This window comes from Tepidicella baoligensis, from assembly GCF_013432195.1.
Taxonomy (GTDB): Bacteria; Pseudomonadota; Gammaproteobacteria; order Burkholderiales; family Burkholderiaceae_C; genus Tepidicella; species Tepidicella baoligensis.
Genome location: NZ_JACCDB010000003.1, coordinates 1 through 111,820 on the forward strand (window position 1 = coordinate 1; position 111,820 = coordinate 111,820).

General features: G+C 65.7%; 105 protein-coding genes and 2 pseudogenes (1 of these 107 cut by a window edge). 59 read left to right on the forward strand and 48 right to left on the reverse strand.

Going from position 1 to position 111,820, the window contains the following annotated elements:
- The coding region (locus HZS63_RS04630; RefSeq protein WP_219339091.1) for a dienelactone hydrolase family protein at window positions 1-370 on the forward strand (370 nt) is incomplete at its 5' end.
- A 72-nt stretch (window positions 371-442) separates the two neighbouring features.
- Window positions 443-574: a transposase gene (locus tag HZS63_RS04635; protein ID WP_180682895.1), complete on the forward strand. Its 132-nt coding sequence runs from the start codon at window positions 443-445 to the stop codon at window positions 572-574.
- A 74-nt stretch (window positions 575-648) separates the two neighbouring features.
- Here HZS63_RS04635 and HZS63_RS04640 read toward each other — a convergent pair.
- Window positions 649-918, reverse strand: a pseudogene (locus tag HZS63_RS04640) (IS1634 family transposase); the annotation flags it as partial.
- Between the two features lie 199 nt (window positions 919-1,117).
- The gene (locus tag HZS63_RS04645; RefSeq protein WP_180682897.1) at window positions 1,118-2,344 is read right to left on the reverse strand and encodes an IS256 family transposase; all 1,227 of its coding nucleotides are present in this window, start codon (window positions 2,342-2,344) and stop codon (window positions 1,118-1,120) included.
- A gap of 214 nt (window positions 2,345-2,558) precedes the next feature.
- On the opposite strand from HZS63_RS04645, the gene HZS63_RS04650 reads away from it, so the two are divergent.
- The 3 genes from HZS63_RS04650 to gap all read left to right on the forward strand — a co-directional run bounded on the left by HZS63_RS04650 (window position 2,559) and on the right by gap (window position 6,226).
- Window positions 2,559-2,987, forward strand: coding sequence for a GFA family protein (locus HZS63_RS04650; protein WP_180682898.1), 429 nt, complete (start codon window positions 2,559-2,561; stop codon window positions 2,985-2,987).
- A 133-nt stretch (window positions 2,988-3,120) separates the two neighbouring features.
- A complete protein-coding gene (gene tkt / locus HZS63_RS04655) occupies window positions 3,121-5,178 on the forward strand; it encodes a transketolase (protein WP_246316161.1) in 2,058 nt (685 codons plus the stop codon).
- Between the two features lie 31 nt (window positions 5,179-5,209).
- Complete coding sequence (gene gap / locus HZS63_RS04660) at window positions 5,210-6,226, forward strand: type I glyceraldehyde-3-phosphate dehydrogenase (protein ID WP_180682899.1); 1,017 nt, start codon at window positions 5,210-5,212, stop codon at window positions 6,224-6,226.
- Between the two features lie 34 nt (window positions 6,227-6,260).
- Here the strand turns inward: gap and HZS63_RS04665 are convergent, their stop codons facing one another.
- Genes HZS63_RS04665 through HZS63_RS04675 form a run of 3 tightly spaced genes read right to left on the reverse strand, consistent with a single transcriptional unit; the run spans window position 6,261 to window position 8,307 of the window.
- Window positions 6,261-6,980, reverse strand: coding sequence for an SPOR domain-containing protein (locus tag HZS63_RS04665; protein ID WP_180682900.1), 720 nt, complete (start codon window positions 6,978-6,980; stop codon window positions 6,261-6,263).
- Window positions 6,974-7,777: a biotin--[acetyl-CoA-carboxylase] ligase gene (locus HZS63_RS04670; protein WP_180682901.1), complete on the reverse strand. Its 804-nt coding sequence runs from the start codon at window positions 7,775-7,777 to the stop codon at window positions 6,974-6,976. Before HZS63_RS04670 ends, HZS63_RS04665 begins: the two co-directional genes overlap by 7 nt.
- Complete coding sequence (locus HZS63_RS04675) at window positions 7,774-8,307, reverse strand: SET domain-containing protein-lysine N-methyltransferase (protein WP_180682902.1); 534 nt, start codon at window positions 8,305-8,307, stop codon at window positions 7,774-7,776. The genes HZS63_RS04670 and HZS63_RS04675 overlap by 4 nt, the downstream gene beginning before the upstream one ends.
- 104 nt (window positions 8,308-8,411) lie before the next feature.
- Here HZS63_RS04675 and HZS63_RS04680 point away from each other — a divergent pair, with 104 nt between their 5' ends.
- Together HZS63_RS04680 and HZS63_RS04685 are read left to right on the forward strand one after the other, a co-directional pair.
- A complete protein-coding gene (locus HZS63_RS04680) occupies window positions 8,412-11,108 on the forward strand; it encodes a DNA topoisomerase III (protein WP_246316178.1) in 2,697 nt (898 codons plus the stop codon).
- Between the two features lie 46 nt (window positions 11,109-11,154).
- Window positions 11,155-11,808, forward strand: a complete 654-nt coding sequence (locus HZS63_RS04685) for a glutathione S-transferase family protein (RefSeq protein ID WP_180682903.1) — start codon at window positions 11,155-11,157, stop codon at window positions 11,806-11,808.
- Here the strand turns inward: HZS63_RS04685 and HZS63_RS04690 are convergent.
- The 3 genes from HZS63_RS04690 to HZS63_RS04700 all read right to left on the reverse strand — a co-directional run bounded on the left by HZS63_RS04690 (window position 11,790) and on the right by HZS63_RS04700 (window position 14,534).
- On the reverse strand, window positions 11,790-13,190 hold the full coding sequence (locus HZS63_RS04690; RefSeq protein WP_246316179.1) for a sensor histidine kinase: 1,401 nt from the start codon (window positions 13,188-13,190) through the stop codon (window positions 11,790-11,792). The two genes, HZS63_RS04685 and HZS63_RS04690, sit on opposite strands and share 19 nt — an antisense overlap.
- A gap of 106 nt (window positions 13,191-13,296) precedes the next feature.
- On the reverse strand, window positions 13,297-13,971 hold the full coding sequence (locus HZS63_RS04695; RefSeq protein WP_180682905.1) for a response regulator: 675 nt from the start codon (window positions 13,969-13,971) through the stop codon (window positions 13,297-13,299).
- Between the two features lie 65 nt (window positions 13,972-14,036).
- Window positions 14,037-14,534, reverse strand: coding sequence for a MarR family winged helix-turn-helix transcriptional regulator (locus HZS63_RS04700; RefSeq protein ID WP_180682906.1), 498 nt, complete (start codon window positions 14,532-14,534; stop codon window positions 14,037-14,039).
- A 142-nt stretch (window positions 14,535-14,676) separates the two neighbouring features.
- Between HZS63_RS04700 and recA the strand changes: the two genes are divergently transcribed.
- The gene (gene recA / locus HZS63_RS04705) at window positions 14,677-15,732 is read left to right on the forward strand and encodes a recombinase RecA (protein ID WP_180682907.1); all 1,056 of its coding nucleotides are present in this window, start codon (window positions 14,677-14,679) and stop codon (window positions 15,730-15,732) included.
- Entirely contained in the window at window positions 15,729-16,235 is a 507-nt protein-coding gene (gene recX / locus HZS63_RS04710) for a recombination regulator RecX (RefSeq protein ID WP_180682908.1), read from the forward strand. Before recA ends, recX begins: the two co-directional genes overlap by 4 nt.
- Before the next feature lie 175 nt (window positions 16,236-16,410).
- Here recX and HZS63_RS04715 read toward each other — a convergent pair whose 3' ends face one another.
- From HZS63_RS04715 to rpmH, 6 genes are all read right to left on the reverse strand, one after another.
- The gene (locus HZS63_RS04715) at window positions 16,411-17,595 is read right to left on the reverse strand and encodes a pyridoxal phosphate-dependent aminotransferase (RefSeq protein WP_180683149.1); all 1,185 of its coding nucleotides are present in this window, start codon (window positions 17,593-17,595) and stop codon (window positions 16,411-16,413) included.
- A 47-nt stretch (window positions 17,596-17,642) separates the two neighbouring features.
- Window positions 17,643-19,106 carry a tRNA uridine-5-carboxymethylaminomethyl(34) synthesis GTPase MnmE gene (gene mnmE / locus HZS63_RS04720; RefSeq protein WP_180682909.1) on the reverse strand — a complete coding sequence of 488 codons (1,464 nt, stop codon included), beginning with the start codon at window positions 19,104-19,106 and terminating at the stop codon, window positions 17,643-17,645.
- Window positions 19,107-19,167: 61 nt separating this feature from the next.
- Entirely contained in the window at window positions 19,168-20,862 is a 1,695-nt protein-coding gene (yidC, locus tag HZS63_RS04725) for a membrane protein insertase YidC (RefSeq protein WP_180682910.1), read from the reverse strand.
- A complete protein-coding gene (gene yidD, locus HZS63_RS13975; RefSeq protein WP_343039949.1) occupies window positions 20,859-21,140 on the reverse strand; it encodes a membrane protein insertion efficiency factor YidD in 282 nt (93 codons plus the stop codon). Before yidD ends, yidC begins: the two co-directional genes overlap by 4 nt.
- Window positions 21,133-21,561 carry a ribonuclease P protein component gene (gene rnpA, locus HZS63_RS13980; RefSeq protein ID WP_343039950.1) on the reverse strand — a complete coding sequence of 143 codons (429 nt, stop codon included), beginning with the start codon at window positions 21,559-21,561 and terminating at the stop codon, window positions 21,133-21,135. The genes yidD and rnpA overlap by 8 nt, the downstream gene beginning before the upstream one ends.
- A gap of 17 nt (window positions 21,562-21,578) precedes the next feature.
- A complete protein-coding gene (rpmH, locus tag HZS63_RS04735) occupies window positions 21,579-21,713 on the reverse strand; it encodes a 50S ribosomal protein L34 (protein ID WP_180682911.1) in 135 nt (44 codons plus the stop codon).
- Window positions 21,714-21,923: 210 nt separating this feature from the next.
- Here rpmH and dnaA point away from each other — a divergent pair, with 210 nt between their 5' ends.
- The 3 genes from dnaA (at window position 21,924) to gyrB (ending at window position 27,218) form a co-directional block, all read left to right on the forward strand.
- Entirely contained in the window at window positions 21,924-23,348 is a 1,425-nt protein-coding gene (dnaA, locus tag HZS63_RS04740; protein ID WP_180682912.1) for a chromosomal replication initiator protein DnaA, read from the forward strand.
- 86 nt (window positions 23,349-23,434) lie between these two features.
- Window positions 23,435-24,541, forward strand: coding sequence for a DNA polymerase III subunit beta (dnaN, locus tag HZS63_RS04745; RefSeq protein ID WP_180682913.1), 1,107 nt, complete (start codon window positions 23,435-23,437; stop codon window positions 24,539-24,541).
- Window positions 24,542-24,620: 79 nt separating this feature from the next.
- A complete protein-coding gene (gyrB, locus tag HZS63_RS04750) occupies window positions 24,621-27,218 on the forward strand; it encodes a DNA topoisomerase (ATP-hydrolyzing) subunit B (protein ID WP_180682914.1) in 2,598 nt (865 codons plus the stop codon).
- Window positions 27,219-27,363: 145 nt separating this feature from the next.
- On the opposite strand, the gene HZS63_RS04755 is transcribed toward gyrB, so the two are convergent.
- Entirely contained in the window at window positions 27,364-28,827 is a 1,464-nt protein-coding gene (locus HZS63_RS04755; protein WP_180682915.1) for an NADP-dependent isocitrate dehydrogenase, read from the reverse strand.
- 99 nt (window positions 28,828-28,926) lie between these two features.
- On the opposite strand from HZS63_RS04755, the gene HZS63_RS04760 reads away from it, so the two are divergent.
- The 11 genes from HZS63_RS04760 to HZS63_RS04810 all read left to right on the forward strand — a co-directional run bounded on the left by HZS63_RS04760 (window position 28,927) and on the right by HZS63_RS04810 (window position 37,516).
- On the forward strand, window positions 28,927-29,844 hold the full coding sequence (locus tag HZS63_RS04760; RefSeq protein WP_180682916.1) for a LysR substrate-binding domain-containing protein: 918 nt from the start codon (window positions 28,927-28,929) through the stop codon (window positions 29,842-29,844).
- Window positions 29,845-29,904: 60 nt separating this feature from the next.
- Window positions 29,905-30,831, forward strand: a complete 927-nt coding sequence (locus HZS63_RS04765; RefSeq protein WP_180682917.1) for a YcjF family protein — start codon at window positions 29,905-29,907, stop codon at window positions 30,829-30,831.
- 50 nt (window positions 30,832-30,881) lie between these two features.
- The gene (fba, locus tag HZS63_RS04770; RefSeq protein WP_180682918.1) at window positions 30,882-31,946 is read left to right on the forward strand and encodes a class II fructose-bisphosphate aldolase; all 1,065 of its coding nucleotides are present in this window, start codon (window positions 30,882-30,884) and stop codon (window positions 31,944-31,946) included.
- 1 nt (window position 31,947) lies between these two features.
- Window positions 31,948-32,856, forward strand: a complete 909-nt coding sequence (locus HZS63_RS04775) for a phosphoribosylaminoimidazolesuccinocarboxamide synthase (RefSeq protein ID WP_180682919.1) — start codon at window positions 31,948-31,950, stop codon at window positions 32,854-32,856.
- 17 nt (window positions 32,857-32,873) lie between these two features.
- Window positions 32,874-33,263, forward strand: coding sequence for a DUF2946 family protein (locus tag HZS63_RS04780; RefSeq protein WP_180682920.1), 390 nt, complete (start codon window positions 32,874-32,876; stop codon window positions 33,261-33,263).
- 133 nt (window positions 33,264-33,396) lie between these two features.
- Complete coding sequence (locus tag HZS63_RS04785; RefSeq protein ID WP_180682921.1) at window positions 33,397-33,879, forward strand: copper chaperone PCu(A)C; 483 nt, start codon at window positions 33,397-33,399, stop codon at window positions 33,877-33,879.
- Window positions 33,880-33,890: 11 nt separating this feature from the next.
- On the forward strand, window positions 33,891-34,286 hold the full coding sequence (locus HZS63_RS04790; protein WP_180682922.1) for a DUF2946 family protein: 396 nt from the start codon (window positions 33,891-33,893) through the stop codon (window positions 34,284-34,286).
- 62 nt (window positions 34,287-34,348) lie between these two features.
- A complete protein-coding gene (locus HZS63_RS04795) occupies window positions 34,349-34,954 on the forward strand; it encodes a Crp/Fnr family transcriptional regulator (protein ID WP_180682923.1) in 606 nt (201 codons plus the stop codon).
- Between the two features lie 11 nt (window positions 34,955-34,965).
- Window positions 34,966-35,439, forward strand: a complete 474-nt coding sequence (locus tag HZS63_RS04800) for a copper chaperone PCu(A)C (RefSeq protein WP_246316163.1) — start codon at window positions 34,966-34,968, stop codon at window positions 35,437-35,439.
- A 28-nt stretch (window positions 35,440-35,467) separates the two neighbouring features.
- On the forward strand, window positions 35,468-36,364 hold the full coding sequence (locus tag HZS63_RS04805) for an MbnP family copper-binding protein (RefSeq protein ID WP_219339092.1): 897 nt from the start codon (window positions 35,468-35,470) through the stop codon (window positions 36,362-36,364).
- Window positions 36,365-36,379: 15 nt separating this feature from the next.
- Complete coding sequence (locus tag HZS63_RS04810) at window positions 36,380-37,516, forward strand: methanobactin export MATE transporter MbnM (protein WP_180682925.1); 1,137 nt, start codon at window positions 36,380-36,382, stop codon at window positions 37,514-37,516.
- Window positions 37,517-37,526: 10 nt separating this feature from the next.
- On the opposite strand, the gene HZS63_RS04815 is transcribed toward HZS63_RS04810, so the two are convergent.
- The 6 genes from HZS63_RS04815 to HZS63_RS04840 form a co-directional block, all read right to left on the reverse strand.
- Window positions 37,527-38,522, reverse strand: coding sequence for a cytochrome d ubiquinol oxidase subunit II (locus HZS63_RS04815; RefSeq protein WP_180682926.1), 996 nt, complete (start codon window positions 38,520-38,522; stop codon window positions 37,527-37,529).
- A gap of 1 nt (window position 38,523) precedes the next feature.
- Complete coding sequence (locus HZS63_RS04820) at window positions 38,524-39,888, reverse strand: cytochrome ubiquinol oxidase subunit I (protein WP_180682927.1); 1,365 nt, start codon at window positions 39,886-39,888, stop codon at window positions 38,524-38,526.
- A 16-nt stretch (window positions 39,889-39,904) separates the two neighbouring features.
- On the reverse strand, window positions 39,905-40,495 hold the full coding sequence (locus tag HZS63_RS04825) for a GbsR/MarR family transcriptional regulator (RefSeq protein ID WP_180682928.1): 591 nt from the start codon (window positions 40,493-40,495) through the stop codon (window positions 39,905-39,907).
- 99 nt (window positions 40,496-40,594) lie between these two features.
- Complete coding sequence (locus HZS63_RS04830; protein WP_246316165.1) at window positions 40,595-41,305, reverse strand: cytochrome b/b6 domain-containing protein; 711 nt, start codon at window positions 41,303-41,305, stop codon at window positions 40,595-40,597.
- A 17-nt stretch (window positions 41,306-41,322) separates the two neighbouring features.
- A complete protein-coding gene (locus HZS63_RS04835) occupies window positions 41,323-41,805 on the reverse strand; it encodes a diheme cytochrome c (protein WP_246316182.1) in 483 nt (160 codons plus the stop codon).
- Window positions 41,806-41,874: 69 nt separating this feature from the next.
- A complete protein-coding gene (locus HZS63_RS04840) occupies window positions 41,875-42,279 on the reverse strand; it encodes a DUF1924 domain-containing protein (protein WP_180682931.1) in 405 nt (134 codons plus the stop codon).
- A 109-nt stretch (window positions 42,280-42,388) separates the two neighbouring features.
- Here HZS63_RS04840 and HZS63_RS04845 point away from each other — a divergent pair, with 109 nt between their 5' ends.
- Genes HZS63_RS04845 through HZS63_RS04855 form a run of 3 tightly spaced genes read left to right on the forward strand, consistent with a single transcriptional unit; the run spans window position 42,389 to window position 44,751 of the window.
- Window positions 42,389-42,700 (forward strand): PepSY domain-containing protein, encoded by a 312-nt coding sequence (locus HZS63_RS04845; protein ID WP_180682932.1) that lies wholly within the window; start codon window positions 42,389-42,391, stop codon window positions 42,698-42,700.
- 12 nt (window positions 42,701-42,712) lie between these two features.
- On the forward strand, window positions 42,713-43,372 hold the full coding sequence (locus HZS63_RS04850) for a response regulator transcription factor (protein ID WP_180682933.1): 660 nt from the start codon (window positions 42,713-42,715) through the stop codon (window positions 43,370-43,372).
- On the forward strand, window positions 43,369-44,751 hold the full coding sequence (locus tag HZS63_RS04855) for a sensor histidine kinase (protein ID WP_180682934.1): 1,383 nt from the start codon (window positions 43,369-43,371) through the stop codon (window positions 44,749-44,751). The genes HZS63_RS04850 and HZS63_RS04855 overlap by 4 nt, the downstream gene beginning before the upstream one ends.
- A 15-nt stretch (window positions 44,752-44,766) precedes the next feature.
- Here HZS63_RS04855 and HZS63_RS04860 read toward each other — a convergent pair whose 3' ends face one another.
- Window positions 44,767-45,072 carry a high-potential iron-sulfur protein gene (locus tag HZS63_RS04860; protein WP_180682935.1) on the reverse strand — a complete coding sequence of 102 codons (306 nt, stop codon included), beginning with the start codon at window positions 45,070-45,072 and terminating at the stop codon, window positions 44,767-44,769.
- On the reverse strand, window positions 45,069-45,659 hold the full coding sequence (locus HZS63_RS04865) for a phosphatase PAP2 family protein (protein ID WP_246316166.1): 591 nt from the start codon (window positions 45,657-45,659) through the stop codon (window positions 45,069-45,071). Before HZS63_RS04865 ends, HZS63_RS04860 begins: the two co-directional genes overlap by 4 nt.
- A 212-nt stretch (window positions 45,660-45,871) precedes the next feature.
- On the opposite strand from HZS63_RS04865, the gene HZS63_RS04870 reads away from it, so the two are divergent.
- The 3 genes from HZS63_RS04870 to HZS63_RS04880 are packed head-to-tail and all read left to right on the forward strand — an operon-like array spanning window position 45,872 to window position 49,574.
- Window positions 45,872-46,543 (forward strand): response regulator, encoded by a 672-nt coding sequence (locus HZS63_RS04870; RefSeq protein ID WP_180682936.1) that lies wholly within the window; start codon window positions 45,872-45,874, stop codon window positions 46,541-46,543.
- Complete coding sequence (locus HZS63_RS04875) at window positions 46,540-47,892, forward strand: histidine kinase dimerization/phospho-acceptor domain-containing protein (RefSeq protein WP_180682937.1); 1,353 nt, start codon at window positions 46,540-46,542, stop codon at window positions 47,890-47,892. Before HZS63_RS04870 ends, HZS63_RS04875 begins: the two co-directional genes overlap by 4 nt.
- 35 nt (window positions 47,893-47,927) lie before the next feature.
- Window positions 47,928-49,574 carry a phosphoethanolamine transferase gene (locus HZS63_RS04880; protein WP_246316167.1) on the forward strand — a complete coding sequence of 549 codons (1,647 nt, stop codon included), beginning with the start codon at window positions 47,928-47,930 and terminating at the stop codon, window positions 49,572-49,574.
- Between the two features lie 4 nt (window positions 49,575-49,578).
- Here HZS63_RS04880 and HZS63_RS04885 read toward each other — a convergent pair whose 3' ends face one another.
- The 5 genes from HZS63_RS04885 to HZS63_RS04905 form a co-directional block, all read right to left on the reverse strand.
- Window positions 49,579-49,959: a diacylglycerol kinase gene (locus HZS63_RS04885; RefSeq protein ID WP_180682938.1), complete on the reverse strand. Its 381-nt coding sequence runs from the start codon at window positions 49,957-49,959 to the stop codon at window positions 49,579-49,581.
- Between the two features lie 99 nt (window positions 49,960-50,058).
- On the reverse strand, window positions 50,059-51,243 hold the full coding sequence (locus tag HZS63_RS04890; RefSeq protein WP_180682939.1) for an MFS transporter: 1,185 nt from the start codon (window positions 51,241-51,243) through the stop codon (window positions 50,059-50,061).
- A 9-nt stretch (window positions 51,244-51,252) separates the two neighbouring features.
- Window positions 51,253-51,579: a 2Fe-2S iron-sulfur cluster-binding protein gene (locus HZS63_RS04895; RefSeq protein WP_180682940.1), complete on the reverse strand. Its 327-nt coding sequence runs from the start codon at window positions 51,577-51,579 to the stop codon at window positions 51,253-51,255.
- Window positions 51,579-53,057, reverse strand: a complete 1,479-nt coding sequence (locus HZS63_RS04900; protein WP_180682941.1) for a glutamine synthetase family protein — start codon at window positions 53,055-53,057, stop codon at window positions 51,579-51,581. Before HZS63_RS04900 ends, HZS63_RS04895 begins: the two co-directional genes overlap by 1 nt.
- Entirely contained in the window at window positions 53,054-54,427 is a 1,374-nt protein-coding gene (locus HZS63_RS04905; RefSeq protein WP_180682942.1) for a Rieske 2Fe-2S domain-containing protein, read from the reverse strand. The genes HZS63_RS04900 and HZS63_RS04905 overlap by 4 nt, the downstream gene beginning before the upstream one ends.
- 49 nt (window positions 54,428-54,476) lie before the next feature.
- On the opposite strand from HZS63_RS04905, the gene HZS63_RS04910 reads away from it, so the two are divergent.
- A complete protein-coding gene (locus HZS63_RS04910) occupies window positions 54,477-55,199 on the forward strand; it encodes a GntR family transcriptional regulator (protein ID WP_180682943.1) in 723 nt (240 codons plus the stop codon).
- 7 nt (window positions 55,200-55,206) lie between these two features.
- On the opposite strand, the gene pcaF is transcribed toward HZS63_RS04910, so the two are convergent.
- Both pcaF and HZS63_RS04920 read right to left on the reverse strand, forming a co-directional pair.
- Window positions 55,207-56,409, reverse strand: a complete 1,203-nt coding sequence (gene pcaF / locus HZS63_RS04915; protein ID WP_180682944.1) for a 3-oxoadipyl-CoA thiolase — start codon at window positions 56,407-56,409, stop codon at window positions 55,207-55,209.
- Window positions 56,410-56,472: 63 nt separating this feature from the next.
- Window positions 56,473-58,554 (reverse strand): 3-hydroxyacyl-CoA dehydrogenase NAD-binding domain-containing protein, encoded by a 2,082-nt coding sequence (locus HZS63_RS04920; protein WP_246316168.1) that lies wholly within the window; start codon window positions 58,552-58,554, stop codon window positions 56,473-56,475.
- Between the two features lie 70 nt (window positions 58,555-58,624).
- Between HZS63_RS04920 and HZS63_RS04925 the strand changes: the two genes are divergently transcribed.
- The gene (locus HZS63_RS04925) at window positions 58,625-59,536 is read left to right on the forward strand and encodes a LysR family transcriptional regulator (RefSeq protein WP_180683155.1); all 912 of its coding nucleotides are present in this window, start codon (window positions 58,625-58,627) and stop codon (window positions 59,534-59,536) included.
- 9 nt (window positions 59,537-59,545) lie between these two features.
- Here HZS63_RS04925 and HZS63_RS04930 read toward each other — a convergent pair whose 3' ends face one another.
- Entirely contained in the window at window positions 59,546-62,020 is a 2,475-nt protein-coding gene (locus HZS63_RS04930; protein ID WP_180682945.1) for a Lon protease family protein, read from the reverse strand.
- Window positions 62,021-62,234: 214 nt separating this feature from the next.
- Here HZS63_RS04930 and HZS63_RS04935 point away from each other — a divergent pair, with 214 nt between their 5' ends.
- The gene (locus HZS63_RS04935; RefSeq protein WP_180682946.1) at window positions 62,235-63,056 is read left to right on the forward strand and encodes a YecA/YgfB family protein; all 822 of its coding nucleotides are present in this window, start codon (window positions 62,235-62,237) and stop codon (window positions 63,054-63,056) included.
- 20 nt (window positions 63,057-63,076) lie between these two features.
- Here HZS63_RS04935 and HZS63_RS04940 read toward each other — a convergent pair whose 3' ends face one another.
- From HZS63_RS04940 to apaG, 10 genes are all read right to left on the reverse strand, one after another.
- Complete coding sequence (locus tag HZS63_RS04940; protein ID WP_180682947.1) at window positions 63,077-64,159, reverse strand: sulfate/molybdate ABC transporter ATP-binding protein; 1,083 nt, start codon at window positions 64,157-64,159, stop codon at window positions 63,077-63,079.
- Complete coding sequence (cysW, locus tag HZS63_RS04945; protein WP_180682948.1) at window positions 64,149-65,066, reverse strand: sulfate ABC transporter permease subunit CysW; 918 nt, start codon at window positions 65,064-65,066, stop codon at window positions 64,149-64,151. Before cysW ends, HZS63_RS04940 begins: the two co-directional genes overlap by 11 nt.
- On the reverse strand, window positions 65,063-65,950 hold the full coding sequence (gene cysT / locus HZS63_RS04950) for a sulfate ABC transporter permease subunit CysT (RefSeq protein WP_180682949.1): 888 nt from the start codon (window positions 65,948-65,950) through the stop codon (window positions 65,063-65,065). The genes cysW and cysT overlap by 4 nt, the downstream gene beginning before the upstream one ends.
- 3 nt (window positions 65,951-65,953) lie before the next feature.
- Window positions 65,954-66,952 (reverse strand): sulfate ABC transporter substrate-binding protein, encoded by a 999-nt coding sequence (locus tag HZS63_RS04955; protein ID WP_180682950.1) that lies wholly within the window; start codon window positions 66,950-66,952, stop codon window positions 65,954-65,956.
- Window positions 66,953-67,154: 202 nt separating this feature from the next.
- Window positions 67,155-68,171: a sulfate ABC transporter substrate-binding protein gene (locus HZS63_RS04960; RefSeq protein ID WP_180682951.1), complete on the reverse strand. Its 1,017-nt coding sequence runs from the start codon at window positions 68,169-68,171 to the stop codon at window positions 67,155-67,157.
- A 229-nt stretch (window positions 68,172-68,400) separates the two neighbouring features.
- A complete protein-coding gene (locus tag HZS63_RS04965) occupies window positions 68,401-68,895 on the reverse strand; it encodes a CinA family protein (protein WP_180682952.1) in 495 nt (164 codons plus the stop codon).
- Between the two features lie 7 nt (window positions 68,896-68,902).
- Window positions 68,903-69,421, reverse strand: coding sequence for a phosphatidylglycerophosphatase A family protein (locus HZS63_RS04970; RefSeq protein WP_180682953.1), 519 nt, complete (start codon window positions 69,419-69,421; stop codon window positions 68,903-68,905).
- Entirely contained in the window at window positions 69,418-70,308 is an 891-nt protein-coding gene (locus HZS63_RS04975) for an NUDIX hydrolase (protein ID WP_180682954.1), read from the reverse strand. Before HZS63_RS04975 ends, HZS63_RS04970 begins: the two co-directional genes overlap by 4 nt.
- 47 nt (window positions 70,309-70,355) lie before the next feature.
- Window positions 70,356-71,348: a thiamine-phosphate kinase gene (gene thiL / locus HZS63_RS04980; protein WP_180682955.1), complete on the reverse strand. Its 993-nt coding sequence runs from the start codon at window positions 71,346-71,348 to the stop codon at window positions 70,356-70,358.
- Window positions 71,348-71,737 carry a Co2+/Mg2+ efflux protein ApaG gene (gene apaG / locus HZS63_RS04985; RefSeq protein ID WP_180682956.1) on the reverse strand — a complete coding sequence of 130 codons (390 nt, stop codon included), beginning with the start codon at window positions 71,735-71,737 and terminating at the stop codon, window positions 71,348-71,350. Before apaG ends, thiL begins: the two co-directional genes overlap by 1 nt.
- Window positions 71,738-71,839: 102 nt before the next feature.
- Between apaG and rpe the strand changes: the two genes are divergently transcribed.
- The 3 genes from rpe to HZS63_RS05000 all read left to right on the forward strand — a co-directional run bounded on the left by rpe (window position 71,840) and on the right by HZS63_RS05000 (window position 76,348).
- Entirely contained in the window at window positions 71,840-72,517 is a 678-nt protein-coding gene (gene rpe, locus HZS63_RS04990; protein WP_180682957.1) for a ribulose-phosphate 3-epimerase, read from the forward strand.
- A gap of 128 nt (window positions 72,518-72,645) precedes the next feature.
- Window positions 72,646-75,003 carry a methyl-accepting chemotaxis protein gene (locus tag HZS63_RS14275; RefSeq protein WP_180682958.1) on the forward strand — a complete coding sequence of 786 codons (2,358 nt, stop codon included), beginning with the start codon at window positions 72,646-72,648 and terminating at the stop codon, window positions 75,001-75,003.
- 112 nt (window positions 75,004-75,115) lie between these two features.
- Window positions 75,116-76,348, forward strand: coding sequence for an MFS transporter (locus HZS63_RS05000; protein WP_180683156.1), 1,233 nt, complete (start codon window positions 75,116-75,118; stop codon window positions 76,346-76,348).
- Here HZS63_RS05000 and HZS63_RS05005 read toward each other — a convergent pair.
- Window positions 76,302-77,744, reverse strand: a pseudogene (locus tag HZS63_RS05005) (chloride channel protein); the annotation flags it as partial. The gene HZS63_RS05000 and the pseudogene HZS63_RS05005 sit on opposite strands and share 47 nt — an antisense overlap.
- Window positions 77,745-77,854: 110 nt before the next feature.
- Here HZS63_RS05005 and ssb point away from each other — a divergent pair.
- From ssb to HZS63_RS05020, 3 genes are all read left to right on the forward strand, one after another.
- Window positions 77,855-78,343, forward strand: coding sequence for a single-stranded DNA-binding protein (gene ssb, locus HZS63_RS05010; RefSeq protein WP_180682959.1), 489 nt, complete (start codon window positions 77,855-77,857; stop codon window positions 78,341-78,343).
- Window positions 78,344-78,696: 353 nt separating this feature from the next.
- On the forward strand, window positions 78,697-80,391 hold the full coding sequence (locus HZS63_RS05015) for a long-chain-fatty-acid--CoA ligase (protein WP_180682960.1): 1,695 nt from the start codon (window positions 78,697-78,699) through the stop codon (window positions 80,389-80,391).
- 15 nt (window positions 80,392-80,406) lie between these two features.
- Window positions 80,407-81,162, forward strand: coding sequence for a 5'-methylthioadenosine/adenosylhomocysteine nucleosidase (locus tag HZS63_RS05020; RefSeq protein ID WP_180682961.1), 756 nt, complete (start codon window positions 80,407-80,409; stop codon window positions 81,160-81,162).
- Window positions 81,163-81,164: 2 nt separating this feature from the next.
- Here HZS63_RS05020 and corA read toward each other — a convergent pair whose 3' ends face one another.
- A complete protein-coding gene (corA, locus tag HZS63_RS05025; protein WP_180682962.1) occupies window positions 81,165-82,151 on the reverse strand; it encodes a magnesium/cobalt transporter CorA in 987 nt (328 codons plus the stop codon).
- Window positions 82,152-82,450: 299 nt separating this feature from the next.
- On the opposite strand from corA, the gene hpf reads away from it, so the two are divergent.
- From hpf to hprK, 3 genes are all read left to right on the forward strand, one after another.
- Window positions 82,451-82,783 (forward strand): ribosome hibernation-promoting factor, HPF/YfiA family, encoded by a 333-nt coding sequence (gene hpf, locus HZS63_RS05030; RefSeq protein ID WP_180682963.1) that lies wholly within the window; start codon window positions 82,451-82,453, stop codon window positions 82,781-82,783.
- Between the two features lie 128 nt (window positions 82,784-82,911).
- Window positions 82,912-83,382, forward strand: a complete 471-nt coding sequence (locus tag HZS63_RS05035; protein ID WP_180682964.1) for a PTS sugar transporter subunit IIA — start codon at window positions 82,912-82,914, stop codon at window positions 83,380-83,382.
- A 33-nt stretch (window positions 83,383-83,415) separates the two neighbouring features.
- Complete coding sequence (hprK, locus tag HZS63_RS05040; protein WP_180682965.1) at window positions 83,416-84,366, forward strand: HPr(Ser) kinase/phosphatase; 951 nt, start codon at window positions 83,416-83,418, stop codon at window positions 84,364-84,366.
- A gap of 14 nt (window positions 84,367-84,380) precedes the next feature.
- Here the strand turns inward: hprK and fur are convergent, their stop codons facing one another.
- Window positions 84,381-84,821, reverse strand: a complete 441-nt coding sequence (fur, locus tag HZS63_RS05045; protein ID WP_180682966.1) for a ferric iron uptake transcriptional regulator — start codon at window positions 84,819-84,821, stop codon at window positions 84,381-84,383.
- A gap of 101 nt (window positions 84,822-84,922) precedes the next feature.
- On the opposite strand from fur, the gene HZS63_RS05050 reads away from it, so the two are divergent.
- From HZS63_RS05050 to HZS63_RS05065, 4 genes are read left to right on the forward strand one after another with little or no spacing between them, the layout of a single operon-like run.
- Entirely contained in the window at window positions 84,923-85,495 is a 573-nt protein-coding gene (locus tag HZS63_RS05050) for an outer membrane protein assembly factor BamE (RefSeq protein WP_180682967.1), read from the forward strand.
- A 5-nt stretch (window positions 85,496-85,500) separates the two neighbouring features.
- Entirely contained in the window at window positions 85,501-86,313 is an 813-nt protein-coding gene (gene dapB / locus HZS63_RS05055) for a 4-hydroxy-tetrahydrodipicolinate reductase (RefSeq protein ID WP_180682968.1), read from the forward strand.
- A gap of 9 nt (window positions 86,314-86,322) precedes the next feature.
- Entirely contained in the window at window positions 86,323-89,142 is a 2,820-nt protein-coding gene (gene leuS, locus HZS63_RS05060; protein ID WP_180682969.1) for a leucine--tRNA ligase, read from the forward strand.
- 4 nt (window positions 89,143-89,146) lie between these two features.
- On the forward strand, window positions 89,147-89,710 hold the full coding sequence (locus HZS63_RS05065; protein WP_246316170.1) for an LPS-assembly lipoprotein LptE: 564 nt from the start codon (window positions 89,147-89,149) through the stop codon (window positions 89,708-89,710).
- Here HZS63_RS05065 and rocF read toward each other — a convergent pair whose 3' ends face one another.
- A complete protein-coding gene (rocF, locus tag HZS63_RS05070) occupies window positions 89,711-90,664 on the reverse strand; it encodes an arginase (RefSeq protein ID WP_180682970.1) in 954 nt (317 codons plus the stop codon).
- Between the two features lie 34 nt (window positions 90,665-90,698).
- Here rocF and HZS63_RS14115 point away from each other — a divergent pair, with 34 nt between their 5' ends.
- Together HZS63_RS14115 and holA are read left to right on the forward strand one after the other, a co-directional pair.
- Complete coding sequence (locus tag HZS63_RS14115; RefSeq protein WP_281364028.1) at window positions 90,699-90,821, forward strand: hypothetical protein; 123 nt, start codon at window positions 90,699-90,701, stop codon at window positions 90,819-90,821.
- A 57-nt stretch (window positions 90,822-90,878) separates the two neighbouring features.
- The gene (gene holA / locus HZS63_RS05075) at window positions 90,879-91,931 is read left to right on the forward strand and encodes a DNA polymerase III subunit delta (protein WP_180682971.1); all 1,053 of its coding nucleotides are present in this window, start codon (window positions 90,879-90,881) and stop codon (window positions 91,929-91,931) included.
- Window positions 91,932-92,053: 122 nt separating this feature from the next.
- On the opposite strand, the gene HZS63_RS05080 is transcribed toward holA, so the two are convergent.
- Window positions 92,054-92,647, reverse strand: coding sequence for a glutathione peroxidase (locus tag HZS63_RS05080; RefSeq protein WP_180682972.1), 594 nt, complete (start codon window positions 92,645-92,647; stop codon window positions 92,054-92,056).
- Window positions 92,648-92,871: 224 nt separating this feature from the next.
- Here HZS63_RS05080 and HZS63_RS05085 point away from each other — a divergent pair, with 224 nt between their 5' ends.
- Complete coding sequence (locus HZS63_RS05085) at window positions 92,872-93,729, forward strand: ferritin family protein (RefSeq protein ID WP_180682973.1); 858 nt, start codon at window positions 92,872-92,874, stop codon at window positions 93,727-93,729.
- Between the two features lie 6 nt (window positions 93,730-93,735).
- On the opposite strand, the gene glnE is transcribed toward HZS63_RS05085, so the two are convergent.
- Window positions 93,736-96,510 (reverse strand): bifunctional [glutamate--ammonia ligase]-adenylyl-L-tyrosine phosphorylase/[glutamate--ammonia-ligase] adenylyltransferase, encoded by a 2,775-nt coding sequence (glnE, locus tag HZS63_RS05090; protein ID WP_180683158.1) that lies wholly within the window; start codon window positions 96,508-96,510, stop codon window positions 93,736-93,738.
- Between the two features lie 26 nt (window positions 96,511-96,536).
- On the opposite strand from glnE, the gene HZS63_RS05095 reads away from it, so the two are divergent.
- From HZS63_RS05095 to HZS63_RS05110, 4 genes are read left to right on the forward strand one after another with little or no spacing between them, the layout of a single operon-like run.
- A complete protein-coding gene (locus HZS63_RS05095; RefSeq protein WP_180682974.1) occupies window positions 96,537-100,622 on the forward strand; it encodes a YhdP family protein in 4,086 nt (1,361 codons plus the stop codon).
- Window positions 100,619-101,425: a carbon-nitrogen hydrolase family protein gene (locus HZS63_RS05100; RefSeq protein WP_180682975.1), complete on the forward strand. Its 807-nt coding sequence runs from the start codon at window positions 100,619-100,621 to the stop codon at window positions 101,423-101,425. The genes HZS63_RS05095 and HZS63_RS05100 overlap by 4 nt, the downstream gene beginning before the upstream one ends.
- On the forward strand, window positions 101,426-103,447 hold the full coding sequence (locus HZS63_RS05105) for a two-component system sensor histidine kinase NtrB (protein WP_343039951.1): 2,022 nt from the start codon (window positions 101,426-101,428) through the stop codon (window positions 103,445-103,447).
- 10 nt (window positions 103,448-103,457) lie between these two features.
- Entirely contained in the window at window positions 103,458-104,090 is a 633-nt protein-coding gene (locus HZS63_RS05110) for a response regulator transcription factor (RefSeq protein ID WP_180682976.1), read from the forward strand.
- A gap of 3 nt (window positions 104,091-104,093) precedes the next feature.
- Here HZS63_RS05110 and HZS63_RS05115 read toward each other — a convergent pair whose 3' ends face one another.
- The gene (locus HZS63_RS05115; protein WP_180682977.1) at window positions 104,094-104,252 is read right to left on the reverse strand and encodes a hypothetical protein; all 159 of its coding nucleotides are present in this window, start codon (window positions 104,250-104,252) and stop codon (window positions 104,094-104,096) included.
- Here HZS63_RS05115 and mltA point away from each other — a divergent pair.
- The 7 genes from mltA to HZS63_RS05150 form a co-directional block, all read left to right on the forward strand.
- Window positions 104,185-105,504: a murein transglycosylase A gene (gene mltA / locus HZS63_RS05120; protein WP_180682978.1), complete on the forward strand. Its 1,320-nt coding sequence runs from the start codon at window positions 104,185-104,187 to the stop codon at window positions 105,502-105,504. The genes HZS63_RS05115 and mltA overlap by 68 nt on opposite strands.
- 20 nt (window positions 105,505-105,524) lie before the next feature.
- Entirely contained in the window at window positions 105,525-106,580 is a 1,056-nt protein-coding gene (locus tag HZS63_RS05125) for a 6-phosphofructokinase (protein ID WP_180682979.1), read from the forward strand.
- A 105-nt stretch (window positions 106,581-106,685) separates the two neighbouring features.
- Complete coding sequence (locus tag HZS63_RS05130) at window positions 106,686-108,257, forward strand: ABC transporter substrate-binding protein (protein WP_180682980.1); 1,572 nt, start codon at window positions 106,686-106,688, stop codon at window positions 108,255-108,257.
- A 61-nt stretch (window positions 108,258-108,318) separates the two neighbouring features.
- On the forward strand, window positions 108,319-109,299 hold the full coding sequence (locus HZS63_RS05135) for an ABC transporter permease (RefSeq protein ID WP_180682981.1): 981 nt from the start codon (window positions 108,319-108,321) through the stop codon (window positions 109,297-109,299).
- 18 nt (window positions 109,300-109,317) lie between these two features.
- A complete protein-coding gene (locus HZS63_RS05140) occupies window positions 109,318-110,229 on the forward strand; it encodes an ABC transporter permease (RefSeq protein WP_180682982.1) in 912 nt (303 codons plus the stop codon).
- A 10-nt stretch (window positions 110,230-110,239) separates the two neighbouring features.
- Window positions 110,240-111,244, forward strand: coding sequence for an ABC transporter ATP-binding protein (locus HZS63_RS05145; protein WP_180682983.1), 1,005 nt, complete (start codon window positions 110,240-110,242; stop codon window positions 111,242-111,244).
- Window positions 111,241-111,820: the 5' portion of an ABC transporter ATP-binding protein gene (locus HZS63_RS05150; RefSeq protein WP_180682984.1), read on the forward strand. 464 nt of this gene lie beyond the right edge of the window; 580 of the gene's 1,044 nt are visible here — the first part of the coding sequence; the start codon lies at window positions 111,241-111,243; its stop codon lies beyond the right edge, outside the window. The genes HZS63_RS05145 and HZS63_RS05150 overlap by 4 nt, the downstream gene beginning before the upstream one ends.

Genomic DNA, 111,820 nt, shown 5'->3' on the forward strand with positions numbered 1-111,820 from the left:
TGGAAATTTCGGAATGGTTTCTAATGAAATCAAGTACTTGCAGCGCTTCGTGTCGAACTCGGGATCTATCGCCCTTTATCCATTTTGTAATGCATTGACAATGGGTGGCAGTACTTTACATACCCCAACGCTGATTTTAGGGGGGACTGCAGATACATACACACCAATAGATGCTTGTATCACTGCATTTGAAGGCTCGACTGTAAATATAAAAATTTACAACAACGCGACTCATGCTTGGGATGCACCCAATCCGCCAAGAACTATTTTTGCTCTAGGTCGTTCAATTTTTATGAGCTACGATCCGCGTGCGACTCAGGATGGAATTGAGCAAGCATGGAAGTTTTTGATTGAGAACATGAGGCTTTGACGTCCCTTTTGAAGTCCCCTTGAAAACCTGAGCCACTTGGAAGTAGAGAATCCACCTCAACGGAGTCTCTACATGAAGAAATCCAGATTCAGCGAAGCGCAGATAGTCGGCATCCACAAGGAGGTCGAGCTGGGCGCCAAGGTCGGCGAGACGTGCAGGAAGCACGGCATCAGCGAGCCGACTTACTTCAAGTGGAAGAACTAGTTCTCGGGCATCCCGAGTTCGACACGAAGCGCTGTAAGTGCTTGATTTCATTGGAAACCATTCCGAAATTTCCACTACAACAGGCTCAACTGGGCATCCGGTGCGGGCTTTCTGATGTTCATGGCCGCCAGCAGCTCGGCTTGCTCGCGGTCGATGTTGGAGATGCCGCTGATCAGCACCCCCTGGTTGATGCTGACACTTTGGCGCTGTATCCGGCGCAGCTGCGCCAGTGCGCTCTCGGGCGAGAGACTGTGACCGGCGGCCTTCAGGCGCTGGCGCATCACGCGGTAGAGGATCAGGGCCATGAAACAGATGCTGGCGTGAGCACGAATACGCTCAGGCAGGTCATAAGGGCAAGGTAAACTGGACCGAGATAAAGTCTCAGGCAGAGTACAGGAAGGTTATGGGTGAGGTAAAGTCCCTCGCTGATACAAAGAAGCTTTCTATAGCAAAGTGGGAGCTACTTCACTATTCGCGGCGGTAACGAAGGTCAAATCCACAAACGGCGGGGCTGTCCGAATTTTTGTGTAAACGGGTCGGACTTCAGTTGACGGAGATGCGGTCTCCGAACTGAATGGTAAATCGTGTCAGTGCGGCCTTCCAGTCCCGGATAGGCATGGTCCACTTCTGGCTGATGTTGCGCAAGGCCAGATAGAACAGCTTGGTCAGCGCTTCATCGCTGGGGAACGAACCCCGGTTCTTGGTCAGCTTCCTCAAGCTCATGTTCACCGACTCGATGGCATTGGTGGTGTAGATGACCTTGCGGATTTCGGGTGGGTAGTCAAAGAACGGTATCAGCCGACTCCAATTCCTGCGCCAGGACTGGCCGATGGGCAGGTATTCCGCATCCCAGCGGGCCTCGAATTCCCCGAGCATCAGCTCTGCCTCCTCGGCGGTGGCGGCCGTGTAGATGCGGCGCAGGTCGGCTGCCACCTCTTTGCGGCGCTTCCACGAGACGTAGTTCAGGCTGTGGCGCACCATGTGCACGATGCACAGCTGTACCACCGCCTTGGGGAATACCGCCTCAATCGCGTCGGGGAAACCTTTGAGCCCGTCAACGCAGGCGATGAAGATGTCCTGCACGCCACGGTTGCGCAGTTCGGTGACGACCTGCAGCCAGAACTTGGCCCCCTCGGTCTGGGCCAGCCACAGGCCCAGCACCTCCTTCTCACCCGTCATGGTGATGCCGATGGCCAGGTACACCGCCTTGACGCGCACCGCGCCCTCGCGCACCTTCACATGGATGCAGTCCAGGTAGACAATGGGGTAGATGGGTTCCAGCGGCCGGGACTGCCAGGCCTTGACCTCGTCGGCTACAGCGTCGGTCACCGAGGAAATCAGGCTGGGCGAGACCTCGGTGCCATACATCTCTTCGAGGTGGGCCTGTATCTCGCGCACCGTCAGGCCACGGGCGTACAGCGAGATGATTTTGTCGTCGAAGCCGGCCCAGCGGGTCTGGTGCTTGGGAATCAGTTGCGGTTCGAAGCTGCCATGACGGTCGCGGGGCACCTCAATGGGCAGTTCACCGAAATCGCCCTTGAGGGTCTTCTTGCTTTTGCCGTTGCGGGTGTTGCCACTGGCATTGGACACCGGCTCGTTACGTTCGTGGCCAAGGTGTTCGGTCAGTTCAGCATCCAGGGCTCGCTCGACCAGCAACTTGGTCAGTTGCTTGAGCAGGCCGTTGGCGCCTATGAGGTCTTCAGGTTTCTTGTAGTTGGCCAGCAGGCCGGACAACAGTTCTTCGGGTACGTCGTGTTTCTTGGTGCTCATGGTGCTTACGGACAGGCCGGCTTGCGCCGGCGGTGGATTGTCCGTATACACAAAATTCAGCACACCCTCCAAACGGCAGGTTGAAACGCTACCAGCACCACAGCATCACGGATATTTATTCAACCCATGAGGCATAACCCTGCGCTCTACCGGACATTGCACGATAAAGCCACGCAGCGCCGGGGACCTCCACGTTAGGCCACACGAAAACCACATGAGCATCAAACACCAGGGATCGTGCCTCTGTGGAGGTATCAGCTTCAACATACACGGCCCATTGGCGCCGATTCAGGTTTGCCACTGCTCTCAATGCAGGCAAGCCCAGGGCGGACCCGTCGCCACAAACATTCCCGTTGAAGCATCAAACTTTGAGTTTTTAAAGGGCCAAGAGTTGCTGCAGCAGTACGAATCGTCACCCGGCAAAATTCGGGCGTTCTGCAAAGTCTGCGGCTCCCCGTTGTACAGCAAGCGGGATACACGGCCAGGCATCTTGCGTATCAGGGCTGGCCTTTTGCGTGAGCCTGTTGGCTCGCACCTTGGCTTCCAAGCATTCACCAACTCAAAAGCCAGCTGGTGGCCAATCGTGGCAGGCATACCGGAGTACCCAGAAGGCGCCCCGCAGAACGCCCAGCAAAATCCATGAGTCACCGCTTGCGCACAACAGCCAGGGGTCCCAGGCCCCGGGCGCGGCAGCCTGTCTGTGGCCCCCGGTTAAAATAAAGAGTTTCCCTCCCCACTGCGGCCGAACGGGTTCGCGCCGCCACTTCGAGGTTCTGATGACCGCCGCCACCCCCTCTTCCGTTTCCGTGCAAACCATGGCCAACGCCATCCGCGCCTTGGCCATGGACGCCGTGCAGCAGGCCAATTCCGGTCACCCGGGCGCCCCCATGGGCATGGCTGATATGGCCGTGGCCCTGTGGACGCGGCACCTTCGGCACAACCCCGCCAACCCGGCCTGGTTCAACCGCGACCGTTTCGTGCTCTCCAACGGCCACGGCTCCATGCTCATCTATGCCTTGCTGCACCTGAGCGGCTACAAGCTGCCCATTGGTGAGCTGAAGAACTTCCGCCAGCTGCACAGCAAGACGCCGGGGCACCCCGAGGTGGGCGTGACGCCCGGGGTGGAAACCACCACCGGCCCGCTCGGCCAGGGTATTGCCAACGCGGTGGGCATGGCGCTGGCCGAAAAGCTGCTGGCTGCCGAGTTCAATCGCGACGGCCACGCCATCGTCGATCACCACACCTATGTGTTCCTGGGCGACGGCTGCCTCATGGAAGGCATCAGCCACGAGGCCTGCGCCCTGGCCGGTGCCTGGAAGCTCAACAAGCTGATCGTCCTGTACGACGACAACGGCATTTCCATCGACGGCCAGGTGGCGCCCTGGTTCATTGACGATACGCCCGCCCGCTTCAAGGCCTATGGCTGGAATGTGGTCGGCCCGGTGGACGGCCACGATGTGGATGCGGTGGACGCGGCCATTGCCCAGGCCAGACAGAGCACCGACAAGCCCACGCTCATCGTCTGCAAGACGAGCATTGGCAAGGGCAGCCCGAACCGCGCCAACACCGCCAAGGCCCACGGCGAGCCGCTGGGTGTCGAGGAAATCCAGCTCACCCGCGAAGCCTTGGGCTGGCCGCACGCCCCCTTCGTGATCCCCAAAGACGTGTACGCCGCCTGGGACGCCAAGGCCGCCGGCAAGGCTGCCGAAAAGGCCTGGAACGACCGCTTCGCCGCTTACAAAAAGGCCTTCCCGGACCTGGCCCGTGAGTTCACGCGCCGCATGAAGGGCGAACTGCCCAAGGGCTTCGACCAGTTGGTGGTGGACACCGCCGTGGCCGCCCACATCAAGGCCGAAACCGTGGCCAGCCGCAAGGCCAGCCAACTCGCGCTGGAAGCCTATACCGCCGCGCTGCCCGAGCTGCTGGGTGGCAGCGCCGACCTGACCGGCTCCAACCTCACCAACACCAAGTCCACCCCCAGCCTGCGCTTTGACGCTGCCGGCGCGGTGGTGAAAAACGAGCAGGGCCAGGGTGGCCGCCACATCAACTATGGCGTGCGCGAGTTCGGCATGGCCGCCATCATGAACGGCGTGGCGCTGCACGGCGGCTTCATTCCCTACGGGGGCACCTTCCTGACCTTCAGTGACTACTCGCGCAACGCCATTCGCATGGCGGCGCTGATGAAGCAGCGTGTGGTGCATGTGTTCACCCACGATTCCATTGGCCTGGGTGAGGACGGCCCCACACACCAAGCCATCGAGCACGCCGCCAGCCTGCGCCTGATCCCCAACCTGGACGTGTGGCGCCCGGCCGACACGGCGGAAACCGCCATCGCCTGGGCGGTGGCCTTGAAGAACGACAGCAAGCCCACCGCGCTGCTGCTCAGCCGCCAGAACCTGAGCTATGCACCCAAGAAGGATCTGAGCGACATCAACAAGGGCGCTTATGTGCTCAGCGAGCCGCAGGATGTGGGCTTCAAAGCCGACAAGAAAGCCAAGGCCGTCATCATCGCCACCGGCTCCGAAGTGCAACTGGCGCTCAAGGCCCAGCAGTTGCTGGCCGAACAGAAGGTGCCGGTGCGGGTGGTGTCCATGCCCAGCAGCACCACCTTTGACCGCCAGAGCACCGAATACCAGTTGGAGGTTCTGCCCCAAGGCGTGCCGCGTGTGGCGGTGGAAATGGGCGCCACCGACGGCTGGTGGAAATACGGCTGCGCCGCCGTGGTGGGCATCGACACCTATGGCGAATCGGCCCCCGCTGCGGTGCTGTTCCAGCATTTCGGCTTCACGCCCGAGAACGTGGCCGCCACGGTGCAGGCCGTGCTCGAACGCTGATCCCCTTTCTCCGACACCCAGAGGCATTCTCATGAGCATCCGACTCGGTATCAACGGTTTTGGCCGTATCGGCCGTTTGGCGCTGCGCGCCGCCCTGCGCGATTTTCCGGAGATGGAGATCGCCGGCATCAACGACCCCAAACCCGCCGACTACCTGGCCTATATGCTGAAGTACGACAGCGTGCACGGCCGCTTCCAGGGCGAGGTGAGCCATGAAGGCAACGAAGCCCTCATCGTGAACGGCAAGCGCATTCCGCTTTCGCACGAGCGCGACAACCCGCAGCTCCAATGGGGCGCGATGGGCGTGGACATCGTGCTCGAATGCACCGGCGCCTTCCTGACCGCCGAGGCCTGCCAGGTGCACCTGGACGCGGGCGCCAAGAAAGTGGTGATCTCCGCCCCCTCCAAGGACGACGTGCCCATGTTCGTCTATGGCGTCAACCACACCGCCTACGCCGGGCAAGCCATCATCAGCAACGCCTCTTGCACCACCAATGCGCTGGCCCCGGTGGCCAAGGTGCTTCACGACAAATGGGGCATCAAGCGCGGCCTCATGACCACCGTGCACGCCGCCACCGCCAGCCAAAAGACGGTGGACGGCAGCTCCAAGAAGGACTGGCGCGGCGGCCGTGGCATTCTGGAAAACATCATTCCCAGCAGCACCGGGGCGGCCAAGGCGGTGGGCAAGGTGATTCCCGAGCTGAACAAAAAACTCACGGGCATGAGCCTGCGCGTGCCCACGTCTGACGTGTCGGTGGTGGACCTCACGGTGGAGCTCGCCAGCGAAGCCAGCTATGAGGACATCTGTGCGCAGATGAAAGCCATGAGCGAAAAGCCCGTGAGCGAAGGCGGCATGCAAGGGGTGCTGGGCTACACGACCGACAAGGTCGTCTCCACCGACTTCCGCGGCGAGAACTGCACCAGCGTGTTCGATGCCGGCGCCGGCATTGCGCTGGACCCGACCTTCGTCAAGGTCGTGGCCTGGTACGACAACGAGTGGGGTTACGCCGCCAAGTGCCTGGAGATGGTTCGCGTCGTGGCGAAATGACGGCCTGAAGCCACCGGCTCGGGGCGGGTCCGTCTCAGGGGCAGCGTTGCAGAGGGCGGTCCCGCAGTATGCCCATGGCTTCGATCCGGCGCCGTTGTGCATCGGTCACGCCTTCGAGACGCAGGGTGTAGACCACCGTGTCCGGCCGTTCCTGCACCACCCGGGCACCCGCCACGCCTTGCCGGCTGAGGTCGGCGAGCGCCCGCTGCGCCGCTTCCCGCGTGGAGTAAGTGCCCAGCGCCAGCCCCGGGGACAGGCTGGGCAACGACAATTCGCGGTGGTCGATGTTGGCCCGGCGCAATTCGCTGCGGCGTTGTTGCAGGGCGGCGTCGTTGGGGAATGGACCGAGATAGACGATCCAGCGCGCTGGCAGCAGACTTTCGGTGAGGTTCCAACGCCCGTTCATGCCGTCCATGTGTTCCAGTGCAGCCCGCACCAGCACTTCCTGCGCGGGCGGCAGCCCCGTGGCCTGCCAGCAGGTGGCCGGCAGAGGCGGTGAAGCGTCCAAGGCGGGCGGGGTGGGTTCGGCATCAGGCGGCTCGGGTTCGGGGCCCTGGGTGGCTGTTGGGAAAGAAGCGGTTTCGCCTCCCGCGGCATTCAGGACCACGAGCGCCTCGGGGGCCACTTGCTGGGCCAGCCGCTGGGGCTCGCGCGGATCGTGTGGGGCCCAGCCCAGCCCCGCCAGATGACCTTGCGTGTAGCCCCAGAAGGCCAGGTTGGCCAGCAGCAGGATCAGCACCAGCGCCCTCAGCACGGGCGTACACTCACTTCCTGCTGCACCACGGCCACGCGCCCGCAGGGCCCTTGCAGCCACAGGGCACCGTCCGCCCGAACACCGTCGGCCATACCCTCCTGCCCGTCGGACAGGCGCACCGCCCGACCGCGCAGGGCGTCTCGCTGGCTGAACCGGGCCTGGAAGGCGGCAAAGCCCTCCCGTTCGAACACCAAGAGGTCGCGTACCAGCGCGGGCAACACCCGGGCCAGCCAGCCGCCGGCCGTCAGCGCAACCTGGGGAGCCAGTGTGTGCAGGCCCACAGCGGGCATGGGTGCAGCCCCGTGGAGATCGGGGGGCGTTTCGGGCAGTTTGGGCGTGGTGACGTTGAGGCCGATGCCGATGATGGCGTAGCGCCCAGAGCCCACGTTGGCCGTCTCCACCAGGATGCCGCCCAGCTTGCGGTCCTGCCACCACAGATCGTTGGGCCATTTCAGGCGCACATCGGGATGCAGTGCCTCCGCCAGGCTCACGCCGACTGCCAGCGACAGGCCAGACCAATCGGCGGGCCGCAGCGGCAACCCGAGTGAGAACGTCAGCGACCCTCCCGGCCGGCTCACCCAGTTGCGGCCTCGCCGGCCTCTCCCTGCGGTTTGCTCGGCGGCCACCAACAGCAACGGATCGGCCAGTCCCTGACGGGCGCGGCGCATCAGCTCCGTGTTGGTCGAGTCGATCGTGGGCAGGACCTCGATCGCGAAACCCGGCCACAGTGGGGCGACGGCTTGCCAGAGGGTTTCCGCAGCAGCGTGCAGATCGGCCAGGGCGCGTTGTGGCGTCATGATGGGGCGCGCGGGCGGCGTGAAGAGGGCGCCCGGCGCGGTTGGCGAGCCTTGGGAGCCAGCAGCGTGCCTCGGCAGCGGGGTGTGCCGCACCAGCAGGCATAGTCGGCCTTCAGTTGGGCGGTGTAGGGCTCGTCGATCACCAGGCCGTAGTCGTAGAACAGCTCCTCGCCGGCAGCGATGTCGCGCAGCGCCTTGATGAACACCCGGCCATCGGGCGTCTGCTCGGCCTCGCAGTTGGGGGTGCAGCTGTGGTTGATCCAGCGCGAGGCGTTGCCGCCAAACTTGGCATCGATCACGCGCCCGTCGTCGATGTGGAAGTAAAACGTGTGTGTGGGGTGGGCGGGGTCGTGCGGGTGGCGGCGCAACGCCTCCGCCCAGGAAATGACCTCGCCCGTGTATTCGATCAGCCGCTCCCCAGCCTTCAGCGGGCGCAGTGCGAACACGCCCTTGCCGTGCACGCCGGAGCGGCGGATCTGGAGCCGACGGCCTGCGGGCCGGGGGGCATGGAGAGCGGTTTGAGCGGGCACGTGCGGAAATTTGGTAACGTTATTTCATGCCTGCGCGCGCACGTGTGCGCACCGGTGCGCGTGCGCGCGCATGGGAGTGGATTGTAGAGATGAATGCGAAAGATATGACAAAGACGCTGGTGATCGCCGAAAAGCCGTCCGTGGCCCAGGACATCGTGCGGGCGCTGACGCCCGTGGCGGGCAAGTTCGAGAAACACGAGGACTATTTTGAGAACGACCGCTACGTCGTCACCTCGGCTGTGGGGCACCTGGTGGAAATCGCTGCCCCAGAAGCCTACGACGTCAAGCGCGGCAAGTGGAGCTTTGCCCACCTTCCGGTGATCCCGCCGCACTTCGAACTCAAGCCCATCGACAAGACCAAATCGCGCCTCAATGCGGTGGTCAAGCTGGCCAAGCGCAAGGACGTGGGCACCTTGGTCAACGCTTGCGACGCCGGTCGTGAGGGTGAGCTGATCTTTCGCCTGATCGAGCAATACGCCGGGGGCGCCAAGGGCCTGAACAAGCCGGTGCAGCGGCTGTGGCTGCAATCCATGACACCGCAGGCCATACGCGAGGGCTTCGAGCAGCTGCGCAGCGACGAGCAGATGCGCCCCTTGGCCGACGCCGCGCGCAGCCGCTCCGAGGCCGACTGGCTGGTGGGCATCAACGGCACCCGCGCCATGACCGCCTTCAACAGCCGTGATGGCGGTTTTTTCCTGACCACCGTGGGCCGGGTGCAGACGCCCACGCTGGCCGTGGTGGTGGAGCGTGAGGAAAAGATCCGTGCGTTCAAGAGCCGCAACTACTGGGAAATCCACGCCACCTTCGGGGCCCAGGCCGGCCAGTACCCGGGCAAGTGGTTCGATCCGGCGTTCAAAAAGCCCACGGCCCAGCAGATCGAAGACGGTGCCGACGCCGAACTCAAGGCCGACCGGCTGTGGACCGAAGCCGAGGCGCAGGCCATTGCCCAGGCCGTGCGCGGTCGGCCTGCCAGCGTGACCGAAGAGTCCAAGCCAACCACCCAGGCCAGCGGCCTGCTGTACGACCTCACCAGCCTGCAGCGCGAGGCCAACAGCCGTTTCGGCTTCCCGGCCAAGATGACGCTGCAACTGGCCCAGAGCCTGTACGAAAAGCACAAGGCCCTGACCTATCCGCGTACCGACAGCCGCGCCCTGCCCGAAGACTATCTGAGCACCGTCGAGCAGACGTTCGAGATGCTGGCGGCCAGCCCGTTGAACCACCTGGCGCCGCATGCGAGGCTGGCGTTGAGCCAGGGCTACGTCAAGCCCAGCAAGCGCGTGTTCGACAACAGCAAGGTGAGCGATCACTTCGCCATCATTCCCACGTTGCAGGCCCCCAGCGGTCTGAGCGAGGCCGAGCAGAAGCTCTACGATCTGGTGGTGCGGCGCTTCATCGCGGTGTTCTACCCGCCGGCCGAATTCCTGGTGACCACCCGCATCACCCAGGTCGAGGTGCCGGGCGCTACCCACCATTTCAAGACCGAAGGCAAGGTGCTGCTCAAACCCGGCTGGATGGCGGTGTATGGCAAGGAGGCTGCGGCCGATGTGCAAGACGCCAAGGACGGCGACAAAGGCCAGAATTTGGTGGCCGTGCAACCCGGCGAGACGGTGCGCACCGAGGACGCACTGGTGAAAGCCCTCAAAACCCGGCCGCCCGCGCGCTACACCGAAGCCACCTTGCTGGCCGCCATGGAAGGCGCCGGCAAGATGGTGGACGACGAGGAGCTGCGCAACGCCATGGCCGACAAGGGGCTGGGCACCCCCGCCACGCGGGCGGCCATCATCGAGGGCTTGCTGACCGAGAAATACCTGTTGCGCGAGGGCCGGGAGCTCGTGCCCACGGCCAAAGCCTTCCAACTGATGACGCTGCTGCGCGGCCTGGGGGTGGAAGAGCTCTCCAGGCCGGAACTCACGGGCGAGTGGGAGCACAAGCTCTCGCTCATGGAGCGCGGCCAGCTCAGCCGCGAAGCCTTCATGCGCGAGATCGCCGAGATGACGGAGCACATCGTCAAGAAAGCGAAGGAATACGACCGCGACACCGTGCCCGGCAACTACGCCACCCTGCGCACGCCCTGCCCCCATTGCGGCGGCGTGGTGAAAGAAAACTACCGGCGTTTCGCCTGTACCGGCGCCGACGGGCAGAGCGAAGGATGCGGGTTTTCCTTCGGCAAATCACCCGGCGGGCGCACCTTCGAAATCGACGAGGCCGAAGCCTTGCTGCGAGACCGCCGCATCGGACCGTTGGACGGCTTCCGCTCCAAAGCCGGCTGGCCCTTCGTGGCGGAGCTGGTGCTCAAGTTCAGCGAAGCCGACCGGAACTGGAAACTCGAATTCGATTTCGGCGACGACAAGGCCGAGGAGGAAAGCGGCGAGCTGGCCGACTTCAGTGCCGCCGAGGCGCTGGGCCCCTGCCCCAAATGCGGCAGTCCGGTGCATGCGCACGGCAACAACTATGTGTGCAGCAAGGCCGTTCCCACGCTGGCGCAACCCACACCGAGCTGCGATTTCAAGACCGGCATCACCATTTTGCAGCAGGCAATCACGCCCGAGCAGATGCGCAAACTGCTGAGCACCGGCAAGACCGACCTGCTGGACCAATTCGTCTCCAACAAGACGCGCCGTGCTTTCAAAGCTTACCTGGTTTGGGACCCGGGCGCGGGCAAGGTGACGTTCGAGTTCGAGCCGCGCGAGAGCAAATACCCGCCGCGCAAGACGGCGGCAGCCAAGGCCCCGGCCAAGACCGCGGTGAAAACCGCTGCCCGGAAAACCCCCGCCAAGAAGGCGACACGCAAAGCGGCCTGAGGCCCTATCATCACGTCTGGATGCATCACTACGCGGAGATCTTTGCATGAGCCTCAAGCTGTACTACGCCCCTGGCGCCTGTTCCTTCGTTCCTCACAGCCTGCTGGAGCTGGCCGGCGTGCCGTTCGAGCCCGTGATGGTCAAGCTGCACAAGGGGGAGCACCGCACGCCCGAGTACCTCGCCATGAATCCGCGTGGCCAGGTGCCGGTGCTGGTCGATGGTGCCGACGTCATCACCCAGATCGTGGCCATCGTGCTGCACCTGGACCAGCGCCTGCCCGAAGCCGGCCTGTTGCCGCAGGCCGGGCTGGAGCGCACCCGCGTGATCGAGACCTTCGTGTGGATGAACAACACCGTGCACCCGATGTTCACCCACGTCTTCATGCCGCAGAAGTTCACTGACGACGCCGCGGCGCAGGCAGCGGTCAAAGCCCACTGTGTTCGCCTCTACCGCGAACTGCTGGGCGAAATCGAGGCCATGGTGGCCAAGAAGGCCACCCCCTGGCTGACCGGCGCGAATCCGGGCGTGCTCGACGCCTATGCGCTGACCCTGCTGCGTTGGGGCGGCTTCGCCGGTATCGACCCCACCTCCCTGCCGCACACCTGGGCGCTGGCACAGGCTTTCGCGGCCCTGCCCGCCGTGGCCCGCGTGGTCGAGCGCGAAAAGCTGCAGCTCAACGTCTACAAGCCGGCGGCCTGAGCCGCAGCAGCGGCGTTCACCGACTGCGCAAAACGCACGATGACGCGCAGGCCCCGGCGCTGGGCTCGCCCCGGATGGGTGTCCTCGAATTGCAGGGTTGCCCCATGCTGGCGGGCAATTTCCTGCACGATGGCCAGCCCCAACCCGGAGCCGTCCACATTGGTGCCCAGGGCCCGGTAAAAGGGTTCGAGCACCAGCGCCCGCTCGGGCTCGGGAATCCCTGGCCCATCGTCTTCCACTTGCAATACCTGCACACCGCTGAACCGGTCCACCAGCAGGCGGACCGTCACCACGCCGCCGGCCGGGGTGTAGTTGATGGCGTTGTCCACCAGGTTGCGCACCAGTTCGCGCACCAGGGTCGGGTTGCCCATGAGCGTGCAGCCGGGCGGGGTGTGCTCCGGCCCTTCGTAGCCGAGGTCGATCTGCTTGTCCAGGGCGCGAGGCACCGAGTCCTCGATCACGTCGGTGATGGCTTCGGCGAGGTCCACCGGCATGCTGGGCAGGCTGCGCCCCGAGGTTTCGGCCCGGGCCAGGGCCAGGAGCTGGTTGACGGTGTGCGTGGCGCGCATGCTCGACTTCGCGATCTGCTGGAGCGAGCGATGGATGTCGTCACCCGAGGCGTTCTGCGCCATCTCGGCCTGCATGCGCAAGCCCGCCAGCGGGGTCTTGAGCTGGTGCGCGGCATCGGCGAGAAACCGTTTCTGGTTGGTGACCGACGTTTTGAGGCGCTGCAACAGGTCGTTGATCGACGACACCAGCGGGGCCACCTCTTGCGGCACGTGCTCGTTGTCGATGGGGCTGAGATCGTCGGGCTTGCGCGCCCGGATGCGCTGTTCCAGGTCGTTCAGCGGCCGGATGCCCCGCACCAGCGCCAGCCAGACCAGCAGCACGGCCAGCGGCAGAATGATGAACTGCGGCACCATCACGCCCTTGATGATTTCGGTGGCGAGCTTGGAGCGCTTGCCCCGCGTCTCGGCCACCTGGATGAGCACACGCTGTTCGCGGTCCGGTCCACGCACGATCCAGGTGTAGGCCACCCGCACGTTTTCGTCGCGCACCATGTCGTCGCGCAGGTGGACTTCACCGGGTTGGGGGTGCAGTTCTGGATTCGGTGCGGGAAAGTCCGGGTCCCCGCTGATGAGGCGGCCCGCCGCATCGCGCACCTGGTAGAAGACGAGGTCGGTGTCATCGGCCCGCAGCAGGTCGCGCGCCTGGTTGGTGAGGTTGAACTGCACCTGGCCGTCGCGCACGACGACGAACTGGGTCAGCGCCTGCAAATTGAATTCGAGAGCCCTGTCGTAAGGCTTGCTGGCAATGCCCTGGGCCACGAACCAGGTCAGGGCCAGCGACAACGGCCACAGCAGCAGCAGTGGCGTGAGCATCCAGTCCAGAATCTCGCCAAAGAGGCTGCGTTGCTCGCGTTGAAACAGGCCCAGCGACAGCGGCGGGTCGGCCGCCGGTTCGGGCAGCGCATCGAGCGGTGAAGCGTCAGCCAGGGATTTTTTCAAGGCAATACCCCAGCCCGCGCACGGTGGCAATGCGGATCGGGCCTTTCTCGATCTTCTTGCGCAGGCGGTGGATGTACACCTCGATGGCATTGTTGCTCACTTCTTCGCCCCACTCGCACAGGCGCTCCACGAGCTGGTCCTTGCTCACCAGACGGCCGGCGCGTTGCAGCAGCACCTCCAGAAGGCCCAGTTCGCGCGCCGAAAGCTCGATCATCTTGCCGTCGATCGTGGCGACTCGGCCGGCCTGGTCATAGACCAGCGGGCCGTGCTTGATCTGGCTGCTGGCCGCGCCGTTGCCGCGCCGCACCAGGGCGCGTACCCGTGCCTCCAGTTCCTGCAGGGCAAATGGCTTGGCCATGTAGTCGTCGGCGCCCAGGTCCAGCCCCCGGACCCGTTCGTCCACGCTGTCGGCGGCGGTGAGGATGAGCACGGGCAGGGTCGAGCCCCGTCCACGCAGCCGCTTCAGGACTTCCAGGCCGTGCATGCGCGGCAACCCGAGGTCGAGGATGAGCAGGTCGAACTCGTTGTTCGTCATCAGCGCGGCATCGGCTTCGGTGCCGCTGGCCACGTGGTCCACGGCGGCGCCGGCGGCACGCAGCGTGCGCAGCAACCCGTCAGCGAGCACCTGGTCGTCTTCGGCTATGAGTATGCGCATCGTCGGTCTCCTGCGGTGAGGCTGGGAACCCGCGGGTGGGGGGTTCAGGTGTCCATTTTAGGCTTTCAGTTCCCCTGTGCGTAGGCTTCCAGGCCCAGTGCCACGACGGTGGCGACCTGTTCGCCCACGGCGTCGCGGAACTCCGCTTCGGTTTGGGCCACGGCCAGGCGAAATGCCTCCAGCCAGTCCAGCCCCGCCGGCGTGAACACGATGCGTTTGGCGCGCGCATCGAGCGGGTCCGGTTCGCGCCGCACCAGGCCCCAGGCCTCGCACTGATCCACCAGATCACCCATGGCCTGCTTGCTCATGCCGGCGCTGTGGGCCAGCGCCGTCAGTCGCGCGCCTTGCAACGGCAGGTGGCGGGTGATGTGCACGATCGCCGCCCCCACCTGACCGCGCGCGGCGAGGTGGGACAGGGCCAATGGGGCCTGCGGGTCGTGCGTCATGCGTTCGAGCACGCGCTCGTCGAAGCGGCGCAGGGCATGCCCCATGAGCCGGCCCAGATGGGTCAGCCGCCAGCCGTCGTCACGCACCCGGGGGTTGGAAGGGGTTTTCCATGTCATGCGCAAATAGTAATACAGACTGACCAAAAATATGAATATTTAAAAGATATTCGCCGTTAAACTGCCGCTCAAGCACCGACACACCGTTGTTGAAGCGAGGGAGGCAGGTGCTTCAACCCCATGTTTTTCAAGGAGATTGTTCATGAATGCAGCCGTCAAGCCCCAGGACAGCGACAAAGCCAAGGCCCTGCAAGCCGCGCTGGCCCAGATCGAGAAACAGTTCGGCAAGGGCACCATCATGCGTCTGGGTGAAGGCGAGGCGATCGAAGACATTCAAGTCGTCTCCACCGGCTCGCTGGGCCTGGACGTGGCCCTGGGCGTGGGCGGCCTGCCGCGCGGCCGTGTGATCGAAATCTACGGCCCGGAATCATCGGGCAAGACGACGCTGACGCTGCAGGTCATCGCCGAAATGCAAAAGCAAGGCGGCACCTGTGCCTTCGTGGATGCCGAGCACGCCCTGGACGTGCAGTACGCCCAGAAACTCGGCGTGAATCTGCAAGACATGCTGATCTCCCAGCCCGACACCGGCGAGCAGGCGCTGGAGATCGTGGACAGCCTGGTGCGCTCCGGTGCGGTGGACCTGATCGTGGTGGACTCGGTGGCCGCGCTCACGCCCAAGGCGGAAATCGAGGGCGACATGGGCGACAGCCTGCCCGGCCTGCAGGCCCGCCTGATGAGCCAGGCGCTGCGCAAGCTGACCGCCACCATCAAGAAGACCAACTGCATGGTCATCTTCATTAACCAGATCCGCATGAAGATCGGTGTGATGTTCGGCTCGCCCGAGACCACCACCGGCGGCAATGCGCTCAAGTTCTACGCCTCGGTGCGCATCGACATTCGCCGCACCGGCTCGATCAAGAAGGGCGAGGAAGTGGTGGGCAGCGAAACCAAGGTCAAGGTGGTGAAGAACAAGGTGGCGCCGCCCTTCAAGACGGCCGAGTTCGACATCCTCTACGGCGAGGGCATCAGCCGCGAGGGCGAAATCATCGACCTGGGTGTGAACCACAAGGTGATCGAGAAGTCGGGCGCCTGGTATGCCTACAACGGCGAGAAGATCGGCCAGGGGCGCGAGAATGCGCGCGAATTCCTGCGCGAAAACCCGGGCCTGGCTCGCGAGATCGAAAACCGTATCCGTGAGGCGCTGGGTGTGCCGGCCTTGGCGGCCGACGTCGAGCCGGCGGCCTCGGTGGAGGCATGACGCAGCGGGTGCTGCAACCCCTTTCCCTCAAAGGCAGGGCCTTGCGCCTGCTGGCCCAGCGCGAGCACAGCCGCCAGGAGCTGGAGCGCAAGTTGCGCTCCCATGCGGCCGGGCCACAGGAGCTGGAGGCGTTGCTCGACGCGCTCGAAGCGGAGGGCTGGCTGTCGGACGAACGCTTCGCTGAGGCCCTTGGTCGCCAGCGCGCCGCCCGCTACGGTCTGCGGCGCGTGCGCGCCGATTTGCGGGCGAAAGGGGTGGATGAGACGCTCATCCGCGCCACGCTGGCGAGCCTGGAGGGCAGCGAGGCCGATCGGGCCCGGCAGGCCTGGACGCGCAAATTCGGACAACCTCCGCGTTCCGCTGCGGAGCGCGCCCGCCAGATTCGCCACCTCTTGGCCAAAGGGTTTGCCCCGGACCTCGTGGCCCGGGTGGTGCCACGGGCGGAGGTCCCGGTGGACGAGGGCAACGAAGATCCGCTCAGTGAAGCACACGAACCAGAGTAAACGGGGGCCGACGCAAACCGCAATCTCGATGGAGGAGGCCATGGCACCATCCAGTCGGTGAGGTCCCAGGCGAACGAAGGGGGCGGCCTTCCGCCAAACCAACATCCTGGCCCTGACGCAGCGCAGACGCCAAACGGGCAGGCAAGGACGCATGCTTTCTGATCGGCGTTGCGCTTCAGGCCAGCCAGCGTTGCAGGCGCTGCAGCGCCTCGGTCAGGTCTTCTATCGAACTGGCGGTGGAGAAGCGCACGTGGGTGCCGCGATCGTGTTCGCTGAAGTCCACGCTCGGGGTGGCCACCACGTGGGTCTCGCGCATCATGCGCTCGACCAGCGCTGCGCTGTCATGCACCCCCAGGCGATCGAACAGGGCGCTGGCGTCCGCCCAGGCATAGAACGCCCCATCGGGCATGACCGGCACATCAAAGCCCAGGGCGCGCAGTCCGGGGATGAAGGCATCGCGCCGGGCCTGGTAGGCCGCGCGGCGCTCTTCATAGATGGCGAGGCTTTCGGGCTCGAAGCAGGCCAGGGCCGCATGCTGCGCCACCGTGCTGGCGCAGATGTAGAGGTTTTGCGCCAGCCGCTCCACCACGTCCACCAGCGCGTCGGGCAGCACCAGCCAGCCCAGGCGCCAGCCGGTCATGCTGAAGTACTTGGAAAAGCTGTTGATGCTGACGACGTCCTCGCCCAAGGCGAGCGCGGTCTGTCCGTAACGTTCGTCGAAGCTCAACCCCAGGTAGATCTCGTCCATCAGCAGAATGCCCCCGCGTGCGCGGACCTCGGCGTGGATGTCCCGCAACACCTGGGGGTCCACCGAGGTGCCGGTCGGGTTCGAGGGCGATGCGATCAGCACCCCGACGGTTTGCGCGCTCCAGGCCTGGGCGATGCCGGCCGGATCGAGCTGGAAGCGGTTGGCGGCGGCGCTCGACAGCAGCCGGGCCCGCGCGCCGATGGACGCCAGGATGTGCCGGTTGCACGGGTAACTCGGGTCGGGCATGAGCACCTCGTCGCCCGGGTTGAACAGGGCCAGACAGGCCAGTTGCAAGCCTGCCGATGCCCCGGCCGTGACCACGATGCGGCGCGCCGGCACGTCCAGGCCGTGGCGCTGCGCATACCACGCGCTGATGCGCTTGCGCAGCGCCGGCAGGCCCAGCGCCGGGGTGTACTGGGTGAGACCGGCCTCGATGGCACGCTGCGCGGCCGCCTGCACAGGAGGCGGGGCCGTGAAGTCCGGTTCACCGATGTTGAGGTAGAGCATGCGAGGCTGGCCGGCACCGAGGTCGGCCGCCAGGGCCTGGGCCCGCTTGGCCACCTGCATCACGTAAAAGGGCGCGACGCTTTGCGCGCGGTCGGAGATTCTCAGGGTCATGGCAGCGACTGTAGCGGCTTTTTCGGTGCTGGCCTCATCCATCACTTGCCGATACAGAACGACGAGAAGATTTCCCCCAGCAGGTCGTCGGCGCTGAACGCGCCCGTGATCTCGTTGAGCGCGTTTTGCGCCAGGCGCAGCTCTTCGGCCAGCAGGTCCAGCGATTGGGCCTGGGCAGCCAGATGCCGTGCGGCCCCGTGCAAGTGGTCCTCCACCCGGCGCAAAGCCTGCACATGGCGTTCCCGGGCAATGTAGAGCCCCTCGGCGCCGCCCTGCCAGCCGGCCAGTTGCAGCAGGCGCTGGCGCAGGGCGTCCATCCCGACACCGGTCTTGGCCGAAAGGCGCAGGTTTTCGTGCGCGGCGTGGCCCGGCGCAGTCACGGTTGAAGGCACGTCCGGCGTCGTGGGCAGGTTGCCCCCCGCCGACACATCGGCTTTGTTCCACACATCGATCACCGTCACGCTGGCGGGCAGTCGAGCGTCCAGCAGTGCCGCGATCTCGGCATCTGCCCGGTCGTAAGCGGCTTGTCCTGTTCGGGTGAGGTCGTGCAGGAACAGCACCGCGTCCGCCGCCTCGATCTGGGCCCAGGCGCGCTCGATGCCGATGCGCTCCACCTCGTCGATACCCTCGCCTTCGCGCAGGCCGGCGGTGTCGATCACGTGCACCGGCACACCCTCGATCTGGATGGCCTGCTGCACCACGTCACGGGTGGTGCCGGCGATGGGCGTGACGATGGCCAGCTCGGCACCGGTCAGCGCGTTGAGCAGCGAGCTTTTGCCGGCGTTGGGCTGGCCCGCGATCACGACCTTGATGCCCTCGCGCAGCAGCGCGCCCTGGCGGGTCTTGCGCAGCACCTCGGCAAGCAGCGCTTGCAGGCGGTCGAGCTGGCCCTGAGCGTCGGCTTTCTGCAGGAAGTCGATCTCTTCTTCCGGGAAGTCCAGTGTCGCCTCCACCAGCATGCGCAGGTGGATCAGCGCGTCGCGCAGCGTGCCGATCTCGCGCGAAAAGTCGCCGGCGAGCGAGCGCGAGGCGCTACGGGCCGCGGCTTCGGTGCTGGCATCGATCAGGTCGGCGATCGCTTCGGCCTGAGCCAGATCGATCTTGTCGTTGAGAAAGGCGCGTTCGGTGAACTCACCCGGCCTGGCCAATCTCAGCCCGGCCAGGCGCGGACGACCCGTGGCCGGATCGGGTTCGGCAGCCGCCTGCAAGCAGCGCGCCAGCAGCAGTTGCAGCACCACCGGGCCACCGTGGGCTTGCAGTTCCAGCACGTCCTCCCCGGTGTAGGAGTGCGGGGCCGGGAAATGAAGCGCCAGGCCGTGGTCGATGGGTGTGCCGTCGGCATCGCGAAACGCCAGGTAGGTGGCTTCGCGCGGCTTGAGGGGTTTGCCGCACAGCGCCTGCAGCAGTGCATCCAGCCCGCGGCCCGATACCCGAACGATCCCCACCGCCCCGCGACCGGGTGCGGTGGCGATGGCCACGATGGGGTCCTGATGGCGGGGCAGCATGTTCAGCGGTCGGCGATCGGTGAGGCCAAGGAAAAAGGGCCGCTGAGGCGGCCCTTTGAGCTTATTTGAACTTCGGCATGTTGAATTTCAACGGCACACCCATGGAGTGGTTGATGTAGGCCTGCTGGGCAATGGTCAGGATGTTGTTCGTGATCCAGTACAGCACCAGGCCGGCCGGGAAGAAGAAGAACATCACGCTGAAGATCACCGGCATCAGCCACATCAGCTTGGCCTGCAGCGGATCGGGCGGCAGCGGGTTGAGCGCGGTCTGGAAAATGGTCGTCACGGCCATGATCAACGGCAGGATGTAGTACGGGTCCGGCGAGGACAGGTCCACGATCCAGCCGATCCATGGCGAATTGCGCATTTCCACGCTGGACATCAGCACCCAGTACAGGGCGATGAACACCGGGATCTGGATCAGGATTGGCAGGCAGCCGCCCAGCGGGTTGACCTTCTCCTCGCGGTAGATCTTCATCATCTCCTGCTGCATCTGCTGCGGGTTGTTCTTCAGGCGCTCGCGCATTTCCATGATGCGTGGGTTGATCGCCTTCATCTTGGCCATGCTGCGGTAGGCGCTGGCGTTGAGCCAGTAAAAAGCGGCCTTGATCAGCACCACCAGCAGCACGATGGCCCAACCCCAGTTGCCCACCAGGCCGTGGATTTTCTCCAGCAGCCAGTACAGCGGTTTGGCCAAGATGGTGAGCCAGCCGTAATCCTTGACCAGTTCCAGGCCGGGAGCCAAGGTTTCCAACACCTTCTCCAGCTGCGGGCCGACGAACAGCACGGTGTCCAGGGCTTGGGTTGTACCCGGTTCCACCGCACCCATCGGGGTGATCATGCCGGCAGCGTAGAGGTTGCCGATGCGGCGCACGAAGTTTTCGCGCTCGATGCCCTGCCCCAGCAGCCAGGCGGTGGCGAAATAGTGCTGGACCATGGCCACGTAGCCGTCGCTGGCGGTGCGCTGGAAGGTGGCCTTGTTGCGGTCGATGTCCTCGAACTGGACCTTCTGGAACTTGCCTTCCTGGCTGAAGATGGCGGGGCCGGTGAAGGTGGAGTAGAACGGGGTGTCGCTGCTGGCCTTTTGGCCGTCACGAACCAGTTGCAGATAGAGCTGCGGGCTCACCGGCGTTTCGCCTTGGTTGATGACTTCATGGCGCACGCCGATGTCGTACGCGCCCCGGCGCAGCGTGTAGGTCTTGGCCAACACCACACCATTGACGGGCGCCGACTCGAAGCGCAAGACCAGTTCGTCCTGGCCCGGAGCCAGCGCACGATCGCCAGAGACGAGGCGCATCGGTGTTTTGTGGGTGGGGAAGTCGCCACCGATCAGGCCGGTCTGCGCCACGTAGGTGCGATTGCCGTCCTGGGTCAGCAGCGTCAGCGGGGACTGGTCACGGCGCAGCGCCTTGCCGGTGGCGGCAAAATGCTCCAGCAAGGTGGCGCCCACCAGCGAGCCGCCTTCCGAGTCGAATGTGAGTTCCAGCACATCCGTTCTGACCACATGGGTTTCGCGCGCGATGTTGGCCGAGGCCTCAGGTGGTGTGAGGCTGCCTGGGGCGGTGCCGATCATCGAGGCCGTGGGCAAAGCGCTGTCGCCGGCCGGCGTGGGCTCCTGGCCGGCGGCGCGGTGGCTTGGCGAGCTCGACGGGAAGAAGGTGGCGGGACGGTCGTTGTAAATCTGCCACTGGTCCCACAGCAGGACCAGCGAGAAACCAAAAATCACCCACAGGATGGATCGGCGTATGTCGCTCATGACGGTTTCTTTTCGGAAGGAGCGGAGACGAGGGAAGAAAAAGGGCGCGGCAGGCCGTCAGGGACGGGGTCGCATCCGCCCTCGCACCAGGGGTGGCAGCGCACGAGGCGCCGCAAGGTGAGGTAGCTGCCGCCCAGGGCGCCATGGCGTTCCAGGGATTGCAGCGCATAGGCGGAGCAGGTGGGCTCGAAGCGGCAACCCGACCCCAGCCACGGGCTGAGCAGCAGCCGGTAGCCCTTGACGATACCGATCAGGATGTGCCTGGGCCAGTCACGCACGGCGGGCCCTTTCGAACAGGCGCTGCAACTCGGCGCGGGCGGCGTGGCGCAGGGCCTCGGAGCCGGCACTCGGGAATTGTTCGCGGGAAAAGCCGCTGCGCAAACGCACCACCACGGCCACCTCGGGCAGTGCATGCATCCACTCACGTGCGACGGCATAGATCTGCCGCCGCAACAGGTTGCGCGTCACGGCCCGGCGGGCCCAGCGTTTGGGCACCATGGCCCCAACCCAGCGTCCTCCACCAGGGAAGAGCCCATCCGACGCCCCGCGGGCGCGCGAGTCGGTCAGGTGAAGCGCGAAATGCATGGTCTTGGCTGCCGGCGCAGACGACAACACTGCGTCGAACTGGGCACGATGACGCAGGCGCTGCAGCGCAGGGGCCGAGGGCGCCGATCCACCGGGGTTCGCGCTGGCCGACACCTGGACTCGGCGACGCTTCAGACGCTCAGGCGCTTGCGGCCCTTGGCACGGCGGGCGTTGAGCACGGCGCGACCGCCACGGGTCTTCATGCGAACCAAAAAACCGTGGGTGCGGGCGCGGCGGATCTTGGAGGGTTGGTAGGTGCGTTTCATGATGGTGTGAATTCCGGAAATTTCCGAGGAAACCCTAGATTATTGCAAAGATTCGCTTTTTCGCCAAGCCAAGTCCGTTGAACCTGGCGTTGACACATCCCGCCACCCCGGCAAACCCGGATGTGGATAACTGGGTGCAGCGGCTACAATGGCGCCTCGATTTTGGTCCGCTATCCACAGCCCGTCACGCCGTTCGATCCTGTTTTCCGGATGTCCATGAACCCCTCTCATCCCACGCCCGAGGTCTCGGTCGATACCGCCGGTCTGTGGAGCGCCTGCGTGGAGCGGCTGGCGCTCGAACTCCCGGAGCAGCAATTCAACACCTGGATCCGCCCCTTGGCGGCCAGGGTCGCGCCCGACGGCAGCAAGGTCACACTGGCGGTGGCGAACCGGTTCAAAATGGATTGGATTCGGGCCCAGTATGGCGGCAAGATCAGCGCCACGCTGCAGGCGCTCACGGGCCGGCCGGTGGGGCTGGAGTTGGTGCTCGCTCCGCGTGAAGCCCCTGCCAGATCCGGGTTCGCCCAAAAGCCTCCACCCGGCTTGCAGGACCCGATCTTCGCCGAGCTGCCCGAAGTCCCGGCCCCTGCCCCCGAACCCCAGGCCGAAGCCCACAAGCACCGCCTCAACCCTGCACTCACCTTTGCCACGTTGGTGGAGGGTTCGGCCAACCGCATGGCGCGCGCTGCGGCCATGCACGTGGCCGGCAGTCCCGGCCAGCTCTACAACCCGCTGTTCGTCTATGGCGGCGTCGGCCTGGGCAAGACGCACCTGGTGCACGCCATCGGCAACCAGTTGCTCGCCGATCGTCCCCAGGCCAAAGTTCTCTACATCCATGCCGAGCAGTTCGTCTCGGATGTGGTCAAGTCCTACCAGCGCAAGACCTTTGACGCCTTCAAGGAGCGCTACCACTCGCTGGATCTGCTCATCATCGACGACGTGCAGTTCTTCGCCAACAAGGACCGCACACAGGAAGAGTTCTTCAACGCCTTCGAGGCGCTGCTGGCCAAGAAAAGCCACATCGTCATGACCAGCGACACCTACCCCAAGGGGTTGACCGACATCCACGAGCGGCTGGTCTCGCGCTTCGACTCGGGCCTCACGGTGGCCATCGAGCCGCCCGAACTGGAAATGCGGGTGGCCATCCTGATCAGCAAGGCCGAAGCCGAAGGCGCCACCATGCCCGAGGACGTGGCTTTCTTCGTGGCCAAGAACGTGCGCTCCAACGTGCGCGAGCTCGAAGGCGCCTTGCGCAAGATCCTGGCCTACAGCCGCTTCAACCAGAAAGACGTGTCGATCCAGCTCGCGCGGGACGCGCTCAAAGACCTGCTGAGCATCCAGAACCGGCAGATCAGCGTGGAGAACATCCAGAAGACGGTGGCCGACTTCTACAAGATCAAGGTCGCCGACATGTACTCCAAGAAGCGGCCGGCCAACATCGCGCGGCCGCGCCAGATCGCCATGTTCCTGGCCAAGGAGCTGACCCAGAAAAGCCTGCCCGAAATCGGGGAACTGTTCGGCGGGCGTGACCACACCACGGTGCTGCACGCGGTGCGCAAAATCGCCGCCGAGCGCCAGACCGTGAGCGAGCTCAACCAGCAGCTGCACATACTGGAGCAAACCCTCAAGGGCTGACATGCAAACCTGTAACAATGTCAGGTGGTGTGTGCGGCCTTTCGCGCCCCACGATTTCATGAGACAAACCCCCTGAAAGCACGCGCATGATCGTTTTCCAATCGACCCAGGACAAAGTGTTGACGGCTCTGCAATCGGTGGCCGGCATCGTGGAGCGGCGCCACACCCTGCCGGTGCTGGCCAATGTGCTGATCCGCAAGATGGGGGCGCAGGTGCAGCTCACGACCAGTGACTTGGAAATCCAGATCCGCACCCAGGCCGATCTGGGTGGCGACGACCAGGCCTTTGCCACCACGGTGGGTGCGCGCAAGCTCATCGACATTCTCAAGACGCTGCCCGCGGATCAACGCGTGAGCCTGGAGTCGCAGCAGAACAAGCTCATCCTCAAGGGTGGCAAATCCAAGTTCACGCTGCAGACGCTGCCGGCCGAGGATTTCCCGCTGGTGCAGGAGTCGCCCAGCTTTGGCCCGGTGTTCAGCGTGCCGCAGAAAACCTTGAAAAGCCTGCTGGGCCAGGTGTCGTTCGCCATGGCGGTGCACGACATCCGCTACTACCTCAACGGCATTCTGTTCGTGGCCGAGGGCCAAAAGCTCAGTCTGGTGGCCACCGATGGCCACCGCCTGGCCTTCGCCAGCGCCGACCTCGACGTGGATGTGCCGAAACAGGAGGTGATCCTGCCGCGCAAGACGGTGCTGGAACTGCAGCGCCTGCTCAGCGACAAGGAGGGCGCCATCGAGATGCAGTTTGCCTCCAACCAGGCCCGTTTCACCTTCGAAGGTATGGAGTTCGTCACCAAGCTGGTGGAAGGCAAGTTCCCGGACTACAACCGCGTCATCCCGCGCAACCACCACAACATCTTGGTGCTGGGCCGCCAGCCGCTGCTGGCCGCGCTGCAGCGCGCCGCGATCATGACGAGCGAGAAGTTCAAAGGTGTGCGCCTGAGCCTGGAGCCCGGCGTGCTGCGGCTGGCGGCCAACAATGCCGACCAGGAGGAGGCGGTCGATGAGCTTGACATCGAATACAGCGGCGACCCGATCGAAATGGGCTTCAACGTGACCTACCTGATCGACGCGCTGGGCAACATGTCGCAAGACATGGTGCGCATCGAGCTGGCCGACAGCAACTCTTCGGCCCTCCTCACCATCCCCGGCAACGAGCACTTCAAGTACGTGGTGATGCCGATGCGCATCTGACCGCCAGCGAACGCCCCCATTTCCCCGGCCCGCGCAACCCGCGGGTTTTGGTTTTCAAGAACACCGAGTCCAGCCCCCCATGAGTGCAGATCACACCCCTTCCAGTCCCGAGCAACAGCCCCACGCCACGGCGGCAGGCGACGGTTACGGCGAGGGCGCCATCCAGATCCTGGAAGGCCTGGAAGCGGTGCGCAAGCGCCCCGGCATGTACATCGGCGACACGTCGGACGGCACCGGCCTGCACCACCTGGTGTTCGAGGTGGTGGACAACTCCATCGACGAGGCGCTGGCCGGGCACTGCGACGACATCGTCGTCACCATCCACACCGACAACTCCATCAGCGTGGTGGACAACGGGCGCGGCATTCCCACCGGCATCAAGTGGGACGACAAGCACGAGCCCAAGCGCAGCGCGGCCGAGATCGCGCTGACCGAGCTGCACGCCGGCGGCAAATTCAACCAGAACAGCTACAAGGTCTCGGGCGGTTTGCACGGCGTGGGGGTGAGCTGCGTCAATGCCCTGAGCAAATGGCTGCGCCTGACGGTGCGCCGCGACGGCAAGGTCCATACCCTGGAGTTTGCCAGGGGTGTGGTGCAAAACCGGCTGCTGGAAACGGTGGATGGCATCGAGGTGTCGCCCATGAAGGTGATCGGCACCACCGAGAAACGCGGCACCGAGGTGCATTTCCTGCCCGATACCGACATCTTCCAGCAGAACCACGATTTCCACTACGAAATCCTCTCCAAGCGGCTCCGTGAGCTCAGCTTCCTGAACAACGGCGTGCGCATCCGCCTGAAGGATGAACGCACCGGCAAGGAAGATGACTACTCCGGCGCCGGTGGCGTCAAAGGTTTCGTCGAGTTCATCAACGCCGGCAAGAAGGTGCTGCACCCCACGGTGTTCCATGCCATCGGCACACGCCCTGCCGATAGCTATGGCGGCATCCCCGGCACCGAGATCGGCGTCGAAGTGGCCATGCAGTGGAACGAGAGCTACAACGAAAACGTGCTCTGCTTCACCAACAACATTCCGCAGCGCGACGGCGGCACCCACCTGACCGGCCTGCGTGCGGCCATGACGCGCGTGATCGGCAAATACATCGCCGACAACGAGCTGGCCAAGAAAGCCAAGGTGGAGGTCAGTGGTGACGACATGCGCGAAGGCCTGTGCTGCGTGCTGTCGGTCAAGGTGCCCGAGCCCAAGTTCAGCAGCCAGACCAAGGACAAGCTGGTGAGCAGCGAGGTGCGCGCGCCGGTGGAAGACATCGTGGCCAAAGCGCTGACCGAATACCTGGAGGAGCGTCCCCACGACGCCAAGATCATCTGCGGCAAGATCGTCGAAGCCGCCCGCGCCCGCGAGGCCGCGCGCAAGGCCCGGGAAATGACGCGCCGCAAAGGCGTGCTCGACGGCATGGGCCTGCCCGGCAAGCTGGCCGATTGCCAGGAAAAAGACCCGGCGCTGTGCGAGATCTACATCGTGGAGGGCGACTCCGCGGGCGGCAGCGCCAAACAGGGCCGCGACCGCAAGTTCCAGGCCATCCTGCCCCTGCGCGGCAAGATCCTCAACGTGGAAAAGGCCCGCTACGAAAAGCTGCTGTCCAGCAACGAAATCCTCACGCTGATCACCGCGCTGGGTACCGGCATCGGCAAAGCCAGCGCGGCCGATGAATACAACCCCAAGGCCAAGAGCGGCGCCGACGACTTCAACATCGACAAGCTGCGCTACCACCGCATCATCATCATGACCGACGCCGACGTGGACGGCGCGCACATCCGCACCCTGCTGCTGACCTTCTTCTACCGCCAGATGCCCGAGCTGGTGGAGCGCGGGCACATCTACATCGCCCAGCCGCCGCTGTACAAAGTGAAGGCCGGCAAGGAGGAGCTGTACCTCAAGGACGCCGCTGCCCTCGACGCGTTTCTGCTGCGCATCGCGCTCAAGGATGCGAAAGTCGCCACCGGTGGTGCGGCCAACACCGTGCTGGAAGGCGAGACGCTGGCCGAGCTGGCGCGCAAACACCAGGTGGCCGAAAGCGTGATCGCGCGCCTGAGTAACTTTATGGACGCCGAGGCCCTGCGCGCCGTGGCCGATGGCGTGGTGCTCAACCTCGACGACATGGAACAGGCCGCCGCCAGCGCCGCGGCCCTGCAAGTCGCCTTGCGCGAACTGAACACCACGGGCGTGCCGGCCGAGGTGGCCGCTGAATTCGACGTGCGCACCGACAAGCCCATCCTGCGCATCAGCCGCCGCCACCACGGCAACGTCAAGAGCAGCGTCATCACGCAGGACTTCGTGCACGGTGCCGACTACGCCGCGCTGGCCGAAGCCGCCAACACCTTCCGCGGCCTATTGGGCGAAGGCGCCAAGGTGATGCGCGGCGAGGGTGACCGGCAGAAAGAGGAAAAGGTGAGCGACTTCCGCGAAGCCATGCGCTGGCTGATCGGCGAAGCCGAACGTTCCACGACCCGCCAGCGCTACAAGGGCCTGGGCGAGATGAACCCCGAACAGCTCTGGGAAACCACCATGGACCCCGAGGTGCGCCGCCTACTGCAGGTGCGCATCGAAGACGCCATCGAGGCCGACAAGGTGTTCACCATGCTCATGGGCGACGAGGTCGAGCCGCGTCGCGACTTCATCGAGACGAATGCACTGCGGGCGGGGAATATCGATGTGTGAGTGATGCTGTAGCCGAACGCATAAGGTAAGCAATAGGCTTTGGGAAAATCAATGAGACCGAGCCCGGCAAGTTGTGGGCCCGTGAGCGGCCGCTGAGCCAGCGCTGGTGCGGCTGGCGGCGACCGGATGACTGCTGGATTCAGGATCACTGCCCCTGCGCCAGCGCAAAACCCCGCGCACCGTCGAACGTGCAGAGGTTTTCGGTCTTGATGAAGTCGATGCCTTCGGTGGCCAGGGCGCTCATCAGGGCCACCAATGCCGTATGCGGCAAGGGTTCGTTTGTGGACGAGACGAACCGGCAGCGCCAGTGATCGGTACAGAAGGTTTCAGGGAAGCCGCCCGGCCAGACCTTGACGCCCCGGTTCGTGATCACCTGAAGCTCCAGTCCCGACGGTGTGCAGGCCTTCAGTTGATCGGCGAGCGTTTCGGGCCGGGTGTGGGCGGCGTGGATGAAGACGTCGATACCCACCAGCGCTTTCTGTGCGGTCGGCTGCGCCTTGGGTGCGGACATGGCGGCAGAGCCGGGCATTTTCACTTCGCGGGTCTGCGCGTAGCTCACGGGTTTCATCTTCTGCGGCACGTTGCCCAGCCGGTCGATCACGGCATCGGCAAAGTCCATGCTGCCGAACGGGCGGGCGATGCTCAGGTGGCTGTGCAGTTCGGCGGTGTGTACGCCGTCCTCGATCGCGCTCAGCCACGCATTGTGGATGCGCTCGGCCGCCTCGGCCTGGCCGATGTGCACCAGCATCATCACCGCGGCCAGCAGCAGGCCCGAGGGGTTGGCGATGCCTTTGCCCGCGATGTCGGGTGCGCTGCCGTGGATGGCTTCGAACATGGCCACATGCTCGCCGATGTTGGCGCTCGGCGCCAGCCCGACAGAGCCGGTGAGTTCGGCTGCGATGTCGGAGAGGATGTCGCCGTACAGGTTGGGCGTGACGATCACATCGAACAGGTCGGGCCGGGTGGCCAGGCGGGCCGCCCCGATGTCGATGATCATGTGGTCGGTCTGGATCTCGGGGTACTCGGGCGCGATTTCGTCGAAGACCTTATGGAACAGGCCGTCGGTCATTTTCATGATGTTGTCTTTGGTCATACAAGTGACCTTTTTGCGCCCGTTGGCCCGTGCGTACTCGAAAGCGTAGCGGATGATCTTCTCGCACCCCGGGCGGGTGATGAGCTTGAGGCACTGGAAGACCTCGTCGGTCTGGCGGTGCTCGATGCCGGCGTACAGGTCTTCCTCGTTCTCGCGGATGATGACGAGGTCCATCTTGGGGTGCAGCGTCTTCACGTACGGCGCATAGCTCACGCACGGCCGCACGTTGGCGTATAGGCCCAGCGTCTTGCGGATGGTGACGTTGAGGCTCTTGAAGCCGCTCCCCTGTGGCGTGGTGATCGGGGCTTTGAGGAACACTTTGGTGCGGCGTAGGCTCTCCCAGGCCTCGGGGGCGATGCCCGAGGTGTGCCCAGCCAGATACTGCTTCTCGCCGATCTCGATGAATTCCGGGGTGATGGCGGCACCGGCGGCTTCCAGTACACGCAGGGTGGCCTCCATGATTTCGGGGCCGATGCCGTCGCCTTTGGCCACGGTGATGGGGACTGCTTGTGACATGTCTTTGCTCCTGTTGTGTGGATGGGTGATGGCAAGTTTGCAAGAAAAAGTCATTGGTAAAAAATGATTTGTTTTTTAGAATTACATAGGTTTTAATCTATGAGTAAATTCCGCCTCCCCAAAGCCACTTTCAACCAGTTGCGCACGTTCGAGAGCGTGGCGCGCCTGGGGTCCATCACCCAGGCGGCGCGCGAATTGCACCTGACGCAACCCACGGTCACGGTCCAGATCCAGGAGCTGCAAAACGCCCTGGCCACCGCTCTGATCGAGCCGGCCGGGCGGGGCATCCGCATCACTGAGGCCGGGCGCCGGCTGCAACAGGCGGCCACCGACATCTTCGGGCTGTGGCGGCACTGCGAAGACGATCTGCATGCCCTGCGCGGGCTGGAGCGCGGGCTGCTGCGCATCGCGGGCGTCACCACCACCGAATACTTCATCGCGCATTGGCTGCAGCGCTTCGCGCAGCGCCACCCGGGCATCGAGGTGGACCTGTCGGTGGACAACCGGGACCGCATCATCCAGCGCTTGCAGGACGAACGCTGTGACCTCGCCGTGATGATGATGCCGCCGCCCACGCTGGAGCTGGACACGCTGGATTGCCTGGACAACCCGCTGGTGGTCATCGGCCCGACAGGCCACCCCTGGGCTGGGCGGCGCAAGGTGCCGGTCAAGGCGCTCAACGGCGTGCCCTGGCTGACGCGGGAGCCGGGTTCGGGCACGCGGCTGGCTGTGGAGCAGCACCTGAGCCATCTGGGCGTGCAGCCGCAGGAACGCATGACGCTGGGCAGCAACGAGGCCCTCAAGCACGCGGTGGCGGCGGGCATGGGGTTGGCCGCACTCTCGCGCCACGCGCTGAACCGCGACCCGGCGCAAGAAGGCCTGGCCGTGCTGCCGGTGACGGGCTTTCCCGTGCGCCGCCAGTGGAAGCTGGTGTGGCGGCGCGACCGCCGCCTGGCCCTGCCGGCCCAGGCCTTCATCGACGAGGCCCGACAGATCCTGAGCGAACTGGCGGCCTGAGGACTGAACCTCTGGCCCTGGGCATACTCTGAGCCACATCCCCATTCCGGAGACCATCCCATGAAACCCGAAGAACAACGGGCCTTGCTCGGCATTCTGGTGCAGGCCGCTCTGTGCGACGGCCAGAAGGTCGACAGCGAGCGGCAGTTCATTCGTGAACTCGCGCAGCAGCTCGACGCCACAGCAGCCTCGACCCACCTGGCCCAAGCGGTGCAGGATGCCCTGCTGCAGCGGGTCACGCTGGCGCAAGCAGCGCAGGTTCTGTCCAACCCGGCCCACCGCCAGCTCGCCTACGAATGGGCCGTGGCCGTGTGCGACGCCGACGGCCTGACCAGCACCGCAGAGAAGGACTTCCTTCTCCAGCTGAAGGCGCAGCTTGGCCTGAGCGCCGATGCTGCCGTGGCCGATACGGAAACCCAGACCCACGCGGTGGCCGCAGCCGCTCATGCGACCGTGCAGAATGCCCCGGTCGTGGACTCTGCCGCCCTCGACCAAATGATCCTCAACTACGCCATTCTCAACGGGGCATTGGAGTTGTTGCCGCAGTCCTGGGCCTCGGTGGCCATCATTCCGCTGCAGATCAAGATGGTGTATCGCGTCGGGAAGGCGCATGGCGTCACGCTGGACCAGGGGCATATCCGGGAATTCATCGCGACGGCCGGGGTGGGGCTGACTTCGCAGTATGTGGAGCAGTTCGGCCGCAAGCTGCTGGGTGGGCTCGTCGGCAAGGCGGGAGGGCGGCTGCTGGGTGGGCTTGCCGGGCAGGCCACCGGCATGGCGTTTTCCTTCGCAACCACCTACGCCCTCGGGCATTTGGCCAAGCGCTACTACGCGGGCGGCCGGGTGATGTCCACCGAACTGCTGCGTCAGACCTATCAAGGCCTGCTCGGTCCCGCCAAGACGCTGCAGCAACAGCACCTGGGGGACATCCAGGCCCGGGCGCGTAGCCTCGATGCCACTGAGGTGATGCGCCTCGTTCGGAGCTGAGCCTCGTAAAATCGGATTTTTGTCGCTTACAACCCCCAAGAGGCTTTCTCATGGCGCTCGTTTCCCTGCGCGAACTGCTCGACCACGCGGCCGAGCACGGCTACGGCATTCCGGCTTTCAACGTCAACAACCTGGAGCAGGTGCAGGCCGTCATGGCCGCCGCCGACGAGGTCAATGCCCCGGTGATCCTGCAGGCCAGCGCCGGCGCGCGCAAGTATGCCGGCGAGCCTTTCATCAAGCACCTGGTGCAAGCTGCCTGTGAGGCCTACCCGCACATTCCGGTGGTGATGCACCAGGACCATGGCCAGAGCCCGGCGGTGTGCCAGGGCGCGATCGACCTGGGCTTCAGCTCGGTGATGATGGACGGCTCGCTACTGGAAGACGGCAAGACCCCCGCCAGCTTCGACTACAACGTGGAGGTGACCCGCCGCGTGGTGGAGATGGCGCACCGTGTGGGCGTGTCGGTCGAGGGCGAGCTGGGCTGCCTGGGCAACCTCGAAACCGGCGAGGCCGGCGAGGAAGACGGCATCGGTGCGGAGGGCAAGCTCGATCACAGCCAATTGCTCACCGACCCCGAGGAGGCGGCCGTCTTCGTGAAGGCCACGGGCCTGGATGCGCTGGCGATTGCCATCGGCACCAGCCACGGCGCCTACAAGTTCAGCCGCAAGCCCACGGGCGACATCCTGGCCATTTCCCGCGTGAAGGAAATCCACGCCCGCATTCCCAACACGCACCTGGTGATGCACGGCTCCAGCAGCGTGCCGCAGGAACTGCTCGCGCTCATCAACCAATACGGCGGCCAGATGAAGGAAACCTACGGCGTGCCGGTGGAAGAGATCCAGGAAGCCATCAAGCACGGGGTGCGCAAGATCAACATCGACACCGACATCCGCCTGGCCATGACCGGCGCGGTGCGCAAGTTCCTGGCCGAAAACCCCGACAAGTTCGATGCCCGCGAATGGCTCAAACCCGCCCGCGCGGCGGCCCAAGCCGTGTGCAAGCAGCGCTACCTGGATTTCGGCTGCGAGGGCCAGGCCGGCAAGATCAAGGGTTATTCCTTGAGCGAAATGGCCGCCAAATACGCGCGCGGCGAACTGGCGCAGGTGGTGAACTGAAATGGTGTCGGCCCTGCACACCTCCGCCCTCAAATCCCTGCCCCTGCTCGCGCGCGGCAAGGTGCGTGACAACTACGCCGTGGGCGACGACCGCATCCTCATGGTGGCCACCGATCGCATCAGCGCGTTTGATGTGATCATGGGCGAACCCATTCCCGGCAAAGGGGAGCTGCTGACGCGGCTCAGCCTGTTCTGGTTCGACCTGCTGGGCCCCAAGGGGCAGAACATTTGCCCCATCCACCTCACCGGCCAAGACCCCGAGAGCGTGGTGAGCGACGCCGAAAAGCCCCTGGTGCGCGGCCGCTCCATGCTGGTCAAGCGGCTCAAGCCGATTCCGGTCGAAGCCGTGGTGCGCGGCTACCTGGCCGGCAGTGGCTGGAAGGAATATCAGGAAAGCCGCAGCGTCTGTGGCGTGCCCCTGCCCGAGGGCCTGAAGAACGCCAGCAAGCTGCCCGAGCCCATCTTCACCCCGGCGGCCAAGGCCGAGATGGGCGAGCACGACGAGAACATCACCTTCGAGAAGACGGTGGAGTTGATCGGCCCCGAGCTGGCCGCCAAGATCCGCGACATCTCCATCCGCCTGTACCAGGCCGCCGCCGCGTATGCCGCCACCAAGGGCATCATCATCGCCGACACCAAGTTCGAGTTCGGGCTGGACACCGATGGCACCCTCGTGCTCATGGACGAGGTGCTGACGCCCGACAGCTCGCGCTACTGGCCGGCCGAGCGCTACGCCGAAGGCAGCAACCCGCCCAGTTTCGACAAGCAGTTCCTGCGCGACTGGCTGGAAACCGCCCATGTGGATGGCCGTCTCTGGAACAAGACCGCGCCCGCGCCGCGCCTGCCACGTGAGGTGATCGAACAGACCGCGGCCAAGTACCAGGAAGCCCTCAAGCGCTTGTTGGGCTGAGCATCTACAATCGATCCATGCCGCTGACCTCAGCCCAACGCCGCTTGACCGCATGGTGTGCCCTGTGGTCGTTGCTGCTGGGTGCTTTGCTGCCTGCCGTGGCTCAGGCGGCGTGGCCCACGCCAGATCGGTCCGACTGGATCGAGATCTGCACCAGCACCGGCATGCTCTGGGTGAAGGCCGAAACGAGCCAGGCCAAGCCTGATCCCGCTACGGCCCAGTGGGCGGGGATGCCGTGCGCCTACTGCCTGTCAGGCCATGGCGGCGCCGCGCTGCCGCCAGAAGCCTCCCGGCCAACGTTCGCGGTGCCTCCACTTCGGGAGCGCCCACCCACGCAGCTGCTGGCTGCTTGCGCGGAGCCACACTGGCCGGGCGCGCATGCCCGCGCTCCACCGCTCACGGCTTGAGCCGGCGTCCGCCTGAGCCGGTCGTTCTCGGGCATCTGTGGCTTTCCCTTTTCCTGTGCGACCGAGCGCCCGACCGCTTGCGCGCGGGTCATTGACCGGGGCCTTTCCCGTTTGTTTCTTCAAGGAGATTTTCATGAAACGACTTATCATTTCTGCCCTTTTGGCGATCACGGCCCAGGCCTGGGCGCAGGTGCAGATCACCGTCGAAGACGCCTGGGTGCGTGGCACGGTCGCACAGCAAAAGGCCACTGGCGCCTTCATGCGCCTGACCCCTTCGGCGAATGCGCGGCTGGTGGAGGCCAGCTCGCCCGTGGCCGGCGTGACCGAAATCCATGAAATGGTCATGGAGAAAGACGTGATGAAGATGCGCCAGATTCCGGGACTGGACCTGCCCGCCGGCCAAACCGTCGAACTCAAGCCCGGTGGCTACCATGTGATGCTCATGGACCTGAAGCAGCCACTGCAGCCGGGCCAGAGTGTGCCTATCACCCTGGTGTTTGAAGATGCCAACAAGCTGCGGTTCACCCAGCAGATCGAAGCCCCTGTCAAGGCCCTGGGCGAAGGCCATGCCCCCATGTCACACGGCCATGGCTCCAAAGGTGGGCATAAGCACTGACCTGTGCATTCATGCGCCTGACGAAGCGGCACCAGCGCATCACCACATGGTTCGCCATGTGGTTGTTGCTGCTGGGCGCTTTGATGCCACTGGGCTCTCAGGCCCTCGTTCAACTGCAGGGGGGCGGTGACTGGGTTCAGGTTTGCACCAGCACCGGCATGGTGTGGGTGAATCCGAACCAGGATTCGGGCGATGACGCCAGCGTTGCGCCCGACACCGAGGCCAGTGGCTTGTATTGCTTCTGGTGTCTGGCGAGCCCGTTTGGCAAGGCGCTACCCCCCGCGCAGTCAGCCCCAGGGCTGGTGCGCGCGCATTTTGCAGGCACTCTTCCGCCGCTACGGGCACCCCCATTCACCGACTCCATCTGGGCCGTCTCTCAGCCCAGGGCGCCTCCACTGCACGACTGACCCCTTCGTGTTTCGTGGGTCGGGAAACCCCCGTGTGTGTTTCCCATGGATGGAGTCATCTCATGTCTTCTCGTTTCAATTCATCGAGCACCTACGCCGAGGTTGCCCGGCAATCGGTGCTGTTTCATGCTCAGGATAGCGGGCCCGTCTGGCGCTTGCTCAAAGGGTGCCTACGGCTGGACCGGGTCATGGGCTCGCAGAGGCAACTGGTTCAGCTGGCCTTGCCGGGTGACTGGCTGGGTCTCGAAATGCTCACGGCCGGCCGCTACCAGTTGCAAGCCCAGGCCTTGACAGACTGCGTGGTGGAGCAGACCACTGTGGATGTTCATGACACGCACATCTGGGCGCGGGCATGGGCACAGCAACAGCAGCGTCATGTGCACATGACCCAGCTTCGCACCGGCAAGGTCGCCGGTCGGGTCGAGTACCTGCTTGAACTGCTGGACCTGTCAGACGCCCAGACGTGTTCAGCGGGCGGGCATCTTCCGCCGCTGCGCGAAATCGCCGAGGTGGTGGACGCCACCGTGGAAACCGTGTGCCGAACGCTGTCCAGACGGTCTGCTCGCTCATGCCCGGCGCCCTCACTGAAAAGCACGTTCTCGACCCCGCACCTGTCCAGGGTGTGGGCACAGGGCCACTGGGTCCAACCGGCGGCTGGCATGGCCTGAGGGCAATGCACATGATCAGACTCATTCTGAGCATCTGCCTGTTGGCCGTCCATTTTGCTGGCCATGCGCATGGTTTTCGGGTCGGCGAGCTGCGTATCGACCACCCCTACGCCACGCCCTCGCGGCCAGGCGTGCAAACCGGCGCCGTGTACTTTCGCAGCCTGGACAACCGCGGGCGCACGGCCGACCGTTTGCTGTCGGCCAGCACGCCCGTGGCAGAACGCGTCGAAATCCACCAGATGCACATGGATGGAGACATCATGCGCATGAGGGCCGTGCCCGACCTGGAGCTGCCCGCCAGAACCGCGGTGCAGATGCGCCACCACACGCCCAACGGCCACCACCTGATGCTGCTGAACCTCAAGGTCCCGTTGAACGATGGGGACCGTTTCCCCCTGACCCTGCACTTTGAAAAAGCCGGGTCGTACACGGTGCAGGTGTGGGTGCAAACACCGCGCGATGCCGATCACCAACACCAGCATTGACCTTCACCTCAACCCAAAAGGCTCCCCTATGAAAACCCTCCTCACCCTCTCTGTGGCTGCTTGCGCCGTCTGCTTGGCCGCTTGTTCGTCGACGCCGCCCCAAGCCACCACGCTGTCCGTCGCCATCCCTTTCGCGGCCGAGATCAACGGCCAGCCTTTCGCCTGTGGTCAGCAGTATGGGCCCATCGGCACCACCGCATCCACCATCACCCCCATGGATTTCCGCTTCTATGTGAGCAACGTGAAGCTGATCGACGAGCAAGGCCGCGCGGTGCCCGTTCAACTGACACAGGATGGCATGTGGCAGTTGGGGGCACTGGCCCTGCTGGATTTCGAAAACGGCCAGGGCCCTTGCCGCAATGGCACGCCCGCGGTGAACACCACCGTTCGTGGCACGGTGCCCGCCGGCAACTACCAGGGCATCGAATTCACGCTGGGCGTGCCCTTCGAGCAGAACCACGGAGACCCGACCACCGCTCCTGCACCGCTGAACAGCACGGCGATGTTCTGGAACTGGCAGGGCGGCTACAAGTTCCTCAAGTTCGACACCACCAGCGCCGGCCTGTCACCTGAGAAACCTGGCGCACCCAGCCCACAGGGGCCAGTCACTCGCTATGCGGTGCATCTGGGCAGCACGGGTTGCACCTCTGCAGGCAGAACCGTGGCGCCCGCAACGCCTTGCGCCAACCCCAACACCGTCACCGTGCGCTTTGACCGTTTCGATTTGAGCAAGCAAACCATCGTGGCCGATATGGGTCGCATACTGGCGGGGGCCAATGTGGACGTGAACGCCCCACAGACCTCCCCCGGGTGCATGAGCTTCAGCAATGACGCCGATTGCCCGCCCGTCATGGCCGCCCTGGGCCTGGCCTACGACGGCACACCGGCGCCTGCCGCAGGCCAGCAACTGTTCTCGGTTCGCTGATGGGTGGAGGCCGACATGTGGATGTGGGGCAAACGGATAACCGTCGCTTGGCTGATGGGCGTGACCAGCACACTGGCCGCCAGCACCTTCGACTGGGGCCTGCCCGCCTGGGTACCCGAACCGGTGGTGCCAGCCGACAACCCCATGTCTGCGGCCAAAGTGGAACTGGGGCGCCACCTGTTCTACGATCCGCGCCTGTCGGCCAACCAGCAGATGGCCTGCGCCACCTGCCACCACCAGGACAAAGCGTTCACCGATGGGCTGGCCCGCTCGCCCGGCATCACCGGCGAGTCTGCCCCCAGAAATGCCCAAAGTCTGGCCAATGTGGCGTACATGCCGGTGCTGACGTGGGCCAACCCATTGCTGACGGAACTGGAGGTGCAGGCACTCATACCCCTGTTTGGCGAGCATCCCGTGGAGATGGGGATGGCCGGCCGCGAACAGGAGCTGTTCGAGCGGCTGGGTGCAGACCCCCAGTACCAGAGGCTTTTCCGGGCGGCTTTTCCTGCAGAGGCCCAACAGGGTGCCCAGGCGCTGTTCTCACTGTCGACGTTGACCAAGGCACTGGCCGCCTTTCAGCGCACGATGCTGTCTTTCGACAGCCCGTACGATCGCTACCGCTACGGGGGGCAGCCCGACGCGATCAGCCCCGCCGCCAAGCGGGGTGAGGAGTTGTTTTTCAGCGAACGCATGGAGTGCTACCACTGCCACGGCGGATTTCTGTTCAACGACAACATCCGGCACAGCCGCCTGCCGTTTCCGGAACTGGGCTTTCACAACACGGGCCTCTACAACACCGACGGCCGGGGCAGCTACCCCAAGGGGCACGAGGGGCTGCAGGAGATCACCGGTCGGTCCGACGATCATGGCCTGTTTCGCACCCCCAGCCTGCGCAACGTGGCGGTGACGGCGCCCTACATGCACGACGGCTCCATTCCCACGCTGGTGGATGTGATACGCCAGCACTATTCGGTGGCAGGGCGAGCCACGGTGGAGGGGAAGGGCACCAATCCGCTGCGCAGCGCCCTCATTGAAGGGTTCGATGTCACCGATGATGAAATCAACGATCTGGTGGCGTTTCTGGAGTCATTGACCGATGCCGATTTCTTGACCCGGAAAAGCTTGGCCAACCCGTTTCAGCAACAACCCTGAGATTGCCTGCTCAATAGCTCAACGTTCGTGCCTTGCCCCAGAACACCCGATACATGAAGACCGTGTAAGCGACGATGACCGGCACCGTAAGCGCCACCCCCGCGAAGATCACCACGAGCGAGGGGGTGGCCGCGGCGGCTTCGTACACCGTCATCTGCCCGATCACCACATAGGGGTAGAGGCTGTACGCCAGGCCGAAAAAGGCCAGCACGAAGATCAGCACCGTGTTGGCGAACACCAGCCAGCCGTAGCCGGCCTGGACCACGGAAGCGCGGCCAGTGACCCAGTGGATGGCCACCAGGGCCAGCACGCTCATCAGCGGCACGGGCAGCAGCATGAACAGCTCGGGCACGGAGAACCATTTGTCCCATACCTGATCGCTGATCAGCGGCGTGGCCAGCGAAATGGCGAACAGCGTACCGGCCATGGGCCACAAGGCACGCCGCGCCCAGGTGACGGCGTGGTCGCGCAAGGCACCGTCGGTTTTCATGATCAGCCAGCCAGCACCCAGCATCACGTACGCGGCGGGCAGGGTCAGGGCAATGCATAGGCTGAATGCCCAGCCCAATGCACTCTGGTCGAAGCCGGTGATGTAGCTGCCCAGCATCCAGCCCTGAGCCGCGCTGGCCAACAGCGAGCCGCCGAAAAAGGCGCGGTTCCAAAAAGGCTTGTAGCGCAGTGGGGCCTTGACGCGGAAATCGAAGGCCACGCCGCGCAGGATGAGGCCGATCAGCATCACGGCCACGGGCAGATACAGCGCTTGCAGCACCACCCCGTGCGCTTTGGGGAATGCCACCAGCAACACGCCTATGCCCAGGACCAGCCAGGTTTCGTTGGCGTCCCAGAACGGGCCGATGCTGGCGATCATGGTGTCTTTTTGCGCGTCATTGCCCAGAGGCAGCAGCAGACCTACACCCAGGTCGTAGCCATCGAGCACCACGTAGGCGAGCAGCGCCAGCCCCATGATGGCCATGAAGAACAGCGGGAGGAATTCGGCAAATGTCATGTCAGGCTCCGGCTTTGCCCAAGCTGGCGTCGGCGGGTGGGGTGATGCCCGCTGGATTGGGGTGTTCGGCCATGTGCTTCAGCACGCCAATGTAGGTCACCAGCAGCAGGCCATAGACGATCACATAAGCGGCGAGTGTGGTGCCCACATGCGCTGGCGCAATCTGTGTGACCACGTCGGCGGTGCGCAGCAGCCCATACACGATATACGGTTGGCGGCCGATCTCGGTGACGTACCAGCCAGCCAGGGTTGCCACCCAGCCGGAAAACGTCATGCCCGCGAGCACCCAGAGCAGGGGTGGCGACAGCCTGGTGCTGGGCTCGCGGCGCTGTGGCCACAACTTCCAGGCAGCCCAAGCAGCGACCAGCAGCATGAGCGTGCCCACGCCCACCATCACGCGGAAGGCATAGAACACCGGCGCCACGGGGGGGTGTTCGCCCATGAAGTCGTTTAGACCTTTGAGCTCGCCCTCCCATTCGTGGGTGAGGATGAGGCTGGCAAGCTGGGGCACCTTGACGGCGTAGTGGGTGGTGCGGGCTTCCTCATCGGGGATGCCAAACAGCGTCAGGGGGGCGCCGCGCTGGGTTTCCCAGATGCCCTCCATGGCCGCCACCTTGGCCGGTTGGTGCTCCAGGGTGTTGAGGCCGTGCAGGTCGCCGGCCAAAAACTGCACAGGCATGGCCACCACCGCCACGGCTACCGCCGCCCGCAGGGCCTTGTGCGTGCCGCGGGTGGCGGTTCCCTTGAGCAGTTGCCAGGCACACAGCCCCGCGATCAGGAACGACGCCGTCAGCGCCGACGCCAGCAGCTTGTGCGCCAGCCGGTAAGGGAAAGACGGGTTGAAGACGATGGCCAGCCAGTCCACCGGGACGAACTCGCCGTTGACGATCTCGTAACCGACCGGCGTCTGCATCCAAGAGTTCAGACTCAGGATCCAGAACGCCGACAGTGTGGTGCCGATGGCCACGAACAGCGTGGCTGCGAGGTGCACCCGTTCGCTCACACGCCCCCGACCGAACAGCATGATGCCCAGGAAGCTGGCTTCCAGGAAGAAGGCGGTCAGCACTTCATAGCCCAGCAATGGGCCGGCAATGTTGCCGGTGCGCTCCATGAAGCCGGGCCAGTTGGTGCCAAACTGGAAACTCATCACGATGCCCGAGACCACGCCCAGCGCGAAGGTGAGCGCGAACACCTTGGTCCAGAAGTAGTAGGCCTCTTCCCATGCGGGATCGCGCGTCTGCACGAAGCGGATGCGGAAAAACAGCAGGAACCAACACAGCGCGATCGTGATGGTGGGAAACAGGATGTGAAAGCTCACGTTGAGCGCGAACTGAATGCGCGACAACAGCAGGGTGTCGAATTCCATGCAGAGTCTCCGGAGGTCAATGTGCCGACGCGCTGGCCGCCGACCGGGAGGTCGGCGGACGTGTGCCCTTGCCGGTGAGCCGGTCCTTGAATTCCAGCACCTTCGAGACCTTGGCGCCCATGTCGAGCAGCTGGCGGGCGGTGTCGGGTGAGAGCTTCTGCACCTCGTCGAACCAGTTCATGAGCTGCTCGATGAGCTCATGCATTTCCTTCATGCGCCGCTGCGCGTAGGCTTCGTCCTCGCTCGCGGGGGTCTGCATCAGTGCCGCGCGCAGCATGCTCTGGGTGGGTTCCACCTCGCGCCGGCGGCGTTGCTCGGCCAAGGTGTGGAAGATTTCCCAGACGTCCTGCGGCGCTTCGAAGAACTCGCGCCGGTCCCCCGGGAAGTGGCGAAGTTTCACCAGCTGCCAGGACTGCAGCTCCTTGAGCCCCATGCTCACGTTGGAGCGGGAAAACGCCAGCGCTTCGGCGATCTCGTCGGCGCACAAGGGCCGGCGCGACACGAACAGCAGCGCATAGATCTGACCCACCGTGCGGTTGATGCCCCAGCGGCTGCCCATTTCGCCGAAATGGTGGATGAAGGACTGGGTGAGTGGGGTGATGTCCATGGAGTTCCGAATTTTCAGAAATTTCTGAAATTCTAGGAATTATGGAAATCCCATTCCATCCTCAGGGGCTTTGCCCTTGGCGACGGGGCTCAGAGTCGCTCACCCCAGCGGCTGACCTGAAAACAACTGCCAGCCCCAGAAGGCGCACACGCCAAGCACAACCAGAATGGCCAGCCAGAGATGGTTGTGTTTGACCGGGCTGGGGCCGTTGCCTGGCAGACGGCCTGTGATCATGGGCATCGCCTGATTCTGGCGGCGGATCAGGCTGAGCAGGGCGATCAACCCCATGTGAGCCAGCACCAGGGCCAAAGTGGTATTGGCTGCCAGTTCGTGCAGCTCTTCCAGCCATTCGCCTCCGATCCAGTCGCCCCAGTCGTTGTAGGTGGCATGGCCGGTGAGCGCCAGTGGGCACACGAGCAGGAGGATGAGGCCGATGGTCAGCGCCATGCCGGCCTGGGGCGCCTGTTTCCAGACCGATGCCTGCAGACCTCGGGTGGTCCACAGGGTGCGCGGCCATTGCAGCGCGCCCGTGACTTTGCGCCAAAGGACCGACAGCCGGACCTGGCGCGGGCCGACCAGACCGTACAGCAGCCGGAACAGCAGCAGGCCAGCGAAGGTGTACCCCAATGTGACGTGCAGCAGGCGCCAGTACTCGCTTTCTGCCGTCAGATAGGCACCCACGAAACTGAGCGCGAACAAGGCGTGAAAGGCGCGGGTGGGCGCATCGGTGACGAGCCGCCCGCGGGAACCCGGGGGCACTTGGGAACGGCTGGGGGCAGTGGCATGCACAGGGGTGGAGGGGGTGATCATCATGAGCTCCTGTGGGTTCAGTGTTTCCAGGCCCGTTGCTGCCGGGCCGTCAGCCCGGCGGGCATGCGCAGGCTGTCGTCATCGAAGCGTCCCTGGTCGGCACCGATGTGACAGGCGGCACAGTTCGCCGCGCTTTTCACGCTGGGCAAGGTCATGACCTGGGGGTCGATCTCGCGGTGCTTGCGTATGAACCAGGCCGATCGGGTGATGCGGTCTTCGGGCGGCTGTTCGGCCACGCGCTTGTAGGTGCCCGCGTGGGCCTGCAACCAGCCGGAGAGCTGCTCAACGGTGGCCATGTCGAGCGATGCATCGGTGCCGTAGTGCTTGTCCAGGTTCGACATCAGCCGTTTCCAGGACGCCGCTGGCAACATGCCCGGGGGGTAAGCCGTGTGGCAAGCGGCGCATTCCTGGGTATAGGCTTGGGGTACGACGCGTGGCATGAGCGGGCCGCTGTCGGCCAGAGCGTTCAGCGCTGGCAGCAGCCAGAGGGCACCAGCCATGAGGATGCGGGTGCAAGTCGGTGTGAGGGCAGGGATGGTCATGGGTGGGCTCCAGAAACGGGCGTTGCATCAGCGAACCTGAAGCAGGTAAGCGAGCACATCGGCTTTTTCCGCCGCGGTGCATTCGCGCGACAGCACATCCGAGCAGTTGCGCTTGAACCACTTGTTGACCTTGGCGGTGTCGGTGAAGGCCTGGGGATTGAACGCCGGGGCGAGGGGCGCGAGGGTCTTGCCCGTGCTGGCGTGCTTGCCGTTGGCACGCGGGGGGGAACCATGGCAGCTGGCACAAGACCACTCTGCGCCATGGCGCGACTCGAAAAAGCGCTGCCCTCTGGCGGGATCACCGGGTTGGCCTGCGGCTGCGCTCCAATGGGAGAGTTGCTGGGCGGGGGTCGTGTCGGCGGCGTATGTTCCCGGGGCAGCACACAGCAGGGTCAGCATCAGGCTGGCGGATAGGTGGGCACGTGGGCGCATGTTCGGACTCCGGTGTGTGGACATGGCTTCAGTGTGCGCCGCTCCACCTGAACCGGTTCTGAAGGCGCTGTTCATCCGGCGTTCAGCTTGGCCGGTGCATCATGTCGGCATGAAAAGGTGGCTGCTGATGGCATTCTTGGCCGGCGTTGGCATGGCCCCGCCGAGCCACGCCGATGACGACCACAACCGGGCGCGCTCGGCCGTGGTGGCGGGCGACATCCTGCCCTTGAAGAAGATCCTGGAACAGCTGGACAGCCAGCGGAGCGGACAGGTGATGGAGGTGAAGCTGGAAAACGAACGCGGGGCATGGGTGTACGAGATCCGGCTGCTGCAACCCGATGGCCGCCTGGTCAAGCTCGAGGTCGATGCCCGAAACGGCCAAATCCTGCGGGAACGGGTGCGTGACCGCGACCGCCGCTGATAACCTACGGCCATGAGACTGTTGCTTGTGGAAGACGAACCGTCGCTGCGCCGGCAGTTGCACGCCGCACTGGAAGCAGCGGGCTATGCAGTCGATGTGGCCGACAACGGGCAGGATGCCTGGTTGCTGGGCGACGTCAACCCCTACGACGTGGTCGTGCTCGACCTGGGGCTGCCGGTGTTGGACGGCATCACGGTGTTGAAACGCTGGCGTCAGTCGGGCCGGCACATGCCCGTGATGATCCTGACGGCGCGCGACAGCTGGAGCGACAAGGTGGCCGGGATCGATGCCGGCGCCGACGATTACCTGGCCAAACCCTTTCACATGGAGGAGTTGCTGGCCCGACTCAGGGCGCTCATCCGGCGACAGCAAGGGCATGCATCGGCCACGCTGTCGTGTGGCGATGTGGTGCTCGATACGCGGACCGGGCGGGTCACCCGGGGCGGCGAGCCCGTCGCCCTCACCAGTCACGAATACCGCGTGCTGGCCTACCTGATGCATCGAGCGGGCAGCGTGGTGAGCCGCACGGAGCTGACCGAACACATTTACGCGCAGGACTTTGATCGCGACTCCAACACCATCGAGGTGTTCATTGGCCGGCTGCGCAAGAAACTGTCACCGGACCTGATCGAAACCGTTCGCGGACTGGGTTACCGGCTGGTGCAGCCATGAGCGCATGGGCCCGTTCGCTGCGACTCCGCGTCGGCGTGATCACGCTGATCACGCTGAGCCTGGCCTTGGTCGCCGCCCACTGGTGGTTGAGCGAGCAATTCAGCAAGCATCTGACGCACCAATTCGACCAGGCACTGAGCTGGCAGCTCGACCAGGTGACCGCACGGCTGGTGTTTGATGAGGCCGGACAACCCGCGGTGCCGGCCGGCGCGCTGTCTGACCCTCGATGGGACAAGCCGTATTCGGGGCTGTACTGGCAGATCGACCGCATGGACACAGCCAGCCAGGTCCGCCAGGTGGTGCTGCGCTCCCGCTCCCTGTGGGACGGCGCGCTGTCTCTGGACATCGATGCGCTGACGGATGACGACATGCATGCCCATGCCGACATCGGGCCCAATGGCGAAACCCTGCGGGTGATCGAAAGAACCCTGCGAAACCCGGATGTTCCTGGGTATTCATGGCGAATCATGGTCGCCTCGGACACCCGCTCCCTGGTGGAGGCCATGGACGATTTTCGGGGCGTCCTGGCGGCCTCGCTGCTGGGCCTGGGGCTGTTGCTGGCAGCCGCTGCATGGGCCCAGTGGTCGGTGGGTCTGGCACCGCTGCGCCGGCTGCAAAAAGCCGTGGACGAACTCCGCCAAGGAGCCTCCAGACAACTGAAAGGCGAATTCGCCTCTGAGGTGCAGCCGCTGGTGGATGACTTCAACCAGGTGATCCGGCAGCATGACGCCTTGCTGGAGCGGGCCAGGGCGCAGGCCGGCAACCTGGCCCATGCCCTGAAGACGCCCCTGGCCATCATCGGCAACGCCGTCAAGACGGATGCCGCCTTCCCACAGGCGGGGTTGATCCGGGAGCAGCTGGATGTGGCCCAGCGCCAGATCGGATGGCACCTGGCCAGGGCGCGAGCCGCCGGCTCCATGCAGACCCCCGGGGTGAGCACACCGCTCGCGCCGCTGCTCGGCGGCCTGCTGAATGCGATGCACAAACTGCACGCCGAGCGAAGCATCGAGGTTCACATGGACGATCCGGGTCCGCAACTGTGCTTTGCCGGCGAGGAGCAGGACTTGCGGGAAATGCTGGGGAACCTGTTGGACAACGCCTTTCTGAGCGCCCGACGGGCGGTGTGGGTGAGCGCAGACGTGCAGGCAGGCCGTCTGCGGATCACCATTGCGGACGATGGAAAGGGCATCGCGCCCGATCAGCAGCCGTTGGTGCTGGAACGGGGCATGCGCCTGGACGAGTCGCGGCCCGGCCATGGACTGGGCCTCGCGATCGTGCGGGAACTGGCCGCGCTGTATGAGGGGGAACTGCGTCTGGGGCAGCGCGAAGGCGGCGGCCTCAGCGCCACCCTGACGCTGCCCGCCACCTCACACCCCTGAGGCCAGAAAGCCCTCTCAGGCCTTCTTGGCGTAGGCCGTGCACCAGCCTTTGCCGGCCACCTGCTTGCCGGGGAAGATGCCACAGGCTGCGGCGGCGTCGGTTGCCTTGCCTTGGTACAACACACAGTTGCTGCATTGTTGTCCTTCCTTGTACTTGGCATGCTTCACTTGCGTTGCATCGGCCTTGTAGTTGAGATTGACCGCCATGGGATCGGTTTCAGCGACCATGGGCATGCCGGCCGCCTTCGCCACAGAGGCCAAGGCCATTGCACACGAAGTGGCAGCCACATTCATCATGAACACACGTCTTTGCATAGTCATTGCACTTTCTCCATCAAAAAAACCGACGACCGATGCCAAGCCCAGGTCACGGCCCAGCAGATCAGGGCCGTCCAGAGGGTATGGCTGGGGTAATGGGCACCTCGCAGGGTCTGGGCCACACCGAACAACACACCCGCCACGACGAAGGTGGCGAGCACACAGCGGCCTATCCGGCGATCCCCCGCGCGGGGGCTTTCCAACCAGGGCCAAGCCAGCGCCAGGAATGCAAAGCCGGTGGAGGCATGCCCGCCCGGAAAACAGCGCCCGGGCCCGCCATCGGCGGTGAACCATTGCCAGTGAGAGACGTAATGTGCCACGCCACCAAATGCCTCCAGATCCCACGGGCAGCTGGTCTGACTGCTGCTCTTCATCAGGTTGACGGCCAGCAACGCCAGCAGCGAGCCGCTGATGGCTTCGAAACGTTGCAAGCGTGACAGGTGCCGGATCGGCCCCCAAGGCAGCAGAGCCGACATCACTGCCATGAGAAGGATGGCGTAGGACAGCTGACGGGCCCGGTCGTGCAACACTGTTTCGAGCCAGAATGCGTGCCGCAGGGGGAAGCCCGTGTCACTCGCCAGCCATGACATGACCACCTGGTCAAGCCCGGAAACATCCCACAGCAGGGTCAGAAACAGACAGGCCAGGAACCACCGCCATTCTCGCGAAACGGTCGGCCACGCAGTGGGTGCTGACGCAGGTAACATGTGGTGGATTGGACGCCACGAACATTAATGGAACGTTAAGTCGCCCCCCGCGCCTACACTACCGTTTGCATGGACCCCTCCAGGAGGCAGACCCGATGCGGGTGCTGATCATCGAAGACGACCCCGGCATAGCGAATGGACTCGGCCTGACCCTGAAACAGGCCGGTTACGCTGTGGACATGGCCCCCACGCTGGCTCTCGCCCGGGCGGCCCTGGCGACGGAACGCTTCGATCTGATCCTGCTGGATCTCGGCATGCCGGACGGGGATGGGCTCGACTGGTTGCGGCAGCTGCGTCGGCAGGGACATGCGACGCCCGTCCTGATCATGACGGCCCGTGACGGGTTGCCCGCCAGGGTGCAGGGGCTCGATGAGGGAGCAGACGACTACCTGGTCAAGCCGTTTGCTCCCGAAGAGCTGCTGGCCCGCATGCGCGTGGCGCTGCGCCGCAGCGAGGGCCGTGCCCAGCCGACGATCCGCCACGGCGAGCTCAGCATCGATCCGGCGGCCCGAACGGTTCATCGGGCGGGAACCGCGGTGATGCTGCGAGCCAAGGAATTCGATCTGCTCATGGTGCTGGTTCGCTCGGCCGGGCAGGTCGTCACCCGGCAAAGGCTGGAAGAGGCGCTTTACAGTTTCGACGAGCCGCTGGAAAGCAATGCACTCGACGTGCACATTCACCACCTGCGGCGCAAGCTCGGCAACGACCTCCTGAAAACGGTGCGCGGCGTCGGCTACTTTGTGCCGCGGCCCGGAGAGGTGGCATGAACACCACGCGCCGGCGGCGCTGGCTGTGGCGATATTTGTGGGGGTGGACGCTGCTGGTCGTGCTGCTGACATGGACGGGCCTCGGCGGCATTGCCTACACCACTGGCCTGCACGAGGCCCAGGAAATCACGGATGGGCACCTGAAGTCCGCGGCCGAACTGCTGTTGCGGATCAAGGCCTTGGGCGTAGGCCCACCATCGCTTCCCGCCCCGGCTCGCATCGGGCCACCCTCGTCGGAGGATCGTTATGCCAGTGACCTGCATGTGGTGGCCTGGGAAAACGACCGCCTGACCTGGGACACGCACCACATGGCCGCCCGTCTGCCCCCGACCTTGGTGGATGGCCATCACACCCTGGTGTTGGCCAACGACGGCAACGTTCAGACCTGGCGGCTGTTCGTGACGACCGATGCATCTTTGCCCGGCTGGAAGCGCCGGGTGGCGGTGATGACCGACACCGTGAGGCATCATGCGCTGGCCCTGGACATGGCCGAACACATCGTCAGGCCAGCGATCATCTTGTTTCCGCTCACGGCGCTGCTGCTGATCTGGGCCATCCGGCGTGGCCTCAAGCCGCTGAACCAGCTGTCGGCCGATATGGCGGGACTGGATGTCAGAGCCGGCAAGCGACTGGAGGGCCGGCAGGCTTTTGTGGAGCTGGAGACCACGGTGCAGGCCATACACCACCTGGTCGATCAGTTGCAGCATCAATGGGCCAGGGAACGCCAATTCAATGCCGACGTGGCGCACGAAATGCGCACTCCCCTGACATCGGCGGTGCTGCAGGCCCACATTGCCCGCTTGGCCGAAGACCCCGCGCAAAGAGAGCAGGCGCTCCAGCAGCTGGAAGCCGATGCCTTGCGAGCCGCGAACATCCTGACGCAGTTGCTCGAGCTGGCGCGAGCCGAGCAATCGAGCATGGCTCAAGCAGGCGTGGTGGACCTATGTGCCCTGGCCAGAGACGTCTGCACACGGCACCAGGGGCTGGCACACGAGTGGGGGCAGACGCTGTCGCTGAAGATACCCGATGAAGCGGTGCAGGTGCCCGGCCATGCCGCGCTGCTGGAGCTGGCCCTGCGCAACCTGATCGACAACGCCCTGCGCCACAACCCCCGAGGCACGCATGTAGAACTGAGCGTGATGGTGCTGCCTGATGGCCGGCGGGCCGTGTCGGTTTGCGACGATGGCGTGTTCCGGCCCGAGGGTTCCGAGCGAAGCGGCATGGGCGTTGGCTTGACGTTGGTCAGGCGGATTGCTGACGCACAGGGAGCCGTCCTCGAGCACGACACGGCACAGGCACCGTTTCGCACGCGCTTTGCACTCACTTGGCCGGCATCCGATGCGCGTTAATGTTGCGCTAACGGTCGTGGGACAGACTCGCGGCCATGATTTTGACACCCCGTCCCTCACATCCTTGGCATCCGACCGCACTGCTGGCCGTTTTGGCCCTCTGGCTGGCCAGCGTTGGCAACGCCCCCCTGTGGTTCAACCTGTTCGATTTATTGCCAGACCAGGGGGTACGCAGCGGCCTGATCCTGGCGGCCTGGTGGTTGGCCCTGGCGGCCTTCACGCTGAGCGTGCTTGCACTCTGTGTATGGCCCCGGTGGCTGAAGGTGGCCGGCATCGTGCTGCTGATCGTGTCCACATCAGCGAGCTATTTCATGGTGCGCTATGGCGTGGTGATCGACCCGACCATGGTCGCCAACGCCCTGCACACCGACACGCGCGAAGTCCGCGACCTGCTCAGCCCGGACATGCTCGTGTTTCTGGCCGCGGGCGTACTCATCCCTGGCTGGTGGTGGTGGCGTCAGCCGGTGCGACGGGTCGGAGCGGGCCGGCTGGTCATGCAACAAGGCGCATGGGCCCTGCTGGCGCTGTTGCTGGCTCTGGTGTCGATGTGGTTGACTTTTCAGGATCTGTCATCGACCATGCGCAACCACAAGTCCGTACGCTACATGATCAACCCCTTCAACACGGCCTATGCCGTGGCGAAGAACTCGATGGCCCAGGCGACTCGGGTCGCGCAGCCCCTGCAGCCGATCGGGCTGGATGCCGAGCTCATGGACCCACCGGCGGACGCTGCCGCTGCGCCTCTGGTGGTGCTGATCGTCGGAGAAACCGCCCGAGCGGCCAACTTCGGCTTGTCGGGCTATGCCCGGGACACCACCCCGCGGCTGGCCGCCTTGCGGGACAAGGGGGAATTGGTCTATTTCGACCAGGTGCGGTCTTGCGGCACCAACACCCAGGTGTCGGTGCCCTGCATGTTCTCGGATCTGGATCGGAAGGCTTTCGACAACCGTGCCAACCGCGAAAACCTTCTGGACGTGGTGCAACGCGCAGGCCTGGCGACTCTGTGGATCGACAACCAGTCGGGCTGCAAGGGCGTGTGCGACCGCATTCCTCACACCAGCACCACCTCGTTGAACATTGCGGGCCTGTGCGGTGGCGGTGAATGCTTCGATGAAGTGATGCTCAAGGTGCTGCCGGATCAGCTCGCTGGGCTGCCCGCGCAGCAGCGTGCCCTGGGCACACTGGTGGTGCTGCATCAGATGGGCAGTCACGGGCCGGCCTATTCCAAACGCACCCCGGCCAATTTCAAGCCCTTCCAGCCGGAATGCACGTCCACGAACCTGCAGGAATGTTCCCCCGAATCGCTGCGGAACACCTACGACAACACGATTCGCTATACCGACCATGTGGTGGCCGAAACCATCCAATGGCTTCAGGGGCAGTCGCGCCCAGTGATGCTGATCTACCTGTCGGATCATGGCGAATCGCTGGGTGAAAAGGGCCTCTACCTCCACGGCATGCCCTATACCATGTCCCCGGACGAACAAACCCATGTGCCTATGCTGATGTGGATGAACGGCGCCATGCGATCCGCCATTCGACTGGATCAACCCTGCCTGGAGGCCAGAGCGCGCGAGCCCGCTTCACACGACCATCTGTTTCACACCGTTTTGGGCCTGACACGGGTTCGCACCCAGGCTTACCGGGCTGAGCTCGACCTGACCGCCGCCTGCAGACGGTAGGCGCTCACGCCAGCCAGCGGTGGGCCGCAGCCGTCAGCCAAACGCCTGCGCACAACAGCAGGCTGAGCAGCACGGCTGCGCTGCCCATGTCCTTCGCCCTCTTGGACAAAGCATGCCATTCCGGGCCCACGCGATCAACCACCGACTCGACGGCGGTGTTGAGCAGCTCGACCACCAGCACCAGCACCAGCACGGCGATCAGCAGAGCCGTTTCCACCCAGTCTCGACCCAGAGCCCAGGCCGTCGGCAGCAAGATCGCTCCCAGTATCAGTTCTTGGCGGAAGGCGGGCTCGTGCCAGCCGGCCTGCAGCCCATTCAACGAATAACGGGTGGCATGCCAGATGCGGCTGAGGCCGCGTCGTTTGGGGGGTAAGGGCGAAGTCATGTCGACATCGTAGCGGTCTGACATTAGCCGTTCATTAAGTGACCCGCCGCTGGGTGAGCCTGCCGCCTGCCGCTGGGGCTCGTGGCGTGTTGATGCTGGTCACTGGGGGGTGGTGGGGGTTGATCGGCTGGGCATGAAGCACAACATCACGGCCGCAGCCACCGCGCAACTGGCGGAGAAGCCAAACGCCACCCAGGGGGCCCACTCCTGGTACAGCCAACCGAACACGATGGATGCAGGCAGCAAGCCCAGACCAGCAACCAGGTTGAACCAGCCGAATGCGGTGCCTCTGCGCTCCTCGGGTGCCAGATCCGCCACCAGCGCTTTTTCCACGCCCTCGGTGGCGGCCATGAACAGGCCGTAGGCGGCGAACAATACAAACAACATGGGCAGGTTCACCGAGGCAAAGCCGAGTGCGGCGTAAACGCCGGCATAGGCCAGGTAGCCACCGATCAGCAGGCGGACACGCCCGAACCGGTCCGATAACGCCGACAACGGGGCTGAAAACAGCATCGCCACGAAAGACACCGCAGCCCAGAGCAACGGAATGTACGCAGCGGCCACCCCCATCTCGCTGGCGCGCAGCAGCAAAAACATGTTGGACGAATTCCCCAGCGTGAACAGCAGCACCACGACCAGAAAGTGCTTGAAGGCATGCGGCATGTCGCGCAGCCGCCAGTCGAACTTCGGGGGTCTGGAGGCAGCCGCTTGCCTGGGTTCCTCGATGCTCAGGGCCAAGCCCAGGCAGATCACGGCAGGGACGATGGACCAGAGAAAAATGTCCTTCAGCGGCACGCCTGCCGCCAACAGACCGAATGCCAGCAAGGGGCCAACGACCGCGCCCGCGTTGTCCATGGCGCGGTGCACGCCAAAAGCCAGACCACGGCGGTCTGGCCCGACACTGGAGGCGAGCAAGGCATCTCTGGGGGAGGTGCGCAGGCCCTTGCCCACGCGGTCGGCAAAGCGGATGAACAGGACCACTTGCCACGAACCGGCAAAGGCCATCAACGGTCTGCCGAACCCCGCCAGGGCATAGCCCACCACCAGCCAGGGCTTGGAGCGGCGGGTCTTGTCCACCACCACACCCGAAAACAGCTTGAGCAGGCTGGCCGTGGCTTCGGCTATGCCCTCGATGATCCCCAGCGCCTTGGGGCCGGCCATCAGCACCGATGCCAGGTACAAGGGAATCAGGGGGTAGAGCAGTTCGCTGGCGCTGTCGTTCACCAGGCTGATCAGCCCGATGACCCAGACGGTGCGGGGCAGACTGATCAGCGTTTTCCACATCCGGCGATTCTAGTACTGGGATGCGGGCAGCTCCACCGTGAGGCCGTCCAGTTCCGGCGTGAGGGCGATCTGGCAGCTCAGCCGGCTGTTCGGGCGCCGTTCGGCGGCGACGAAGTCGAGCATGCTGTCTTCGTCGGCCACTGGGGGCGGCAGGTGCGCCAGCCACGGCTCGCGCACGTACACATGGCAGGTGGCGCAAGTAAGCAGCCCGCCGCAGTCGCCTTCGATGCCGGGTGCGTTGGCGGCGATGGCGGCCTGCATCAGGCTCTGGCCAGGCTGGGCTTCGATGGTGCGTTCGGTGCCCGTGGCGGGGGAAACGAGGGTGACGGTGATCATCAGAATCGGCTGAAGTATTCGCGGCGCTGGAAGGCGTCGGGGTCGTCGGCATCGCGAAAGCGCTGCCATTCGAGGCGTTTGATCTGCGTCAGGTAGGCCACCCAGTCGGCGCCGATGCGTTCGGCCAGCACGGTGTCGGCGTGCAGGGCGTCGAGCGCTTCGCCCAGGCTGGTGGGCAAGGGAGTGGTCTGGGCACCGTAGGGGTCTTCGGTGGCCCGGGGCGGGGCAAGCCGGCGTTCGATGCCGTCCAGCCCGGCTTCGATCTGCGCGGCCAGGTAGAGGTAGGGGTTGGCGGCGGATTCGCCGATGCGGTTTTCGATGCGGGTGGCCGGGTCGTTCGCGCCGCCGATGACGCGCAACATGGCCCCCCGGTTGTCGCGCCCCCATTGCACCGACTGTGGCGCCAGCGCGTTGGGGCGGAACCGGGCGTAGCCGTTGGCGGTCGGGGTGCAGAACACCGCCATGCCCCGCGCGTGCTCCAGCAGCCCGGCCAGGTAGTGGGCGCCCACGTCTGAGAGGGTGTGGCGGGCATCCAGCGCAGTGCTGCCGGCCATGGATTGAGTTCGCACCATGGCGTTGGCGCCGGTGGCGAGGCTGCTGAGCGACTGGTGCAGGTGCCAACCGCTGGACATGATGTTGGGAAACGGCGGGCGGCACATGAAGGTGGCGTGGTAGCCGGCGTCGCGCAGCGCCATCTTCACCGCGTTGCGGAACAGCACCATCTGGTCGGCGGCGGTGAGGGCGTCGGTCACGTCGAACACGGCCTCCACCTGGCTCGGGCCCATTTCGGCTTCGAGCGAGAGCAAAGGCAGGCCCAGCGCCTGGGCGGTGCGCTGCACGATGCGCAGCGGCTCGTCCACCTGGTCCAGCCAGGTTTCGGAGAGCAGCTGGTAGCCGGGATGGATCATGGCCACCTCGGGTGGCTCGCCGGGCCAGGCGGCGCGGTGCGGGTCGGTCTGGGCCTCGGTGCCGGTGATGCGGTAGATGTGGAACTCCACCTCCAGCCCGCAGCGCAGGCCATAGCCGTGCGCGGCCAGGCGGTCGAGGGCGCGCTGCAGCAGGCGGCGGCTGTCGTAGGGCACGGGAGTGGCGTCGGCAAACCAGGCCTGGGCTTGCAGCCAGCCGGTGCGCTCGCGCCAGGGCAGGACGCGAAAGCTCGCCGGGTCGGGCAGCAGCAGCACGTTGTTGGCCTGACCGAAACCGGGCAAACCGTCGGTGCCGCCGGGCTGGAACACCGGCCAGGCGGTGCGGTCCGAGGTGTCCTTGAGCAGCAGGGTGGACACCATGCCCACACCGGATCGAAGGGCTGATTTCACTGCGGTAGCGCTGAGTGCTTTGCTGCGGGTGAAGCCGTGGAGGTCGCACCAGGCCACGCGCACCTGCTCCAGACCCTGGGTTTCGATGGCTTGCAGCAACCGCTCGCCAGCCTGCAGCCGCTCGGGCGTCTGGACGCCGCAACGGGTGGCGAAATCGCTCATGCGGTGGTTTTCACTGTGGCCTGCCACGGCGCGCGTTCGCGCTTGGCGCGCGCCTGTTGCTGCCACCACTCGGCCCATTGGCTGGCTGGTGCGATGCCGTCCACCGTGTCGGGGCCCTGCATCTGGGCGTTGAGTGCGGGGTCGGCCATGCCGGGGGCCTTGCCGCCGCTCCGTACGGTTTCGATCGCTTGCAGCAGCAGGCGCCGGTTGGCCATGATGACCTTGTCGGTCGTGCCCAGGTGTTCGCGGGTGCGGTCCTGGATCGGGCCCATGCTTTCCACCGCCCACTGGTCGTGCACGTTGATGTCTTCCTCGCCCATGCCCAGGTAGGTCTGCTCACGTTGCTCCTTCGGGTTGAAGCCCCACTGGTTGTGGCGGCCGGCCTTGGGCAGGTAGGCGGGTGGCTCGATGAACTGCACCCGCTGGGCGCGCATGGCGGCCTTGTCCACCGGCTTGTCGAAGCTGGTGAAGAAGGCGTACCAGTAGGTGTGGGTGTCGTCCACCGGCACGTGCATCTGGGTGATGGTGAGCGTTTCCGACAGCGGGATGACGAAGGTGTGGGGAAAGACCTCGTGCGTGACGCGCACATGGGTGAGCGCGTCCGTCATGGGGCGCAGGGTGGTGATCTGAAACCCCCAGGGGCGCGGCTCGAAGCGGATGTCGGGCCGATGGAACTCGCGCATGATGCGCGTCATGGGCCAGCGTTGGCCATCGGCCTCGCCCATGCTGGCGCTGCGGAACTGCTTGCCGGCCGCGTTGTCGCCGATCGCCTCCAGCGGCGCGTCGTTCAGGAAACGGTGCAGAAAGGAGGTGTGGGCCGGGTCGATCCCGACCTCGAACGCCTGCAGCCAGTTGCAGTGCCACATGCCCTTGAAGGCGAACACGTGCGTGTCGGGCGCGGCGAAGCAATCGAAGTGGGGGAAGGGGGGCTGCTGGCCTTCCTCTCCCAGCCAGGCGAACAGCACGCCGCTTTGCTCGATGACCGGGTAGCTGCGCTGGCGCACCCGCTGGCACAAGGTGCTGCCCAACGGCTCGGCCGGCGTGTCCAGGCACTGGCCGGTGGCGTCGAACTTCCAGCCGTGGAAGGGGCAGCGCACGCCGTCGCCTTCGTGTCGGGCGTAGGCCAAATCGGCATTGCGGTGTGGGCAGTCGCGGTCCAGCAGGCCCCATCGGCCCTGATCGTCCTTGAACAGGATCATGTCCTGCCCCAGCAGGCGCACCGCCTTCAGCGGCCGTTCGGCCATGCGCGGCTCGTATGCCGGGTCGAACTCCTCCGCCAGCGCCACGGGCTGCCAGTACTGGCGCAGCACGGCGCCACAGGGGGTGCCGGGCCCGATGCGGGTGAGCAGTTCGTTCTGTTCGGCTTTCATGGAGGCTCCTTTGTATACCGTTCTGATTTTTCAGTGTACAGTTGTTGCCATGAATGTGCAAGAAACCGTTTTGCTGCAGTTGCGCGAAGGCATACTTCGTGGCGATTTCGAACCCGGCCAGCGACTGGCCGAACAGCAGGTGGCCGAGCGGCTGGGTGCCTCGCGCACGCCGGTGCGGGCAGCGCTGGCTGCGCTGGAGCAGGAAGGCCTGGTGCAGGTCAGCGAAAGCGGGGGCTATGTCGTGCGCCGTTTTACCGCGAGCGAGGTGGCCGACGCGATCGCGGTGCGCGGCCACCTGGAAGGCATGGCGGCCCGGCTGGTGGCCGAGCACGGGATGACGCGGCAGCTGGCGCGCGAGCTGGACGATTGCCTGGCCGAAGGAGATGCCGCGCTGGCGAACAACCCCCTGACGATGGACGACTATGCGCGGTATACCGTGATGAACGACCGTTTGCACGCCCTCATCCTGGAGGCGAGCGGCAACCGGGCCTTGCAGCGGGCGGTGGCGCTCAACGACAAGCTGCCGTTCGCCCCGGCTTCGGCCATGCTGCCCATGCAGGGCTCGCTCGCCATCGACCGCGACTGGATGCTCTACGCCCATCGCCAGCACCACATGCTGGTGGAGGCCCTCAAGCGTGGTGAAGGGGCTCGGGCACAGGCGCTGGCCGTGGAGCACACCGAAGTGGCACAAACCAATCTGCGGCTCGCACTGGCCCGGCGCAGCGAGGTGGAGCAGGTGATGCCAGCGATCCGCCTGGTGGTGGGAGGCTGAACCGGGTTCAGACCCGTTCGAGCACCAGCGCGATGCCCTGACCCACGCCGATGCACATGGTGCACAGCGCATAACGCCCGCCGGTGGTGTGCAGGCGGTTGACGGCCGTGGTGGCCAGTCGCGCGCCCGAAGCCCCCAGCGGGTGGCCCAGCGCAATCGCGCCGCCCCAGGCATTGACCCTGGGGTCGTCGTCCTTGAGGCCGAGCAGGCGCAGCACGGCCAGGCCTTGGGCGGCAAAAGCCTCGTTGAGTTCGATCACGTCCATCTGCTCCAGCGTCAGGCCGGTCTGTGCCAGCACCTTCTGCGTGGCCGGGGCCGGACCGATGCCCATGATGCGCGGCGCCACACCGGCGGTGGCCATGCCCACCACGCGGGCCTTCGGGGTGAGGCCGTTCTTGGCGGCGCTGGCCTCGTCGGCCAGGATGAGGGCGCAGGCACCGTCGTTCACGCCCGAGGCGTTGCCAGCGGTCACCGTACCGTCAGGGCGCACCACACCCTTGAGCTTGGCCAGCGCTTCCAAGCTGGTCTGGCGCGGGTGTTCGTCGGTGTCCACCACCACCGGGTCGCCCTTTTTTTGCGGGAGGGTGACGGGGCAGATCTCGCGCGCCAGGTGGCCGGCCTCGATGGCGGCCAGCGCCCGCGACTGGCTGTTGAGCGCCATCAAGTCCTGCGCTTCGCGCTCGATGTGGAAGTCCGCGGCCACGTTCTCGGCGGTTTCGGGCATGGAGTCCACGCCGTACTGGGCTTTCATGAGGGGGTTGATGAAGCGCCAGCCGATGGTGGTGTCATAGACCGCGTTGGCGCGGCTGAAGGCCGATTCGGCCTTGGGCATGACGAAGGGGGCTCGGCTCATGCTTTCCACGCCACCGGCGATCATCAGGCCCGCTTCGCCTGCCTTGATGGCGCGTGCAGCGGTGCCGATGGCGTCCAGCCCCGAGCCGCACAGGCGATTGACGGTGACGCCGGGGACTTCCAGCGGCAGGCCCGCCAGCAGGCTGCTCATGTGGGCGACGTTGCGGTTGTCTTCACCGGCCTGGTTGGCGCAACCGTAGATCACGTCGGTCACGGCAGCCCAGTCGACGTTGGGGTTGCGCGTCATCAGCGCCTTCAGCGGGATGGCGCCGAGGTCGTCGGTGCGCACGCTGGAGAGCGCGCCGCCGTAGCGGCCGAAGGGGGTGCGGATGGCGTCGCAGATGAAGGCTTGGTTCATGTAGGGTCTCCAGGGATGGGGTGTCGAGGTTTGAGCTTACCGGTCTCGGGGTGTATGCAGGCGTCATGCCAGTAGCGTGTCCAGGTCGCCCAGGCGAAAGCCGAAGCCGGCGGCTTGCGCCAGGGCTTGCAGGTCGCGCTCCAGGGCGGCACGGTCCTGCTGGCGGGCCCAGAACACCGGCCCCCCTTCCCAGCGCGGGAAGCCGTAGCCCTGCACCAGCACCACGTCGATGTCGCTGGCGCGGGCGGCCACGCCTTCGGCCAGCAGCAGCGCGGCCTCGTTCACCATGGCCAGCAGGGCGCGGCGGCAGATCTGCTCGGCGCTCAGCGGCTGGCGGGTGATGCCGCGCGCCGCACTGGCCTGCTCGATGATGCCGCGCACGGTGGCATCGGTGGTCGGAGCCTGTCGGCCGTTGGTATAGCTGTAGTAGCCGGCGCCGGTCTTGCGGCCCAGGCGGCCCAGTTCGCACAGCCGGTCGAGGATGCTCACGTAACGCACGCGCGGGTCGCGCGTGGCGGCCTGCGCCTTGCGCATGCGCCAGGCGATGTCCAGGCCGGAGAGGTCGGCCACGGCAAACGGGCCCATGGCAAAGCCCATGCCGGTCAGCGCGTTGTCCACATCTTCGGGCCAGGCGCCGTCTTCCAACATGAACTCGCATTGGTTGCGGTAGGCGTTGTAGATGCGGTTGCCGATGAAGCCGAAGGCGTTGCCGCACAGCACGGGCATTTTCTTGAGCGTCTTGCCCAGCGCCATGCCGGTGGCCAGCACGTCGGGTGCGGTCTTGGCCCCACGCACCACTTCCAGCAGCTTCATCACGTTGGCGGGGCTGAAGAAGTGCAGGCCCAGCACGTCCTGCGGTCGCGACGTGGCCTGGGCGATCTGGTCGATGTCGAGATAAGAGGTGTTGGTGGCCAGCACCGCGCCAGGGCGGGCGTGGGTGTCGATCTGCTGGAAGACCGCCTGCTTGACGGCGAGGTCTTCGAAGACGGCTTCGATCACCAGATCGGCGCGGGCCAGCTGCGTCCAGTCCAGGGTGGGGGTCAGGCGGGACTGGGCGGCCGCGGCGACGGCGGGTTGCATCTTGCCGGCGGCCACGCGGCCGCTGTAGTGCTCGCTCACGCGCTGCTGGCCACGCGCCAGCGCCTCGTCGTTTTGCTCCAGCAGCAGCACGTCCAGGCCGGCGTCGAGCGCGCAGATGGCGATGCCCGCGCCCATGGTGCCGGCGCCGATCACGGTCACGGTTCGGACCGGGCGCGGTGTGGCCTGCACGTCGGGCGGCAGCTTGGTGGCCTCGCGCTCGGCCTGGAACTGGTACCGCAGCGCTTGCGCGGCTTGGCTGGACACCAGTTGCAGGAACAGCTCGCGTTCGCGCTTCGCACCTTCGGCGAATGGCAGTGCACAGCCAGCGACTGCGTCCATGAGCGCGCCATAGGCGGGTTGCAGGCGCTGGCGGGCACTGAGCTTGGCGCGCTCGGCCGCCACCTGTTCGGCCACCGCGGTGCTGTCCAGCGTGCGCTCGCGGGTGCTCGCCGGCAGGGCGCCGGAATCGGCCCACTCGCGTGCGAGTGCACAGGCGGCGCCCACCACGTCGTCGGGCACCACCCGGTCGAACAGGCCGCTGTCGGCCCATGCTTGGGCGGTCTGCGGCTGGCCGGTCAGCATCATGCCCAATGCCTTGGGTACGCCCACCAGGCGCGGCAGCAGCTGTGTGCCGGTGGAGCCAGGGATCAGGCCCAGATGGATTTCGGGCAGGCCCACCTTGGCGCTGGCCAGTGCCACCCGGCCGTGGCAGGTCATGGCCAGCTCCAGGCCGCCGCCCAGCGCCACGCCGCTCAAAGCCGCCACCACGGGCTTGCGGCAAGCCGCCACGCGCGCCAGCACCGTCAGCAGGATGGGTTCCGCCAGTTGAGCGGGCGTGCCCAGTTCGGCCACATCGGCCCCGGCGGAAAAGGCCTTGTCGTTCCCTGTGAGCACGATGCCTCGCACAGTGGGGTCGGCTTCGGCCGCGTCCAGCGCCTGCACGATGAAGCTGCGCAGTCCATGGCTGAGGCTGTTGACCGGCGGGTGATGGAGGGTGATGACGGCGATGCCGTCTTGCAAAGCGTAGAAGGTCATGGTTTGGGACAGGAACAGGGGTCCGGGCATTGTTCCTTTTCACGGTTTCCTTGACAATCCCAAAAGAAGTAAACAGACCGTCAAACGAAATCGAACAATGCTGGATGTCGCTGCCCTCTTGTTGTTGGTGGACATCGTGGACGCCGGGGGGCTGAGCCAGGCCGCGCGCAAGCGTCGCATGAGTCGCGCCAACGTGAGCTATCACCTCAGCCAGCTGGAGAAAGCGGTGGGGGTGCAACTGGTGCGCCGCACTACCCGGCGCATCGAGCCGACGGAGGCCGGCCTGCGGCTGTACCGCCACGGGCGCACCATTCGTGATGAACTGCTGGCGGCGCAGGAGTCGGTGGCCAGTCTCACCGAGGGGCTGCACGGCTACGTGCGGCTGGCCGTGCCCACTGGTTTTGGCCAGGTGGTGATGTCGAACTGGCTGATCGAATTCAAGCGGCTGTACCCGAGCATCACCCTGGAGCTGTTGTTCGACAACCGGGTGGACAACCTGTTGCGCGACGAGGTGGACGTGGCGGTGCGGGTGATGAGCGAGCCGCCCCCCAATCTGGTGGCGCGCGAACTCGCACCGATGCGCCACGTGGCTTGCGCCTCGGCCGGCTATGCGGCGCAACACCGCATGCCGGACTCGCCCGAGGCCCTGCGCGAGGTTCCCATCATCACCTCCACCGTGGTGGGGCGCGAACTGCGCCTGGCCGCCTACCGGGGCGAGGAGCGCCAGGAGCTGGCGCTGCAGCCCACGCTCGCTTCCGAGAACTTCCAGTTCCTCCACGAGGCCTTGCTGGCCGGCCTGGGTGTGGGCCTGGTGCCCGACTACCTGGTGGCCGACGACGTGGCGGCCGGCCGCGTGGTTACCGCGTTGGACGACTGGCGTCTGAGCCTGTTCGGCACCCGGCTGTACCTGCTGCGCATGCCCGACCGTTACCAGACGCTGGCCACGCGCACGCTGATCGATTTCGTCATCGAACGCGCGCGGCGCTGGGCCCAGGACCCGCAATCGGCCTGATCCCGGGCGTCAACCCGGGCGTCGCCATGCCCGCGGATTGCCTGCTCGCAAACAGGCGCGGCGGTAGGCGTGCAGCGTCGCCTCGGCGCGGCCCAGCAGCGTGTCGGCCGGGTACGCCGTGGCGCCGGTCGGCGCCTGCACCAGCGTGCCCACCGGCATACCGGCCAGCAGGGCCAGGCCCTCGGCGGCGTGCGTGGCCGTGTGGATGTGGAAGCGCCCCTGCGCCACGGCCTCCACCACCTCGTCGCTGAGCATGAGGTGGCGCCGGTTGCGGTGGGGGATCAGCACGCCCTGTTCACCGGTCAGGCCTTCGGCCTGGCAGACGCGGAAATAGCCTTCGATCTTCTCGTTCACCCCGCCGATGGGCAGCACCTCGCCGAAGGCGTTGAGCGCGCCCGTCACGGCAATGCCTTGCTTCAGCGGCACGCCCGACAGCGAGGACAGCAGGGCGAACAGCTCGGCACAGGAGGCCGAATCGCCTTCCACGCCGTGGTATTCCTGCTCGAACACGATGGAGGCCGACAAGGCCAGTGGCGCGATGTGCCCGAACAGCGCCGACAGGTAGCTGTGCAGGATGAGCACCGCCTTGTCGTGGATGGGCCCCGAGAGCTCCACCTCGCGCTCGATGTTGAGCAACCCCTCGGAGCCGGCCACCGTGCGCGCGGCCACCCGCATGGGCAGGCCGAAACGGTAGTCGCCGAGGTCGATCACCGTCAGCCCATTGAGCTGGCCGACGCGGGCACCGCCCAGGGCGATCAGCCGGTCACCTTCATGGATGGCTTCGCGCAGCCGCTGGTCCGGGTAGTCGTGGCGGTGGTTGCGCGCGGCCAAGGCGGCGTCCACGTCGTGCCGCTCGACGAGGCGGGCGTTGCGCGCCCGTGCCATGGCCGCGCTTTCCACCACCAGCGCCTCGGTGCGGGCAAAGGCCGCGCTCTGGCGGGTCTGGTCTTCGGCCTCGCGGTGGGAGTCTTCCACCAGCCGGGCCACCGCCGCGGCGCTGAAGTGCGGCAGGCCCAGGCGCTGGCAGGTGTGCGCCACGAACACGCCGGTGGCGTAGCGCGTGTCGTCGCTGGCGTGGAAGGCGTCGGCAAAGTCCACCTTCACGCGGAAGTGCCGGGTGAATTCGGGGTCGCCTTCCTGCAGGGCGTAGTAGTGCTCGTTGGAGGCAATCAGCACCAGCTTCACGTCCACGTCCACCGCTTCGGGCGAGAGCGACGTGGTGGCCAGGGCGCTGAACATGGTGCCGGGCTCCTCGATCTGCAGCCGGCCGCTGCGCAGGAAACGGCGCAACTTTTCCCACACCAGTTCGTCGGCCAGCAGGTCGCGCAGATGCAGCATGAGGAAACCCCCATGTGCTTTGAGCAGACTGCCCGCCCGGATGCGCGAGAAGTCGGTGACGAGGACGTCGTTCTCGGAGTGGTATTCGATGCTGCCGAACAGCGGCCGGTACAGCGGATTGTTTTCCACGATCACGGGTGCCCCTTGGGCGTTGGCGTTGTCCACCACCAGGTTCACACGGTAACGCGCCAACTGCTCGGCCAGCGTCGCGCGGCGCTCCTCCTCGTCCTCGGGCGCGCCGGCCTCGAACAGCTCCACATGGTCGAGCACGTCGCGCGCCACTTCATCGAGCCAGGTGCCGAGCTTGCGCGTGTCCTTGAACTGCTTCTTCAATCCCTGGCGTATGGCCTGCATCTCGCGCTCCACCAGCGGCTTGATGGTCTGGCGGCGCAAGGCCATCACCCCTTCGCGCAAGGCCCGTTCCAGCGGCGCGGTGGTTTCCAGGAAGCGCAGGATTTCGCTGCGCAGTTCGCGCTCGCCCTGGTCGTAGCGTTCGCGCTCCTCCTTGGGCAGTGCGGCCATGTCTGCGGCCGACAGCGTGTCGCCCTGTGCCGTGACCAGGGTGAAGATGAGTTGGCCGCCGTCGCGTCGCAACGCGAAGTGGCGCGCCTCGGCGAAGGCCGACAACTCGGCATAGGCCTGGGCTTCCTGGTCGGCATAGCGCCGTTCCAGCGCCTCCAGTTCGGCCTTGAAATCGGGTTCCGAAAAACGCTTGGGAATGTCCGTCTGCAGCACCCGGATGAATTGCTGCATGAGCTGGCGCAGCTCGCGCCCCTGACCCGCCGGCAGGCGCAGGGCGCGGGGCCGCTCAGGGCTTTCGAAGTGGTGCAGGTAGCACAGGTCGGGCGGGACCGGCCGCAGGGCGGCGGCGACCTCCATTTCCTGCCGCAGCAGGGTGGAACGCCCCGTGCCCACGTCACCCAGCACGAAGAGGTGGTAATCCGGTTGGTCGATGCCGAGTCCGAAGCGGGCGGCCGTGTGGGCACGCTCCTGCCCGATCCAGGGCAAGGGCTCCTGGGCCAGTTCGGCCGTGGTGGTGAACCCCAGGCTGGCCGGATCGACGCGCAAGCGCAGGTCCGAAGGCGCCAGGCGCGTGGCGACGGCCCACAACGGAGGCGCAGGCTTGGGGAAAGAAGGGTCTGGCATGTCGGTCATCTTGCAGCCAGTCTAGCGCCGTTTGTCCGCCGTCGGATCAGTCCAGCCCGCGCTCGCCGATCGAAGCCTGCATGGCGATCATGAGCGCCGAGGGCAGGCTGACCCGTCGCCGCGTACAGGTCAGCCTGCACAGCGGTTCGAGGAGCGGGTGATCCGCGCCGCCAAGGGGCGGCTACACTGGCTGCATCATCGTCCGAGAGACCCCATGTCTGCCACCCCCACCTCTATCCCCACCCCTCTGTCCACCGACCCGTTGGGCGATACCGATTTCGACATCCTCGACCAGATCCTCGACGACCTGCGTGAGCGCCTGGACGAAGTTCCCTCATGGGAGTTTTGCGAAGGCTTCATGGCGGCGCTCATCTGCTGCCGCCGTGCCATCCCGCCCCAGGAATACTTCGGCGCCCTGCTGAGTGACCCCGAGACCGGTACCTTCGGGCCGCATCTGTTTGCCAGCCCCGAACAGCACGACCGGTTCATCCAGCTCTGGCAACGCCGCTGGGCCGAGGTACAGGTCGCGCTGGACGCCCCGGTGGAGTCGCTGGACGATGACCGCTGCTACGCGCCCGAGGTGATGGACCTGCGCGGCGCCGTCGCCAGCATGAATGACGCCGAACGCGCCGAGATGATGCAGCAGCTCGGCGGTGAAAGCCTGCCCTCCTTCGCCCAGGTGTGGGCACTGGGTTTCATGTACGCCGTCGAGACGTGGCCCGAAGAATGGCAGCCCCCGCGCGACCAGGAAGCCGCCGGCTGGGTGGAGGACGCGATGGAACGCATCGTGGCCATGACCGAGGACGACGAGGGCGAACCCACCATCCGCATGTTCGGCGACGACAGCCCACCCAGCGTGAGCCAGGAGCGGCTGAACGCCTACGGCGAGGCCATCTGGGCGGTGTACGACCTGCGCGACACCTGGAAGCACGTGGGCCCGCGTGTGGACACCGTGCGCAAGGCCGAAGAGCCGGGCCGCAACGACCCGTGCCCTTGCGGCTCCGGCAAGAAGTACAAGAAGTGCTGCGGGGCCTGAGCCCCTCCGCCACAGACCGATCAGGCCGGGCTGAGAAACACCCGCGCCTTGCGCGGCGACACCACCAGCCTCTCGCCCTCTTTCAGGCCCAGAGCCCGGAAGTGTTCGGCCGGGATCTGCGCCTCGATCAGCGGGTCGTGGCCGTCGGGCTGCTGCGGGTCTTCGGGCCACAATTCGAGCCGGGCAATCGGCCCGACCACGATGGCGCGTTGCAGCTCGGCCACGATGCCCGTGGCACCGGGTGAATAGCGTTCCACTTCCAGGTCGTGCGGGCGGACGTAGGCGTAGGCCTTGGCGTCGCGGACCTGAGCGTGCTCGGGGCTGTCGATGGCCACGCCCTCCAGGTGCAGCCGGCCTTCGTGCGCCCGGCCATGGAACAGGTTCACGTCGCCGAGGAAGCCGTACACGAACGGGCTGGCGGGGTGTTCCCACACGTCTTGCGGTGTGCCCACCTGTTCGATGTTGCCCTGGTTCATCAGCACCACGCGGTCGGCCACTTCCAGGGCTTCTTCCTGGTCGTGCGTCACGAAAATGCTGGTCACGTGCAACTCGTCGTGCAGACGGCGCAGCCAGCGGCGCAGCTCCTTGCGCACCTTGGCGTCCAGCGCACCGAAGGGCTCGTCGAGCAACAGCACCTTGGGTTCCACCGCCAGGGCACGCGCCAGGGCGATGCGCTGGCGCTGCCCGCCCGAGAGCTGTGACGGGTAGCGGTCGGCAATCCAGTCGAGCTGCACCAGCTTGAGCAGGTCGGTCACCTTCTGCCGGATCTGCGCTTCGCTTGGCCTTTGGCCGCGCGGTTTCACCCGCAGGCCAAAGGCCACGTTCTCGAACACGGTCATGTGCCGGAACAGCGCGTAGTGCTGGAACACGAAACCCACGTTGCGGTCGCGCACATGCACATCCGTGGTGTCAGCGCCGCTGAAAAGGATGCTGCCCGTGTCCGGCGTTTCCAACCCGGCGATGATGCGCAGCAGCGTGGTCTTGCCGCAACCCGAGGGGCCCAGCAGGGCCAGCAGCTCGCCCGAGTCGATGTCGAGGTTCACGTTGCGCAGCGCGTGAAAGCTGCCAAAGTGCTTGTTGACGTTGCGGATTTCAATGCTCATGGCTCATGCTCACGGAGGTGTGGGGTTGGGTGGGCCGCTCCGGCGGCAGTTCGGCAACGCTTTTGAGCGTGCGCTCATGCTGCCATTCCACGTAGCTCTTGATGGCCAGTGTGACCAGCGCCAGCAACGCCAGCAGCGAGGCCACGGCAAACGCCGCCACCGACTGGTATTCGTTGTACAGCACCTCCACGTGCAGCGGCATGGTGTTGGTCTGGCCACGGATGTGTCCCGACACCACCGACACCGCGCCGAACTCGCCCATGGCGCGCGCATTGCACAGGATCACGCCATAGATCAGACCCCACTTGATGTTGGGCAGCGTCACGCGCCAGAAGGTCTGCCAGCCGGTGGCGCCCAGCACGATGGCGGCCTGTTCTTCGTCGTTGCCCTGCGCCTGCATCAGCGGAATCAGTTCCCGCGCGATGAAGGGGAAGGTGATGAACAAGGTGGCGAGCACGATGCCGGGCACGGCAAAGATGATCCGGATGTCATGCTCCATGAGCCAGGGGCCCAGCCAGCCTTGCGCCCCAAACACCAGCACGTAGATCAGGCCGGCCACCACGGGCGACACGGAAAACGGCAGGTCGATCAGAGTCGTGAGGAAGGACTTGCCCCAGAACTCGTACTTGGCCACGCACCAGGCGGCGGCGATGCCGAACACCAGGTTCAGCGGCACCGAGATCGCGGCCACCAGCAGGGTGAGGCGAATGGCCGACCAGGCATCGGGCTCCTTGAGGGCCTCCCAATAGGCCTGCCAGCCTTGGCGCAGCGCCTCGGTGAAAACGGCGGCCAGCGGCAGCACCAGAAACAGCAGCATGAAGACCAGGGCCAGCCCGGTCAGGGTGTAGCGTATCCACGGCGCCTCGGTGGTGCCGTGCGAGGCGCTTCTGGTGAGGGTGGTGCTCATTGCGAATTCCCTGCCGCACGTTGGCGCTGCCAGGCCTGCAGGCCGTTGATGATCAACAGCAGGACGAACGAAATGCCCAGCATCACGGAAGCCACGGCCGTGGCACCCGCGTAGTCGTACTGTTCCAGGCGGCCGATGATGATCAAGGGGGTGATTTCCGACACCATGGGGATGTTGCCCGCGATGAACACCACCGAACCGTACTCGCCCACTGCGCGGGCGAAGGCCAGGGCAAACCCCGTGAGCAGGGCCGGCAGGATGGTGGGCAGGATCACGCGGCTGAACGTCTGCCAGCGGGTGGCGCCCAGGCAGGTGGCCGCTTCTTCCAGCTCGCGCTCGGCGTCTTCCAGCACCGGCTGCACCGTGCGCACCACGAAAGGCAGGGTCACGAAAATCAGCGCGATGACGACGCCATTGCGGTTGAACGCCAGTTGAATGCCGTAGGGCTCCAGCCACCGACCGATCCAGCCGTTGCCGGCCAGCAGTGCGGTCAAGGAGATGCCGGCAACGGCGGTGGGCAGGGCAAAGGGCAGATCGACCATCGCATCGACGATCTTCTTGCCCGGAAAGGTGTAACGCACCAGCACCCAGGCCACCAGCAGTCCGAACACCACATTCACCAGGGCCGCCGCCAACGAAGCCCCGAACGTGAGCTTGTAGGAGGCCACCACCCGGGGGGACGACACCGCCGCCCAGAAATCGGCCCAGGTGAGCGTGAACGTCTTGAACAGCAGGGCCGACAGCGGGATGAGCACGATCAGGCTGAGGTACAGCAGGGTGTAACCGAGGGTCAGGTTGAACCCCGGCAGCACCCGTGCACTTCCCCGGCGCACGGGCGTGGTGGGCGCTCCAGGCCCGGCCAGCGCGGAAGCAGCAGCCGACATGGATCAACGCCCCTGGGTGTAGATCTGGTCGAACAGGCCGCCGTCGTTGAAGTGCACGCGCTGCGCTTCCATCAGGGAGCCGAAGTAGTCTTCCACCGTGAACAGCTGGATCGGCTTGAACGCCTGGGCGTAACGCGCCAGCACGGCCGGATCGCGGGGGCGGATGTTGTGCTTCGCGGCGATTTCCTGGCCTTCAGGGCTGTACAGGAAGTCCAGGTAGGCCTTGGCCTCGGCGGCCGTGCCCTTGCGGCTGACGGTGCGCTCCACGATGGCCACGGGGTTTTCGGTCAGCAGCGAGGCGCTGGGGTGGATGGCATCGACCCGGCCCTTGCCGAATTCGTTGTCCACCGACACCACCTCCGACTCGAACGTGACCAGCACGTCGCCGATGTTGCGCTGCAGGAAGATGCCGGTGGCATCGCGCCCGCCGCGGGCCAGCACCGGGACGTTGCGGTAGAGCTTGTTCACGAACGCCTGCGCCTCGGCGTCGGTACCGCCCTTGCTGCGCACATAGCCCCAGGCGGCCAGGTAGGCCATGCGGCCGTTGCCGCCGGTCTTGGGGTTGACCACCACCACCTGTACGCCAGGCTTGACCAGGTCGTCCCAGTCCTTGATGTTCTTGGGATTGCCCTGGCGCACCAGGAACAGCATGGTGGAGGTGGTGGGAGCGGCGTTGTGCGGGAAGCGTTGGCGCCAATCCTTGGCCACGACCCCGCGCTCGGCCAGGAAATCCACATCGGTGGTGGTGTTGAAGGTCACCACGTCGGCGGCCAAGCCATCGGCCACCGCGCGGGCCTGCGCGCTGGAGCCTGCGTGGGACTGGTCGATTTTGATGTCTTTGCCGGTGGTTTTCTTGTAATGCTCGATGAAGGCGGCGTTGAAGTCGCGGTAGAACTCGCGGGACACGTCGTAAGACACGTTGAGCAGCGTGGTCTGGGCCGACACCCAGGTGGTGGCGGTGAGGGCGATGACGGCCAGCGCCTGACGGAGTGTGGTTTTCATGAAGAACGGGACATCGAGTGACAGGATGAGCATGATTGTGGAAAACAGTCCAAACAATCCAAACTACTTTGTTTTTCTTTCTTTATTTGGTTTGTGCATATAAAACCTGGGGCGTGGCACCGCCAGCCGCATCGGGCTCGGAGGCCGGATCGCTGTGCCTTCCGAGCCGGGCGGAGCGACTGCAAACCCGTGCGCGTTGCCCTCAGAGGCGCCGCGTGAAGATCTGGTCGAACTTGCCGCCATCGACGAAATGCACTTTGGTGGCCTCGTCCCACCCGCCAAAGGCCTCATCGATGGTGAACAGGTTCAGCTTGGGCAACTGCTTGGCGTATTTGGCATGTGCCTTTTCCGAGCGTGGGCGGTAAAAGTGTTTGCCGATGATGTCCTGCCCCTCTTCGGTATAGAGGTATTCCAGATACGCCTGGGCCACGGCGCGTGTGCCCTTGCGGTCCACATTGCGGTCCACCACGGTCACGGCGGGTTCGGCCAGAATCGACAGCGACGGGTACACGAAATCCACCCGGCTACCGAATTCTTTGTCCAGCAGGTAGGCCTCGTTTTCCCAGCTCAGGAACACATCGCCTTGGTTGCGCTGTGCAAAGGTGACGGACGAACCGCGCGCCCCCGTGTCCAGCATGGGCACGTTTTCGTACACCTTTTTGACGAACTCCTGCGCCTTCTGGTCGCCGCCATACTTGCGCTTGGCATACTCCCACGCGGCCAGGTAGTTCCAGCGGGCGCCGCCCGAGGTCTTGGGGTTGGGGGTGATGACTTTGACGTCGGGGCGGATCAGGTCATCCCAGTCCTTGATGTTCTTGGGGTTGCCGGCACGCACCACCAGCACGATGGTGGAGGTATAGGGCGAGCTGTTGTGGGGCAGTCGCTTCTGCCAGTCTTTGGGAATCCAACCGCCGTTGGTGTGCAGGGCGTCGGTATCTGCAGCCAGCGCCAGCGTGGCCACGTCGGCGGCCAGGCCGTCGATGATGGAGCGGGCCTGTCGGCCTGAGCCGCCATGCGACTGCTGGAGGGTCACGTTCTGCCCGGTTTTCTCGCGCCAGTGCTTGATGAACGCGGCGTTGTATTCCACGTACAGTTCCCGCGTCGGGTCGTACGACACGTTGAGCAGGGTGATGTGGTTGGACTGGGCATGGGCCAGAGGGCCCAGAGTGGCCAGGGCGGACGCGGCGGCGAGGGTTTGGATGGCGTGTCGGCGATGCATGTGAACTCCACGGTGTTGAACGAACGGAGCGCATCATCCCGAATGTTCCATCAACATGGAACGAATAAAAACTCAGTTGAAAATAACAAATCCAACTATTCGGCGCAGAAAGCCCCAGTGTACACAGGCGCTGATGGACAGCCGACCGCCGCATGGCCACCGCTCCTGAACGTGCGCCAAGGCTATGGCCGGGCCGTCGGGGCCCTGCGCGCCACGAAGAGGGGTGGCGTTACACCTCGAGACGGCGCAGCAGGCCCGCCAAGGCATGCCGCACGGTGGCGGTGCGAACCGCGTCGCGGTCGCCCCCAAAGACCTGCCGCTCGGCGGTCAAGCCCTGGGGTGTGGCCCAGGCGAACCAGACGGTGCCGACCGGCTTGTCGGGGCTGCCGCCGGTGGGGCCGGCCACCCCGGTCACGGCCACGCTCACCTGGGCCAGCGAATGGCGCAGCGCGCCTTCGGCCATGGCACGTGCCACCGCTTCGCTGACGGCGCCGTGCCGCGCAATCAGGCCTTCAGGCACACCCAATTGGGCCGTTTTGGCGGCGTTGGAATACGTCACGAAGCCCCGGTCCAGCCAGTCACTGGAGCCGCTCAGGCCTGTGCAGGTGGCCGCGATCAAGCCCCCGGTACAGCTTTCGGCGGTGGCCAGCATCCAGCCGCGCAGGCGCAGGGCGTTGGCCAGCTGTTCGCAGCAGTGCAGCAGTTCCGGCGCCAGCGTATCCATTCGGGCCTCACCACCAGAAGCGCCACAGAGCGATCACCAGCAAGGTGCAGAACGCGGCCACCAGGTCGTCGAACATGATGCCCCAGCCCCCGCGCCAGCCATCGCCCTTGAAAGCCTGATCGGCCCAGGCCACCGGGCCGGGTTTGGCGGCGTCGAAGAAGCGGAACAGCCCGAAGGCCACCGCCTGCCCCATCAGCCCCATGGGCATGGCCAGCCACAGGACCAGCCAGAAGGCCACGATCTCGTCGATCACGATGTATCCCGGATCGGCGATGCCGCAACGACGCACCGTGGCGACACTGGCCCACCATCCCACCAGCAGCCCCCCGCCGATGAGGGCGGCCCAGGCCCAGTCGGTGGGTTGGAACAGCGCATCGATGATCAGAAACAGCGCCCAGCCCCACAACGTGCCCACGGTACCCGGCGCGCGGCGGCTCAGGCCCGAGCCGAAGCCCAGCGCGATCAGGTGCGACAGGCGCGCAAACAGGAAGCGCGTGTCCGGTTGGGTGAGCGGGGGCTGCGTCATCGAAACCAGCCCTCGAAACCGTCGAAGGGCTCGAACCGCTTCTGTACGAAGCGCAGCCGAGTAGGGCCGGGCAGGGCGCGTTCCGGGATCGGGTGCAGCGGATCGCCGGGGTAGCACATGGCGCGCACCTCGCCGTCCATGAAGTGCTCGGGCTGGATGCAGGGAGCCCGGCGGGACAGCGCCTCCTGCCAGGCGTCGGCGGCGCGGGCGTGGCGGGCCAACTGGGCCAGGGCCATGAGCTGGGGGGGGATCAGTTCGATCTCACGTTGCCAGTACCGTTGCAGAGCGTCGCGCGGGGTCAGCCAGAGGCTTTCAACGGCTTCGTGGTCGTCATGGGCGGCTTCTTGCCCCGCCGGCAGCAGCGCCAGAAAGAAGCGGGTGTCGAAGCGGGGCGTGCCCACGGGAGGGTTGCGCGGCGTGATCCAGCGTGACCATGGCAGCAGAGCAGACACGTGGCCGCGCAGGTTCAGTCCGCGCAGGGCCTGCGGCCACGCTTCATCCGCTTGCAGCCGCGTGTGCAGGGTCTGGGTCTGCTCCAGGCTCGGGGGAGGAAGCGCCAGCAGCACGCCGGCTTCCTCGTAGAGCTCGCGCAGGGCGGCCACGTGCAGGCCCTGGGCTTTCGGCAGCGGCGTGTCGGCCTCGTTGAGCCGCGCCTGCAGGATGTCTGGGGGCAGGTCCAGGGCGTCGCGCCAGCCGGCGTCGGTATCGGCCACGTCCAGCTTGCCACCAGGGAACACATACAGCCCGCCCAGCACGCCGGAATTCTGGTGCCGGCGCAGCAGCAGCACCTCCAGGCCGTGGGCGCCGTCGCGCAGCAGCACGACCGACGCGGCGTCGCGGGGTGGGGCGTCGTCGGCCGGAGGGCGGGCGGCCGCTGAAGAGGGCATGTCGTGACTCATGGGGGGATTTTGACACCACCGCGACGGGTGATGGGTCAGGCGAAGTGATCAAAGCCCGCGAGCGCGGCACCGGCAGGGATGGGGAAGGGATCGCCCTCGGCGTTGACGAGCCGTGCCGTGCAGACGCCGTCCTGCGCCGGCACGATCTCACCGATCCGCGTGACGGCGATCCGGGCCTCGAGTGCAGCCTGTGCCACGGCCTGGCGGGCCGAGGCCGGGGCGGTGAACACCAGCTCGTAGTCGTCGCCGCCGGCGAGCACGCAGGTCAAGGCCAGCGCCGCATCCAGCGTGCGCACGCCATCGCTCACCGCCTCGGAGCGCATCAGGGTTTCGGCGTCGATGCGGGCTGCCACGCCCGACGCGCGCAGGATGTGACCAAGGTCGCCCAGCAGCCCGTCGCTCACGTCGGCACAGGCATGGGCCACGCCGCGCAGTGCCAACCCCAGCGCGACGCGAGGTTCGGGCCATTCCATGCGCCGTCGGGCCCGGGCGAACACGGCCGCTGGCACCTCGCAACGACCGCGGAAGACCTCCAGCGCGAGCCGTGCGTCGCCCAAGGCGCCGCTGACGTACACATCGTCGCCCACGCGGGCCGCATCGCGCCGCAAGGCCTGAGCCCAGGGCACTTCACCCATCACGGTCAGGCACAGGTTGAGCGGGCCGGCCGTGGTGTCGCCGCCCACCAGCGCGCAGCCGTGCGCGTCGGCCAGCGCCAGCAGCCCGCTCGCGAAGGCCGAGAGCCAGGCATCGTCGGCACGGGGCAGGGCCAGTGCCAGCGTGCAGGCCAAGGGGCGCGCGCCCATGGCGGCCAGGTCGCTCAGGTTCACCGCCAGGGCCTTGTGGCCCAGGGCGCGCGGGTCCACCGTCGGCAGGAAGTGGCGTCCCTCGACCAGCATGTCGGTGGACACCGCCAACTGGCAGCCGGGCGCGGGGGCGAGCAGGGCGGCGTCGTCCCCGTTGCCCAACGTCACGCCTGCCGGGCGCAGGGCATGCTGGAAATGGCGACGGATCAGGTCGAATTCGCCCATCAATGCCACGATGCACCGGCGGCCGGCCCCTCGGCGCGCAACACGAAGGGCGGCACCGGGGTTTCGAAGCGGTGCCCATCCACCGCCACGCAGAAATAGTGCCCGCTCATGATGCCCATCGGTGTTTGCAGCGGGGCGCTGCTGCTGTATTGGAACGCCTGCCCGGGTTGCAGCAGCGGTTGTTGTCCGACCACGCCCAGTCCGTCCACCACCTGGACGCGCCCGTGGGCATCTTCGATCTCCCAATGGCGGGCGATGAGCTGGGCCGCCACGTCACCGACGTTGCGGATGGTGATCGTGTACGCGAAAACGTACAGCGGGATCTCGGGGTCCGATGCCTCGGGCAGGTACTGTGGCACCGCCTCGCAGATGAATTGGTAGGTGGGCATGGACAGGATTGTGCCCCGCTTCCGGTTGTCCCGGCAAAGCTGCCACAATGCGGGCCTGCGGGGGCGCGGAGGCCCCCGTTGCCATCCTCGACACCTGCCGCCATGACCTCTTACCGCATCGCCCCGTCCATCCTCTCGGCCGACTTTGCCCGCCTGGGCGAGGAGGTGAGCACCGTCATCGCCGCCGGCGCGGACTGGATCCACTTCGACGTGATGGACAACCACTACGTGCCCAATCTCACGGTCGGGCCCATGGTTTGCCAGGCGCTCAAGCCCCACGCCAAGCGGGCAGACGGCGCGCCGGTGCCCATCGACGTGCACCTCATGATCCAGCCGGTCGATGCGCTGGCCGGTGCCTTCATCGACGCCGGCGCCGATCTGGTGAGCTTCCACCCCGACGCCTCCACCCATGTGCACCGCAGCATCCAGGCGATCAAGGCGCGCGGTGCCCAGGTCGGCCTGGTGTTCAACCCGGCCGAGCCGCTGGACGTGCTGGACTGGGTCATCGACGACATCGACCTCATCCTCATCATGAGCGTCAACCCGGGCTTTGGCGGGCAAGGCTTCATCGACTCGGCGCTGCGCAAGATCGAGCAGGTGCGCCGACGCATCGATGCCTGCGGCAAGGACATCCGGCTGGAGGTGGATGGCGGCATCAAGGCCGACAACATCCGCCGTGTGGCGGATGCAGGGGCCGACACCTTCGTCGCCGGCAGCGCGATTTTCGGCAAGCCCGACTACCGGGTGGTCATCGCCGACATGCGGGCTGCCCTGGCGTGAAGCCGATGTTCACGCTAAATTGAGCATTTTGGACGATTTTCCGGGGGAAATCCCGGTATTGCGGGCGACTGGATGCCACCCAATCGTGGCTATCATCATTGTTTGAAGTTTCCCAAGAGTTGCCCATCATGAATGCATCGCATCGCGCGCACCCTTTCATCCGTCCCGGTATTTCGCTGATGCAGCGTTTGCCCATGAGCGCCAAGATGCTCGCCATGGCTGCCGTGCTGCTGCTGCCACTGGCGCTGGCCGGGGTGTTGCTGGTGCAGAGTTTCTGGGCCGACCGCGTCACTGCCCTGCGCGAACTGGCCGGTCTGCGCGTCGTGCAGCGGGTGATGGACCTGTCTGTGCCGTTGCAGGACCACCAGGGGCATCTGAACTTGCTGCTCGCCGGGCGCAGCCCGTCGGCCGCGGATGTGGAGGCATCGCGCAGCCGCCTGCGCGAACGCCTCGAGGCGCTGGATCAGGCCGTGCGCAATGAGTCTGATCTGAACCTGGCGGCTGAGTGGGAACCGATCCGCGACGAGCTCCGGGCCCTCATCGGTGCCGCTCCGAACAGCAAGTCCCAAGGGGAGTGGTATGGGCTGCACAACGAGCTGCTCGGGCGGCTGCACAAGCTCGCTGCGGTCGCCGGGGAATCCTCCAAGCTGATGCTCGATCCTCACGCCAACGTGTATTACCTCGTGGACCTGCTGGTCGAGCGGTTGCTGCCCCTGATGCAGGCCACCACCCATCTGCGCAACGAAGGCGCTGGCCTGCTCGTCCAGCAAACCCAGGGTTACAGCGCCGATCTCATCACCAATGCCGTGCGCCTGGGCGGGCAGACCGATTTCGTGGACAGCCGCCTGAGCCAAATGCAGGAGCGCCTGGATGCGATGGAGCGGGTGGGCGAAGCGGTGCCTGAAGTGTGGAACGAAGTCGCCGGGGCGGGCTATGGTTACGCGGCCACGACCCGTTCGAGCTTGGGGTCTGGTTTCCTCATCGCCGACCCGATGGCCCATTTCCAGGATGGGACCGCGCTGCAGGCCGACCAGTACGCTTTCGGCCAAGCCCTGGCCAGCCGTCTGGAGGCCTTGCTCCGTGGCCGCGCCGCCTCTCACGAGCGGCAGGGCATCATCGTCGGCGTGGCGGCGGTGCTGCTCCTGTTCGTCCTGATCTACGGCCTGGTGGCCTTTTACCACGCCACCATCGACGGTCTGCGCCAGCTCAACGTGGTCATCGAGCGCGCAACCGAGGGGGATCTCGCTGGCGAGGTTCACATCGATGGGACCGACGAAATGGCCCAGATGGCGCGCAAGTTCCAGGGCATGCTCAACAGCTTGGCCGCCATCGTCACCGACGTGCGCAGCGTCTCGGCCGTCCTCGGGCACATGGGCCAGCAACTGGTGCATGACAGCGGCCAGCTCTCCGAACGCACCCAGGCCCAGGCAGCCAACCTGGAGGAAGCCAGCGCGAACATCCGCGAAGCGGCCGAGACCGTCAACCGCAACAGCGAAAACGTGCAGGAGGTCAGCCGCGTCAGTGCCCAGCTGCACCAGCAGACCGAGGAGGCCAGCGGCCTGATGCAAAAAACCATGCAAGGCATGGGCACCTTGCAGGCCACCTCCAAGAAAATGAACGAAATCATCGGGGTGATCGACAGCATCGCGTTTCAGACCAACATCCTGGCGCTGAACGCTGCCGTCGAAGCAGCCCGTGCGGGTGAAGCCGGACGCGGTTTCGCGGTGGTGGCTGCGGAGGTGCGCAGCCTCGCGCAGCGCAGTCAGGCCGCCGCTGGCGAGGTCCGACAGCTCATTGCCGAATCCACCGGCCGCGTGCAATCCTCAGTCACGGAAATCAGCTCCGTCAATGCCGTCATGGATCAGCTCGTGCAGGGCATCCGCGACATCACGGCTCGCATCGACGGCATGGCCGTGGCCAGCAACCAGCAAAGCGCCGCGCTCAAGGAGGTGGCGCTGGCGATGAACCAGATCGACACCATGACCTACGACAACGCGGCCATGGTCGAGCGCACCAGCCGACGCTCCGAGGACCTGTTGGCCCACACCGGCGACCTCGATGCCGCCGTGCACCACATGCGGCTGAAGAACGGCACCGCCGACGCAGCCATGCGCATGGCCCAGGAGGCACTGGCCCATATTCAGACCGTGGGCTACGAGCAGGCCTGCGAGGATTTCTACCGCAAGGACGGTCGCTTCCTCGATCGAGATCTCTACATTTTCGTGCTCGACCGCCAAGGGATCTACCGCGTCATGGGGGCCGACCGAGCCAAGACCGGCACCCGGGTCCACGATGCGCCCGGCATCGACGCCGACCAGTTTCTGCACGATGCCTGGGACCGTGCCGACAACGGCGGCGGGTGGGTCGAGTACAACATCCTCAATCCGCTGACGGGCGACGTGCGTGGCAAGTCCTCTTTTGTGCTGCCGATCAACGAGCACCTGCTCGTCGGTTGCGGGGCTTACCGCAGCGCGATCAAGACCTGACAGCCCTCCTGCTCGGCACGGTGGGCCGGCATGAGCGACAATGCGGGCTTCGTCTCGGGGGCTTCCCCCTCTTTGATCGCCTGTGTCCGAACCGCCCGTTTCCACGCACCGCATGACCGCGGCCGAGCGCCGCACCAGCCTCTCGCTGGCGGCCATTTTCGCCCTGCGCATGCTGGGCCTTTTCTTGGTGCTGCCCGTCTTCGCGCTGGAGGCCGCCCGCTATCCCGGCGGGGACAACCCGGCCCTGGTCGGCCTGGCCATGGGCATCTACGGTCTGACCCAAGCCTTTCTGCAAATTCCGCTCGGTATGGCCTCCGACCGCTGGGGGCGCAAGCGCGTCATCTTGGCCGGACTCGCGGTGTTTGCCCTCGGCAGCCTGGTGGCGGCCTGGGCGCCGACACTGGAATGGCTCACGGTGGGACGTGCCCTGCAAGGGGCGGGGGCCATCTCGGCGGCTGTCACCGCCTTCGTTGCCGACGCCACGCGTGACGAGGTCCGCACCAAGGCCATGGCCATGGTCGGCATCGGGATTGCGCTCATGTTCGCCAGCTCGCTGGTGCTGGCGCCGATCCTGGCCCACCATGTCGGGCTCAACGGCTTGTTCGCCATCACCTGTGGGCTGGCCCTGACCGGCATGGCGGTGGTGGCCTGGGTGGTGCCGCCCGAGCCGGCCTTGCAGCACGACGCCGGGCGTGGTGGCCTGGCCGAGGTCCTGCGCGATGCGGGCCTGCTGCGCTTGAACCTGGGGGTGTTCGTGTTGCATGCGGTACAGCTCGCCATGTGGATGGCCGTGCCAGCGCTGCTGGTCAGTGCCGGACTGGAGGCGCCACGGCATTGGATCGTTTATCTGCTGGCTCTGGTCGGCTCCTTCGCGGTCATGGGCGGGGTGCTGTTCCGCCTGGAGCGTCGCGGCTATTTGCGCGCGGTGTTTCTGGTCGCCATCGGCCTCATCCTGCTGGTGCAGCTCATGTTCTGGTGGGGTAGCCGGCAGGCCGAACCGGTTGCGCTGGCGTGGCTGGCCGTGGCGCTGTTCCTGTTTTTCCTGGGGTTCAACACATTGGAGGCCAGCCAGCCCAGCCTGGTCTCTCGGCTGGCACCGGCGCGCTCACGTGGGGCGGCCCTCGGGGTGTACAACACCTTGCAGTCGGTGGGCTTCTTCGTGGGCGGGGCGGCTGGCGGCTGGCTGGTGGCGCACCTCGGGGCCAGTGGCCTGTTCATGGCTTGTGCGGGCCTGAGTCTGGTGTGGCTGGTGGTGGCGTGGCCGATGCGGGCACCGGCGATCCAGGGTCCGCGCCGCGTGGTACTCCAGGAGCGGCAGTCGGCCCAGATTCGGCAGGCGCCGTAGCAACCGGGGACTGCGCAGGCTTGGCGCTGGACCCCGAACTCGGCTGGGCCGCGCCGTCACTCGCCGGGCGGTCGAGCACCCGTTCCAGCATGAATTCCGCCATGGTCGAATACAGCGGACGGCTGATCATGCGCGACACCAGGCTGGACAACAAGGCGCACCCCATCAGGCTCAACACCATGCTGTGGCCGTCGGTCATCTCCATGACGATGATCATCGCGGTGATCGGCGTCTGTGTGACCGCCGCCAGGAAACCGGCCATGCCGATCGCGATCAGCGCCTGCACCTGACGCGAGTCGGTCAGCCAGGCCACGTCCGCACCCACGCCCGCTCCCAGCGAAAGGCTGGGGCCGAAAATCCCACCCGGTACCCCGGACCAGGCCGACCACCAGGAGGCGACGAACTTGAGCCCGGAGAACAGAAACGGGGTATGTTCTTCCACCGAGGTCATCTCCAGCAACTCGCGGGCGTGATGATGCCCGCCGCCGTTGGCCGCACCGCCCGTGACCAGGCCGATCACCGCCACGCCCAGCCCGCACCACGCCGCGAACCGCACCGGATGCGCCCGGCGGTAGGCACAGAAGCGGTCGGGCAGGCCGGTGAACGACAACAGCAGCAAGCGCGACAGCAGACCCCCGAACAGGCCGCACGCGAGCGCGATCAACAGTCCGGGCCAGAACAGGTCGGCCCAGGAGACGACCTCGATGCGCACCCGGCCGAAATACGACAGGTTGCCGAACACCGACACCGATACCAGCCCCGACACCACGATCGCAGCCAGCATCAGGCCGCTGCTGCGCTGTTCCAGCCGGCGCGACAGCTCCTCGATCGCGAACACGATGCCGCCCAGCGGGGTGTTGAACGCCGCCGCGATGCCAGCCGCGCCACCGGCCACCAGCAGCTCCCGGTCCGTGATCGCCGTCCGGGGGGAGAGGTAACGGCGCGCGTGGTGCATGACGCCGGCGGCCACTTGCACCGAAGGGCCCTGGCGTCCGATCGACAGTCCGGCGAGCACCCCGCCCGAGACGCCGAGCACCTTGGCCACGCTGAGTTTGACCGAGACGAAGCGGCCGCGTTCAGACCGGGGCAGCGCCGGCTCCAACGCCGCCATCACCTGCGGCACCCCGGAGCCGCCTGCTCCCGGAGCCCATGCACGCAAGGCCCACACCACGAACGCGGTGACGGCTGGCGTCCAAAGCAGCGTGGCCCAGCCGTGGTTCGACTGCAGGGACTGGAACCACTCGAAGGCGGTGTCGTAGAGCAGGGTGAAGCCCACCACCGCCAAGCCCGCCAGCACCGCGAAGCCGATCACCACCACCCGGTCCAGCCAGTGCCGCCCGTCCACCATCTCGTGGCGAAGGTTTTGCAGAAAATCGGGCTGCTGCGACCGGGGCATGCCGACAGTGTAAAAGCGAAACCGGTCTGGGGGACGACAGGACCGACGGAGGCGCAAATGCTGCACAATCACTGTTTGAATCACACCACGCGAGAGAGGACACCCCCGCCATGGCATCCGTCAACAAAGTCATCCTGGTCGGCAACTGCGGCCGCGACCCTGAAATCCGTTACCTGCCTTCGGGCCAGGCCGTGGCGAATGTGAGCGTGGCCACCACCAGCCGGCGCAAGGACCGCAACTCGGGTGAGACCGTTGAAGACACCCAGTGGCACCGCGTCACCTTCTACGACCGCCTGGCCGAAATCGCGGGCGAGTATGTGAAGAAAGGCCGCCCGATCTACGTCGAAGGCCGACTCAAATACGGCAAGTACACCGACCAGTCGGGCATCGAGAAGAACACGGTGGACATCATCGCCACCGAGCTGCAACTGCTGGGCGGACGCGAAGGCATGGGCGGCCCCAGTGCCGATGAGAGCGGCTACGCCCCCCGCGCGGCGGCGCCGGCCCGAGCCGCCGCCCCCAGCCGCCCGGCGCCAGCGAGCAAGCCCGCAGCGGCTTCCACCGGCTTCGACGACATGGACGACGACATCCCGTTTTAAAGATGTTCAGGCCAGCCGCCCCGTCCGTCGTGGGCTGGCCGGTCCCCAGCCTCTCCACGTGGCGCGGCCGAGTCACGGTTTCGCTGGCCGTTGCCACCGGCAGGTCAGGCTGGGTGTCAGGCCAGGGCTGCGTCCCGATCGGCCTTGGGACCCATGTTCAAGCCTTCGGCATCCATGTTGAGCTGCGGCCGTTCGGCAGGGCCATCTGCAGTCAATCATGAATCATAATGGTCAGCTAGATGTCAGGGAAATACATGAAGGGCCAAGCCCTGGCCTGACCGCATAATTGCCGTCATCGTCATCGTCATCGGTGATGCCAAGCCCGGTGTCATACAACCACATTGGAGACCTGCATGACCAGTTCCGTCACTTCGGCTGACAAGCCATGGCTGAGTGCATACCCGCCTGGGGTGCCTGAGCAGATCGATCCCAGCGCTTACCGATCCCTCGTCGCGCTGCTGGAGGAAAGCTTTACCCGCTATGCCGACCGTCCGGCCTACAGCTTCCTGGGCAAGGATTTCCGCTATGCCGTCATCGACCAGCAGTCGATGGCGTTGGCGGCCTACCTGCAGGGCAAGGGGCTGGTCAAAGGTGACCGGGTGGCCGTGATGATGCCGAATGTGCCGCAATACCCGGTGGCGGTGGCCGCCATCCTGCGCGCGGGCCTGGTGGTCGTCAACGTCAATCCCCTCTACACCGCGCGTGAATTGGAGTACCAGCTCAAAGACTCGGGCGCCAAGGCCATCGTCATCATCGAAAACTTCGCGCACACCCTGCAGGCTTGCATCGCCAACACCCCCGTCAAGCACGTGGTGCTGTGCGCCATGGGCGACATGCTGGGCTGGCTCAAGGGCACGGTGGTCAACCACGTGGTGCGCAAGGTCAAAAAAATGGTGCCCCCCTTCGACCTGCCGGGGGCCGTGCGATTCAACGATGCGGTGCGTACCGGCAGCCGCATGGCGCTGTCTCCGGTGAACATCGACCCCGACGACATGGCCGTGCTCCAGTACACCGGCGGCACCACCGGTGTCAGCAAGGGGGCGGTTTTGTTGCATCGCAACATCATCGCCAATGTCTTGCAGTCCGAAGCCTGGAACGACCCGGTGATGAAGAAGATCCCGGCCCACGAGCAATCCACCGCCGTGTGTGCCCTGCCGCTCTACCATATCTTTGCCTTCACGGTGAACATGATGTTGAGCATGCGCAACGGCGGCAAGAACATCCTCATTCCCAATCCGCGCGACCTCCCGGCGGTGCTCAAGGAGCTCAGCCGCCACACCTTCCACAGCTTCCCGGCCGTCAACACCCTCTTCAACGCCTTGCTCAACCACCCGGACTTCGATCGGGTCAACTGGCGCAACCTCAAGGTGGCGGTGGGCGGGGGCATGGCGGTCCAAAGCGCCGTCGCACAGCAATGGCTGGAGCGCACCGGATGCCCCATCTGTGAGGGTTACGGTTTGTCCGAAACCAGCCCCTCGGCCAGTTGCAACCCGGTCACCAACACCGCGTTCACCGGCACCATCGGCGTGCCTCTGCCGAGCACGCTGATGAAGTGCATCGACGACGACGGCAATGAAGTTCCGGTGGGTCAGCCTGGTGAGATCGCCATTCGGGGGCCGCAGGTCATGGCCGGTTATTGGCAGCGCCCCGATGAAACCGCCAAGGTCATGACGGCCGACGGCTGGTTCAAGAGCGGCGACATCGGCATCATGGACGAACGCGGTTACTTCAAGATCGTGGACCGGAAAAAGGACATGATCCTCATCAGCGGTTTCAACGTCTTTCCCAACGAGGTGGAAGATGTGGTCATGGGCCTGGAGGGTGTGCTGGAGTGCGCCGCGGTGGGCATTCCCGACCCGCATTCGGGCGAAGCGGTGAAGCTGATCGTGGTCAAGAAAGACCCGTTGCTGACCGAGGAACAAATACGAGACCATTGCCGTCAGCACCTGACCGGCTACAAGCAGCCCAAGGTGATCGAGTTCCGTACCGAGCTGCCCAAAACCCCGGTGGGCAAGATCCTGCGTCGCGAGTTGCGCGACCAAGCCTGATCGGAGTCTACGCCCGTGGGTCAACACATCGCCCTCATCAGCGCCGTTCACGAGGAGCTGGCCGAAATCCTGCAGCTCATGCCCGACGAGCGCAAGGTGGTCGTGGGTGGTCGGACCTTCTGGACCGGCCACCTACAGGGCCACGAGGTGGTTGCGGTACTCTCAGGTATCGGCAAGGTGGCGGCCGCCGCCACCACCACCGTGCTGTGCGAGCGCTTCGAGCCGCAGCAGGTGATCTTCACCGGCGTGGCCGGGGGGCTGGCACTGGGCGTCGAGGTGGGCGACATCGTGGTGGCCACGGCCGTGGCTCAGCACGATCTCGACGCTTCTCCCTTGTTCCCGCGCTGGGAGGTGCCAGGCTACGGCGTCAGCCGGTTCCAGGCCGACCTGGCGCTGACGCAGGTGCTGCACGCCGCCGCCAAAGACGCCGTCACCTGGCTGCCCAAGCTGTTGGACGAGGCGGTGCTGCGCGGTTTGGGTCTGCATACGCCCAGCGTGCATCAGGGGGAGGTCGTCACCGGGGACCGCTTCGTGGCCACCGAGGCCGAGTGCGCCGCCCTGCGCGCCGCTCTGCCCGAAGCCCTCGCGGTGGACATGGAAAGCGCCGCCGTGGCCCAGGTGTGCCACGACTACGGCGTGCCTTTCGGCGCGGTGCGCACCATCTCCGACCGGGCCGACGACGAGGCCCATGTGGACTTTCAACACTTTTTACAGCAGGTGGCGCGCCATTACAGCGGGCGCATCGTGCGCAAGGCGCTCAATTTACTCTGAGCTTACTTCAGCCAGCCGCGCTTGCGGAAGTACACCATCGGGATCACCGCCGACAACACCATCAGCAAAATCGAGAAAGGGTAGCCGTAAGTCCATTGCAGTTCGGGCATGTGCTCGAAGTTCATGCCGTAGCTGCTGGCCACCAGCGTGGGCGGCAGCAGCGAGACGCTCGCCACCGAGAAGATCTTGATGATCTTGTTCTGGTTGATGTTGATGAAGCCGATGGTCGCGTCCATCAGGAAGTTGATCTTGTCGAACATGAAGGCCGTGTGGCTGTCCAGCGAATCGAGGTCGCGCAGGATCTGGCGCGCATCCTCGAACTGCTCGGCGCTGAGCAGCCGCGTGCGCATCATGAAGCTGACGGCGCGGCGTGTGTCCATCATGTTGCGGCGGATGCGGCCCGACATGTCCTCGTGCCGCGCGATGCCGGCCAGCACCTCCGAGGCGATCTGGTCCGTCACCTGACCGGACAGCACCTTGCGGCTGATGCGCTCCAGGTCGTCGTAGATCTCTTCCACGGTGTCGGCGCAGTACTCGGCATCGGTGTCGAACAGGCTCAGCAGCACGTCCTTCGCGTCGTTGATGAGACCGGGCATGCGGCGCGCGCGCAGGCGCAGCAGGCGGAACACCGGCACGTCCTCGTCGTGGATGGAGAACAGCACGCCCCGGCTCTTGAGGGACTCGTTCTGTTCGTTGAGGATGAAGGCCACGCGCACGTGCCGTGGGTTCTCCTCGTCATCGATGAGAAAGTCGGAGCGGACATGCAGCTCGCCGTTGTCTTCCTCGAAGAAGCGCGCCGACTCCTCGATGTCCTCGTCCATCGCGTCCTCGGGGATAGACAGGCCGAAATGCTGACGCACCCAGCGCCGCTCTTCCGGCGTTGGTGACTCCAGATCCACCCAGATGGGCTTGAAACGGGCCAACTCCTCCAGGGAGTCGATCTCTTCCTGGAACAGGCGGCCATTGACCAGGGTGAACACATTGAGCATCCGATGCTCCCAGAACGCAAACGATGAGACCGGGGTCGCGACCAGATCGGTGTCTGGCTGCTCACCACCACCGGTCACCGGGCGCGCGCCATCAAGGCGGTCATCCGGGACGATCTTCCGAATCTCAGGACAACGTGGAATTATCGCACCGCCGCATGACGCGCCGATGACGCATCGATCACGCCGTGCCGGCTTGCCCAAAACCGGGCGAACGGGCATAGTGGAGGCCAAAGAACCACGTTTCCCGGATCGGGCCGCACCGGCTCCGATCGTGTCAACCAGAGCAAAGGAGGCTCTTCATGAACTTGACGATCAGTGGTCACCACCTCGAAATCACACCCGCACTGCGCTCCTACGTGACGACCAAACTCGACCGCATTTCCCGACATTTCGACCAGGTGGTGGACATCAAGGTTCTGCTGACCGTAGACAACATCAAGGAAAAGGACTTCCGACAGAAGGCGGAATGCAATATCCACGTGAAGGGCAAGGATATTTTTGCCGAAAGTGCCCACGCCGACCTGTATGCGGCCGTCGATGAACTGGCCGACAAGCTGGACCGGCAGGTGCTGCGCTACAAGACCAAAGTACAGGAACATCATCACGAAACAGCGAAACGCGAGCTTCAATGAGACGCTTGTCATCGAGCTGACTTATATTGCACTGCAACAAGCCGCTGACTTTGTCAAGCGGCTTGTTTGTTTTTGGAGACTAGGCAGAATGGCGCATAAGGGCATAATCTGGCATCCGTGAGGTTGATATGAACCGTCTTTCTGCGATATTGCCTGCCGAACAGGTGCTGGTTGCCGTCGATGCCACCAGCAAGAAGCGTGCGTTTGAAGAAGCAGGGCTGCTGTTCGAGACGCTGCACGGACTCAACCGTGCGCTGATCACCGACAGCCTGTTTGCCCGCGAGCGTCTGGGTTCGACCGGGCTGGGGCATGGTGTGGCCATTCCCCACGGCCGCATCAAAGGGCTCAAGCAGCCGTTGGCTGCGGTGTTCCAACTGGCCAACCCGATCGGCTTCGACGCGCCCGACGAGCAGCCGGTGCGGCTCATGATTTTCCTGCTGGTACCGGAAGCCGCGACCCAGAAGCACCTGGAAATCCTGTCCGAGATTGCCGAGCTCCTCAGCGACGCCTCGTTGCGTGAACGGATGAAGGACAGCAAGGCTTCTGCCGAACTGCATCAACTCATCGCCAACTGGCAATCGGCCCACGCCGTTGCCTGAGCACCCAACCGGTGCCTGCGCACCGTCCTGCTCATGAAGCCTGCCGTCGTCAGTGCCGACGTCCTGTTCGAGGATCACCGCGAAACCCTCAAGTGGCAATGGGCCGCTGGCCAGAGTGCGTCTGAGCGACATTTCGACGAAAAAGCCGTCAGCGAAGCCCGCTCCGGTGCCGATCTGGTGGGGTATCTGAACTACATCCATCCGTATCGGGTCCAGGTCTTGGGGCACCGGGAGGTGGCCTATCTGTCGAACTCTACGCTCGAGGACTGTCGCCGCCGGGTCTCGCGCATCGTGGTGCTGGAGCCGCCGGTGCTGGTGGTGGCCGACGATGTCCCGCCGCCGGCGGAACTGCTGGCCATGTGCGAGCGCGCGCACATTCCGCTGTTCACCACCACTTACTCGGCGGGTTTCGTCATCGACGTGTTGCGCGCCTACCTGTCGCGCCACTTTGCCGAACGCACCACGCTGCATGGCGTGTTCATGGACATCCTGGGGGTGGGCGTGCTGATCACCGGGGAGTCGGGGCTGGGCAAGAGCGAGCTGGGGCTGGAGCTGATTTCACGCGGCCACGGGCTGGTCGCCGACGACGCGGTGGACTTTCACCGCGTCAACCAGACCACCCTCGAAGGGCGTTGCCCCGATCTGCTGCAAAACCTGCTGGAAGTGCGAGGGATCGGCCTGCTCGACATCAAGGCCATCTTCGGCGAAACGGCCGTGCGCCGCAAAATGCGGTTGCGGCTCATCGTGCACCTGGTGCGCAAGCAGACCATGGAGCGCGACTACGAACGCCTGCCCCATGAACCGCTGTATCAGGACATTCTGGGGGTGGCGGTGCGCAAGGCGGTGATCGAGGTGGTGGCCGGACGCAACATCGCCGTGCTCGTGGAGGCGGCCGTGCGCAACACCATTTTGCAGCTGCGTGGCATCGACACCTATCAGGCATTCGTGCAGCGCCAGCGTGCGGCCATGCTGCGCAACGCCTGAGCGTTTCCCGGCCCTCAAGGCCGGCGCTGCTTGGCGCGGTGCTCGCAGTCGGTCTTGGTGCAATGCGCGTACAAGGACAGGGCGTGTTCCTGGAGCTCGAAACCGCGGGACGTGGCGATGGACTGCTGACGCTTTTCGATCTCGGCGTCGAAAAACTCCTCGACCCGGCCGCAGTCCAGACAAACGAGATGGTCGTGATGCTGCCCCTCGTTGAGTTCATACACCGCCTTGCCCGATTCGAAATTGCTGCGAATCAGCAGACCGGCCTGCTCGAACTGGGTAAGCACCCGATAGACGGTGGCCAGGCCGATGTCGCTGCGCTCGTCGAGCAGCGCGCGGAACACGTCTTCGGCCGTCATGTGGCGTTGATGGCCTGCCTGGAAGATCTCCAGAATCTTGAGGCGGGGTAGGGTGGCCTTCAGGCCGGTGCTCTTGAGTTCTTCGATGTTGGTCATGCAGATCTCGCCGGTCGTTGACCAAGGGCTACAATGCCCTGCATGATAGTACGTTGCGCCTGACCGGCGCACGTGTCGGTTCACATATCCGCACCGCCACCATGTCCACACCCTTCTCGAATCGCCTTCGGCTGGCCGGCGCCGGTGCGCTGGCGGCCGCGGCCCTGACCTTGCCAGGCTGTGCCAGCCTCAACGATGCCTCGACCTCCCTGAGCACCCTCGGTGGGCTGATCACGCCCTACCGCATCGACATTGTTCAAGGCAATGTGGTGGTGCGCGAGCAGGTCGAAGCATTGCAGCCGGGCATGTCGCGCGAGCAGGTGCGCAACATCCTGGGTACACCCCTGGTGGCCAGCGCCTTCCACGCCGACCGCTGGGACTACGTGTTCACCTTCCGGCGGCAGGGGCAGGAGCCGCAGCAGCGGCGCGTGTCGGTGTTTTTCGAGGGCCCCTTGCTGCAGCGGGTGGAGGCCGATGAGCTGCCCACCGAGGAGGAGTTCGTGGCCTCGCTGGACACGCGGCGCCGCATGGGCCGTGCGCCTGCGCTGGAAGCCACCGAGGAGCAGCTGCGGGCCTTCCATGAGCGTTACAACACCGGAGCGGCCACTGCGGCTGCCCGCCCTGCGCCGCCGGCGCCGTCCACCGCCAGCTATCCGCCGCTGGAACCCCGCTGACCGCCATGCCTACCTTTGTACCCTACCGCGTCTGTATCGCGGGCGCCAGTGGCCGCATGGGCCGCATGTTGATCGAGGCCGTCCAAGCCGCTGCCGATTGCACCTTGAGCGGTGCGCTGGACCAACCGGGCAGCCCGGCGATCGGTCAGGATGCCGCCGCCTTCCTGGGGCAGCACAGCGGCGTGGCGATCGCCGATGACCTCGCAACCCTGGCTGGCAGCGACGTGCTGATCGATTTCACCCGTCCCGAGGGCACCATGACGCATCTCCAGGCCTGTGTGCGTCATGGGGTCAAGCTCGTCATCGGCACCACCGGCTTCTCTGATGCGCAGAAAGCCGAGATCGCCGAGGCATCGAAGCACATCGCCATCGTGATGGCCCCCAACATGAGTGTGGGCGTGAACGTGACCCTGAAGCTGCTGGAAATGGCCGCCAAGGCCATGGCCATCGGCTACGACATCGAGATCGTCGAAGCCCACCACCGCCACAAGGTGGATGCCCCCAGCGGCACCGCCCTCAAGATGGGCGAGGTGATCGCTGCGGCGCTGGGACGCGACCTCAAGGACTGCGCGGTGTATGAGCGCGTCGGCCACACCGGCGAGCGCGACCCGTCCACCATCGGTTTTGCCACCGTGCGCGGCGGCGACGTGGTGGGTGACCACACGGTCATGTTCCTGGGCACCGGCGAACGTATCGAAATCACCCACAAGTCCAGCAGCCGCGCCACTTACGCCCAAGGCAGCCTGCGCGCCGTGCGCTTTCTGGCCGACAAGCCCAGCGGCCTGTATGACATGTTTGATGTGCTGAATCTGCGCTGATCATCCCCCATGCAAGACAAATACACCCCGCAGGAGGTGGAGCGTGCCGCCCACGCCCACTGGCATGCCCGTGACGCCTACCGTGTGAACGAACACGCCACCGACGCGCAAGGCCAACCCAAACCCAAGTTCTATGCCTGTTCCATGCTGCCCTACCCGAGCGGCAAGCTGCACATGGGGCACGTGCGCAACTACACCATCAACGACATGCTCACGCGCCAGCTGCGCATGCAGGGCTACAACGTGCTCATGCCCATGGGCTGGGACGCCTTCGGTCTGCCAGCCGAAAACGCCGCGCTCAAGAACAAGGTGCCGCCCGCGCAGTGGACCTACTCCAACATCGCGTACATGAAGCAGCAGATGCAGGCCATGGGCCTGGCCATCGACTGGTCGCGCGAAGTGACCACCTGCTCGCCCGATTACTACAAGTGGAACCAGTGGCTGTTCCTGAAGATGCTGGAAAAAGGCATCGCCTACCGCAAGACGCAAGTCGTGAACTGGGACCCGGTCGACCAGACCGTGTTGGCCAACGAGCAGGTGATCGACGGCAAGGGCTGGCGTACCGGCGCGCCGGTGGAAAAGCGCGAAATCCCGGGCTACTACCTGAACATCACCGCCTATGCCGACGAGTTGCTGCAGCACGTTCAGTTGGGCAACCCGCAGGCCACGCTCGACGGCTGGCCCGACAAGGTGCGGTTGATGCAGGAAAACTGGATCGGCAAAAGCGAGGGCGTGCGCTTCGCCTTCACGCACAACGTGCGGGGCCATGACGGCAACCTGATTGGCGAAGGGCGGATGTACGTCTTCACCACCCGCGCCGACACCATCATGGGCGTGACGTTCTGCGCGGTGGCGCCCGAACACCCGCTCGCCACTCATGCGGCCGAGAAAAACCCCGCCCTGCAAGCCTTCATCGAGGAATGCAAGACCGGCGGCACCACCGAGGCCGAACTGGCCACGCAAGAGAAAAAGGGCATGCCCACGGGCCTGACGGTGACGCACCCGCTGACGGGGGAGGCGGTGCCGCTGTGGGTGGGCAACTACGTGCTCATGTCGTATGGCGATGGCGCGGTGATGGGGGTGCCGGCGCACGACGAGCGGGACTTTGCGTTTGCGCTCAAATACGGGTTGCCGATCAAGCAGGTGGTTGGCGTTGATGGGGCTGCGGCCGCGCAAGGGGTGAGCCCCGGTGACGAATCGGAGCCTGCGACTGAGGAGCGCGCGCGCCCGGCCAGCACGGCACCGGACGCCAACGCCAAGGTATTCGACCCCACGAAATGGCAGGACTGGTACGCCGACAAACAAGGCTTGGTGTGCATCAACTCCGGCGAACTCAACGGTCTGGACCACAAGGCCGCGGTGGACAAGGTGGCCGAACTGCTGGCCGCCAAGGGCCTGGGCGAGAAGAAAACCACCTTCCGCCTGCGCGACTGGGGCATCAGCCGCCAGCGCTACTGGGGCACGCCCATCCCCATCATCCATTGCCCGCACCACGGCTCGGTGCCTGTCCCCGAAAAAGACTTGCCGGTGGTGTTGCCGGAGGACTGCGTGCCCGACGGCTCGGGCAATCCGCTGGTCAAGCACGAAGGCTTCCATGCCGGTGTGACCTGCCCCATCTGCGGTGAACCGGCCCGGCGTGAAACCGACACCATGGACACCTTCGTCGATTCGTCCTGGTACTTCATGCGTTACTGCGATCCCACCAACGCCGACGCGATGGTGGCCGACGGCGCGAAGTACTGGATGCCGATGGACCAGTACATCGGCGGCATCGAGCACGCCATCTTGCACCTGTTGTACGCGCGTTTCTGGACCAAGGTGATGCGCGACCTGGGCCTGGTGCAGGTGGACGAGCCGTTCAAGAAGCTGCTGACCCAGGGCATGGTGCTCAACCACATCTATTCCCGCCGCACCGCCAAGGGGGGCAAGGAATACTTCTGGCCACACGACGTGGAGCAGGTGCTCGATGACGCCGGCAAAGTGGTCGGGGCCCGATTGAAGAACGCGGTGGACAGTGCCGACGGCCGCTTGCCGGCGGGCACCCCGATCGACTACGAGGGCGTGGGCACCATGTCCAAGTCCAAGAACAATGGCGTCGATCCGCAGGACCTGATCGAGAAGTACGGCGCCGATACCGCGCGCCTGTACACCATGTTCACCGCCCCGCCCGAAGCCACGTTGGAATGGAATGACGCCGCCGTCGAAGGCAGTTTCCGCTTCCTCAAGCGGGTATGGGCTTTTGGCTACAAACTGGCCCAGAACGACTGGGGGCAGGCCACGGCCAGCGTGGCCGGTGCGCAGTCGTTGCGCGACGTGGTCTTTGGCAAGGCGGCCAAGGCTCTGCGCCGCGAGATCCACACCGTGCTCAAGCAGGTGGACTATGACTACCAGCGCATGCAGTACAACACCGTGGTGTCAGGCTGCATGAAGATGCTCAACGCCTTGGAGGACTTCAAGGCCACCGACGATGCCGGTGCCGAAGTGGCACTGATCGAGGGCTTTGGTATCCTGCTGCGCTGTCTGTACCCGGCCACGCCGCACATCACCCACGCACTCTGGACCGAGCTCGGCTATGCCGGCACCTTGGGCGACTTGCTGGATGCCGCCTGGCCGCAGGTGGATCCGGCGGCCCTGGTGCAGGACGAGATCGAGCTGGTGCTGCAGATCAATGGCAAGTTGCGCGGTTCGGTTCGGGTGCCGGCCTCGGCCGACCGGGCAACCATCGAAGCCGCCGCACTGGCCGCTGAGGCGGTGCAAAAACAGGCCCAAGGGGCGGCACCGAAGAAGGTGGTGGTGGTGCCGGGCCGGCTGGTCAATGTGGTGCTTTGAGCAAATGGCGTACCCGCATCATTTCCATCCCGAGGCACAGGGGCGCGGCGTGACCATCGGGCGCCGTGCGGCCCTTGCCGCTTTGGTATCGGCCGGGGTGTTCGGGCTGGCAGGCTGCGGTTTCCGGCTGCGCGGCACTGGCGCGCCCATGGCCTTCAGCAGTCTATGGATCAACCTGCCCAACCCGACCGAAACGACCCGGCATCTGGCGGCCCAGTTGCAGGGCCGTGGCGTGGCCGTCCGGTGGTCTATGCCGGGCCCACAGGAAGCGCCGGTCGACGTGGTGCTGGACGTGGTGCAGGACCAGCGCGAGCGGGTGGTGGTGGGCACCACGTCCGCCGGTCAGGTTCGGGAGCTGGTGTTGCGGCAGCGTGTGCGCTTTCGGCTGCGTACACCCGGCGGGCGCGAACTCATCCCCGATACCGAACTGGTGCAGGAGCGCGAACTCAGTTTCACCGAAACCCAGGTGCTGGGCAAGGAAACCGAAGAGGCGCTGCTCTACAGCGACATACAGCAAGCCATCGTGCGCCAATGGATGGCGCGGTTGGCCGCCGTCCGCGACCTCTGATCAACCGATCGGGCGAGGGCGCATCAAGGTGCTTTTGCCGAACAGGCTCTCGATCAGGTCGACCGCCAGCGCGGCGGTGGTGTTGCGCCGGTCCCAGGCGGGGTTGAGTTCCATGATGTCGAGGCTGGCCAGGCAGCCGGTGTCGGCGATCATCTCCATGCACAGTTGGGCCTCACGGTAGGTGGGGCCGCCGGGGACGGGGGTGCCCACGCCGGGCGCGATGTCCGGGTCGAGAAAGTCGATGTCGAAGCTGACGTGAAGGTGCACGTCGGGGCCAACCCCGGCCAGGGCGCGTTCCATGGTGTGGCGCATGCCGTGCTCGTCGATGTAGCGCATGTCGAACACCTCCAGGCCCTGCTCGTGGACGAAGCGTTTTTCCCCGGGGTCCACGCTGCGGATGCCGATCTGGCGGATCGACTCCGGTGTCAGGGCGGGCGACTGACCGCTGAGGGTCGTCAGCGCTTCGGGACCGAAACCGCACAGGCACGCTACCGGCATGCCGTGCAGGTTTCCGCTGGGGGTCAGGGCCGAGGTGTTGAAGTCGGCATGGGCGTCCAGCCAGAGCACGCGCAGGCGGCGCCCTTGTTCGCGGCAATGCCGGGCCACGGCACTGAGGGAGCCGATGGCCAGCGCATGATCGCCGCCGAGCAGCAGCGGCAGGTGGCCCTGGTGCAATTCGTGGAGCACGGCCTGATAGACCTGCTGGTTCCAGGCCACCACAGCCTCCAGATGGCGGTAGCCATCGACCGGCGGCTGCCAGGGGTTGTCGGGCCCGTGCAGATTGCCACGGTCGATGACCTCGACGCCTTGACGCTGCAAGGCCACCCCTATGTCGGCCACGCGCAGCGCCTCCGGGCCCATGGAGGCGCCACGGGCGCCAGCGCCTACGTCTGTCGGTGCTCCCACGAGCGCGACCGTACGGGTGATTTCATGGGGCGGTTTATTCGGTACCATTGTCGGCATTTCCGGTGTGCGTCGAAGGGGTGCCATGCAGGTCAAGATTCTCGGGTGTTCCGGTGCCATCGCGCAACACGCCCGCACGACGGCGTTTCTCATCGATGAGCGCATGCTGATCGGTTGGGACCAGGATGATGCTGGCACCAGCGGCTGAGTACACTGCGGGGAGATTGGTCACAATTGTGAAATACCAACCAAACGGCAAGTCGTCATGCAGATCAGCGGCCACCAGTTGAACGCCCAGTTGCAGCGGGGGTTGCGTTCACTGTACACGGTGCATGGCGACGACCCGCTGCTCCAGCAGGAGGCGCTGGACGCGATCCGCGCGGCCGCGCGCGCGCAAGGACACACGGAGCGCCATGTGTTCACGATGGCCGGCGCGCATGCCGATTGGAGCGCCGTGCTGCAGGCGGGGCAGGCGATGAGCCTGTTCGCCGAACGGCAGTTGGTGGAAGTGCGGATTCCCTCCGGCAAGCCGGGCAAGGAAGGGACGCTGGCCCTGCAACGGCTCGCGGAATCGGTGGTGGCTTCGGACGCCCTGGTGGTGGTCGTGGCGCTGCCGCGGCTCGATGCCGCCGCGCTCAAGAGTGCGTGGTTTGCGGCCCTGGAGAGCCATGGGGTCGCGGTTCGGCTGGAGCCGGTGGAACGTGCGCAGTTGCCGACCTGGATCGCCCAGCGGCTGCAGGCGCAAGGGCAGCGGGTCGAGCCGGGTGAGGCCGGCCAGCGGACACTGGCCTTTATGGCCGACCGGGTCGAGGGCAACCTGCTCGCGGCACACCAGGAAATTCAGAAACTCGCCTTGCTCCATCCCCCGGGCGTGCTGACGTTCGAGCAGGTGGAGAGCGCGGTGCTGGACGTGGCCCGCTACGACCCCTTCAAGCTGGCCGAAGCCGTGCTCGACGGGCAGGCCCTGCGGGTGCAGCGCATGCTCGATGGTCTGCAGGCCGAAGGCACGGCGCCGGTGTTGGTGCACTGGGCGCTGGCCGAGGACATCCGGGCGCTGTGGCGTGTCAAGACGGCCGTGGCCGAGGGCAAGCCCTTGCCGCTGGCGCTGCGTGAGCAGCGGGTGTGGGGTCCGAAGGAAAAACGGTTCGAACGCGTGCTGCCCCGGCTGGCCCTGGCGCAGCTGGCCGGCTGGCTGCAGGCGGCTCACACCGTCGATGGCATCGTCAAAGGCCTGCGCGATCCGCGCTGGCCGACCGACGCCTGGCAGGCCCTGCACCGTCTGGCCCAGACCGTTTGCCAGGCCTGCGCCACCCGCTGAGGTTCAGTGCCCCAGTGGGCTCACGCCGATCAGCCAGGCGTGGACCGCGCTGCGCACCGAATGCACGCCCAGAAACACGATCGATCCGGCCACGGGTCAAGGCATGGCGAGCCTTCGGCTCCTCAGCCCCGGCCTTCGCGCAACAGGCGCTGCAGGTCGGCGCGGAAACGCCGGTTGTCGGGCGAGACCATGCTGCCGTAGCTCAGCACCGTCGCACCGTCGCGGCTGATCAGGTATTTGTGAAAATTCCAGCGTGGCCGCTCACCCGTGATCTGGGCCAATTGCTGGAACAGCGGGTTGGTGTTGGGGCCCACCACGTCGGTCTTCACGAACATCGGGAACTGCACGCCAAAAGTGTTTTCGCAGAACTCGGCGATCTGCTGGTTGGAGCCGGGCTCCTGGTTGCCGAAGTTGTTGGCCGGAAAGCCCAGCACGACCAGGCCCTCGTGTTCGTATTGCCGGTGCAGGGCCTCCAGCCCCCGGTACTGGCCGGTGAACCCGCAGAAACTCGCCGTGTTGACCACCAGCACCACCCGCCCGGCGTATTGGCACAGGTCTTGGGGTTGCTCGTCCTGCAACCGCTCGAAGCGGTGTTGCAGCAAGGGGGGGCAGGCGGGAGCGGGTGGTGCCGTCTGCGCCGCACGGGCTCGTCCCAGGCCACCCCAGACCAGGCTCGCCACGCCCATAGCGCCCATCAGCCATGCCCGGCGCGGCATGGCTTGGCTGGCGCGGGGAACGTTTGGCGATGAAGACGGTCGATATGCCATGACAGGATGCAGTCGAAGAAGCCCTATTGTGCAGACTTTTGCACTTTGGGCCAACCGGGTCCGATATGCCCGACAGGCCAGTAGCCCTATGATTTTGAAGGCTATTGATTGGTGAGACTCGATAAAATCCTGCCGTTTTTCATCACCGAGATGTTGCCAGGAACCCGCTCGCCATGCTTTACCCCGAACTTTTCAAGCAGCTTGAATCCGTCCGCTGGGACATGGACAAGGACATTCCCTGGGATCGGTTCGACCCCGCCAAGCTCAGCGACGAGCAGGCGCAGACCATCAAGATGAACGCGATCACCGAGTGGGCGGCGCTGCCGGCCACCGAGATGTTTTTGCGCGACAACCGCGACGATTCCGATTTCTCGGCCTTCATGTCGATCTGGTTCTTCGAGGAGCAGAAGCATTCCCTGGTGTTGATGGAATACCTGCGCCGCTTCCGCCCCGAACTCGTGCCGACCGAGGAAGAGCTGCACGAAGTGCGCTTCGAGTTCGATCCGGCGCCTGCGCTGGAAACGCTGATGTTGCATTTCTGCGGCGAGATCCGCCTCAATCATTGGTACCGGCGTGCCGCCGAATGGCACACCGAGCCGGTGATCAAGCACATCTACACCACCCTGAGCCAAGACGAAGCCCGGCATGGCGGTGCTTATTTGCGCTATATGAAGCGAGCCATTGCCAAATTCGGCAACGAAGCCAAAGCGGCGTTCGCCAAAGTCGGTGTGCTCATGGCCAGCGCCCGCCGTACCGCCCAGGCCCTGCACCCGACCAATCTGCACGTGAGCAAGGTGCATTACCCCCGCGATACGGTGCAAAGCCGCCTGCCCAATCCGCAATGGCTGGAGCACTGGCTCAGCGAACAGATCCAGTTCGACGCGGCCTGGGAATCCAAAGTGGTGGAGCGCATTCTGCACAACATGAGCCTGCTGATGGAGCGCAGCTTTAAGACGGTGCAGGAACTCAACCGCTTCCGCAAAGAGGTGGCGGCCACGTTGCCGCCTGCGCCGGCCTATCAGGGGGCCTGACCCCGCTCAGGTGCCCAGTACGTGGGCCCAAAGCGCTTCCACGGCCTGGGCGTGCGGTGCCACCGTGGCGCGTTCGATTTGGGTACCGGTTTCGTCGAGACGGGCCCGGTGTTGGAGCAAGCGCAGGGCGCGGTAGGCGTCGGCGGCCGCTCGGCCCATGCCCGGCTTGAGTAGCCCTGCCTGCTCGGCCTGCAGCAGCAGCGCGATGTTGCCGGTGTTGCCGCGCAATGCAGGGTGTCGGGCCGAATGGGCCAGCACCAGGTACTGCACCACGAATTCCACGTCCACCATGCCGCCGGGGCTGTGCTTGATGTCGAACCGCCCAGCCTTGACCGGGTGTGCCTGGCGGACGCGCTCGCGCATGGCGCGGATTTCATCGGCCAGGGCCCGGTGATCGCGTGGAGCCGTGATCACGGCCTCGCGCACGGCGTCGAAGCGGGGAGCGAGGTCCGGCGCGCCCAACACGAAGCGGGCCCGCGTGATGGCCTGATGTTCCCAGGTCCAGGCGGTGTTGCTGCCCCGGTTCTGCTGGTAGTTGGCGTAGGCCTCGAAGCTGGTGACCAGCAGCCCGGAATTGCCGTTCGGGCGCAGCGCGGTGTCGATCTCGAACAGGTCGCCCTCGCTGGTCTTGACCGTCAGCCAGTTGATCATCTTGCGTACGAAGGCGGCATAGACCTCCGGGGCGCGTTCGTCGTCGTCTTCGTAAACGAAGACGATGTCCAGGTCGCTGCCATAGCCCAGCTCCTTGCCGCCCAGCTTGCCGTAGCCGATGATGGCGTGACGGGGTTCCTCGCGGTGGCGCTGTTTCAGGCGCTCCCAGCACCAGCGGCCGGTCACGCGCAGCACCGCATCGGCCAGCGCGCTGAGGTCGTCGGCCACCTGTTCCACCGTGAGCACGCCCTCGACATCGCGTGCCAGGGTGCGGAAGGTCTCCGCATGGTGGGCGCGGCGCAGCAGATTGAGCAGCTCTTCGTCATCGTCCTCTCCGGTGGCGGCGAGCGAACGCTTGCGTGCTTCCAGCTCGGCTTCGAAGGTTGCAGGGTCGAACCGCTCTTCGTAGAGTTGTTGGCCGGCGAGCTCGTCGATCACGCCCGGGTGTTTGAGCACGTAACGGGCCGGCCATTTCGCGGCCCCGAGCACGTGCAGCAACCGCTCGTGCACCGAGGGGCGCTCCTGCAGCAGCGCCAGGTAACTTTCCCGCCGCAGCAGCGGTTCGATCCAGTCGGCCATGCGCAGTGCAGCGGTTTCGCTGACCCGGCCGTCTTCCAGCCAGGCACCGGTGCGCTGCACCAGGCGAGCCAGCCGCAGCCGCGCGTCCTCGCGCAGGGCCAGCACCCGCGGGTGCTCGCACCATTCGGCCACCTTGGCGGCAAAAGCAGGGGGCAGTTGGGCGATCACCGATTGCAAATCTTCCACCGCGCTGCGCCGGCCCTGGCAGCCCTTGCCGTTGCACTGGCCACCGGAGGTGCCCAGCAGGGTGTCGAATTCCTGAGCCACGGTTTCGCGGTGCGCGTCCAGCGCATGCAGAAAAGCGCAGGTGTCGGCAAAGCCCATGGTGTGGGCCATCCAGGTCAGGTCGTCGTCGCGGGTGGGCAGGATGTGGGTCTGCTGGTCGTCCAGGTACTGGATGCGGTGTTCCACCCGGCGCAGGAAGGTATAGGCCTCGGCCAAGGCGCGGGCTTTGTCGGCCGGCATCAGGCCGGCGCGTTCGAGCCGTAGCAGGGCGGCCAGCGTGGGCCTGGTGCGCAGCTCGGGAAACTGCCCCCCGCGCACCACCTGGAGCAGTTGTACGGTGAATTCGATCTCGCGAATGCCTCCGCGCGACAATTTCACATCGTGCGTCCGTTCGGGGTGTCCCGCCGCCCGTTTGGTGGCGTGTTCCCGGATTTGCCGGTGCAGCAGGCGCAGCGATTCGAACACGTTGTAGTCCAGGTAGCGGCGAAACACGAAGGGCAGCACCACGCCACGCAAGGCGGTGGCACTTCCGCTCCCGATCGCTTCGCGCGGGGCGACGACGCGGCTCTTGAGCCAGGCGAAACGCTCCCATTCCCGGCCCTGGACGAGGAAATACTCCTCCAGCGCCCCCAGCGAGACGGCTGGCGGCCCGGAGTTGCCGTTGGGGCGCAACGCCAGGTCCACCCGAAACACCTGGCCATGTTCGGTGGTGTCCCCAATCAGCCCATGGACCCGCTTGACGGCCTTGGCGAAATACTCGTGGTTGCTGATCCGGTTGCGACCCAGGGCATTGCCGGCGGTTTCGCCGTCGTGGTCGTAGACGTAGATCAGATCGATGTCACTGGAGACGTTGAGCTCGCGTGCACCGAATTTGCCCATGCCGATGATCCAGAGTTCGGCCCGTCGCAGGGCCGGGCCCTGCGCAGCCGGCACGGCCGGGTCCAGGTACTCGGGCGCGCCATGCAGTTCGTCGAGTTCGCGCAGTGTCTGTGCCAGCGCCTCGTCCAGCGCCAGTTCGGCCAGGGCGGTCACGGCACCGGTCACCACGCCCAGAGGGGCATCGTATTCGGTATCGAGCACGGCCAGACGTTCGAGCACCAGGTGGCGCAGCACCCTGAGCGCGGCACCCAGGTCCAGGCCACGGCCGCGCAGGGTGTTCAGAGCCTGCCGCAGGGAGGCGGCATTGGGCGCGCCGGGCGGCAGCGCGGTCAGCTCGGCGGCGTAGCGTCGGCGCACCCGCTGCACGAATCGGGAATGGGTAGCGGCATCGACATGTTTCGATACAAATTGAACCGGGTGATCTGAACCTGCCGGGGCGCTGGCCATCATAATTTCGCGTGCTCGATACTCGTGTGACCCCCTTGCCAGCGCCTCTGCTGCGCCTTTGGGCCGGACTGGCCAGGGCTTTGCTCTGGCTGGTGTTCGCCGCATGGCTGCTGTTTGCGCTGAGCTGGGGAGCTTTGCATCTGGTCATTGTGCCGCGAGTCGGGGAATGGGGTCCGGTGCTGGAGCGTTTGGCCTCACGCGCCTTGGGGGTCTCCGTGAGCATCGGTGCCGTCACGGCAGCCTCCAGCGGGCCGGTACCCAGTCTGCAGTTGCGTGATGTGGTGCTGCGCGATGCCGAGGGGCGAGAGGCGTTGCGGCTGGCCGAAGTCCGGGCCGCGCTGTCGGTGCGCTCTCTGTGGCGAATGGGTTTTGACCAATTGGTGATCGAGCGGCCGGTGCTCGACATCCGGCGCACGGCCGATGGCCGGCTGCTGCTGGGTGGCATGGACATGGGGGGGGATGCCGAGGTCGGAGAGAGCCGGCTGGCCGATTGGTTTTTTTCCCAGACCGAGTTCGCCATCCTGCAGGGCACGTTGCGCTGGACCGACGACAGCCGCCCGCATGCCCCTCCACTCGAACTGCAAGGCATAGACTTTGTGAGCCGTCACGTGGCCTGGCAGCACCAGTTCCGGCTGGACGCGACACCGCCCGAGGACTGGGGACAGCGGTTGCAGGTGCAGGGACAGTTCAGCCGTCCGGTATGGCAGACACGGGCTGGGCAAGTGCGCGATTGGACCGGCGTGCTCTATGTCGAACTGCCATGGGTGGACATGCAAGGGCTTGGGACCTATGTGGATACCCGTTCCGCCTTCGGGGTGGATCTGCTGCGTGGCCAGGGAGGTGCCCGGTTGTGGCTGGACTGGCAGCGGGGCGTGGTGCAGCAAGTCACCGCCGATCTGGCGCTGGGGCAGGTGGCGCTCCAGTGGGAAAGGGTCGAAGGCCCGCTGGCCGTGCAAGAGCTCCGTACCCGGCTGGATCTGCAACGACGCGGCGCCACCACCCGCCTGAGCACGCAGCATTTGGCGTTCGTGACGGGCGAAGGGGTGCGCTGGCCCGGCGGGAACATCCACTACGAGCAGGTGCAGGACCCGTCCGGGACGCTGACCGGTTTCGAGTTGGCCGGTGAGCAGCTCGACCTGGCCGCCTTGCGGCAACTGGCGCAGCACCTGCCCTTGCCCGCCGAAGCCGGCCCCTGGCTGGAGCGCACCGCTCCCCGTGGCTTGGCGGAAACCCTTCGCGTGAACTGGACCGCCGCCACTCCTCAACGGCCCGCCACCTGGGAGGCCGAGGGGCGCCTGCGTGGACTGGATCTGGCGGCCGGAACCAACAACGGGGCCGAGCTGGGGCGGCCGGGCGTGAGCGGGGCGGATGTCGTCTTTCGGGCGACGCCCGACGGTGGGCAGGCCAACCTCGTTCTGCAGCCAGGGCATCTGGAGTTTCCCGGCCTGTTCGAGGAGCCCCGGCTGGAGGTCGATCGCCTCGTCGCCAGCCTGACCTGGACCGTGAACGGTGAACGGATCGGGGTGGACATCCCCCGCCTGCAACTGGTCAATCGCGATGTCGATGCCGACGTCCGGCTCCAGTGGCACACCGCCGATCCCGCCGTCAGTCCGGCGCAGTCCCGGTTTCCTGGGGTGTTGGATCTGGAGGCGCGCGTCCACCGGGCCGATGGCGCGCGCGTTCACCGCTACCTGCCGCAAACCATCGACGCCACCGTGCGGCGCTATCTCCAGGCCGCGATCCGCGAGGGGAGGGCCCATGACGGGCGTTTCCGTGTCCGCGGCGACCTGTGGGATTTTCCGTTCGACGTCGCCGGCACCGGTGCGTTCGAAGTCACGGCCCAGTTGAGCGACGTGGTGTTCGACTATGCCCCCGCCTACCTGTTGCCGCCCGACAGTCTCGGCTGGCCAGGCCTGCGGGTCGAGCAGGCCCGGCTGCACATCGACCGCACCCGGCTCGTGATCGAGGAGGCGCGTGCCGCTGCCCAGGCCTGGCCAGAGATTCGGGTGCTCCAGGCCCGGGCCGAGATTGCGGATTTTGCGGCCGATGAACCCCTGCTCCATGTGCGCGGGGTGGTGCGCGGACCCGCCCAGGATGCCCTGGCCCTGGTGAACCGCTCCCTGGTCCGAGGTATGGTTGCCGAAGCTCTCGTGGCTGCACGCGCCACCGGCCCGGTCGAGTTGGATCTGGAGCTGGCCCTGCCGCTGGAGGACGTGGACGCCGCTCGGGTGCGAGGTCAGGTCCGTCTGGCCGGCAATGATGTGCAGATCACCCCCGAGACGCCGCGTCTGCAAGGCGTTCAGGCTGCGTTGCAGTTCACCGAGACGGGCTTCGAGGTGGCGTCGGCCAGCGCCCGGCTGCTCGGGGGTACGCTGCGCTTTTCCGGCCGCTTGCTCGACGAGGGCGCGCGCGACCGGGTCGTGTTTCGTGGTCAGGGCCAGGTCACGGCCGAAGCGCTGAGCCGTCAGCAGCATTGGCCCTGGCTCGCCCCACTCGGGCGCGTGGCAAGCGGTCAGACGAACTACAAGATCGAGCTGGCGTTCGGCCCCCAGGGCACGGGCATTCGCATCGAGTCGGGGCTGCAGGGATTGGGACTCGATCTGCCCGCACCGTTCGACAAAGCCCCGGACGCCATCCTGCCGTTGCGCCTGGTTGTGCAGCCCCTTGCCGATGCGCCCGCCGGCCTCGAACGCGATGAACTGCGCTTCGAGCTCGGAGCCGGTACCCGCCCCCTGCTGGGCGTGCTCTACCAGCGCGAATGGGCCGGGTCGGCGCTGAAGGTGTTGCGCGGCAGCGTGGCGGTGCGCAGCGAGCGCCCCGCCTTGCCGGCACAGGGCGTGCGGGCTCAGGTCGATCTGGGCGATGTCGATGTCGCGGCCTGGGAGCGTGTGTGGTCCGGTGCCGGGAGCGGTCCAAGTGCTGCCGGGCTGCTGGACGGTCAAGCCTATTGGCCTACGCAGTTCGCCCTGACGGCGCGCCGCATCGAGCAAGCGGGCCGGGTGTTCCAGAACGTGGTGGCCAACGGCACGCGTGAGCGCGAGCAATGGCGTTTCTCCGTCGAGGCCAACGAGATGGCCGGCCAAGTCGAATACCGCCCCAACACCCCCCAGTTGCCGGGGCAACTGCGAGCCCGCCTCTCGCGTCTGGACCTTACTTCCCAGGGAGCCACCGAGGTGGAGCATTTGTTGCAGGCCCAGCCCGAAGCGATACCCGCGATCGATCTCGTCGTGGACCGGTTCCGCATGGCTGGCCTCGACCTGGGGCGACTGGAAATCCAGGCCGTCAACCGGCAAGCCGTGCTCGCCGCGCGCGAGCAGGTGAGCGAATGGCGGCTGAACACCCTCAACCTGGAGGTGCCGGAGGCGCGCTTGCGCGCCAGTGGCAACTGGGCCGCCAGTGCCGGCGAACCAACCGGCGCGCGCCGCACCGCGCTGCGCATCGAGCTCGACATCGACGACGCCGGCCTGTTGCTGGGCCGTTTCGGCATGCCTGGCGTGGTGCGTGGTGGCAAAGGCCGGATCGAGGGTCACATCGGCTGGATGGGCTCGCCCATGTCCTTCCATGCCCCCACGCTAGGCGGCGGACTGCGTATCGACCTGGAGCGAGGGCAGTTCCTGCGCGCCGATCCTGGCATTGCCAAGCTGCTCGGCGTGCTGAGCCTGCAGTCGTTGCCGCGCCGGCTGGCGCTGGACTTCCGCGACGTGTTCAGTGAAGGCTTTGCGTTTGACTTCTTGCGCGGCGACGCCCGCATCGCCGAGGGCGTCGCCCACACCAACAACCTGCAGATGAAGGGCGTCAGCGCCGCCGTGCTGATGGAAGGGCAGGCCGACATCGTGCGAGAAACCCAGGACATCACCGCCGTGGTGATTCCCGAGCTCAATGCCGGTACCGCCTCGCTGGTGGCCACCGTCATCAGCCCGGTCACGGGGTTGAGCACCTTTTTGGCCCAGTTTCTGTTGCGCCAGCCGTTGCAGGAAGCGGCGACCCGCCAGTTTCGCATCACCGGCCCATGGAGCGACCCCCAAGTCGAGCGCGTGACACGGCGTAACATAGGCAACGGATCGGCCAGTCCGGTCGATTCCTTCTCCACACCAGGAATCAGTTCCCCATGAAAGTTGCAGCGATACAGATGGTTTCGGGCATCCGCCTGGAAGACAACCTGACCCAGGCCCGTGGCTTGCTGGAACAGGCCCGCGACGCCGGGGCCGAGCTCGCGGTCCTGCCCGAGTATTTCTGTTTCATGGGCCGTCAGGATGCCGACAAGCTCCTCATTGCCGAGACGCCAGGCAACGGCCCGATCCAGGATTTCCTCGGCCGCAGCGCGGCCGAATTGGGCCTGTGGATCGTGGGCGGTACTCTGCCCATGACCACCGAAGACCCGGCCCACGTTGCCAACGCCTCTCTGGTGTATGACCCCCGAGGCCGCGTGGTGGCACGCTACGACAAGATCCACCTCTTCCGTTATGACAATGGCCGCGAGCGTTACGACGAAGCGGCCGTGCTCGCCGCAGGCGACAGGCCCACCGCCTTCGAGTTGCACGACGCTTGCGGCAACCTGTGGCGCGTGGGTCTGAGCGTGTGTTACGACCTGCGTTTTCCCGAGCTGTACCGTCAGCTCGGCGCCGATCTGCTCCTCGTGCCCGCAGCCTTCACCCACACCACCGGCCAAGCCCACTGGGAGGTACTGCTGCGCGCCCGGGCGATCGAGAACCAGGCCTATGTGCTTGCCAGCGCCCAGGGCGGTAACCATGAGAACGGCCGCCGGACCTGGGGGCAAAGCATGGTGATCGACCCCTGGGGGGTGGTGCTTGCTCAGCGTGCCAGTGGCGCCGGCGTGGTCGTCGCCGACATCGATATGAACCGGCTGCGTCAGGTACGCCAGCAATTGCCCGCCCTGCAGCACCGGCGCCTGTAAGTGGCCTCTGTGCCTTGGTTCGGGCGCCTGTCGCGGCGCTGGTTGCTCTGGGGCCTGACCTGCCTGCTGGTCATGGCCCTGCTGGCCGTGCTGGTCTTTCTGGTGCGGGAGTACGAGGAAACCCAGACCCTGACCCGGCTGGAGCGCAGTGCCGCCAGCATGAGCATGGACGTGCGCACCGGTCTGACGCGCAGCGTACAGAACCTGCTGGCCTTGCACAGCCTGGCGCCCACGCCATCGAGCTGGCCCGGTCTGGCCGCCGACATCCTCGCCTCCCAGCGCGAGATCATGCACCTGGAGTGGCGTGACCGCGACCTGAACCCGCTGGCCACTCGCCCCACCCCTTACTTGCCCGATGTCTATGCCTACCGGCCCCGGCGAGATGCGCTGCCCGATGTCATCCAGGCCTGCCTCAATGCCGATCGCATCAGCGGGCCGGCCTATTCCAACAGCTATTTCTGGCCCCTGGCCCAGGGTCAAGGCATCGAACTCATGGAGATGTGCCTGCCGCTGAACCGGGATGGACAGGCCGACGGCTACCTCATAGCCACCTACGCCATGGCCGGCCTGCTGACCGAGCTCATTCCCGCAGAGGTGCGGCGCGGCCAGCGCGTCGCGTGGACCGAGCCCGACGGCACGCGTCTGACGATCGTGGGTGACCTGCCGACCGGGCTGCCGGTCATGCACGTGAACCAGCTCGTGGATTTGCCGGGCGCCACTTACATCCTGCGGCTGGAGCAGCCCCGGATCGCAGACGGCTGGCTGCCTCACGTGCTCACCGTTGCCGTCGCAGTCCTGGCCCTGAGCTTGCTCGGGGTGCTGGCGTTGCTGGCGCGCGACCTGCGCCTGCGCCAGCTCGCCGAACAGAAACTGGCCGAGGCGCTGGCGTTTCGCAAGGCCATGGAAGACTCGCTCGTCACGGGCCTGCGCGCGCGCGACATGGAAGGACGCATCACCTACGTCAACCCCGCGTTTTGTCAGATGGTGGGGCTGAGTGCCGAGCAGCTGCTGGGCACCAGTGTGCCGGCGCCCTACTGGCCGCCCGAGCAGATCGAAGAGTACCGCCAGCGGCTGGCGGTGCGCCTGGCCGGGCGCTTGCTGCCGCGCGAGGGCTTCGAGTCGGAATTCATGCGTTCCGATGGCACGCGCTTTCCCGTGCTCATCATCGAGGCTCCGCTCATCAACGCCCAAGGCACCCAGACCGGCTGGATGAGCGCCATCCTGGACCTCAGCGAACAACGCCGCAGCGAGGAGATGTCGCGCGCGTCCCAGGAGCGGTTGCAGGCCACGGCTCGGCTGGCCATGGCCGGCGAAATGGCTTCGCTCATCAGCCATGAACTGAATCAGCCCCTGGCGGCCATCGCCAGCTATGCCACCGGTGTGCTCAACCTGATCGGCCCCAACCAGGCGGGCGCCGACACCACCGAGCTGCGCACCGCGATCCAGCGCATCCTGGAGCAGGCCGAGCGTGCGGGGCGTGTCATCCGCAGCGTCGGCGATCTGGTGCGCCGGCGCGAGCGCGAACGCGAGGCCGTTCCCGTGGCCGCGCTGTTCGACGCCATCCTGCCCCTGCTGCAACTGCAGGCCCGCAAACTCGGCATCGCGCTCGACATCCGCGTGGCCGACGACTGCCCGCCGGTCTGGTGTGACCGCACCATGGTCGAGCAGGTGCTGCTCAATCTCGCGCGCAACGGCATGCAAGCCATGCCGCCGGGCGAGCCGTCCACCCCCAGTGGCCGGCGGCGTTTGCGTCTGAGCGCCCAGCCCGTGCGCAGCGCGTCGGCGCACAGCACCCAGCGCTGGGTCGAATTCGCCGTGGCGGACCACGGGCGGGGCATCTCCGCCGAGGACGCCGAGCGGCTTTTCACCCCGTTCTTCACCACCAAGCCCGAGGGGATGGGCCTGGGGTTGAACCTGTGCCGCACGGTGGTGGAGCAGCATGGCGGAGGCCTGCGGTTCGAGCCCCAACAGCCCTGTGGCACGGTGTTCCGTTTCACCCTGCCCGCTGCCGACACTCTATGATCACGACCTGATGAATGCCCAGCTTGCGGCCGATGCCTGTGTCCATGTGGTGGATGACGATGCCAGTGTGCGCGACGCGCTCGGCTGGCTGCTGCGCACCCGGCGTCTGTTGAGCATTCCCTATGAGAGCGCCGAGCGTTTCTGGGACGAAGCCCGCCAGTGGGACGAGCCCGGCTCTGCGGCCTGTCTGCTGCTGGACGTGCGCATGCCCGGCGTGAGCGGCTTGGCCTTGTTCGAGCGGTTGCGGGAGCTGGACTGGTTTGACAGCCTGCCGGTCATCTTCCTGAGTGGACATGCCGATGTCTCGACGGCGGTCGATGCGGTCAAGCGCGGAGCGTTCGACTTTTGCGAGAAACCGTTTTCCGACAACGCCCTCGTGGATCGGGTAGAGCAGGCCCTGGTGCGCTCGGCTCAGGTGCAGGCGCAACGCCGGGCGCGCCGCGAACTGCGCATCCGGGTCGATGCGCTGACCGAGCGCGAGCGCGACGTGATGCGGCTGATCGCGGCCGGGTTGCCGAACAAGCTCGTGGCCGACGAACTGGGCATCAGCGTGCGCACCGTGGAGGTGCACCGCGCCCATGTGTTCGACAAGATGGGGGTTCGTTCGGCGGTGGAACTGGTCAACCTGTTGCGCGATCTGTGACACTCAGGCTTTCGGCTCCCCGTGGTCCTGGCGTGGTGGCGCCTTCTCGCGTTCCACGTCCTCGGGCAGCTCGCCTTTCTTGCGCCCAGAAAACATGGTCCACCAGATGATGAACAGGAAGATGAGCAAGGCGCCCAACATTTCGAGCAACAACAGAGTCATGGGATCATGGACGGTGTGGTTGCGCCTCGCGGGGCGCAGGGTGGCGTGGCCCTTGATTGTAGGCACCCTGGCCGCCTGCGCCACGCGGCCGATTCCGCAAACCCCGACGCCGGTGCCGGCAACGCCCCCCGTGCAGCCGGCTCCCGTGCCGCCGCCCGTGGCTGCGCCCGTCTCGTTGGACGAGGGCTGGCCCGATCCCGTCGTCACCCCGGAGCACGCTGCCTGGCAATGGGCCGACAGCCAGCCCCTGCCCCCGCCCCTGCAACGAGGCAAAAGCGTTTGGCTGCCGGTGCGTTGGAGTGAACTCCCGGGTTGGGGGCGCGATGCGCTGCACGAAGCCTGGAACGCCTGGCTGCGCAGCTGCGAACGCCCCGCGCCGGTCGTCGGCAGCCTGTGCGCCGAAGTGCGCCAGCACAGCATCGCCTCGACAGAGGAGCAACACGCCTGGGTCATGCGACGCCTGCAGCCTTACCGCGTCCAGGCCCCGGGCGGTCAGGCGCAGGGCTTGCTGACGGGTTATTACGAACCGGTGCTGGCGGCACGCCGCACGCGCGACGAGGTGCACCAGATCCCGCTGCACAGCCTGCCCGCTACGCTGCGCCCCGGTCAGCCTTGGTTCACCCGCGAGCAGATGGTCAATCACCCCGTCGCACGGGCCCAGTTGCAAGGACGCGAGATCGCCTGGCTGGCCGATCCACTGGATGCGTTGCTGCTGCAGATTCAAGGGTCCGGGCGTATCGTGTTCACCGAACCCGATGGCCGGCAGCAGATCGTGCGGCTGGCTTTTGCCGGCCACAACGGGCATCCCTACCGCAGCGTGGCGCGCTGGTTGCTGGATCGCGGCCTCATCCGTGATGGCACCTGGGAAGCCATCCGCGCCTGGGCGGCCGAGAACCCGGACCGCATCGACGAAATGCTCTGGAGCAATCCGCGCACCGTGTTCTTTCGCGAGGAGCCGCTCAACGAGCTCGATGCCCAGTTCGGCCCACGCGGGGCCCAGGGCGTGGCGCTCACCCCCGGGCGTTCGATCGCGGTGGACCGCGACAGCATTCCCTACGGCACCCCGGTGTGGGTGCATTCACCTGGTCCGCACGCGCATGTGCGCCGGCTGGTGATGGCGCAGGACACGGGCGGTGCCATCGTGGGCGCCGTGCGGGCCGATTTCTTCACCGGTTGGGGCGACGCAGCTTACACCCTCGCGGCCGGCATCAAGCAGCCGCTGCAGATGTGGGCGCTGTGGCCCCGGCCCTGATCCATGCCAAGGAGGAGCTCATGCGTATCGGCGTCCTGACCGGCGGTGGCGACTGCCCCGGTCTCAACGCGGTGATCCGGGCGGTCACCAAATCCCTGTTGCGCCAGGCAGGCGCGCAGGTCATCGGCATCGAGGACGGCTTTGCCGGCCTCATGGGCCCCGCCACCCGCACCCGCTTGCTGGACTGGGACTCGGTCAGTGGCATCCTGATGCTCGGGGGCACCATTCTGGGCACCAGCAACAAAGCCAACCCGCTGGCCACCCCCGACGCCACGGCCCAGACCCTGGCCAACGCCCAGCGCCTCGGGCTGGATGCCTTGGTCGTCATTGGCGGCGACGGCAGCATGGCGATTGCGCATGGCCTGGCCCGGCAGGGGCTGCCCATCGTCGGGGTGCCCAAGACCATCGACAACGACATCGTCGGTTGCGAGCGCAGCTTCGGCTTCGACACCGCGGTGGCCACCGTCACCGATGCCCTGGAGCGCATCCAGACCACCGGGCAAAGTCACAGCCGGGTCATGATCGTCGAGACCATGGGCCGCTATGCCGGCTGGATCGCGCTGGAGGCGGGCATTGCTGGCGCCGCCGATGTGATTTTGCTGCCCGAAATCGACTACGACATCGAGGCCGTGGCCCGGGTGTGCCGCGAGCGTGAGCAGCGCGAGCGCCACACCGTGATTTGCATCGGCGAGGGCGCCAAACCCCGAGGCGGCGCGCTCACCGTGGAGCGCCGCATCGCCGACAGCCCGGACCCGATCCGCCTCGGGGGCGTGGCCCATGCCCTGCGCGAGCAGCTGCAGCCGCTCCTGCAAAGCGAGGTGCGTGCCACCGTGCTGGGCCACGTCCAGCGTGGCGGCTCGCCCACCCCGTTCGACCGGGTGCTGGCCACCCAGTTCGGCAACCAGGCCGCGCAGCTCGTCATGCACGGGCAGTTCAATCGCATGGTCACGCTGCAGCAGGGACGGCTCGACAGCATCGCGCTGGCCGAGGTGGCGCACCAACACCGCCAGGTGCCGCTCGATCACCCGTTGTTGCAGACCGCCCGCCAGATCGGCGTCTCGTTGGGTGAGCCCTGAGTTGCAGATGCCGTTTCCGTGATAGATTCGGGTAAGTCCTGAGGGCTCAGAAGGCACAGATGTTGCAAAGTTAAGTCTTTGATTATTTTTTTAGGTGTCAAGTATATGAAGCTTCGACTCATTGCTCTGTCCGCCCTGCTGGCGCTGGGAGCCGCCCAGGTGCATGCCAAGACCTTCAAATGGTCCAGCGCCAGCGACATCGCCACCTGGGACATCCACTCCCAGAACAACGCGCTGCAAAACGGCATCCACGCGGCGGTCTATGAAAGCCTGGTCTACTACAACAGTGAGACGTTCAAGATCGAGCCCGTGCTCGCCACCTCATGGACGCAGGTGTCGCCAACCCAGCTGCGCATGACGCTGCGCACCGGCGTGAAATTCCACGACGGCTCCGACTTCACGGCCGACGATGCGGTGTTCTCCATCCAGCGCGCGATGGCGCCCACCTCCAACTTCACGCCTTACATTCAGGGCATCGACCGCGTCGTCAAAGTCAACAACAACACCATTGATATCTTTACCAAGGCCTTCAATCCGGTGCTGCTCAACCAGATGACCGAGCTGCGCATGATGAGCAAGGCCTGGGCCGAGAAGAACAACTCGGTCGCGCCGAAGGACATCAAGACCCAGGACGAGAACTTTGCGCACCGCAACGCCATGGGCACCGGTCCCTTCATGCTCAAGGAATGGCAGCCGGATCAGCGCCTGGTATTGACGCGCAACCCAAACTGGTGGGGCACTGCGCCCACCAACGTGACCGAAATCATCTACACCCCCGTCAGCGCCGTGGCTACCCGCATGGCTGCCCTGCTGTCGGGTGAGGTCGATTTCGTGCTCGACCCCAGCCCACAGGATTTGCCGCGCATCCGCTCCAATCCCAACCTGAAGGTGATCGACGGCATCGAGAATCGCACCATCTTTTTCGGCATGGACCAGTACCGTGACGAACTCGTGGGCAGCGACGTCAAGGGCAAGAATCCGCTGAAAGACGTGCGCGTGCGCAAGGCGCTGTACCAGGCCATCGACGCCAACACCATTACCCGCGTCACCATGCGCGGCCTGGGCCAGGCCACTGGTGCCTTGGTGGCACCGCAGGTGGCTGGCTGGACGGAGGCGGTGCACAAGCGCTTGCCCTACGACGTAGAAGCGGCCCGCAAACTGCTGGCTGATGCCGGATACCCCAACGGCTTCGAGGTGGACTTTGCCTGTCCGAACAACCGCTACATCAACGACGAGCAAATCTGCCAGGCCGTCACGGCCATGTGGGCGCGCATTGGAGTGCGCGCCAAGCTGCGCACCATGCCGCTGGTCACCTACTTCCCGATGATCCAGCGGCACGAGGCCAGTATCTACATGCTGGGCTGGGGTGTGCCCACCTTCGATGCGCTGTATTCTCTGCAATCGCTGGTGCGTACGCCTGGACCAGGGGGTGATGGGAACTACAATGTCGGCCGCTACAGCAACCCCAAGATGGATGCTTTGATCGATCAGATCAAGGTCGAGATGGATACGGCCAAGCGCACCGCGCTCATGACCGAGGCGTTGCAATTGCAGAACGACGACGTGGCGCACATTCCGCTGCACAACCAGGTCATTCCTTGGGCGATGAAGCGCAACATCGAGGTGGTGCATCGCGCCGACAACCGCCTCGACTGGCGTCTGATCAAGGTCAACTGACCCCTCACGAATCGTTTCCACACGGGGCGTCGAGTCGACGCCTCTCATTGGACTTACCGACATGCTGGCTTTCATTCTGCGAAGGCTCGGTCAGGCCATGCTTGTCATGGTCGCCGTGGCCTTCGTCTCGTTCATGCTGTTCCAGTACGTGGGCGACCCGATCATCTTTTTGCTGGGGCAGGACGCTACCCCCGAGCAGGTGGCAGAAATGCGTGCCGCCCTCGGCCTGGACCAGCCTTTCGTGATCCAGTTCTGGCATTTCCTTAGCAACGCCGCCCAGGGGCAGTTTGGTATCAGTCTGCGTCAGGGGGTGCCGGTGTCCCAATTGATAGCCGAACGTTTTCCTGCCACGCTGGAGCTGGCGTTGGTGGCCGCGTTCATGGCGCTGGTGGTGGGCATTCCCATGGGGGTGTATGCCGCACTGCGCCGGGGCTCCTTCCTGAGCCAGGTGTTCATGACCGTCTCGCTGCTGGGCGTGTCACTGCCCACGTTCCTGATTGGTATCCTGCTGATTCTGGTGTTCGCGGTGCAGCTGGGCTGGTTTCCGAGCTTCGGCCGTGGCGAGGTGGTCAACATCGGCGGCTGGACCACGGGCCTGCTCACCGCCAAGGGTTGGCACCACATCACGTTGCCGGCGGTGACCCTGGCCATCTTCCAGCTCACGTTGATCATGCGGCTGGTGCGCGCCGAGATGCTGGAGGTGCTGCGCACCGACTACATCAAGTTTGCGCGTGCCCGCGGCCTCAGCGACCGGGCGGTGCACTTCGGCCATGCGCTCAAGAACACGCTGGTGCCGGTGATGACGATCACCGGGCTGCAGCTTGGCGGCCTGATCGCGTTCGCCATCATCACCGAGACGGTGTTCCAATGGCCCGGTATGGGGCTGTTGTTCATCCAGGCGGTGACCTTCGCCGACATCCCGGTCATGGCCGCCTACCTGTGCCTGATCGCCCTCATCTTCGTCGTCATCAACCTGATCGTCGATCTGCTGTACTTTGCCGTCGATCCGCGCCTGCGCCTCGACAAGGCCAGCGGTCATTGAAGAGGTGACCCCCCGCTCATGATTTCCACACTCAAACGCTGGTTCGACAGCGATATCGGTTACAGCTTTCGCACGTCCCCAACCGCGATCACGGCCGCCGTGATCGCCTTCATCTGCGTGTTCTGCGCTGCGTTCGCCCCCTGGGTGGCGCCGCACAACCCGTTCGACCTGGCGACCCTCGAACTGAGCAACGCCCGCCTGCCGCCCGCCTGGAGCGAAGACGGGGTCTGGGCCTTCCCGCTGGGCACCGACGACCAGGGCCGTGACATCCTATCGGCTCTCATGTACGGTGCACGCATCTCGCTGGCCGTGGGCGTGGCGTCGGTCGTGCTGTCGGTGCTGGTCGGCGTCACGTTGGGCCTGCTGGCCGGCTTCCTCGGCGGCTGGCTTGACGCCTTCCTCATGCGCCTGTGCGACGTGATGTTGTCCTTTCCCGCCATCCTGGTGGCCTTGCTGATCGCCGGTGTGGGCCGCGCACTGTTCCCGAACGCGCACGAGACGCTGGCCTTCGGCGTGCTCATCCTGTCGATCTCGCTCACGGGCTGGGTGCAGTACGCCCGCACGGTGCGGGGCTCCACCCTCGTGGAGCGGCAGAAGGAGTACGTGCAGGCGGCACGCGTCATCGGCGTGGCGCCGCTGCGCATCATGCGCAAGCACGTGCTGCCCAACGTGCTGGGCCCGGTGCTGGTGCTGGCCACCATCCAGGTGGCCACGGCCATCATCACCGAGGCCACGCTCTCCTTTTTGGGCGTGGGCGCTCCGCCCACGTCGCCGTCCCTCGGCACGCTGATCCGCATCGGCAACGACTACCTGTTCTCGGGCGAGTGGTGGATCACCATCTTCCCAGGGATGGTGCTGGTGCTGATTGCCCTGAGCGTCAACCTTCTGGGCGACTGGCTGCGCGACGCCCTCAACCCCCGACTGCGCTGAGGAGCCGACCATGAGCCTGTTGCAAGTCAAGAACCTGGTGGTCGAATTTCCAGGCCGCCGGGGCACCCTGCGCGCCCTGGATGACGTGTCCTTCGACATCGCGCCTGGCGAGATCCTGGGTGTGGTGGGTGAATCCGGTGCGGGCAAATCCCTCACGGGGGCGTCCATCATCGGTCTGCTGGAGCCCCCCGGGCGGATCGCTGGCGGCGAGATCCTGCTGGAAGGCCGTCGCATCGACAACCTCCCGCACGACGAGATGCGCCGGGTGCGCGGTCGCCAGATCGGAGCCATCTTCCAGGATCCGCTGACCTCGCTGAACCCGCTGTACTCGATCGGCCGTCAGTTGATCGAGACCATCACCACCCACCTGCCGGTGACAGCGGCCGAGGCGCGCCGGCGCGCCATCCAGCTGCTCAAAGATACAGGAATCCCGGCGGCCGAGGAGCGCATCGACCACTACCCGCACCAGTTCAGCGGTGGTATGCGCCAGCGCGTGGTGATCGCCCTCGCCCTGGCGGCCGAACCCAAGCTCATCGTGGCCGACGAGCCCACGACGGCGCTGGACGTGTCCATCCAGGCGCAGATCATCACGCTGCTCAAGACCATCTGCAAGGAGCGCGGAGCGGCGGTGATGCTGATCACGCACGACATGGGCGTGATCGCCGAAACCTGTGATCGTGTGGCCGTGATGTATGCCGGACGGGTGGTCGAGATCGGGCCGGTGCATGAGGTGATCAACCGGCCGGCGCATCCCTACACCCGTGGCCTCATGAGCTGCATCCCCGATATGGAGGTCGAGCGCGAGCGCCTGCATCAGATCGACGGAGCCATGCCGCGGCTCAATGCCATTCCCGCGGGCTGCGCCTTCAACCCGCGTTGCGCACATGCCTTCCTGCGCTGCACCAGTGACCGTCCTGATCTGATGCTGGCTGGCCCCACCCGCGCCGCCTGCTGGCTGCACGAAGCCGGCGCTGCCGTGCCACCGACATCTTCCCAACCGGAGGCCGTCGCATGAGCTTCGTCATGGAACCGATGACCGCACCCTCACCCGCCGCCGATGATTCGGCTCCGTTGGTCCAGGCGCACGACCTGGCCCGTACCTTCGATGTGTCCGCTCCCTGGCTGAACCGGGTGCTGGAACGCAAACCGCGCCAGCTCCTGCATGCCGTCGATGGCGTGAGCTTCGAGATCCGGCGCGGCCAGACGCTGGCACTGGTGGGCGAGTCCGGCTGCGGCAAGAGCACGGTGGCCCGCCTGCTGGTCGGGCTCTATGGCCCCACGCGCGGCCGCTTCATCTTCGACGGGCAGGACGCCCACGCCGCTTACGCCACGCCGCAGGGGCGAGTGCTGTGCCGGCGCATTCAAATGATTTTCCAAGATCCCTATGCCAGCCTCAATCCGCGCTGGCGAGTGGCCGACATCGTGGCCGAGCCCCTGCGCGAACACGGCTTGATGAGTGACGCCCATGCAGTCAAGCAGCGTGTCGGCGAATTGCTGCAATCGGTCGGCCTGAGCCCGCTGGACATGATCAAGTACCCGCACCAGTTTTCGGGTGGCCAGCGTCAGCGGATTTCGATCGCGCGCGCCCTGG

Bases quoted from the DNA above. Each gene is read 5' to 3' on its own strand.
- HZS63_RS05085 (WP_180682973.1), top strand. From the start codon at position 92,872: ATGCTTTACCCCGAACTTTTCAAGCAGCTTGAATCCGTCCGCTGGGAC.
- HZS63_RS04930 (WP_180682945.1), bottom strand. From the start codon at position 62,020: ATGCCAGACCCTTCTTTCCCCAAGCCTGCGCCTCCGTTGTGGGCCGTC.
- rocF (WP_180682970.1), bottom strand. From the start codon at position 90,664: ATGGTACCGAATAAACCGCCCCATGAAATCACCCGTACGGTCGCGCTC.
- HZS63_RS04805 (WP_219339092.1), top strand. From the start codon at position 35,468: ATGAAAACCCTCCTCACCCTCTCTGTGGCTGCTTGCGCCGTCTGCTTG.
- HZS63_RS04780 (WP_180682920.1), top strand. From the start codon at position 32,874: ATGCCGCTGACCTCAGCCCAACGCCGCTTGACCGCATGGTGTGCCCTG.
- HZS63_RS04825 (WP_180682928.1), bottom strand. From the start codon at position 40,495: ATGGACATCACCCCACTCACCCAGTCCTTCATCCACCATTTCGGCGAA.
- HZS63_RS04955 (WP_180682950.1), bottom strand. From the start codon at position 66,952: ATGAAAACCACACTCCGTCAGGCGCTGGCCGTCATCGCCCTCACCGCC.
- HZS63_RS04960 (WP_180682951.1), bottom strand. From the start codon at position 68,171: ATGCATCGCCGACACGCCATCCAAACCCTCGCCGCCGCGTCCGCCCTG.
- HZS63_RS05080 (WP_180682972.1), bottom strand. From the start codon at position 92,647: ATGCCGCGCCGGGCATGGCTGATGGGCGCTATGGGCGTGGCGAGCCTG.
- HZS63_RS04895 (WP_180682940.1), bottom strand. From the start codon at position 51,579: ATGATCACCGTCACCCTCGTTTCCCCCGCCACGGGCACCGAACGCACC.
- HZS63_RS04680 (WP_246316178.1), top strand. From the start codon at position 8,412: ATGACAAAGACGCTGGTGATCGCCGAAAAGCCGTCCGTGGCCCAGGAC.
- HZS63_RS04775 (WP_180682919.1), top strand. From the start codon at position 31,948: ATGGTGTCGGCCCTGCACACCTCCGCCCTCAAATCCCTGCCCCTGCTC.
- cysT (WP_180682949.1), bottom strand. From the start codon at position 65,950: ATGTCGGCTGCTGCTTCCGCGCTGGCCGGGCCTGGAGCGCCCACCACG.
- holA (WP_180682971.1), top strand. From the start codon at position 90,879: ATGCAGATCAGCGGCCACCAGTTGAACGCCCAGTTGCAGCGGGGGTTG.
- HZS63_RS05115 (WP_180682977.1), bottom strand. From the start codon at position 104,252: ATGACTCTGTTGTTGCTCGAAATGTTGGGCGCCTTGCTCATCTTCCTG.
- HZS63_RS05015 (WP_180682960.1), top strand. From the start codon at position 78,697: ATGACCAGTTCCGTCACTTCGGCTGACAAGCCATGGCTGAGTGCATAC.
- HZS63_RS04685 (WP_180682903.1), top strand. From the start codon at position 11,155: ATGAGCCTCAAGCTGTACTACGCCCCTGGCGCCTGTTCCTTCGTTCCT.
- fba (WP_180682918.1), top strand. From the start codon at position 30,882: ATGGCGCTCGTTTCCCTGCGCGAACTGCTCGACCACGCGGCCGAGCAC.
- HZS63_RS04755 (WP_180682915.1), bottom strand. From the start codon at position 28,827: ATGTCACAAGCAGTCCCCATCACCGTGGCCAAAGGCGACGGCATCGGC.
- HZS63_RS05000 (WP_180683156.1), top strand. From the start codon at position 75,116: ATGACCGCGGCCGAGCGCCGCACCAGCCTCTCGCTGGCGGCCATTTTC.
- HZS63_RS14275 (WP_180682958.1), top strand. From the start codon at position 72,646: ATGAATGCATCGCATCGCGCGCACCCTTTCATCCGTCCCGGTATTTCG.
- mltA (WP_180682978.1), top strand. From the start codon at position 104,185: ATGGTCCACCAGATGATGAACAGGAAGATGAGCAAGGCGCCCAACATT.
- rpmH (WP_180682911.1), bottom strand. From the start codon at position 21,713: ATGAAACGCACCTACCAACCCTCCAAGATCCGCCGCGCCCGCACCCAC.
- HZS63_RS05130 (WP_180682980.1), top strand. From the start codon at position 106,686: ATGAAGCTTCGACTCATTGCTCTGTCCGCCCTGCTGGCGCTGGGAGCC.
- HZS63_RS04935 (WP_180682946.1), top strand. From the start codon at position 62,235: ATGTCTGCCACCCCCACCTCTATCCCCACCCCTCTGTCCACCGACCCG.
- HZS63_RS04940 (WP_180682947.1), bottom strand. From the start codon at position 64,159: ATGAGCATTGAAATCCGCAACGTCAACAAGCACTTTGGCAGCTTTCAC.
- apaG (WP_180682956.1), bottom strand. From the start codon at position 71,737: ATGCCCACCTACCAATTCATCTGCGAGGCGGTGCCACAGTACCTGCCC.
- cysW (WP_180682948.1), bottom strand. From the start codon at position 65,066: ATGAGCACCACCCTCACCAGAAGCGCCTCGCACGGCACCACCGAGGCG.
- HZS63_RS04670 (WP_180682901.1), bottom strand. From the start codon at position 7,777: ATGACGCCACAACGCGCCCTGGCCGATCTGCACGCTGCTGCGGAAACC.
- HZS63_RS04880 (WP_246316167.1), top strand. From the start codon at position 47,928: ATGATTTTGACACCCCGTCCCTCACATCCTTGGCATCCGACCGCACTG.
- HZS63_RS05050 (WP_180682967.1), top strand. From the start codon at position 84,923: ATGTCCACACCCTTCTCGAATCGCCTTCGGCTGGCCGGCGCCGGTGCG.
- HZS63_RS04790 (WP_180682922.1), top strand. From the start codon at position 33,891: ATGCGCCTGACGAAGCGGCACCAGCGCATCACCACATGGTTCGCCATG.
- HZS63_RS04700 (WP_180682906.1), bottom strand. From the start codon at position 14,534: ATGACATGGAAAACCCCTTCCAACCCCCGGGTGCGTGACGACGGCTGG.
- HZS63_RS05145 (WP_180682983.1), top strand. From the start codon at position 110,240: ATGAGCCTGTTGCAAGTCAAGAACCTGGTGGTCGAATTTCCAGGCCGC.
- HZS63_RS04635 (WP_180682895.1), top strand. From the start codon at position 443: ATGAAGAAATCCAGATTCAGCGAAGCGCAGATAGTCGGCATCCACAAG.
- yidC (WP_180682910.1), bottom strand. From the start codon at position 20,862: ATGAGCGACATACGCCGATCCATCCTGTGGGTGATTTTTGGTTTCTCG.
- HZS63_RS04890 (WP_180682939.1), bottom strand. From the start codon at position 51,243: ATGTGGAAAACGCTGATCAGTCTGCCCCGCACCGTCTGGGTCATCGGG.
- HZS63_RS04815 (WP_180682926.1), bottom strand. From the start codon at position 38,522: ATGACATTTGCCGAATTCCTCCCGCTGTTCTTCATGGCCATCATGGGG.
- corA (WP_180682962.1), bottom strand. From the start codon at position 82,151: ATGCTCAATGTGTTCACCCTGGTCAATGGCCGCCTGTTCCAGGAAGAG.
- HZS63_RS04820 (WP_180682927.1), bottom strand. From the start codon at position 39,888: ATGGAATTCGACACCCTGCTGTTGTCGCGCATTCAGTTCGCGCTCAAC.
- HZS63_RS04845 (WP_180682932.1), top strand. From the start codon at position 42,389: ATGAAAAGGTGGCTGCTGATGGCATTCTTGGCCGGCGTTGGCATGGCC.
- HZS63_RS04905 (WP_180682942.1), bottom strand. From the start codon at position 54,427: ATGAAAGCCGAACAGAACGAACTGCTCACCCGCATCGGGCCCGGCACC.
- HZS63_RS04830 (WP_246316165.1), bottom strand. From the start codon at position 41,305: ATGATCACCCCCTCCACCCCTGTGCATGCCACTGCCCCCAGCCGTTCC.
- thiL (WP_180682955.1), bottom strand. From the start codon at position 71,348: ATGGGCGAATTCGACCTGATCCGTCGCCATTTCCAGCATGCCCTGCGC.
- HZS63_RS04765 (WP_180682917.1), top strand. From the start codon at position 29,905: ATGAAACCCGAAGAACAACGGGCCTTGCTCGGCATTCTGGTGCAGGCC.
- fur (WP_180682966.1), bottom strand. From the start codon at position 84,821: ATGACCAACATCGAAGAACTCAAGAGCACCGGCCTGAAGGCCACCCTA.
- HZS63_RS05135 (WP_180682981.1), top strand. From the start codon at position 108,319: ATGCTGGCTTTCATTCTGCGAAGGCTCGGTCAGGCCATGCTTGTCATG.
- HZS63_RS04900 (WP_180682941.1), bottom strand. From the start codon at position 53,057: ATGAGCGATTTCGCCACCCGTTGCGGCGTCCAGACGCCCGAGCGGCTG.
- HZS63_RS05100 (WP_180682975.1), top strand. From the start codon at position 100,619: ATGAAAGTTGCAGCGATACAGATGGTTTCGGGCATCCGCCTGGAAGAC.
- ssb (WP_180682959.1), top strand. From the start codon at position 77,855: ATGGCATCCGTCAACAAAGTCATCCTGGTCGGCAACTGCGGCCGCGAC.
- HZS63_RS05065 (WP_246316170.1), top strand. From the start codon at position 89,147: ATGGCGTACCCGCATCATTTCCATCCCGAGGCACAGGGGCGCGGCGTG.
- dnaN (WP_180682913.1), top strand. From the start codon at position 23,435: ATGATCGTTTTCCAATCGACCCAGGACAAAGTGTTGACGGCTCTGCAA.
- HZS63_RS04920 (WP_246316168.1), bottom strand. From the start codon at position 58,554: ATGCCCGGACCCCTGTTCCTGTCCCAAACCATGACCTTCTACGCTTTG.
- HZS63_RS04975 (WP_180682954.1), bottom strand. From the start codon at position 70,308: ATGCCCTCTTCAGCGGCCGCCCGCCCTCCGGCCGACGACGCCCCACCC.
- HZS63_RS04885 (WP_180682938.1), bottom strand. From the start codon at position 49,959: ATGACTTCGCCCTTACCCCCCAAACGACGCGGCCTCAGCCGCATCTGG.
- dnaA (WP_180682912.1), top strand. From the start codon at position 21,924: ATGTCCATGAACCCCTCTCATCCCACGCCCGAGGTCTCGGTCGATACC.
- HZS63_RS05035 (WP_180682964.1), top strand. From the start codon at position 82,912: ATGAACCGTCTTTCTGCGATATTGCCTGCCGAACAGGTGCTGGTTGCC.
- HZS63_RS04795 (WP_180682923.1), top strand. From the start codon at position 34,349: ATGTCTTCTCGTTTCAATTCATCGAGCACCTACGCCGAGGTTGCCCGG.
- gyrB (WP_180682914.1), top strand. From the start codon at position 24,621: ATGAGTGCAGATCACACCCCTTCCAGTCCCGAGCAACAGCCCCACGCC.
- HZS63_RS04870 (WP_180682936.1), top strand. From the start codon at position 45,872: ATGCGGGTGCTGATCATCGAAGACGACCCCGGCATAGCGAATGGACTC.
- hprK (WP_180682965.1), top strand. From the start codon at position 83,416: ATGAAGCCTGCCGTCGTCAGTGCCGACGTCCTGTTCGAGGATCACCGC.
- HZS63_RS05140 (WP_180682982.1), top strand. From the start codon at position 109,318: ATGATTTCCACACTCAAACGCTGGTTCGACAGCGATATCGGTTACAGC.
- HZS63_RS04855 (WP_180682934.1), top strand. From the start codon at position 43,369: ATGAGCGCATGGGCCCGTTCGCTGCGACTCCGCGTCGGCGTGATCACG.
- leuS (WP_180682969.1), top strand. From the start codon at position 86,323: ATGCAAGACAAATACACCCCGCAGGAGGTGGAGCGTGCCGCCCACGCC.
- HZS63_RS05125 (WP_180682979.1), top strand. From the start codon at position 105,525: ATGCGTATCGGCGTCCTGACCGGCGGTGGCGACTGCCCCGGTCTCAAC.
- HZS63_RS04850 (WP_180682933.1), top strand. From the start codon at position 42,713: ATGAGACTGTTGCTTGTGGAAGACGAACCGTCGCTGCGCCGGCAGTTG.
- gap (WP_180682899.1), top strand. From the start codon at position 5,210: ATGAGCATCCGACTCGGTATCAACGGTTTTGGCCGTATCGGCCGTTTG.
- tkt (WP_246316161.1), top strand. From the start codon at position 3,121: ATGACCGCCGCCACCCCCTCTTCCGTTTCCGTGCAAACCATGGCCAAC.
- glnE (WP_180683158.1), bottom strand. From the start codon at position 96,510: ATGGCCAGCGCCCCGGCAGGTTCAGATCACCCGGTTCAATTTGTATCG.
- rpe (WP_180682957.1), top strand. From the start codon at position 71,840: ATGACCTCTTACCGCATCGCCCCGTCCATCCTCTCGGCCGACTTTGCC.
- HZS63_RS05110 (WP_180682976.1), top strand. From the start codon at position 103,458: ATGAATGCCCAGCTTGCGGCCGATGCCTGTGTCCATGTGGTGGATGAC.
- HZS63_RS04840 (WP_180682931.1), bottom strand. From the start codon at position 42,279: ATGCGCCCACGTGCCCACCTATCCGCCAGCCTGATGCTGACCCTGCTG.
- HZS63_RS14115 (WP_281364028.1), top strand. From the start codon at position 90,699: ATGCAGGTCAAGATTCTCGGGTGTTCCGGTGCCATCGCGCAACACGCC.
- HZS63_RS04910 (WP_180682943.1), top strand. From the start codon at position 54,477: ATGAATGTGCAAGAAACCGTTTTGCTGCAGTTGCGCGAAGGCATACTT.
- HZS63_RS04865 (WP_246316166.1), bottom strand. From the start codon at position 45,659: ATGTCATGGCTGGCGAGTGACACGGGCTTCCCCCTGCGGCACGCATTC.
- mnmE (WP_180682909.1), bottom strand. From the start codon at position 19,106: ATGCTGCCCCGCCATCAGGACCCCATCGTGGCCATCGCCACCGCACCC.
- HZS63_RS04760 (WP_180682916.1), top strand. From the start codon at position 28,927: ATGAGTAAATTCCGCCTCCCCAAAGCCACTTTCAACCAGTTGCGCACG.
- pcaF (WP_180682944.1), bottom strand. From the start codon at position 56,409: ATGAACCAAGCCTTCATCTGCGACGCCATCCGCACCCCCTTCGGCCGC.
- HZS63_RS04970 (WP_180682953.1), bottom strand. From the start codon at position 69,421: ATGACGCAGCCCCCGCTCACCCAACCGGACACGCGCTTCCTGTTTGCG.
- hpf (WP_180682963.1), top strand. From the start codon at position 82,451: ATGAACTTGACGATCAGTGGTCACCACCTCGAAATCACACCCGCACTG.
- HZS63_RS04800 (WP_246316163.1), top strand. From the start codon at position 34,966: ATGATCAGACTCATTCTGAGCATCTGCCTGTTGGCCGTCCATTTTGCT.
- HZS63_RS04875 (WP_180682937.1), top strand. From the start codon at position 46,540: ATGAACACCACGCGCCGGCGGCGCTGGCTGTGGCGATATTTGTGGGGG.
- recA (WP_180682907.1), top strand. From the start codon at position 14,677: ATGAATGCAGCCGTCAAGCCCCAGGACAGCGACAAAGCCAAGGCCCTG.
- HZS63_RS04690 (WP_246316179.1), bottom strand. From the start codon at position 13,190: ATGCTCACGCCACTGCTGCTGCTGTGGCCGTTGTCGCTGGCCCTGACC.
- HZS63_RS04835 (WP_246316182.1), bottom strand. From the start codon at position 41,805: ATGGCTGGTGCCCTCTGGCTGCTGCCAGCGCTGAACGCTCTGGCCGAC.
- HZS63_RS04965 (WP_180682952.1), bottom strand. From the start codon at position 68,895: ATGGATACGCTGGCGCCGGAACTGCTGCACTGCTGCGAACAGCTGGCC.
- HZS63_RS04860 (WP_180682935.1), bottom strand. From the start codon at position 45,072: ATGACTATGCAAAGACGTGTGTTCATGATGAATGTGGCTGCCACTTCG.
- HZS63_RS04810 (WP_180682925.1), top strand. From the start codon at position 36,380: ATGTGGATGTGGGGCAAACGGATAACCGTCGCTTGGCTGATGGGCGTG.
- HZS63_RS04645 (WP_180682897.1), bottom strand. From the start codon at position 2,344: ATGAGCACCAAGAAACACGACGTACCCGAAGAACTGTTGTCCGGCCTG.
- dapB (WP_180682968.1), top strand. From the start codon at position 85,501: ATGCCTACCTTTGTACCCTACCGCGTCTGTATCGCGGGCGCCAGTGGC.
- HZS63_RS04785 (WP_180682921.1), top strand. From the start codon at position 33,397: ATGAAACGACTTATCATTTCTGCCCTTTTGGCGATCACGGCCCAGGCC.
- HZS63_RS04650 (WP_180682898.1), top strand. From the start codon at position 2,559: ATGAGCATCAAACACCAGGGATCGTGCCTCTGTGGAGGTATCAGCTTC.
- recX (WP_180682908.1), top strand. From the start codon at position 15,729: ATGACGCAGCGGGTGCTGCAACCCCTTTCCCTCAAAGGCAGGGCCTTG.
- HZS63_RS04695 (WP_180682905.1), bottom strand. From the start codon at position 13,971: ATGCGCATACTCATAGCCGAAGACGACCAGGTGCTCGCTGACGGGTTG.